The 115,343-nt window shown below is 71.6% G+C and carries 99 protein-coding genes and 1 pseudogene (1 of these 100 only partly in view); 25 read left to right on the top strand and 75 right to left on the bottom strand.

What is annotated here, in order from left to right; all coding sequences use genetic code 11:
- The 8 genes from QQM67_RS25735 to QQM67_RS25770 form a co-directional block, all read right to left on the bottom strand.
- Positions 1-1,163: the 5' portion of a proline--tRNA ligase gene (locus QQM67_RS25735; protein WP_314176946.1), read on the bottom strand. It extends 550 nt beyond the left edge of the window; 1,163 of the gene's 1,713 nt are visible here — the first part of the coding sequence; its start codon is at positions 1,161-1,163; the stop codon falls past the left edge of the window.
- 138 nt (positions 1,164-1,301) lie between these two features.
- Entirely contained in the window at positions 1,302-1,874 is a 573-nt protein-coding gene (locus QQM67_RS25740; RefSeq protein WP_314176948.1) for a GNAT family N-acetyltransferase, read from the bottom strand.
- Positions 1,875-1,964: 90 nt separating this feature from the next.
- Positions 1,965-2,810, bottom strand: a complete 846-nt coding sequence (locus tag QQM67_RS25745) for a GNAT family N-acetyltransferase (RefSeq protein WP_314176951.1) — start codon at positions 2,808-2,810, stop codon at positions 1,965-1,967.
- A gap of 172 nt (positions 2,811-2,982) precedes the next feature.
- Positions 2,983-4,146: a flavodoxin-dependent (E)-4-hydroxy-3-methylbut-2-enyl-diphosphate synthase gene (ispG, locus tag QQM67_RS25750; protein WP_314176952.1), complete on the bottom strand. Its 1,164-nt coding sequence runs from the start codon at positions 4,144-4,146 to the stop codon at positions 2,983-2,985.
- A gap of 191 nt (positions 4,147-4,337) precedes the next feature.
- Positions 4,338-5,642, bottom strand: coding sequence for a M50 family metallopeptidase (locus QQM67_RS25755; RefSeq protein WP_314176954.1), 1,305 nt, complete (start codon positions 5,640-5,642; stop codon positions 4,338-4,340).
- Positions 5,639-6,889 (bottom strand): 1-deoxy-D-xylulose-5-phosphate reductoisomerase, encoded by a 1,251-nt coding sequence (gene dxr, locus QQM67_RS25760; protein ID WP_314176956.1) that lies wholly within the window; start codon positions 6,887-6,889, stop codon positions 5,639-5,641. The genes QQM67_RS25755 and dxr overlap by 4 nt, the downstream gene beginning before the upstream one ends.
- 195 nt (positions 6,890-7,084) lie before the next feature.
- Positions 7,085-8,998 (bottom strand): acyl-CoA dehydrogenase family protein, encoded by a 1,914-nt coding sequence (locus QQM67_RS25765; protein WP_314177463.1) that lies wholly within the window; start codon positions 8,996-8,998, stop codon positions 7,085-7,087.
- Positions 8,999-9,264: 266 nt separating this feature from the next.
- Positions 9,265-10,731 (bottom strand): carotenoid oxygenase family protein, encoded by a 1,467-nt coding sequence (locus tag QQM67_RS25770; RefSeq protein ID WP_314176958.1) that lies wholly within the window; start codon positions 10,729-10,731, stop codon positions 9,265-9,267.
- Positions 10,732-10,825: 94 nt separating this feature from the next.
- Between QQM67_RS25770 and QQM67_RS25775 the strand changes: the two genes are divergently transcribed.
- Complete coding sequence (locus QQM67_RS25775) at positions 10,826-11,359, top strand: PadR family transcriptional regulator (RefSeq protein WP_314176960.1); 534 nt, start codon at positions 10,826-10,828, stop codon at positions 11,357-11,359.
- Positions 11,360-11,387: 28 nt separating this feature from the next.
- Here QQM67_RS25775 and QQM67_RS25780 read toward each other — a convergent pair whose 3' ends face one another.
- From QQM67_RS25780 to QQM67_RS25800, 5 genes are all read right to left on the bottom strand, one after another.
- Positions 11,388-12,155: a metallophosphoesterase gene (locus QQM67_RS25780; RefSeq protein ID WP_314176962.1), complete on the bottom strand. Its 768-nt coding sequence runs from the start codon at positions 12,153-12,155 to the stop codon at positions 11,388-11,390.
- 3 nt (positions 12,156-12,158) lie between these two features.
- Entirely contained in the window at positions 12,159-13,121 is a 963-nt protein-coding gene (locus tag QQM67_RS25785) for a phosphotriesterase family protein (protein ID WP_314176964.1), read from the bottom strand.
- A gap of 233 nt (positions 13,122-13,354) precedes the next feature.
- Positions 13,355-14,809 carry an aldehyde dehydrogenase family protein gene (locus QQM67_RS25790; protein ID WP_314176967.1) on the bottom strand — a complete coding sequence of 485 codons (1,455 nt, stop codon included), beginning with the start codon at positions 14,807-14,809 and terminating at the stop codon, positions 13,355-13,357.
- Between the two features lie 274 nt (positions 14,810-15,083).
- The gene (locus QQM67_RS25795; RefSeq protein ID WP_314176969.1) at positions 15,084-16,937 is read right to left on the bottom strand and encodes a PucR family transcriptional regulator; all 1,854 of its coding nucleotides are present in this window, start codon (positions 16,935-16,937) and stop codon (positions 15,084-15,086) included.
- Between the two features lie 49 nt (positions 16,938-16,986).
- Positions 16,987-19,245, bottom strand: coding sequence for an ATP-binding protein (locus QQM67_RS25800; RefSeq protein WP_314176971.1), 2,259 nt, complete (start codon positions 19,243-19,245; stop codon positions 16,987-16,989).
- A gap of 321 nt (positions 19,246-19,566) precedes the next feature.
- On the opposite strand from QQM67_RS25800, the gene gabT reads away from it, so the two are divergent.
- A complete protein-coding gene (gabT, locus tag QQM67_RS25805; RefSeq protein ID WP_314177464.1) occupies positions 19,567-20,916 on the top strand; it encodes a 4-aminobutyrate--2-oxoglutarate transaminase in 1,350 nt (449 codons plus the stop codon).
- Between the two features lie 327 nt (positions 20,917-21,243).
- A complete protein-coding gene (locus tag QQM67_RS25810; protein ID WP_314176974.1) occupies positions 21,244-21,852 on the top strand; it encodes a phosphatase PAP2 family protein in 609 nt (202 codons plus the stop codon).
- A 140-nt stretch (positions 21,853-21,992) separates the two neighbouring features.
- Here QQM67_RS25810 and QQM67_RS25815 read toward each other — a convergent pair whose 3' ends face one another.
- From QQM67_RS25815 to QQM67_RS25850, 8 genes are all read right to left on the bottom strand, one after another.
- Positions 21,993-22,718 carry a C39 family peptidase gene (locus tag QQM67_RS25815; RefSeq protein ID WP_314176975.1) on the bottom strand — a complete coding sequence of 242 codons (726 nt, stop codon included), beginning with the start codon at positions 22,716-22,718 and terminating at the stop codon, positions 21,993-21,995.
- A 454-nt stretch (positions 22,719-23,172) separates the two neighbouring features.
- A complete protein-coding gene (locus tag QQM67_RS25820) occupies positions 23,173-24,528 on the bottom strand; it encodes an NAD(P)/FAD-dependent oxidoreductase (protein WP_314177466.1) in 1,356 nt (451 codons plus the stop codon).
- A 104-nt stretch (positions 24,529-24,632) separates the two neighbouring features.
- On the bottom strand, positions 24,633-25,529 hold the full coding sequence (locus tag QQM67_RS25825; protein ID WP_399067619.1) for an ABC transporter permease subunit: 897 nt from the start codon (positions 25,527-25,529) through the stop codon (positions 24,633-24,635).
- Positions 25,529-26,503 (bottom strand): ABC transporter permease, encoded by a 975-nt coding sequence (locus QQM67_RS25830; RefSeq protein WP_314176977.1) that lies wholly within the window; start codon positions 26,501-26,503, stop codon positions 25,529-25,531. Before QQM67_RS25830 ends, QQM67_RS25825 begins: the two co-directional genes overlap by 1 nt.
- Entirely contained in the window at positions 26,500-27,669 is a 1,170-nt protein-coding gene (locus QQM67_RS25835) for an ABC transporter ATP-binding protein (RefSeq protein ID WP_314176979.1), read from the bottom strand. The genes QQM67_RS25830 and QQM67_RS25835 overlap by 4 nt, the downstream gene beginning before the upstream one ends.
- Before the next feature lie 18 nt (positions 27,670-27,687).
- Entirely contained in the window at positions 27,688-28,941 is a 1,254-nt protein-coding gene (locus QQM67_RS25840; protein ID WP_314176981.1) for a polyamine ABC transporter substrate-binding protein, read from the bottom strand.
- A gap of 89 nt (positions 28,942-29,030) precedes the next feature.
- Positions 29,031-30,545, bottom strand: a complete 1,515-nt coding sequence (locus tag QQM67_RS25845; RefSeq protein WP_314176983.1) for a gamma-aminobutyraldehyde dehydrogenase — start codon at positions 30,543-30,545, stop codon at positions 29,031-29,033.
- A gap of 129 nt (positions 30,546-30,674) precedes the next feature.
- Positions 30,675-31,511 (bottom strand): DUF4190 domain-containing protein, encoded by an 837-nt coding sequence (locus QQM67_RS25850; RefSeq protein ID WP_314176985.1) that lies wholly within the window; start codon positions 31,509-31,511, stop codon positions 30,675-30,677.
- Between the two features lie 98 nt (positions 31,512-31,609).
- Between QQM67_RS25850 and QQM67_RS25855 the strand changes: the two genes are divergently transcribed.
- Positions 31,610-32,638 carry an adenosine deaminase gene (locus QQM67_RS25855; RefSeq protein ID WP_314176986.1) on the top strand — a complete coding sequence of 343 codons (1,029 nt, stop codon included), beginning with the start codon at positions 31,610-31,612 and terminating at the stop codon, positions 32,636-32,638.
- A 64-nt stretch (positions 32,639-32,702) separates the two neighbouring features.
- Here QQM67_RS25855 and QQM67_RS25860 read toward each other — a convergent pair whose 3' ends face one another.
- Together QQM67_RS25860 and QQM67_RS25865 are read right to left on the bottom strand one after the other, a co-directional pair.
- Entirely contained in the window at positions 32,703-33,062 is a 360-nt protein-coding gene (locus QQM67_RS25860) for a zinc-ribbon domain-containing protein (protein WP_314176987.1), read from the bottom strand.
- A gap of 251 nt (positions 33,063-33,313) precedes the next feature.
- Complete coding sequence (locus tag QQM67_RS25865; protein ID WP_314176988.1) at positions 33,314-34,747, bottom strand: gamma-aminobutyraldehyde dehydrogenase; 1,434 nt, start codon at positions 34,745-34,747, stop codon at positions 33,314-33,316.
- Positions 34,748-34,918: 171 nt separating this feature from the next.
- Here QQM67_RS25865 and QQM67_RS25870 point away from each other — a divergent pair, with 171 nt between their 5' ends.
- Together QQM67_RS25870 and QQM67_RS25875 are read left to right on the top strand one after the other, a co-directional pair.
- On the top strand, positions 34,919-35,407 hold the full coding sequence (locus QQM67_RS25870; RefSeq protein ID WP_314176990.1) for an Lrp/AsnC family transcriptional regulator: 489 nt from the start codon (positions 34,919-34,921) through the stop codon (positions 35,405-35,407).
- Complete coding sequence (locus tag QQM67_RS25875) at positions 35,392-36,771, top strand: aspartate aminotransferase family protein (RefSeq protein ID WP_314176992.1); 1,380 nt, start codon at positions 35,392-35,394, stop codon at positions 36,769-36,771. The genes QQM67_RS25870 and QQM67_RS25875 overlap by 16 nt, the downstream gene beginning before the upstream one ends.
- 30 nt (positions 36,772-36,801) lie before the next feature.
- On the opposite strand, the gene QQM67_RS25880 is transcribed toward QQM67_RS25875, so the two are convergent.
- Positions 36,802-38,355, bottom strand: a complete 1,554-nt coding sequence (locus QQM67_RS25880) for a helix-turn-helix domain-containing protein (RefSeq protein ID WP_314176994.1) — start codon at positions 38,353-38,355, stop codon at positions 36,802-36,804.
- A 229-nt stretch (positions 38,356-38,584) separates the two neighbouring features.
- Between QQM67_RS25880 and QQM67_RS25885 the strand changes: the two genes are divergently transcribed.
- The 5 genes from QQM67_RS25885 (at position 38,585) to QQM67_RS25905 (ending at position 45,484) form a co-directional block, all read left to right on the top strand.
- Complete coding sequence (locus QQM67_RS25885; RefSeq protein ID WP_314176997.1) at positions 38,585-40,138, top strand: sodium:solute symporter; 1,554 nt, start codon at positions 38,585-38,587, stop codon at positions 40,136-40,138.
- Between the two features lie 148 nt (positions 40,139-40,286).
- Positions 40,287-41,945, top strand: a complete 1,659-nt coding sequence (locus QQM67_RS25890) for a thiamine pyrophosphate-binding protein (RefSeq protein ID WP_314176999.1) — start codon at positions 40,287-40,289, stop codon at positions 41,943-41,945.
- A 218-nt stretch (positions 41,946-42,163) separates the two neighbouring features.
- Positions 42,164-43,033: an ABC transporter ATP-binding protein gene (locus QQM67_RS25895; protein WP_314177001.1), complete on the top strand. Its 870-nt coding sequence runs from the start codon at positions 42,164-42,166 to the stop codon at positions 43,031-43,033.
- Positions 43,015-44,283, top strand: coding sequence for a hypothetical protein (locus tag QQM67_RS25900; RefSeq protein WP_314177003.1), 1,269 nt, complete (start codon positions 43,015-43,017; stop codon positions 44,281-44,283). The genes QQM67_RS25895 and QQM67_RS25900 overlap by 19 nt, the downstream gene beginning before the upstream one ends.
- A 94-nt stretch (positions 44,284-44,377) precedes the next feature.
- Entirely contained in the window at positions 44,378-45,484 is a 1,107-nt protein-coding gene (locus QQM67_RS25905) for an LOG family protein (RefSeq protein ID WP_314177005.1), read from the top strand.
- A gap of 104 nt (positions 45,485-45,588) precedes the next feature.
- On the opposite strand, the gene QQM67_RS25910 is transcribed toward QQM67_RS25905, so the two are convergent.
- From QQM67_RS25910 to rpsB, 10 genes are all read right to left on the bottom strand, one after another.
- On the bottom strand, positions 45,589-46,626 hold the full coding sequence (locus QQM67_RS25910; protein WP_314177007.1) for an ABC transporter ATP-binding protein: 1,038 nt from the start codon (positions 46,624-46,626) through the stop codon (positions 45,589-45,591).
- Positions 46,627-48,255, bottom strand: coding sequence for an ABC transporter permease (locus tag QQM67_RS25915; protein ID WP_314177470.1), 1,629 nt, complete (start codon positions 48,253-48,255; stop codon positions 46,627-46,629).
- A 128-nt stretch (positions 48,256-48,383) separates the two neighbouring features.
- Complete coding sequence (locus QQM67_RS25920; RefSeq protein WP_314177471.1) at positions 48,384-49,466, bottom strand: thiamine ABC transporter substrate-binding protein; 1,083 nt, start codon at positions 49,464-49,466, stop codon at positions 48,384-48,386.
- Between the two features lie 258 nt (positions 49,467-49,724).
- Complete coding sequence (gene rlmN, locus QQM67_RS25925) at positions 49,725-50,861, bottom strand: 23S rRNA (adenine(2503)-C(2))-methyltransferase RlmN (protein ID WP_314177008.1); 1,137 nt, start codon at positions 50,859-50,861, stop codon at positions 49,725-49,727.
- Between the two features lie 160 nt (positions 50,862-51,021).
- A complete protein-coding gene (locus tag QQM67_RS25930; protein ID WP_314177010.1) occupies positions 51,022-51,582 on the bottom strand; it encodes a DinB family protein in 561 nt (186 codons plus the stop codon).
- A gap of 115 nt (positions 51,583-51,697) precedes the next feature.
- Positions 51,698-52,870, bottom strand: a complete 1,173-nt coding sequence (locus QQM67_RS25935; protein ID WP_314177012.1) for a phosphatidate cytidylyltransferase — start codon at positions 52,868-52,870, stop codon at positions 51,698-51,700.
- Positions 52,871-52,928: 58 nt separating this feature from the next.
- A complete protein-coding gene (gene frr, locus QQM67_RS25940; RefSeq protein WP_314177013.1) occupies positions 52,929-53,486 on the bottom strand; it encodes a ribosome recycling factor in 558 nt (185 codons plus the stop codon).
- A 160-nt stretch (positions 53,487-53,646) separates the two neighbouring features.
- Positions 53,647-54,414 (bottom strand): UMP kinase, encoded by a 768-nt coding sequence (gene pyrH / locus QQM67_RS25945; protein ID WP_314177015.1) that lies wholly within the window; start codon positions 54,412-54,414, stop codon positions 53,647-53,649.
- A 159-nt stretch (positions 54,415-54,573) separates the two neighbouring features.
- Positions 54,574-55,410, bottom strand: a complete 837-nt coding sequence (gene tsf, locus QQM67_RS25950; RefSeq protein WP_314177017.1) for a translation elongation factor Ts — start codon at positions 55,408-55,410, stop codon at positions 54,574-54,576.
- 263 nt (positions 55,411-55,673) lie between these two features.
- On the bottom strand, positions 55,674-56,591 hold the full coding sequence (gene rpsB, locus QQM67_RS25955) for a 30S ribosomal protein S2 (protein WP_314177019.1): 918 nt from the start codon (positions 56,589-56,591) through the stop codon (positions 55,674-55,676).
- Positions 56,592-57,060: 469 nt separating this feature from the next.
- On the opposite strand from rpsB, the gene QQM67_RS25960 reads away from it, so the two are divergent.
- Complete coding sequence (locus QQM67_RS25960) at positions 57,061-58,104, top strand: M23 family metallopeptidase (RefSeq protein ID WP_314177473.1); 1,044 nt, start codon at positions 57,061-57,063, stop codon at positions 58,102-58,104.
- Here the strand turns inward: QQM67_RS25960 and QQM67_RS25965 are convergent.
- The 17 genes from QQM67_RS25965 to QQM67_RS26045 form a co-directional block, all read right to left on the bottom strand.
- A complete protein-coding gene (locus tag QQM67_RS25965) occupies positions 58,058-58,597 on the bottom strand; it encodes a TetR/AcrR family transcriptional regulator (protein WP_314177475.1) in 540 nt (179 codons plus the stop codon). The two genes, QQM67_RS25960 and QQM67_RS25965, sit on opposite strands and share 47 nt — an antisense overlap.
- Positions 58,598-58,668: 71 nt before the next feature.
- Entirely contained in the window at positions 58,669-59,514 is an 846-nt protein-coding gene (gene whiG / locus QQM67_RS25970; RefSeq protein WP_314177021.1) for an RNA polymerase sigma factor WhiG, read from the bottom strand.
- Between the two features lie 276 nt (positions 59,515-59,790).
- Positions 59,791-60,909 carry a DNA-processing protein DprA gene (gene dprA / locus QQM67_RS25975; protein WP_314177023.1) on the bottom strand — a complete coding sequence of 373 codons (1,119 nt, stop codon included), beginning with the start codon at positions 60,907-60,909 and terminating at the stop codon, positions 59,791-59,793.
- A complete protein-coding gene (locus QQM67_RS25980; protein WP_314177025.1) occupies positions 60,900-61,034 on the bottom strand; it encodes a hypothetical protein in 135 nt (44 codons plus the stop codon). The genes dprA and QQM67_RS25980 overlap by 10 nt, the downstream gene beginning before the upstream one ends.
- A 6-nt stretch (positions 61,035-61,040) precedes the next feature.
- On the bottom strand, positions 61,041-62,690 hold the full coding sequence (locus QQM67_RS25985) for a YifB family Mg chelatase-like AAA ATPase (RefSeq protein ID WP_314177027.1): 1,650 nt from the start codon (positions 62,688-62,690) through the stop codon (positions 61,041-61,043).
- Positions 62,690-63,073 (bottom strand): YraN family protein, encoded by a 384-nt coding sequence (locus tag QQM67_RS25990; RefSeq protein WP_314177028.1) that lies wholly within the window; start codon positions 63,071-63,073, stop codon positions 62,690-62,692. Before QQM67_RS25990 ends, QQM67_RS25985 begins: the two co-directional genes overlap by 1 nt.
- A gap of 192 nt (positions 63,074-63,265) precedes the next feature.
- Positions 63,266-63,589, bottom strand: coding sequence for a DUF2469 domain-containing protein (locus QQM67_RS25995; RefSeq protein WP_314177030.1), 324 nt, complete (start codon positions 63,587-63,589; stop codon positions 63,266-63,268).
- Between the two features lie 39 nt (positions 63,590-63,628).
- Entirely contained in the window at positions 63,629-64,357 is a 729-nt protein-coding gene (gene lepB / locus QQM67_RS26000; RefSeq protein ID WP_314177031.1) for a signal peptidase I, read from the bottom strand.
- A gap of 79 nt (positions 64,358-64,436) precedes the next feature.
- Positions 64,437-65,471, bottom strand: coding sequence for a signal peptidase I (gene lepB, locus QQM67_RS26005; protein ID WP_399067722.1), 1,035 nt, complete (start codon positions 65,469-65,471; stop codon positions 64,437-64,439).
- Complete coding sequence (gene lepB / locus QQM67_RS26010) at positions 65,392-66,909, bottom strand: signal peptidase I (RefSeq protein ID WP_314177033.1); 1,518 nt, start codon at positions 66,907-66,909, stop codon at positions 65,392-65,394. Before lepB (QQM67_RS26010) ends, lepB (QQM67_RS26005) begins: the two co-directional genes overlap by 80 nt.
- Complete coding sequence (gene lepB / locus QQM67_RS26015; RefSeq protein WP_314177035.1) at positions 66,902-67,624, bottom strand: signal peptidase I; 723 nt, start codon at positions 67,622-67,624, stop codon at positions 66,902-66,904. Before lepB (QQM67_RS26015) ends, lepB (QQM67_RS26010) begins: the two co-directional genes overlap by 8 nt.
- 43 nt (positions 67,625-67,667) lie before the next feature.
- Entirely contained in the window at positions 67,668-68,018 is a 351-nt protein-coding gene (gene rplS, locus QQM67_RS26020) for a 50S ribosomal protein L19 (RefSeq protein ID WP_055486343.1), read from the bottom strand.
- A 131-nt stretch (positions 68,019-68,149) separates the two neighbouring features.
- Positions 68,150-68,959 (bottom strand): tRNA (guanosine(37)-N1)-methyltransferase TrmD, encoded by an 810-nt coding sequence (trmD, locus tag QQM67_RS26025; RefSeq protein WP_314177039.1) that lies wholly within the window; start codon positions 68,957-68,959, stop codon positions 68,150-68,152.
- Positions 68,956-69,513: a ribosome maturation factor RimM gene (gene rimM, locus QQM67_RS26030; protein ID WP_314177041.1), complete on the bottom strand. Its 558-nt coding sequence runs from the start codon at positions 69,511-69,513 to the stop codon at positions 68,956-68,958. The genes trmD and rimM overlap by 4 nt, the downstream gene beginning before the upstream one ends.
- 124 nt (positions 69,514-69,637) lie before the next feature.
- Positions 69,638-69,877, bottom strand: coding sequence for an RNA-binding protein (locus tag QQM67_RS26035; protein ID WP_028435408.1), 240 nt, complete (start codon positions 69,875-69,877; stop codon positions 69,638-69,640).
- A 2-nt stretch (positions 69,878-69,879) separates the two neighbouring features.
- The gene (rpsP, locus tag QQM67_RS26040) at positions 69,880-70,323 is read right to left on the bottom strand and encodes a 30S ribosomal protein S16 (protein ID WP_314177043.1); all 444 of its coding nucleotides are present in this window, start codon (positions 70,321-70,323) and stop codon (positions 69,880-69,882) included.
- A gap of 249 nt (positions 70,324-70,572) precedes the next feature.
- The gene (locus tag QQM67_RS26045) at positions 70,573-71,271 is read right to left on the bottom strand and encodes a hypothetical protein (protein ID WP_314177045.1); all 699 of its coding nucleotides are present in this window, start codon (positions 71,269-71,271) and stop codon (positions 70,573-70,575) included.
- 268 nt (positions 71,272-71,539) lie between these two features.
- Between QQM67_RS26045 and yhfZ the strand changes: the two genes are divergently transcribed.
- The 8 genes from yhfZ (at position 71,540) to QQM67_RS26085 (ending at position 79,641) form a co-directional block, all read left to right on the top strand.
- The gene (gene yhfZ, locus QQM67_RS26050) at positions 71,540-72,487 is read left to right on the top strand and encodes a GntR family transcriptional regulator YhfZ (RefSeq protein ID WP_314177047.1); all 948 of its coding nucleotides are present in this window, start codon (positions 71,540-71,542) and stop codon (positions 72,485-72,487) included.
- A 111-nt stretch (positions 72,488-72,598) separates the two neighbouring features.
- The gene (locus QQM67_RS26055; protein ID WP_314177048.1) at positions 72,599-73,054 is read left to right on the top strand and encodes a PRD domain-containing protein; all 456 of its coding nucleotides are present in this window, start codon (positions 72,599-72,601) and stop codon (positions 73,052-73,054) included.
- Complete coding sequence (locus tag QQM67_RS26060; RefSeq protein WP_314177050.1) at positions 73,051-73,413, top strand: DUF2620 domain-containing protein; 363 nt, start codon at positions 73,051-73,053, stop codon at positions 73,411-73,413. The genes QQM67_RS26055 and QQM67_RS26060 overlap by 4 nt, the downstream gene beginning before the upstream one ends.
- Before the next feature lie 24 nt (positions 73,414-73,437).
- A complete protein-coding gene (locus QQM67_RS26065; protein WP_314177052.1) occupies positions 73,438-74,898 on the top strand; it encodes a YhfT family protein in 1,461 nt (486 codons plus the stop codon).
- A 16-nt stretch (positions 74,899-74,914) separates the two neighbouring features.
- The gene (locus tag QQM67_RS26070) at positions 74,915-76,000 is read left to right on the top strand and encodes a phosphotriesterase family protein (RefSeq protein WP_314177055.1); all 1,086 of its coding nucleotides are present in this window, start codon (positions 74,915-74,917) and stop codon (positions 75,998-76,000) included.
- Positions 75,997-77,124: an aminotransferase class V-fold PLP-dependent enzyme gene (locus QQM67_RS26075; RefSeq protein WP_314177056.1), complete on the top strand. Its 1,128-nt coding sequence runs from the start codon at positions 75,997-75,999 to the stop codon at positions 77,122-77,124. The genes QQM67_RS26070 and QQM67_RS26075 overlap by 4 nt, the downstream gene beginning before the upstream one ends.
- Before the next feature lie 73 nt (positions 77,125-77,197).
- The gene (locus QQM67_RS26080) at positions 77,198-78,364 is read left to right on the top strand and encodes an alanine racemase (protein WP_314177059.1); all 1,167 of its coding nucleotides are present in this window, start codon (positions 77,198-77,200) and stop codon (positions 78,362-78,364) included.
- 83 nt (positions 78,365-78,447) lie between these two features.
- The gene (locus tag QQM67_RS26085; protein WP_314177477.1) at positions 78,448-79,641 is read left to right on the top strand and encodes a phosphopentomutase; all 1,194 of its coding nucleotides are present in this window, start codon (positions 78,448-78,450) and stop codon (positions 79,639-79,641) included.
- Positions 79,642-79,675: 34 nt separating this feature from the next.
- Here the strand turns inward: QQM67_RS26085 and QQM67_RS26090 are convergent, their stop codons facing one another.
- From QQM67_RS26090 to QQM67_RS26120, 7 genes and pseudogenes are all read right to left on the bottom strand, one after another.
- Positions 79,676-80,968, bottom strand: a complete 1,293-nt coding sequence (locus QQM67_RS26090) for an HAD family hydrolase (RefSeq protein WP_314177061.1) — start codon at positions 80,966-80,968, stop codon at positions 79,676-79,678.
- A 300-nt stretch (positions 80,969-81,268) separates the two neighbouring features.
- A pseudogene (locus QQM67_RS26095) lies at positions 81,269-81,787 on the bottom strand (GNAT family N-acetyltransferase); the annotation flags it as partial.
- Between the two features lie 20 nt (positions 81,788-81,807).
- Positions 81,808-83,364 (bottom strand): signal recognition particle protein, encoded by a 1,557-nt coding sequence (gene ffh, locus QQM67_RS26100; RefSeq protein ID WP_314177062.1) that lies wholly within the window; start codon positions 83,362-83,364, stop codon positions 81,808-81,810.
- Positions 83,365-83,724: 360 nt separating this feature from the next.
- Complete coding sequence (locus tag QQM67_RS26105; RefSeq protein WP_314177064.1) at positions 83,725-86,469, bottom strand: [protein-PII] uridylyltransferase; 2,745 nt, start codon at positions 86,467-86,469, stop codon at positions 83,725-83,727.
- A gap of 12 nt (positions 86,470-86,481) precedes the next feature.
- Positions 86,482-86,820: a P-II family nitrogen regulator gene (locus tag QQM67_RS26110; RefSeq protein WP_314177065.1), complete on the bottom strand. Its 339-nt coding sequence runs from the start codon at positions 86,818-86,820 to the stop codon at positions 86,482-86,484.
- The gene (locus QQM67_RS26115; protein WP_314177066.1) at positions 86,817-88,136 is read right to left on the bottom strand and encodes an ammonium transporter; all 1,320 of its coding nucleotides are present in this window, start codon (positions 88,134-88,136) and stop codon (positions 86,817-86,819) included. Before QQM67_RS26115 ends, QQM67_RS26110 begins: the two co-directional genes overlap by 4 nt.
- 375 nt (positions 88,137-88,511) lie before the next feature.
- Entirely contained in the window at positions 88,512-90,152 is a 1,641-nt protein-coding gene (locus tag QQM67_RS26120) for a hypothetical protein (RefSeq protein WP_314177069.1), read from the bottom strand.
- Between the two features lie 283 nt (positions 90,153-90,435).
- Here QQM67_RS26120 and QQM67_RS26125 point away from each other — a divergent pair, with 283 nt between their 5' ends.
- The gene (locus tag QQM67_RS26125; protein ID WP_314177071.1) at positions 90,436-91,131 is read left to right on the top strand and encodes a bifunctional DNA primase/polymerase; all 696 of its coding nucleotides are present in this window, start codon (positions 90,436-90,438) and stop codon (positions 91,129-91,131) included.
- A gap of 63 nt (positions 91,132-91,194) precedes the next feature.
- Here QQM67_RS26125 and ftsY read toward each other — a convergent pair whose 3' ends face one another.
- The 5 genes from ftsY to QQM67_RS26150 form a co-directional block, all read right to left on the bottom strand.
- Complete coding sequence (gene ftsY, locus QQM67_RS26130; RefSeq protein ID WP_314177072.1) at positions 91,195-92,406, bottom strand: signal recognition particle-docking protein FtsY; 1,212 nt, start codon at positions 92,404-92,406, stop codon at positions 91,195-91,197.
- 127 nt (positions 92,407-92,533) lie between these two features.
- On the bottom strand, positions 92,534-93,958 hold the full coding sequence (locus tag QQM67_RS26135; RefSeq protein WP_314177074.1) for a sugar porter family MFS transporter: 1,425 nt from the start codon (positions 93,956-93,958) through the stop codon (positions 92,534-92,536).
- A 246-nt stretch (positions 93,959-94,204) separates the two neighbouring features.
- Positions 94,205-97,816: a chromosome segregation protein SMC gene (gene smc, locus QQM67_RS26140; protein WP_314177076.1), complete on the bottom strand. Its 3,612-nt coding sequence runs from the start codon at positions 97,814-97,816 to the stop codon at positions 94,205-94,207.
- Positions 97,817-98,075: 259 nt separating this feature from the next.
- A complete protein-coding gene (locus QQM67_RS26145; RefSeq protein ID WP_028435389.1) occupies positions 98,076-98,288 on the bottom strand; it encodes a hypothetical protein in 213 nt (70 codons plus the stop codon).
- Between the two features lie 304 nt (positions 98,289-98,592).
- On the bottom strand, positions 98,593-98,856 hold the full coding sequence (locus tag QQM67_RS26150) for an acylphosphatase (protein ID WP_314177080.1): 264 nt from the start codon (positions 98,854-98,856) through the stop codon (positions 98,593-98,595).
- 346 nt (positions 98,857-99,202) lie between these two features.
- On the opposite strand from QQM67_RS26150, the gene QQM67_RS26155 reads away from it, so the two are divergent.
- Positions 99,203-99,994 (top strand): CAP domain-containing protein, encoded by a 792-nt coding sequence (locus QQM67_RS26155; RefSeq protein ID WP_314177082.1) that lies wholly within the window; start codon positions 99,203-99,205, stop codon positions 99,992-99,994.
- On the opposite strand, the gene mutM is transcribed toward QQM67_RS26155, so the two are convergent.
- The 9 genes from mutM to QQM67_RS26200 form a co-directional block, all read right to left on the bottom strand.
- On the bottom strand, positions 99,988-100,905 hold the full coding sequence (mutM, locus tag QQM67_RS26160; RefSeq protein ID WP_314177084.1) for a bifunctional DNA-formamidopyrimidine glycosylase/DNA-(apurinic or apyrimidinic site) lyase: 918 nt from the start codon (positions 100,903-100,905) through the stop codon (positions 99,988-99,990). The two genes, QQM67_RS26155 and mutM, sit on opposite strands and share 7 nt — an antisense overlap.
- Before the next feature lie 88 nt (positions 100,906-100,993).
- The gene (rnc, locus tag QQM67_RS26165; RefSeq protein WP_314177086.1) at positions 100,994-101,821 is read right to left on the bottom strand and encodes a ribonuclease III; all 828 of its coding nucleotides are present in this window, start codon (positions 101,819-101,821) and stop codon (positions 100,994-100,996) included.
- A gap of 19 nt (positions 101,822-101,840) precedes the next feature.
- A complete protein-coding gene (gene rpmF, locus QQM67_RS26170; RefSeq protein WP_028433405.1) occupies positions 101,841-102,014 on the bottom strand; it encodes a 50S ribosomal protein L32 in 174 nt (57 codons plus the stop codon).
- Positions 102,015-102,016: 2 nt separating this feature from the next.
- Complete coding sequence (locus QQM67_RS26175; RefSeq protein ID WP_314177090.1) at positions 102,017-102,610, bottom strand: YceD family protein; 594 nt, start codon at positions 102,608-102,610, stop codon at positions 102,017-102,019.
- 164 nt (positions 102,611-102,774) lie between these two features.
- Positions 102,775-103,917 (bottom strand): ATP synthase F0 subunit B, encoded by a 1,143-nt coding sequence (locus tag QQM67_RS26180; RefSeq protein ID WP_314177092.1) that lies wholly within the window; start codon positions 103,915-103,917, stop codon positions 102,775-102,777.
- Between the two features lie 70 nt (positions 103,918-103,987).
- Positions 103,988-104,467: a pantetheine-phosphate adenylyltransferase gene (gene coaD, locus QQM67_RS26185; protein ID WP_314177094.1), complete on the bottom strand. Its 480-nt coding sequence runs from the start codon at positions 104,465-104,467 to the stop codon at positions 103,988-103,990.
- Between the two features lie 53 nt (positions 104,468-104,520).
- Positions 104,521-105,126 (bottom strand): 16S rRNA (guanine(966)-N(2))-methyltransferase RsmD, encoded by a 606-nt coding sequence (gene rsmD, locus QQM67_RS26190; RefSeq protein WP_314177096.1) that lies wholly within the window; start codon positions 105,124-105,126, stop codon positions 104,521-104,523.
- Between the two features lie 287 nt (positions 105,127-105,413).
- The gene (locus tag QQM67_RS26195) at positions 105,414-108,575 is read right to left on the bottom strand and encodes a helicase-related protein (RefSeq protein WP_314177098.1); all 3,162 of its coding nucleotides are present in this window, start codon (positions 108,573-108,575) and stop codon (positions 105,414-105,416) included.
- A gap of 78 nt (positions 108,576-108,653) precedes the next feature.
- Positions 108,654-110,552, bottom strand: coding sequence for a DAK2 domain-containing protein (locus QQM67_RS26200; protein WP_314177101.1), 1,899 nt, complete (start codon positions 110,550-110,552; stop codon positions 108,654-108,656).
- 295 nt (positions 110,553-110,847) lie between these two features.
- On the opposite strand from QQM67_RS26200, the gene rpmB reads away from it, so the two are divergent.
- A complete protein-coding gene (gene rpmB, locus QQM67_RS26205; RefSeq protein ID WP_028435377.1) occupies positions 110,848-111,033 on the top strand; it encodes a 50S ribosomal protein L28 in 186 nt (61 codons plus the stop codon).
- Positions 111,034-111,231: 198 nt separating this feature from the next.
- Here the strand turns inward: rpmB and thiD are convergent, their stop codons facing one another.
- Positions 111,232-112,089, bottom strand: coding sequence for a bifunctional hydroxymethylpyrimidine kinase/phosphomethylpyrimidine kinase (thiD, locus tag QQM67_RS26210; RefSeq protein WP_314177103.1), 858 nt, complete (start codon positions 112,087-112,089; stop codon positions 111,232-111,234).
- A 93-nt stretch (positions 112,090-112,182) separates the two neighbouring features.
- Complete coding sequence (locus QQM67_RS26215; protein ID WP_314177105.1) at positions 112,183-113,208, bottom strand: thiamine-phosphate kinase; 1,026 nt, start codon at positions 113,206-113,208, stop codon at positions 112,183-112,185.
- Positions 113,209-113,372: 164 nt separating this feature from the next.
- Here QQM67_RS26215 and QQM67_RS26220 point away from each other — a divergent pair, with 164 nt between their 5' ends.
- On the top strand, positions 113,373-113,606 hold the full coding sequence (locus tag QQM67_RS26220; protein WP_070015274.1) for an Lrp/AsnC family transcriptional regulator: 234 nt from the start codon (positions 113,373-113,375) through the stop codon (positions 113,604-113,606).
- Positions 113,607-113,626: 20 nt separating this feature from the next.
- Positions 113,627-114,115 (top strand): DUF3515 domain-containing protein, encoded by a 489-nt coding sequence (locus QQM67_RS26225; protein ID WP_314177109.1) that lies wholly within the window; start codon positions 113,627-113,629, stop codon positions 114,113-114,115.
- 78 nt (positions 114,116-114,193) lie between these two features.
- Here the strand turns inward: QQM67_RS26225 and QQM67_RS26230 are convergent, their stop codons facing one another.
- The gene (locus QQM67_RS26230) at positions 114,194-115,330 is read right to left on the bottom strand and encodes a D-alanine--D-alanine ligase family protein (RefSeq protein ID WP_314177111.1); all 1,137 of its coding nucleotides are present in this window, start codon (positions 115,328-115,330) and stop codon (positions 114,194-114,196) included.
- Positions 115,331-115,343: the final 13 nt, after the last annotated feature.

Raw genomic sequence — 115,343 nt, forward strand, 5'->3', positions numbered from 1 at the left:
AGATAGTCGTCCACCTCGAAGTCGCGGCCGCACACCACGTGCCGCGCGTGCTTGTCCGGCTTGTTCGCGCCGGTGATCCACTCGGTGCCGGGGGCGACGCGCGGGTCCGCGATGTAGCGGAAGGCCTTGCCCGCCATGCCGCCCTGGGGGCCGACGTAGCCGCGTACGAGGTCGGGCCGGTCGGCGAAGTCCTCGGCGGTGACCACCTCGACCTCGGCGGGGGCGAGGTGCTCGGCGAGCTTGTCCAGGTCCACCTCGCGGTTCCCGGGGACGCCCACCGCGGCGATCTCGCCGTCGATCTTCACCAGCAGGTTCTTGAGCGTGGCCGAGGCGGGGACGCCCAGATACTCGGCGAGGGTCTCGATGGTCGGGGTGTCCGGGGTGTCGAGCTCCTCGACACCGGGGTGCTCGGCGGGCTCGGCGGCCACGACGGGGACCGACAGCGCCTCGGTGTTCGCCGCGAAGCCGCACGACGGGCACTGCGCGAAGGTGTCCTCGCCCGCGGCGGCCGGTGCGAGGAACTCCTCGGAGGCCGAGCCGCCCATCGCGCCCGAGACGGCGGAGACGATGCGGTAGTCGAGGCCGAGGCGGTCGAAGATGCGCTGGTACGCCTCGCGCTCCCGCGCGTAGGACTCGGCGAGGCCCTCGTCGGAGAGGTCGAAGGAGTAGGCGTCCTTCATCGTGAACTCGCGGCCGCGCAGGATTCCGGAGCGCGGACGCGCCTCGTCCCGGTACTTCGTCTGGATCTGGTAGAGCGTCACCGGCATGTCCTTGTAGGACGTGCACTGGTCCTTGACGACCTGGGTGAAGATCTCCTCGTGCGTGGGCCCGAGCAGATACGGGGCGCCCTTGCGGTCCTCCAGGCGGAAGAGCAGATCCCCGTACTGCTCGTAGCGCCCCGAGATCTCGTACGGCTCCTTGGGCAGCAGCGCGGGAAGGAGCACCTCCTGGGCGCCGATGGCGTCCATCTCCTCGCGCACGACCCGGGTGACGTTCTCCAGCACCTGGAGACCGAGCGGCAGCCACGTCCAGATGCCCGCCGCCGCACGTCGCACATATCCGGCCCGCACCAGCAGCTTGTGGCTGAGGGTCTCGGCATCGGCCGGGGCCTCGCGCAGTGTCTTCAGCATCGACCGGGACAAACGCTGGACTCGGGCTGCCATGGAATTCTCCGTGCGGTGGTTGAAATAGCCGGAACAACTGGGGAGGAGACTATCCGGCACGGGACACGGCACGGAAATGCGATTCCCTCAGCCCGTCCCTTCCGCCCGTGCCCTCGTCCGCCTCGTCCCGTCGCCGCGTCAGGGACGGCGCAGCGGCAGCCACGCCCCCATCACCGCGTACGGGCTCGGCGCGCTCGGGAAGTGCACGCCACGGGCCAGATCGCGGTAGCCGAGCCGGTGGTAGAGGGAGCGCGCGGGGCTGTCGGTGTCGATCGCGGAGAGCAGCGAACGCGGCTCGTCGGCCGTGTCCGTGAGCATCGTGATGAGGCGGCGGCCGATGCCGCGCCGCTGGTGGAGCGGGAGCACGTGGAGCTCGGTGATGACGAAGGAGTCGTTCAGCCAGTCCTCGAAGCCCGCGTCGCGCAGATAGCCCGCGACGACCGTGGACCACCACTGCGTACGGTCGTTGGGCATCCCGTAGACGAAGCCGATCAGCCGCCCCTCCGGCGTGCGCGCTCCCAGCGCCCGCGCGCCCGGGGACTTCAGGTGCCGCAGCACGATGTGGCGCCGCACCCCGATCTCGTCGTCGCTCAGCCCGAAGGCGACGGCCTGCACGGCGAGCGCGTCGTCGACGTTCGCTTCCAGGTCGAGCGGTCCGATCACGGGTTCGCGGGGGTCCTGGGGTGCCGGTCCCCCGGCAGAATGCAGCATGCCCGGGAGGCTACTAGGAGTTACGCCGCCCAGGCCCCGCGCGCTGCGACGCCACATGCCGGGACGGCCGGGCTCGGCGGCCCGCGGGCCTCAGAACAGCACGCTCATGAACGAGCCGACCTCGCGGAAGCCCACGCGCCGGTACGCGGCGCGCGCGGCCCGGTTGAAGTCGTTGACGTACAGGCTGACGAGGGGCGCGACCTCGTTCAGCGCGTAGCGCAGCACCGCAGCCATGCCGAAGACCGACAGCCTCTCGCCGCGCCGCTCGGGCGTGACCCAGACGCCCTGGATCTGGCAGGCGTGGGGCGTGGCCGCGCCGATCTCCGCCTTGAAGACGATCCGGCCGTTCTCGACCCTGGCGAACGAGCGCCCGGAGCCGACGAGTTCGGCCACTCGCGACTGGTACACCAGGCCGCCGTCCCCCGCGAGCGGCGAGACGCCGACCTCCTCGGTGAACATCTGCACGCACGCGGGCAGGACGAGCTCCATCTCGTCCTTGCGGATGCGGCGCACGAGCGGGTCGGGCCTGACGTCCCCCGGGACCTCCGTGGCGATCATGAGCGGCTGCCGGTGGCGGACCTCGCGGGCGGGACCCCAGTGCGGTTCGAGGTACGACCACAGGGCTGCCGTGGATTCCGCGGGGCCGACGATGGAGGAGCAGCGGCGCCCCTGCCGCCGCGCCCGTTCGGCGAAGGCGCGGACGGCCTCCGGCCCGGCGCACAGCGGTACGAGGTTGGCTCCGGCGTAGCAGAGAGACTTCAGCCGCCCCCGCTGGTACCAGCCCCACATCTCGCCGCCGAGGCGCAGCGCGTCGAGCCCGGCGGTCTGCACGCGGGAGGCGATGAAGGCGTTGTTCACCGGCTCGCGATGCAGCAGCGCGAGTACGTCGTCGAGTTCGGCCGGGTCGACAACCCTGGTGGAGGTGGTGGTCAACAACGTGTCGGCTGCCTCACCGTGACGTGCCCCTGGGGACGGAAGCGATGGGGAGTGGGCGCTCTCCGACCTTACCGCGCACCGGTACGGCGCACCTCGGCGCGGGGCGGTGGGGGCACGGGGCCCGGGCGCCGCGGCCCGGGCTGGACACGTGTGCGTGCGGCTGCGCTGCGGCTCAGCCGCTGACGGCGACCTGCGGTTCGCCGGAGGCGACGCCGTCCTTCTCCATCTGCTCCGCGATCTTCATCGCCTCGTCGATGAGCGTCTCGACGATCTTCGACTCGGGGACGGTCTTGATGACCTCGCCCTTGACGAAGATCTGGCCCTTGCCGTTGCCGGAGGCGACGCCGAGGTCCGCCTCGCGGGCCTCGCCCGGCCCGTTGACGACGCATCCCATGACGGCGACCCGCAGCGGGACCTCCATGCCCTCCAGACCGGCGGTGACCTCGTCGGCCAGCTTGTAGACGTCCACCTGGGCACGGCCGCAGGAGGGGCAGGAGACGATCTCCAGTCGGCGCTGGCGCAGGCCGAGCGACTCCAGGATCGAGATGCCGACCTTGCACTCCTCGGCCGGGGGCGCGGAGAGCGAGACGCGGATGGTGTCGCCGATCCCCTCGGCCAGCAGGGCGCCGAAGGCGACGGACGACTTGATCGTGCCCTGGAAGGCGGGGCCGGCCTCGGTGACGCCGAGGTGGAGGGGGTAGTCGCACTGCGCCGCGAGCTGCCGGTAGGCATTGATCATGACGACCGGGTCGTTGTGCTTGACCGAGATCTTGATGTCGCGGAAGCCGTGCTCCTCGAAGAGGGAGCACTCCCACAGCGCGGACTCGACGAGCGCCTCCGGGGTGGCCTTGCCGTACTTCTGAAGCAGCCGCTTGTCGAGCGAGCCCGCGTTGACGCCGATGCGGATGGGGATTCCGGCGGCGGAGGCGGCCTGCGCGATCTCCCTGACCTTGTCGTCGAACTGCTTGATGTTGCCCGGGTTGACGCGGACCGCGGCGCAGCCCGCGTCGATCGCGGCGAAGACGTACTTCGGCTGGAAGTGGATGTCGGCGATCACGGGGATCTGCGACTTGCTCGCGATCGTGGACAGCGCGTCGGCGTCCTCCTGCGTGGGGCAGGCCACGCGCACGATCTGGCAGCCGGACGCCGTCAGTTCGGCGATCTGCTGGAGCGTGGAGCCGATGTCGGCCGTGCGGGTCGTGGTCATCGACTGGACGGACACGGGGGCGTCACCGCCGACCGCCACCGGGCCCACATGGATCTTCCGGCTCTTGCGGCGGTCCGTGAGCTTGGTCGGTACGTCCGGCATTCCGAGCGAAATCGCTGTCGCTGTCATCAGGCGTGCAACCCCAAGGTGTGAATCGAGAAGTCCCGAGAGATCGACGGGCTCCAGCCCCTGAGATTACGGCACCGCCACCCGTACGAGCACATCCCTCTCCCGATATCGGACCAAGGCGTACATACAGGGACAAAACCCGCCCGGATGGCACGTCACGGCACCTTCCGGCCCCCGCGGGCCGAGCCGCGCTATCCGGCGAGTCTGACGGGGTTGACCACGTCCGCGACCAGCACCAGCAGCGTGAAGCAGATGAATATCCCGGCGACGACGTACGCGACGGGCATCAGCTTCGCCACGTCGAACGGGCCGGGGTCGGGTCGCCGGAAGACCCTCGCGAAGGCCCGCCGCACCGACTCCCACAGGGCGCCCGCGATGTGGCCTCCGTCCAGGGGCAGCAGCGGCAGCATGTTGAACAGGAACAGCGACAGGTTGAAGCCCGCGACCAGGAAGAGCATCGTCGCCACCCGCTGCGTCGGCGGGATGTCGAGCGAGAAGACCTCGCCGCCGACCCGGGCCGCGCCCACGACGCCCATCGGGGAGTCCTGCTTGCGCTCGCCGCCGTCGAACGCGGCGTTCCACAGATCGGGGACCTTCGACGGGAGCGCGACGAGCGCCTGGACGCCCGAGGCCATCATGTCGCCCATCCGGTCCACGGACTGCGGGAAGGTCTGCTGCACCACGCCGCTGGCCGGAGTGAAGCCGAGGAAGCCGGCCGTGACGTACTCGCCCTCGACATAGCCGCCGCGGCCGTCGGACTTGGCGACCTTGTTCGGGATCAGGTCGGCCTGGAGCGTCTTGCGCTCCCCGTCGCGCTGGACGGTGATGGTGGCGGGCCCGGTGGTGTCCCGGATCGCCTGCTGGAGGTTGCCCCATTCGGCGACGCGTGCGCCGTCGAAGGCCACGATCTTGTCGCCCGGCAGCAGGCCGGCGGCCTTGGCCGGTGAGTCCTTCGCCCCGGACGGGCACTTGTCGGTCTTCGCCGACGCCGGGATGACGCACTTGGACACGGAGGAGACCGTCGTGGTCTGGGTGTTGATGCCGAAGGACATCAGCACGACGAGGAAGATCACGACGGCCAGGATCAGGTTCATGAACGGGCCGGCGAACATCACGATGACGCGCTTCCAGGGCGCCCGCGTGTAGAACAGCCGCTTCTCGTCGCCCGGCTTCAGCTCCTCGAAGGCCGCGGCCCGCGCGTCCTCGATCATGCCGCGGAACGGAGAGGTCGACCGCTTGCGCAGCGTCCCGTCCTCGCCCGGCGGGAACATGCCGATCATGCGGATGTAGCCGCCGAGGGGCACCGCCTTGACGCCGTACTCCGTCTCGCCCCTGTGGCGGGAGAAGATCGTCGGCCCGAAGCCCACCATGTACTGCGGCACGCGGATGCCGAACATCTTCGCCGTCGACAGGTGCCCCAACTCGTGCCAGGCGATGGAGAAGAGCAGACCGACGATGAAGACGACTATGCCGAGAATCGTCATGAGGGTCGTCATGCGCGGGCCTCCGCTGCTGCCGTCGCCAGTTCACGGGCGCGCTCTCGCGCCCAGGTCTCCGCGTCGAGGACATCGTCGAGCGTCAGCGCCGCCGCGCGGGGCGTCCCGTGCTCCTCGACCACAGCCGCAACCGTATCCACGATGCCGGGGAACGGCAGCCTTCCGCTCAAGAACGCCTCCACGCACTCCTCGTTCGCCGCGTTGTAGACGGCGGGCGCCGTGCCTCCCGAGCGCCCCACCTCGAAGGCGAGCGGCACCGCCGGGAACGCGTCGGCGTCCAGCGGGAAGAAGTCCCAGGACATCGCCCGCGACCAGTCGAAGACCGGACCGGCGTCCGGCACCCGCTCGGGCCATCCGATCCCCAGCGCGATCGGGAGCCGCATGTCCGGGGGGCCGCACTGGGCGAGGGTCGAGCCGTCGGCGAACTCCACCATCGAGTGCACCGCCGACTGCGGGTGCACGACGACCTCGATCCGGTCGAAGGGCAGGCCGTAGAGCAGATGGGCCTCGATGACCTCCAGCCCCTTGTTGACGAGCGTCGCCGAGTTGACGGTGATCACCGGGCCCATGTCCCACGTGGGGTGGGCGAGGGCCTCCTTGGGCGTGACGTCGGCGAGTGCCGCCTTCGTACGTCCGCGGAACGGGCCGCCCGAGGCGGTGACCAGCAGCTTGCGCACTTCGGCGTGCGTGCCGGACATCAGGGCCTGGAAGAGCGCCGAGTGCTCGGAGTCGACGGGCACGATCTGGCCGGGTGCCGCCAGCGCCCGCACCAGGGGGCCGCCGACGATCAGCGACTCCTTGTTCGCGAGGGCCAGCATCCGTCCCGCCTCCAGGGCGGCGAGGGTCGGCGCCAGTCCGATGGAGCCCGTGATGCCGTTGAGCACCGTGTGGCACTCGCTCGCCGCCAGCTCGGTGGCCGCGTCCGGCCCGGCGAGGACCTCGGGGACCGGCTCCCCCGGCCCGTACTCGGCGCGCAGCGCCTGCCGCATCTGCCCGACCTTGTCCTCACGGGAGATCGCGACGGTCCGCACCTGGAGCCGGTGTGCCTGCCCGGCCAGCAGCTCCAGCCTGCTGCCCGCGGCCGAGAGGCCGGTGACGCGGAAGCGGCCGGGATTCGCCAGTACGACGTCGACCGCCTGGGTGCCGATGGAGCCGGTCGATCCGAGGATGACGATGTCGCGCGGTCCGTCCGGCACGCTCGGCGGTCCGGAGGGCCGCAGGTGCGGGTCAGCGAGGGGTTCGGTCATGGACCCATTCTGACGGCTGATCGGGCCGCCGGGTTCACCGCCTTCCGTGAGGATGCGGTGCCGACCGGGCGAACGGCGCGGGTCGATGCGTGCGGAGCGTCCGCGGACGCCGCGGGCGCCGCGAGCGCCCGGCGCGCGATGCCGCGCCGGGCGCCCACCCCCTCCCGCGGCGGTCGGACGTGCCGTCCACCGCCGTCAGTTGATGCGCCTGTGCACGTTCTTCTTCTTCGACGGGCCGGGAACCGCCTCCGAGATCCACGGGCCGTCGGACGAGGAGTCGATGACGCCGTCCTCCAGCCACGTGTAGGCGCCGTCGAGGATGCCGTTGACGACCTTGCGGTCCAGGTCGTCCGTGTTGTGCCACAGCCGCCCGAAGAGCTCCTCGACGCGCACCCTCGCCTGGCGGCAGAAGACGTCGGCCAGCTGGTACGGCGCCCTGCCGTCGGGCCCGCTGCTGAGGGCGTCGCGCCGCAGCTTCTCCGCCCGTACGCACGCGGCGCTCATCGCGAACAGCTCGGCGCCGATGTCCACGATGCGCCCGAGGAAGCCCTGCTTGGTCTCCATGCGGCCCTGCCAGCGCGACATGGCGTAGAACGTGGAGCGGGCCAGCTTGCGCGAGGTGCGCTCCACGTAGCGCAGATGCACCGCGAGTTCGCCGAAGTCGGGGTAGGTGCCCGGCAACTGGCCCGGGCCCGCGACGAGTTTGGGCAGCCAGCGTGCGTAGAAGCCGCCGGCCGCCATCGCGGCGCGGCCCTTGTCGGAGAGCGTCTTGTCCGGGTCGATCAGGTCGCCGGCCACGGCCAGGTGGGCGTCGACGGCCTCGCGCGCGATGAGGAGATGCATGATCTCCGTCGAGCCCTCGAAGATCCGGTTGATGCGCAGATCGCGCAGCAGCTGCTCCGCCGGTACGCCGCGCTCGCCGCGCGCCGCGAGCGACTCGGCCGTCTCGAAGCCCCGCCCGCCGCGGATCTGGACGAGTTCGTCGGCCATCAGCCACGCCATCTCGCTGCCGTACAGCTTGGCCAGCGCGGCCTCGATGCGGATGTCGTTGCGCTCCTCGTCGGCCATCTGGCTGGAGAGGTCGAGCACCGCCTCCAGCGCGAACGTCGTCGCGGCGATGAACGACATCTTGCTGCCGACGGCCTCGTGCCTGGCGACCGGACGGCCCCACTGGACGCGCGCCTCGCCCCACTCGCGCGCCACCTTCAGGCACCACTTGCCCGCGCCGACGCAGGTGGCCGGAAGGGAGAGCCGCCCGGTGTTGAGGGTGGTGAGGGCGATCTTGAGGCCTTCGCCCTCCTTGCCGATGCGGTTGGCCGCCGGGACGCGCACCTGGTGGAGGCGCGTGACGCCGTTCTCCAGGCCGCGCAGGCCCATGAAGCTGTTGCGGTTCTCGACCGTGATGCCCTCGGAGCCGCCCTCGACGACGAAGGCCGTGATGCCGCCCCGGTGGCCCTCCGACTTCGGCACCCGGGCCATGACGACGAGGAGGTCGGCGACGACGCCGTTCGTCGTCCAGAGCTTGACGCCGTCGAGGACGTAGTCGTCGCCGTCGGGTACGGCGGTCGTCGCCAGCCGCGCCGGGTCCGAGCCGACGTCCGGCTCCGTGAGCAGGAACGCGGAGATGTCCGTACGGGCGCAGCGCGGCAGGAAGGCGTCCTTCTGCTCCTGCGTCCCGAACATCTTCAGCGGCTGCGGCACCCCGATCGACTGGTGCGCGGAGAGCAGCGCGCCGACGGCCGGGTTGGCGGTGCTGACCATGGCCAGCGCCTTGTTGTAGTAGACCTGCGTGAGGCCGAGGCCGCCGTATTCGGGGCCGACCTTCATGCCGAACGCGCCGATGTCCTTGAGCCCGGCGACGACCTCGTCGGGGATGCGGTCCTCGCGTTCGATGCGGGCGCCGTCGATCGTCGTCTCGCAGAAGTCGCGCAGCTTCGTGAGGAACTCCTCGCCGCGCCGCACGTCCTCGGCGGGCGGTTCCGGATGGGGGTGGATCAGGTCCAGCCGGAAGCGGCCCAGGAACATCTCCTTGGCGAAGCTCGGCTTGCGCCAGTCCTGTTCGCGTGCGGCCTCGGCTACTTCTCGGGCTTCGCGCTCGGAGACAGTCATCTCACTCATCTCGCCGCGTGGTAGGGACAGGGAACGCCGTGCGGCGCCGTCTGACGCCGCGCACTACCGGCCGGTGCTACTCGCTCGTATGTACCCGATTCATCCGGTGCGTACCAGACTCCCCGCACGCGGTGTCCGGCATGCGCCGACTCTCGGCCTGCACACGGCCGTTCGCGGCCGCGGAGCCGCGCGCCGGCGGCGCCGGTGCGCGCGGCCGGATGCCCACCCCCGTGGGGCACCCGGAGCGCGGCCCCGGGTCCGCGGCGTCAGCGGCGCCCGCCGCCCCCGGTGAAGAGTCCGTGGAAGCCGAACGGGATGGCGTGCGGCACGTGCGAGCGCGCCAGCACGCCGAACGTACGGGCGTCCAGGGCCAGCAGGAAGGACGAGCCGGCCGCCGAGTCGAGGACGACGGACAGCACCACGCCCTCGTCCTCCTCCGCGGCGTCCGGCGCCGCGACGAAGACCGGCTCCCCCGGATAGCAGCCGTCCTCCGCCCACGTGCGCACCGCTCGCGTGCGGGTGTCGAGCTTGACGAGCTGATCGGGGAACCCCGCGTCGCGCCCGTCGCGCAGGCCGACTCCGTAGGCGAAGCGGTACGGGCGGCCGTTGCATCGCTCGTAGTCGATGCGCGGCAGCTCCATGGCCGCGTCGGAGAGCACTTCCCGCTCCACGCCGCCGCCGGAGAGATCGATCCGGTAGCGGACGGGCCGTGCGTACGGCGGCCCGGACCCGGCACGCAGCCTGTCCAGGTAGAGGGCGTCGATGATCGAGGCGTCGTCGTACGCGCAGAGGTCGACGACGAGTTCCTGACCGTCCTCGCCGTCTGTCCCGTCTCCCCCGTCGTCCCACGCGTTGATGTGGTGGAAGGCGAAGAACGCCTCCGTCTCGTACACCCCGCGGACGCCGCCCTCCCGGCGGTCGAAGACGATGAAGCGGGCGCCGCGCTCTGGCTGCCAGCGGTAGTTCTCGATGAACGGGCGCCCGCTCAGCAGCAGGCTCAGCGGGTTCACCACGATCGGGAACTCGGCCAGCACCACGTACCGTTCGCTGACGCCGAAGCTGTGCATGTACCCGGGACGCTCGACCGGGTGGCGGCCGAGCAGTTCGCGTGCCGTGCCCGGCTGCCTCTGGCGGTAGACGCGGTACTCGCTGTGCCGGGCGAAGCGCGTCATCTGGTTGAGCAGGTCGCCGCTGACCGGGTCCTGGTGGGGGTGGGCGGTGGCGGTCTGTCCCGCCAGCGAGTCGTCGTAGGTCACCGCGCCGACGGTCGCGAGGGTCTCCGGATCGAACTCGACCGGCAGCGGCGTCTCGGTCAGTGCCACGTATCGCTCGCCCATGCGCGCGACGCTGACGTTCGGGTTCTGCACGCTCGGGCCGCCGCCGGCGAAGCGCGTGAAGACGCGGGCGAAGAGCGAACGGCACGGGTCGGTGGCGAACTCGGGGAAGCCGATGCGCCCCGACTCCCGCACGGCGCGGCTGCTCGGGGTGTCGACGAAGCGGTTCGCGTACGAGACGCGGCCGTCGGCGACCGCGAAGCGGTGCAGCATCGCCTGGCCGTCGAACCAGTGCCGGAACGCCGCGTCCCCCGCCTCGAACTTCGCAGGGCCGTTGCGCAGCAGCGTGCCGTTCAGCCAGCCGGGCAGTTCCCCCTTCACCGGGAGGTCCTCGACCGACACCTCGTCGTCGAGACTGCGGAACCCCGCCGCGAAGCCCTCGGACGTCCCCGTGTTCATTCCGCACCTCCGACATGACACTGTGGACTGTCGTATTCGATGAGACCACCGTCCACAGTGGAACGTCAAGGGGAAACGAGTAAGGGGAACGGGTATGGCCGCCGATCTCAATCCGACCGCCGCGGCGCTGCTCGGCTTTCTGCACGACGGGGAGGCGAGCGGGTACGAACTGGTGCGCACGGCAACCGAGTTGATCGGCGACTTCTGGACCCTGACCCGCAGCCAGGTCTACCGGGAGCTGAGCGCGCTGGCCGACCGCGGTCTCGTACGGGCGGAGCCCGTCGGGCCCAGGTCCCGGCAGCCGTACCGGCTGACCGACGCCGGCCGCGCGGCCTTCGCCGAGTGGCTGGCCCGGCCGCCCGGAGGAGAGCAGATCCGCTACCCGCTGCTGCTCACCATGGCGTTCGGCTCGATGCTCGAACGGGAGCGCCTGCTGGAGTTCGTCGCGGAGCACCGCGCGGTCCACGAGTCCAGGCTCCGGCGCTACCGGGAGACCTGCGAGGCGGACGGCCTCGACCCGTACGAGAAGGCCACGCTCGCCTTTGGGCTGCGCTACGAACAGGCCGTGCTGGACTGGATGGACGAGCTGCCGTCGATCCTCTCCGGCGGGCGCGGCCCGGACGGATGACCGCCCGCGGCGGGGTTCGCGGAGCGGCTCAGGGCACCACGCGGAAGTGCGTCGTCAGGCGCCCCTCGTCGTCGTGGACGTGGAACGCGAGCATCGGCGGCAGGGCGTAGTCGAGCGGCCCGTCCTGCTCGCCCTCCCACGGCATCCGCAGTGTCGACACGACGCCGGGCGCGGCGACCAGCGGCCGCCCGGCGAACGTCGTGACGGCCGGGGTGTGGCTGTGCCCGCACAGCAGTCCGGCCACATGCGGGTGGCGTTCGACGACGACGGCGAGGCGGTCGCCGCCGAACTGCCGGATCGGGTCGACGTACTGGCCGTGCAGCGGCAGCGGCGGGTGGTGGAAGCAGACGAACGCCGGCCTGTCGTGCGGCGCCTCGGCGAGGGCGCCGTCGAGCCAGGCGAGCGTGGCGTCGTCGAGATAGCCGTCGCCGCGGCCCGGGATGCTGCTGTCGCACATCGCGAAGACGGCACCAGGCAGTACGTGCAGCTGATTGACCGGTGAGGAGTCGGCGGGGTCGCCGCCGAGCAGGGCGGCGCGGTAGGGGCCGCGTGCGTCGTGGTTGCCGGGGCAGTGCAGCGGCGTGTGCCGGGAGCCGTCGAGCGCCTTCGTGACCTGCTCGTACTCCTCGGGTGCGCCGTGGTCGGCGACGTCGCCGGTGAGGACCACGGCGTCCAGCTCGCCGGGCAGGCCGTCGAGGTAGCGCAGGACTCGTTCGGTGCGTTCGAGTGCGCGCAGGCCGCCGTCCTGCCGGTCCTGGCCGATGTGTATGTCGCTGATGTGCGCGAAGACGAACATTCCTCACCCTTTCCAGTCGGCCGCGAAGGCGCGTGCGGGGTTGTGGACGAAAAGCCGCTGCGCGAACTCCGTGCCCAACTCGCGGGCGAGGCGCGGCAGCAGCGTGCGGGGCAGATACGCCATGCCCGGTGCGCCGCGCGCCGCCGCGGTCGTGGTGTCGCCGCCGAGCATGACGCGGTCCCCGTGACCGTGTTCGGCGAGCGCCGCGAGGCAGTCGGACAGCCGCCAGTCCGTCGCGTGGTGCGCGCGCGAGGGGCCGTCGAAGACGAGCCACGCGCCGCGGCTCGCGAGCTCCCTGTGCAGCCGGACGTCGGGGCAGCGGCCCACGTGTCCGAGCAGCACCCGGTGAGGGGGCACCGCTCGCTCCTCGCAGAGCAGATCGAGGACTTCGGGGCCCGCGGTCCCGCCCTCCAGATGCACGGCGACGGGGGCGTCCGTGGCGTGGTGGGCCTCCGCCGCGGCGTGGAGCGTACGGCGTGCGTGCTCGTCGAGGCCGTGGAAGCCCCCGGCGACCTTGATCACTCCGGCGCGGGGCGCCTGGCCGCAGATGCTTCCCCGTACTCCGCGGGTCAGCTCCTCGGTGAAGAGCTCGGCGAGGCCCTCCGCGGTGTTCTGCCGTCCGGGGATCACCGGGCCGGCGCGGTGGTGCGCCGCCTGGTGCACCCCGGTCGCGGCGATCAGATGCGTACCGGTGCGGCGGGCCAGCTCCGCGAGCGCGCCCGTGCGCCGTCCCATGCCGTGGGGAGTCCACTGCACGACGGCCCGGCCCCCGGCCCCGGCGAAGGCCCGCAGTTCCGCCTCGGCGGCGTCCAGGTCGTCGAGCTCCTGGCCGGGCGACTGCGGGCTCTGGAGGAAGAGATGGTCGTGCGCGTCGCACAGACCGAGGTCGCCGCCGTCGATGTCGCCGAGCACGGTACGGACGGCGGTGCCCCGCCCCGGACCGGCCGTCCCAGCGGGTCCGCTCATGGGCCCCTCCCTCGGTCGCATCGGGAACGTCGTACCGGTAGGGACATGGTGCACCGCGGGACGTGCGGCGGGGGACGTGCGCCGCGGGACGTGCGCCGCGCGCGAGGGCGGACAGACGCGCGGGCGGATGCATGGGCATGGGCAGGCGCCGGGGCGCGCGAGTGCGCCCCGGCGCCTGCCCGTTGAGGCGTGAGCCGCGCGTGGCGGCAGCGTGAGTGCCGGCCTGCTCCCGGTCAGAGCTCCAGGCCCGTGAGCACCATCACGCGCTCGTACGTGTAGTCCTCCATCGCGAAGCGGACGCCCTCACGGCCCACGCCCGACTGCTTCGCGCCGCCGTACGGCATCTGGTCCGCGCGGTAGGACGGGACGTCGCCGACGATGACGCCGCCCATCTCCAGCGCGCGGTGCGCGCGGAACGCGGCCTGGATGTCGTGCGTGAACAGGCCTGCCTGGAGGCCGTACTTGGAGGAGTTGGCCGCGGCGAACGCCTCCTCCTCGCTGTCCACCTTCGTCAGCGACATGACCGGCCCGAAGACCTCCTCGCAGCCGATCTGGGTGTCCTCGGCGACGTTCTCCAGCACGGTCGGCGCGTACGTCGCGCCCTCGCGCTCGCCGCCCGTGAGCAGCTTCGCGCCGCGCGACACGGCCTCCTCGACCCAGGACTCGACGCGCTTGGCCGCGTCCTCGCTCACCAGCGGCCCGACATCGGTGGCCGGGTCGGACGGGTCGCCCGTGTTCAGGGCCTCGATCGCGGTGACGATCCGGGGCACGAGCCTGTCGTACACCGAGGCGTCGGCGATCACGCGCTGCACCGAGATGCAGGACTGGCCCGCCTGGTAATTGGAGAAGGTCGCGATGCGCTGCGCGGCCCAGTCGAGGTCCTCCTCGGAGGAGAAGTCGCCCAACACGATCGCCGCGCCGTTCCCGCCGAGTTCGAGCGTGACGCGCTTGCGCGGCGCGGAGTCGAGGATCGACCAGCCGACGGGCGCGGAGCCCGTGAAGGAGATGATCGGCAGCCGCTCGTCCTGGACCAGATCGGGCATCCGGTCGTTGGGGACGGGCAGCACGGACCACGAGCCGGCCGGCAGGTCCGTCTCCGCGAGCAGCTCGCCGATCAGCAGGCCCGACAGGGGTGTCGCCGGAGCCGGCTTGAGGATGATCGGGGTGCCCACGGCGAGCGCGGGCGCGACCTTGTGGGCGCACAGGTTGAGCGGGAAGTTGAAGGGCGCGATGCCGAGCACCGGACCGTACGGGAAGCGCCGGGTGTAGGCGAGGCGCCCCGTGCCGCCCGCGTCGGAGTCGAGGCGCTGCGCCTCGCCGCCGTTGAAGCGCCGGGCCTCGTCGGCGGCCCAGCGGAAGACGGAGACGCACCGGCCGACCTCGCCGCGCGCCCACTTCATGGGCTTGCCGTTCTCCGCCGAGATCAGGGTCGCGATCTCCTCGGCGCGCTCGCGGACGCGGGCCGTCACGTGGTCGAGCGCGGCGGCCCGTACGTGCGCGGGAGTCGCGGCGAACTCGTCCGCGACGGCGGCAGCGGCGGCCACGGCCTCCTCGACCTGGGCCGCCGAGGGAAGGCTGACGCTTCCGACGTGCCTGCCGTCCCAGGGCGAGGTGACATCGAGCGTGTCGTCGCCGGTGTCCTCACGGCCGGCGAGCCAGAACGCGTGCGGGGAAGTCGCTGTCGTCACTGCGGGGCCGCCCTTCCGGTGTGGTGGGTTTCGGGGAGTGTCGATGAGTCTGTGGAGCGCCGGGTCCGTGGAACGTCACGGACGGGATGCGGTGCGGCCGGTACGGGCAGCACCGGCCGGTTGTCCTCATCCGGCTGTCCTCTGCCAACGGTAGGGCCTGCGGAGACCGGTCTTTCTTGTCCGGCGCGTAGCACTCGCGGCTCGGCACAGTACGGATTGGCACGGACACCTGGCGTCGTTCACGGGCCCGCGCCCGGCGGGGCGCTCTCCGGCCTCAGCCCGTCGCCTTCAGCGCGAGCCACAGCTCCATGCGTACGTCCGGATCGTCGAGCGAGCGGCCCAGGATCTCCTCGACGCGGCGCATCCGGTAGCGCAGCGTGTGCCGGTGCACGCCCAGGTCCGCGGCGGCCGCGTCCCACTGGCCGTGCCGGGAGAGCCACGCGCGCAGCGACGCGACGAGGTCGCCCCTGCCGTTGGCGTCGTGCTCGCGGAGCGAGCGGAGCAGGCCGTCCGCGAAGGCACGTACGGCGTCGTCGGCGAGGAGGGGCAGCACGGAGCCGGCGGCCACGTCCTCGTGCTCGACCAGCGGTGTGCCGCGGCGCCGGGCCACCGACAGCGCCTGACCGGCCTGCTTGAACGCCACGGCGGCGGACGCCAGACCGGCCGGCGCGGAGACCCCGATGACGAGGGCGTCGTCCGGAAGCGACGCGGACTGGCGGACGCCGCCTGAGCCGGACGCCTCGACTGCCTCCGCGATGGCCGCGGCGTGCTGCGCACACGCTGCGGCGGCGGCACCGCCGTCGGAGGCGAGCACCACGAGACGGTCGCCGTCCGGCACGACGAGGACGGCCTCGCCGTTGCGTGCCGCGGCCGTCTCGACGAGGTCGGCGAGCTGTTCGAGGGGCCCGGGAAGATCCTCGACGAGCCCCTCGGGAGCGGGCAGGGACATGGTCGAGCCGTCGGTGACGGTCACGACCGGGAGGTTGGCGCCCGCGGTGACCACGGGAGGTCCTGCGAGGGGTCCTGCGCCCCCTGCCGTGTCAGGCCCGGTGCCCGGTCCGGTGCCTCCCCCAGATCTTCCGGCCTGGGGGTGCCCCCAGCCTCCGGGCGCCGGGCCCTTCCCGTTCACCGCCGGCTGGCCGTTCGGCGCGCTGCCGCGCACGCGTGACGCCGGGCCCCCGGCCGGCTCCGCCACGAGCACACGCATCGGAGCGTCCAGCAGCCCGCCGTACAGACCGCCGGCGACGGCGCGGGCGTGGTCGGGCTCGCCGGAGAGCAGCATCCTCATCACCGCGGCGCCCAGGCGCTGTTCGGCCTCCTGCAACGCGCGCGACCGCTCCATCGTCAGGGTCAGCAGGGCGATCGCGGAGTGCACCGCGTAGCGCTCCGCGGTGCCGAGAGGGGCCGCCGTGCCGACGGCGAGCACCGCCTTCGCGCGGCGGCCGCTGCCGACCGACTGCAACTCGACGCGGTCGTCGCCGGCCTCCGAACCGCTGACGACCGCGCTCGCCGGAGCCGGCCTGTCGCGGAGCCGTTCGGCGTCGGCGCGGAAGCGGGCGGCCCGGCGCACGGCCCATGCCGGCGCGGTGGCGACCATGGCACCGGAGGCGTCGTACAGCGCGGCCCAACCGGCCACCTCCGAGGCGAGTTTGGTGAGCAGCGCCGAGGGGCCCTCCTGCGACAGGGCCGCGCGCGTCATCTCGCGCTGCGCCTCGAACCCGGCCGTGACGGCCCGGTACTGCTCGGCCGCTATCGCGGCGGAGACCGCCTTGCTGATCGCGATGAACGGTGTACGGCGCGGGACTTCGAGGAGCGGCAAGTCGACCTCGCGGCACGCCTCGACGAGCGCCTCCGGCACCTTCTCGTAGTTGACCCCCGCCGCGAAGCCGAGGCCGACCACGCCCTTTTCGGTCAGGCGCCGTACGTAGGCGCGCATGGCCTCCGGGTCCTCGGCGTCCAGCTTCAGGGCCGTGACGAGGAGGAGTTCACCGCCGTCCAGATACGGAGTCGGGTCCGCCAGCTCGCTCGCGTGCGCCCAGCGCACGTCCGTGTCCAGCCTGTCCTGCCCGGTGAGTACGGCCAGCCGGAGCGCGGAGTGCTGTACGAGCGAGGCGAGAGTCGGAGCCATAACAAGCCTCACCGTACAGGCGCCCGTCTCATTTCGGTCATTCCCGAACTCACTCCCCCAGCTCCGCCAGGATCGGCGGCGTGCGCTCTCCACGGACAGTCGTCAGCGACAACACCGCGTGCCCGGGCGGGAGATCGTTCGCCAGATCGGAGGCGGACCAGCGCTCGCGCTGGACGCGGCGTACGGTCACGGAGCGGGTGGTGGCCCGTACTCCGGTGAACAGGGTGCGGATGCCGCGCACCCAGCGGGTGAGAAGGCCGCCGTGGAAGTCCGGTGCGTGCGTGACGTCCTCGGTCTGCACCCACTCCCGGCCCCAGGCCTGTGCGAAGACCTCGCCGTCCCAGGTGTTGACCCCGGAGAGAACCACGCGGCAGCCGACCGCCCCGAGAGCGGCGGACCGCAGATGCTCGGGCACGTCGGCGAGGGAACGCAGCCCCAGTACGACACCGGCGTTCGCCGTGCGGAGCCGCTGTATCTCGCGTACGGAGGCAGGGGTGAGGGTGTGCGTGGCGTCGTCCAGGACCAGGCAGGCGAAGCGGGAACTGTCGGCGCGCGCGACCGCGCAGGCCGAGAACTGCGCGAGCAGCAGGCGGCTCAGCAGCCTGGACGCCTCCGCGTGCCCCCTCTCGGGGAGATCGATGCGGACGCGGACCGCGTGTTCGAGCGCCCGCATCGAGAACGGACGGGCGTCGGCGGCCGTGTCGAAGAAGCCGGCGAAGGCGGGACGGTCCAGGACGGCGACGCGATCGGCGAGAAGGCGTCCGGGATCGTCCTCGCGGCTCGACTGCCGTTCCCGCGCGTCCAGTTCGCGCAGTGCGGTGCCCGCCGTGTGCGGGCCCGCCTCCTTGCACGCCTCGCGCAGCGCGGCGAGCGCCACGGGCACACCGTCGAGCAGTTCGCGGAGCGCGGGGACGGACGGGAAGCGTCCGTGGGCTGCGCGGTAGGGACCGATGAGCTGGGCCAGCACCGTGGCCGCGCGGCGGGGATCGGCCTGGGGGTCGTCGCCGACCAGGGCCTCGGCCAGGACGGCGGCGGCCTCGTCGGGGTCGGTGGTGCCGCTGTAGAGATCCAGGTCGTGAGCGGAGTCCGGGCTCCCCAGCTTGATCACCACGTCGAAGGCCGACTCCGGTCCGAGCCCCGCTCCGGGCGGCCCGACCGCGACCACGGCGGTGCGTCCGACGAGCGCTTGGAGTGCGAGGGTCTCCACCACGGGGCGCGCGACCTTGCTGGTCTTCCCCGCGGCAGAGGGGCCCACGACGAGCAGCGACGTACTGAGAAGCTCCGGCGCGAGGGCGAGGGCGGTCCCGCGGTAGCGGTACGGGTTCCGCTCGACGTCCGGTGCGGAGCCCAACCGCACCTGGCCGGTGAGGAGATCGTGCCGCGCCGTCCGGGCCGGGAGGTCACGGGCGCCCGAGGGGTGGGCGAAAGCGGCTGCCGCGCGGTCGAGGACCTCTGCCGTGAACGAAGGACGCCGGGCGGGCTGGGCGCGCACGGCCTGCCATTCCTTCGAGATCCGCGCGTAGTCGACGTCGTTCATGCGGCCGGAGCTCACCTCGGCAGCGAGCGCGTCCGCGGCGGCGTGCTCGCCGGCGTCCCGGACCTCGGGCCAGGAGACGGGGTCGCCGGAACCGGCCGCATCGGCCTTCTCCGCAACAACCCGCCTGTTCGCGAGGTCTGCCGCCCGTGCCCCGGGCCGCGTGCCGGAGCGCCCGCCGACGTAGCGTCGCCAGACCTCCGGCCACCTGCCGGCACGACCGGCGATGTAGAGGAGCGGGGTGAGGACGATCCCGTACACGATCACGTAGTTGAAGAAGAACGCCCCGAGCGCGGACTCGGACTCTCCGCCCCACGCCCACGACTCCGGGAAGACTCCGTAGATCCAGTCGAAGACCGGGGGGTACTTGTTGGCGAACATCGACCACACGAAGACCGCCACCAGCAGGGCGAGAAGCGCTCCGCCCAGCAGCTGCCGGTCGCCGACGCGGTCCGGGTCCTCAGGCGGCCGCACCTTGTGGCCGTACCGCCAGATCCCCGGCTCGGCCTCGGGCCGGGGCATGCGCAGCCAGTCGGCGAGCCGGGAGTCCGGACCCGGTGCGTGCGAGGGCTCCGGTGGTACGGCGCTGCGCGGTGCCTGCGCGGGCTTGCGGGATCCGCCCTGCGAACGCGGCGGCGCCTGCTCCACGGGAGGCGGGCCGGAGATCCGCCGGTCCTGCGCGCTCCCCTGCACGGGCAGCCCCCCGCCCTGCTCCCCCGGCGACCCCTGTGCGCTGTCCGCGCTCTGCCCCCGGCGCGGAGACTCCATGTCCATTCGCTGCCTCTACCCTTGCCCGGCCCGTACGCCCCCGGCCATCGGCCGCGGGCGCGCTCGCTCTGCGTTCCAGCTCCCGGTCCCAATCTAGCCGCCGGGGGAGGGAGTTGGCCCATGGAGCGCGATCGGGAGGGCACCTTGAGGGCGCCGCGGTGCCGTGCACGCGGCACCCTCGCGAGGCCCTCTCGTGCCTATAGCCTTGGCGGCCAACACGACACGGGGACTTCTCCGCACCGGTGCATGTCCCGCCCTCCCCCAGGCCTCTAGCCTGCGAGGGACGTGCAGACCCCCTTCGTCCTGAGAGAGAGCGCTATGAGCACGATGACGGAACTGTCCGGTGGCCCTGCCCTCCCCCAGGAGCGCCGCGTCGTCACGTCCGTCCCGGGGCCGAAGTCCCAGGAGCTGATGGCCCGCAAGAAGGCCGCGGTCGCCGACGGCATCGGCACCGTGATGCCCGTGTTCGCCAAGCGCGCGGGCGGCGGCGTCCTCGAGGACGTCGACGGCAACTCCTTCATCGACTTCGGCTCCGGCATCGCCGTGACGGGCGTGGGCAACAGCGCCGACGCGGTGGTGCGCCGGGCGTCCGCGCAGCTCGCCCAGTACACGCACACCTGCGTGATGGTGACGCCGTACGAGCCCTACGTCGAGGTCTGCGAGGAGCTCGCGCGGCTCACGCCCGGCGACCACGACAAGAAGAGCGCGCTCTTCAACTCCGGGGCCGAGGCCGTGGAGAACGCCGTGAAGATCGCGCGTGCGTACACCCGCCGCCAGGCCGTCGTCGTCTTCGACCACGGCTACCACGGCCGTACGAACCTCACGATGGCGCTGACGTCGAAGAACATGCCGTACAAGCACAGCTTCGGCCCGTTCGCCCCCGAGGTGTACCGGGTGCCCGTCGCCTATCCCTTCCGCTGGCTGACCGGCCCCGACAACTGCGCCGAGGAGGCCGCGGCCCAGGCCATCGACCAGATCAGCAAGCAGGTCGGCGCGGAGAACGTGGCGGCGATCCTGATCGAGCCGGTGCTCGGCGAGGGCGGATTCATCGAGCCCGCCAAGGGCTTCCTGCCGCGCCTCGCGCAGTTCGCGAAGGAGAACGGCATCGTCTTCGTCGCGGACGAGATCCAGTCCGGCTTCTGCCGTACGGGCCAGTGGTTCGCGTGCGAGGACGAGGGCATCGTCCCGGACCTGATCACGACCGCGAAGGGCATCGCCGGCGGCATGCCGCTGGCCGCCGTCACCGGCCGCGCCGACATCATGGACGCCCCGCACGTGGGCGGCCTCGGCGGCACCTACGGCGGCAACCCCGTGGCCTGCGCCGCCGCGCTCGGCTCCATCGAGACGATGCGCGAGCTGGACCTGCCCGCCAGGGCGAAGCGCATCGAGGAGATCATGAAGCCGCGGCTGCGGAAGCTGGCGGAGCAGTACGACGTCATCGGCGACGTTCGCGGGCGCGGCGCCATGCTGGCGATCGAGCTCGTCAAGCCCGGCGGCAAGGAGCCGGACCCGCAGACCACCGCGGCCCTCGCCAAGGCGTGCCACGAGAACGGTCTGCTGGTGCTGACCACCGGCACGTACGGCAACGTGATGCGCTTCCTGCCCCCCATGGTGATCGGCGAGGACCTGCTGGACGAGGGCCTGGACGTGCTGGAAGGCGCCCTCGCCGGACTGTGAAGCGCCGTGCGGAAACCGTTGAGCGTGAAGAATGTGTGGGAGGCCGATGGCCGGTACGTAATCCGGCTGTCCGGCCCTCCTGACCTGCCGTACGGTTTCAGTAATCGGGTACTTCGGAACTCCACTCCGGACTCCCGGCCCGAGCCCGTCTCTCCCCAAGACAGGCCCGGTCGTGCCCTGGCGCACGCTCCTCACCGATCGGGGGACCGCCCGCTCCACACCCCCCGGGGCTCGCGGAATGCCGGTCGATACGGCCGCTCCGGAACTCTCCCCCCTGTTCCGGGGCGGTCGGCCTTTCATCTGACTCTCTGCGCGCTGTGCTGCGCGGTGTTCGCGCTCGTCACCTGGCAGGTCGCCGTCGACGGGCCGCTCGTACGGATCGACATGTGGCTCGGCGGCTGGATGCAGCGCGCCTCCCCGCCGGACGCGGTCGCCGAGGCCTGCGCGGATCTGGGCAACCCGGCCGTCGGCGTGCCCGTGCTGGCCGCGGCCATGACGTACGCCGTCGTCACCGGAGGCCGGCGCCGCTGGCTGCCACCGCTGTGCGCGGCGCTGGCGCTGGCGGGAGCGGCCCTCGCCGTCACGCTCGTGAAGGTGTGGCTGGGCAGGCCCGGTCCGCCGGGCGGCACCAACTACTACCCGTCGGGCCACACCGCCACGGCCGCCGTCGCGTTCGGCGGTGCGGCGCTGCTGTTCTCCATGACGGTCGGACGGCGCCCGTACTGGCCGCTGCCGGCCACGGCCGCGCTGCTGACCGTGGCATGCAGCGCGGGCCTGCTGTGGCGGGGTTACCACTGGCCGCTGGACGTGCTGGCCAGCTGGTGCCTGAGCTGGGTGCTGCTCACGTCGGCGACCGCCGTCACACTGCGCGGGCTCCGCCAGCCGTCGCCTTCATCCTCGCCGTCGCCGCCGTCCTCTTCCTCGTCCTCGCCATAACGGACGTACGGGGCGGGGGCGTTGGAGCCGCCGCGGCGCAGACCGTACGCCGGGCCGGACTACCGCGGCCGCAAGGGGGCTGAGCGGCCGGCGGCGGGAGGGGCCGGCCCGGCGTACGGAGGGGGCGGGGCGTCACGGCGTCAGGCCGCGTAGCCCTTCGGCGGGATGAGGGAGGCGAGCTGCTCGAAGGGGAGCCAGTAGATCTGGTTGCCGGAGAAGGAGGCCGGGTCGGCTATCAGCACGGTCTTGTTGGCGTCGTCGTAGCCGATGACCGTGAAGTAGTGGTAGATCGTCTGGTCCGGGGGATAGCCGGGGGGCTGGTTTCCGGGCGGCGCGACGATGTTGGTGACGAGCGGGAAGTCGGCGTCGATGCCTCCGACGACGTCCTTCCACAGCTGGTCCTTCTGCTCCTGCGAGGGCGGGTCCTCGGGCATGTACTTCGACTCGTAGTCGCTGCCGCCGAGGTTGGCGTTGAGTACGCCGGTGACCTGGCTGATGTCGTCGGTGCCGTTCTCCGTCGTGCCCAGCTGCGCGGCCAGATCGGCCTGGCTGGGCGGCGCGACGCGCGCGGAGAGCGCGATACGGGTCGCGGCTGGGCCGCACCAGTAGCCGGTCTCCTGGACCTGGTAGTCCACTTCGAGGGTCTTGGAGGCCTTGGCGTCGCTCGCCTTCGTGTGCACGTGGGAGCCGTCCCGGCTCACCTCGACGGGGGCCGCCGACGCTCCCGGCTCGGCGGCGACCCGCGAGACCGCGGCCGTGTGGCCGTCGTCTGCGACAGCCATTCCGGGGGCGGCCAGCAGCCCGGTGGCCGTCAGCGCCACGGTCACCGCCACGGATCTGGCTCTGGATCCGGACCTGATACGCATTCAGTTGCTCCTCGGTGGGGGGTAGTTGAGGGGAGCATGCCACCGAGGGCCCACGGCAGGGCAGAGGTCTACACATGTTTCAGCGGCCCCACCAGTGACGACGGGCGCGGGGCGGCCCGCGCGGCGCGCCGGGCGTCGTCCGGGCCCCTTGTGGAACGTGCCGGGACCGGGTCGCGACCGTCTGCAGCGGCCGGAGCCTCACGGCCGTCTGCTCACCGACGGACCCACGCGGTCGTGGCCACCCGCCGTGGCGGCGGAAAAGGGTGCCGCGCCGACCGGGCCGCCACGCCGGGAGGCCGGCCAGCACCACCGCCGCCGGGCAGCGTTCGGCCTCACTCGGGGAAGGGTCGGGCGGCGCAGCGCGGCGGCTCGGGGCGGCCAAACCGCCCGAGGGAGCCCTGAGCCGGGTGCGCAGACGTGGCGCGGATCGCGCTCGCCGGTCGCGTACCGCCCGTCAGCTGTCGATGCCCATGCCCGTCGCGTCCATCGCCTTCAGCCACAGGTTGCGGCGGCCGCTCCGCGCGTCCGCGCGGGCCAGCGACCACTGCGTCAGCGCGATCCCGGCCCAGCGCACCGGCTCCGGCGGGAACGGCAGCGGCTTCTTGCGCACCAGTTCCAGCTCCGTACGCTCCGTGGGGACTCCGCCGAGCAGATCGAGCATCACCTCGGCGCCGAAGCGGGTCGCGCCGACGCCGAGCCCGGTGTAGCCGGCGGCGTAGGCGACGCGTCCGCCGTGCGCCGTACCGAAGAAGGGCGAGAAGCGGGAGCACGTGTCGATGACGCCGCCCCACGCGTGGCTGAAGCCCAGGCCCCTCAACTGCGGGAACGTGTCGAAGAAATGGCCCGCCAGCTTGCGGAACGTCTCGGGCCGCTGGTCGTACTCGGCGGCGATCCTGCTGCCGTAGTGGTAGAGGACGTCGTAGCCGCCCCACAGGATGCGGTCGTCGGCGGTGAGCCGGAAGTAGTGGAAGTGGTTGGCGCTGTCCGAGAGGCCCTGCCGTCCGGCCCAGCCCACGGCCGCGCGCTGCCGCTCGTCCAGCGGCTCGGTCATCAGCGCGTAGTCGTACACGGGGACGATGTACGCCCGCAGCCGCCGCAGCAGCGAGGGGAAGGCATTGGTCGCGAGGGCGGCCTGCCGGGCGCGGACGCGGCCGTAGGGGGTGCCGACGGTGACCACGCGCGCGTCGGCCGTCAGGCCGCGGGCCGGCGTGTACTCGTAGATGCGCACGCCCGCGTCCAGGCACGCGCGCTTGAGTCCCCAGGCGAGCTTCGCGGGGTTGAGCATGGCCACGCTGTCGCGGAACCACAGGCCCGCGAGGAAGGCCGGGGAGTCGATCTGCTCCCGTACTGCCGCGCGGTCCAGGAAGGTCACGCGGCCGCCGGCCCCGTGCCGCCGCGCCTGGTCGGCGTATTCGCGCAGCTCGGCGACCTGGTGCGGCTCGGTCGCCAGGTCGATCTCACCGGTGCGTTCGAAGTCGCAGTCGATGCCGTGGCGGCGGACGGCTCCCTCGATGGCGTCCAGATTGGCCAGGCCGAGGCGCTCCAGCTTCTCGACCTCCTCGGGCCAGCGGGCGAGCCCGTTCGCGAAGCCGTGGGTGAGGGAGGCGTCGCAGAATCCGCCGTTGCGGCCGGAGGCGGCCCAGCCGGTCTCCTTGCCCTCCAGCAGCACCACGTCCTGGGACGGGTCGCGTTCCTTGGCGATGAGCGCCGTCCACAGTCCGCTGTAGCCGCCGCCCACGACGAGCAGATCGCACTTCGTCTCGCCGGCGAGGGCGGGCACCGCTTCGGGCCGGTGCTCCGGATCGTCCAGCCAGAAGGGGACGGGACGCGCACCCGCGAGGGACCGTACGGCCTCGACCTCGGCATCCGGCTCCGCGGACCCGGCTCTGGCCCCGGCTCCCTCGTCCCCCGCGGTCACCCCTGCCTCCGGCGCCGGCCCGCCGCGATCTGGCCGCCGAGCACGATCGCGACCGCGATCAGGAACATGGCCGTGCCGATGACGTTCACCTGCACCGGGACGCCGCGCTGTGCCGCTCCCCAGACGAACATCGGGAAAGTCACCGTCGAGGGGCCCGCGTTGAACTGCGTGATGATGAAGTCGTCGAAGGAGAGCGCGAAGCTGAGCATCGCTCCGGCCGCGATGCCGGGGGCGGCGAGCGGCAGCGTGACCCGTACGAACGTCTGGAACGGCCCCGCGTACAGATCGCGTGCCGCCTCCTCCAGCCGCGGGTCCATGCTCATCACCCGTGCCTTCACGGCGACGACCACGAAGCTCAGGCAGAACATGATGTGCGCGATCAGGATCGTGACGAAGCCGAAGGCGACCCGGGTGTTGAGGAAGAGCGTGCCGAGCGAGGCGCCCATGACGACCTCCGGCATGGCCATCGGCAGGAAGATCAGCGCATTGCCCGTGCCCTTGCCACGGAAGCGGTAGCGGGCGAGAGCGAACGCCGCGAACGTGCCGAAGGCCGTCGCGAACACCGTGGCCAGCACGGCGATCTGAAGGCTCAGCCCGAGCGACCCGCACATGTCCGCGACGCCGCACGGATCCGTCCAGGCGTCGGTCGAGAAGCTGCGCCACTCGTAATTGAAGCGCCCGGCGGGCTTGTTGAAGGAGAAGAGCATCACCACGACGTTGGGCAGCAGCAGATACACCAGGGAGGCCGCGCCCACGAGGACGACGGCGTTCCGGCGCAGCCAGCGCAGCGGTGCGAGCACCGGGGACGGTGCGAGGGGCGAGGGCGCGGACGGACCCGCGGGCCGGTCCGCGGCGGTCCCGGCCGGGGTGTCGGTGCGCGTCGGGGAAGCCATCACACGAGTTCCTCCGTTCCGGCCTTGCGCATGTAGACGGTGACCACGATCAGGATGATCGCCATGAGGATGAACGACATGGCGGCCGCGGCCGGATAGTCGAGGACGTTGAGGAACTGCTTCTGGATGGCGTTCCCGACCATCTGCGTGTTCGGGGAGCCGAGCAGCTGCGCGTTGATGTAGTCGCCCGAGGCGGGGATGAAGGTCAGCAGGGTGCCGGCGACGACGCCCGGCAGCGACAGCGGGAACGTCACCTTGCGGAAGACGGTCGCGGGCTTCGCGTACAGGTCGCGTGCCGCCTCGTGCAGCGAGAGGTCGATCCGCTCCAGCGAGCTGTAGAGCGGAAGGATCATGAAAGGCAGGAAGTTGTACGTCAGTCCGCACACGACTGCCAGCGGCGTCGCCAGCAGCCTCTCGTCCCCGGTCAGGCCCAACTGGCTGGTGACGTCCAGGAGATGCACCGACTTCAGTACGCCGACGACGGGCCCCGCGTCCGAGAGGATCGTCTTCCAGGCGAGCGTGCGGATCAGGAAGCTGGTGAAGAAGGGCGCGATCACCATCACCAGCAGCAGCCCGCGCCACCGCCCCGCACGGAAGGCGATCATGTACGCGAGGGGGTAGCCGATGAGCAGGCACAGCAGCGTGGCGGTGGCCGCGTAGAGGAACGAGCGCACGAAGTGCGGACCGTAAGTCGCCAGCGCGTCCGTGTAGTTGGTGAAGTCCCAGGTGACCCGGAAGCCCTCCTCCAGGGACCCGCTCTGCACGGACGTCGACGCCTGGTAGAAGAACGGCGCGACGAAGAAGACGGCCAGCCAGAGCCCCGCCGGAAGCAGCAGCCAGTACGGCGTGAGCCGGCGCCGGGGCCGTGCCGCCGCACCGGCCGCGCCGTCCGGAGTCCCGGCGGATCCGAGCGGTCCGGCGGACCCGGGCGGCGTCGGGGCGCCCGCGGAGGCCGTAGCTGCCGGGGCGGTCACAGCGCCTCCTCCACCGTGCCGGCGTCGGCGTCCTGGGCGGCGTCCAGCGCGAACGTGTGCGCGGGGCGCCAGTGCAGTACGACCTCGGCGCCGGGCGTCAGCCGCGCGTCGCGCTCGACGTTCTGTTCGTAGACGCTGAACTCGGGGCAGACGGGGCTGTCGACCACGTACTGGAGGGAGACGCCGAGGTAGCCCGCGTCGCGTATGCGGCCGGTGAGCCGGTTGTCCGGGCCGCCGCCCGCGCCCGCGCTCCCGCGCGTGGACCCGTCGCCGTTCTCGCCCGGGTCGTCGGCGTGCCTGAGCGAGATCTTCTCGGGACGTACGCCGACGAGCACCTTGCCCCCCGCCTGCGGATCCGGCACCGCGCACCGCTCGGTGGGCAGCCGCAGCACGGTGTCGGAGCCGGCGGCCTTCAGCACCAGTTCGTCCGCCCCGGCCTCGCTGATCTCCGCCTCGATGAGGTTGGAGGTGCCGAGGAAGTTGGCGACGAAGGTCGAGCGCGGGCGCTCGTACAGCTCGTCGGGGGCGCCGAGTTGCTCGACCCGTCCCGCGTTCATGACGGCCACGGTGTCGGCCATCGTCATGGCCTCCTCCTGGTCGTGCGTGACGTGGACGAAGGTGATGCCCACCTCGGTCTGGATGCGCTTGAGCTCCAGCTGCATCTGCCGGCGCAGCTTGAGGTCGAGCGCGCCGAGCGGCTCGTCCAGCAGCAGCACCTGCGGCCGGTTGATCAACGCGCGGGCGAGCGCGACGCGTTGCTGCTGCCCGCCGGAGAGCTGACGCGGCTTGCGCTTCGACAGCTGCCCCATCTCGACGAGTTCGAGCATCTCGTCGACCTGCTTGCGCACGGATGTGACGCCGCGGCGGCGCAGCCCGAAGGCGACGTTCTCCGAGACGTCGAGGTGCGGGAAGAGGGCGTAGTTCTGGAAGACGGTGTTCACGGGCCGCCTGTGCGGCGGGAGCGCGGTGATGTCCTCGTCGCCGAGCAGGATGCGTCCGCCGGTCGGCTCCTCAAGTCCGGCGATCATGCGCAGAGTCGTGGTCTTGCCGCATCCGGAGGCGCCGAGGAGGGCGAAGAAGGAGCCCTCGGGGATCGTGAGGTCCAGCGGGCGTACGGCGGTGAAGTCGCCGAAGACCTTGCTGACACCGGAAAGCGTGATCGTCATGTCTCTGGTCTTCCTCGCCTAGGCGCCGATGAGCTTGGCGAACTTGTTCTCGTAGCGGGCGTGTTCCTTGTCGGACATCGGCCGGAAGGCCTTTCCGCGCCCTGCGGTCTTGGCATCGGGGAAGATCAGCGTGTCCTCTGCGAGGTCCTTGTCGATCTTCTCCATCTCGGCCTTGGCTCCGGAGACCGGGCAGATGTAATTGACCCAGGCGGTCAGTTCTGCGGCCACCTTGGGGTCGTAGTAGTAGTTGATCAACTCCTCGGCGTTCGCCCGGTGCCGTGCCTTGGCGGGTACGAGCAGGTCGTCCGTAGCGAAGCGGTAGCCGCTCTCCGGGATGGCGAACTCGATGTCCGGGTTGTCGAGCTTCAGCTGCACGATGTCGCCCGCCCAGGCCAGACATGCGGCGATGTCGCCCGAACTCAGCTCGTCGATGTAGTCGTTGCCGCTGAAGCGTCGCAACTGCTTACGGTCCACGGCCTTCTGTATCCGGGCGATGGCCCTGTCGAAGTCGTCGCCGTCGAACTTCTCCGGATCGATGCCGAGGTCCAGCATCGTCATCCCGACGGTGTCGGTCATCTCGGTGAGCATGGACACCTTGCCCTTGAGCGACTCGTCCTCCAGCAGCTGGCTGACGCTGGTGACCTTCTTCCCACCCGTGGCCTTCTTGTTGTACGCGACGACGCAGGCGATGCCCGCCCACGGGTAGCTGTACTGCCGTCCCGGGTCCTGCGCGGCCGTACGGAAGCGGTCCTCCAGGTTGGCCACCGCGTTGGGCATACGAGCAGGGTCCAGACGCTGCGCCCAGCCCTGGCGGATCAGTCGCCCGGCCATCCAGTCAGTGAGGACGACCAGGTCGCGTCCGGTGTCCTGGCCCGCGGCGAGCTGCGGCTTGATCTTGCCGTAGAACTCGTTGTTGTCGTTGATGTCCTCGACGTACTTGACCTTGATGCCCTGTTGCTTCGCGAAGCGGTCGAGCGTGGGGCGCTTCTTCTTGTTCTTGTCGTCGACGTCGATGTAGAGGGGCCAGTTGGCGAAGTTGAGGACCCGCTCCTTCTTGGAGTAGTCGGGGGTGTCCTCGGGGTCGTTGCCGCCGCGCCCGCCCTCCGCGGGAGGGATGCCGCACGCGGTCAGCGCCGCGCCGCCCAGGGCCAGGGAGCCGAGGCTCAGCAGCCGGCGGCGGCTCATGGCCGCGCGGCCGCTGGTCAGGCTCCGTTCCCAGGCCTTGCGCACGGGATCGGGCAGGCCTTCGTACAGCTGCGGGTCCAGGTCCATCGGGGGCTGCCTTCCGGTTGAGGGACGGGGAAGGACGTGCGGGTGGAGGCGTCGGGTGGAGAGGTGGGACTCGTCGGACGCGGACGGGCTCAGCGGTCGCCGAAGACCGTGCGGTGCCAGTCCTTCCGGGGTTGTGCGGTGACGTCCTGCATGACGTGCTTGAGCTGTGTGTACTCCTCGAAGGAGTAGGCGGACATGTCCTTGCCGTAGCCGGAGGCCTTGTAGCCCCCGTGCGGCATCTCGCTGATGATCGGGATGTGGTCGTTGATCCAGACGCAGCCCGCCCGGATCTGGCGCGCGGCGCTGCCCGTACGGAAGACGTCGCGGCTCCACGCGGAGGCGGCCAGCCCGTACGGGGTGTCGTTGGCCAGTGCGATGCCCTGGTCGTCGGCGTCGAAGGGCAGGACGGTCAGCACCGGTCCGAAGACCTCCTGCTGGACGATCTCGCTGTCCTGCGGCGCGTCCGTGACCAGGGTGGGCAGATAGTAGGCGCCCTTGGCGAGTTCACCGCCGGGCGCCTCGCCGCCGGTGACGACGGTCGCGTACGAGCGCGCCCGCTCCACGAATCCGGCGACGCGGTCGCGGTGCGCGTGCGAGACGAGGGGACCCAGATCGGTGCCCGGCGCGAAGGGGTCGCCGACCCGCACCTCCCGCATCAGGTCCGCGACGCCGCTGACGAACTCGTCGTACAGCGGGCGCTGTACGTACGCCCGGGTCGCGGCGGTGCAGTCCTGGCCGGAGTTGATCAGCGCGCCCGCCACGGCACCGTGCACGGCGGCCGTCAGGTCGGCGTCGTCGAAGACGACGAACGGCGCCTTGCCGCCGAGCTCCAGATGCAGCCGCTTGACGGTGCTCGTCGCGATCTCGGCGACTCGCTTCCCGACGGCGGTCGATCCGGTGAAGGAGGTCATGGCGACGGACGGATGCCGCACCAGCGTCTCGCCGGCGTCCGGGCCCGCACCGGAGACGATGTTGACGACGCCGTCCGGGATGCCTGCCTCGCACGCCGCCTCGGCGAACATCAGCGAGGTCAGCGGGGTGAGTTCGGAGGGCTTGAGGACGATCGTGTTGCCCGCGGCGACGGCCGGGAGGATCTTCCAGGCGGCCATCTGGAGCGGGTAGTTCCAGGGCGCGATGGAGCCGACGACGCCGAGCGGTTCACGGCGCACGTACGAGGTGTGGTCCCCGCTGTACTCGGCCGCCGCGACGCCCGGCAACTGCCGTGCCGCTCCGGCGAAGAACGCGACGTTGTCGAAGGAGCCCGGGACGTCGAACTCCTCGGAGAGCTTCAGGGGCTTGCCGCACTGGAGCGACTCCGCGTACACGAACTCGCCGGTGCGCTCCCGCAGTACGGCCGCCCAGCGGTGCATCGCGTCGGAGCGCTCGGCCGGGGTGGCGCCCGCCCACTCCGGCAGCGCGCGGCCGGCGGCCTCTACGGCCGCGCCGACGTCGGCGGGAGATGCGAGTTCGTAGCCGAGGACGCTCTCGCCCGTGGCCGGGTCCAGGACGGTATGGGTCCGTCCCGAGGCACCGGATCCGAGCCGTCCCCCGGTGAACTGCGCGCCCGCTGCGAACCGTGAGGACACATCGAAGCGCTGGACCATCGGGCTCTCCTGCCTACGGCGGGGCGTCAGCTGGTGTTGGACGCCGATCCTGACAGGACGGTCCCGATTCAACAAGGGATTCCGTCGTTACCTTTTGATTGCGCTACGGAATCTGCAATCCGGAGGGGTTCAGGCCCCACGATCCGCAGCGCCGGAGACGACGAGCACCGCCGTGGCGCGGCGCGCGTCGAGCGACGAGCCGTCTCCCCCGCCGCCGGGACCGGAGTCCGGGTCGGTCAGCTCCTCGTTGTAGAAGGCCAGCATGATGACGAGGAACGCGACGAGCAGCGCCGAGAGCACCGTCCCGACGATCCCCATGACGAACCCCGCCACCGCCTGCCCGCGTCCCCCCAGTTCGCCCCGGTCGCAGGCACGCCGCGCGGAGAGGCCGAGGCCCAGCGCGACGGGCGCGAGGATGATGCCGAGGAAGCTTCCCCAGCAGGTCGACGTCGCGAGGAGCCCGATGATGCCGACCACCATCGCGGCGACCGACCTCCCGTTGGAGAGCGGAGGACCGTGCCACCCGTAGCCGCCGGGACCGGGAACCGGGCCCGGGTAGCCGTACGGCTGCGGCCCCGGGGTGGGATAGCCGTACGCGGCGCTCCCCTTGGCGTACTGCTGGTGGGCCTGCCCCTGCGGGGGCTGCCCGTACGGGGACGCGCCGTACGGGGACGTGCCGTACGGGGAGGACGAGCCGTAGCCGGAGCCCGGCGCAGCGCCGGAGCCCGCGGCGGCACCGGCACCGCCGGGCGCCCCGGGCGGGCCGCCGGGAGCGGGCGGAACGGGAGGCGGAACCGCACCGCCGCCGGAGGTGATCGTCGGCTGCTCGGCCACCGAACGGCGCTTACGGTCTTCGTCGTTCTGGTCCATGCTCCCCCTGCCCGGTGCGACCCCGTCCCGAGGAGGCGCCCACGGATTGTGCCGCTCGTCGCCGGACCGCCCTGACTGTCCGGTGTCGTCTGCCATGTCCCCTCCCGGGGTTCCTCGTCCGGCGCCCATGCTATTCGTCCCCCGGAACGCCCCGCATACGATGATCCGGTTCCCTTCCCCCCTGGAGGCCTTCGTTGTCGGACCTCAACGCGTTCATCGCCGGGCTGCCCAAGGCCGAGCTGCATGTGCACCATGTCGGGTCGGCCTCACCCCGCATCGTCGCCGAACTCGCGGCCAGGCACCCCGACTCCAGCGTTCCGCACGACCCGGAGGCGTTGCGGGAGTTCTTCACCTTCACCGACTTCGCGCACTTCATCGAGGTCTATCTCTCGGTCGTCGATCTGCTGCGGGACGCCGAGGACGTACGGCTGCTCACCTACGAGATCGCCCGCGACCTGGCCCGACAGCAGGTGCGCTACGCGGAGTTGACCGTCACGCCCTTCAGCTCCACGAGCCGCGGCATACCGGCCGAGGCCTTCCTGGAGGCGATCGAGGACGCGAGGGAGGGTGCGGAGAAGGAGCTGGGCGTCGTACTGCGCTGGTCGTTCGACATCCCCGGTGAGGCGGGCCTGCCGGCGGCCGAGGAGACCACGCGCATCGCCACCGAGATGGGCCCGGACGGGCTGATCTCCTTCGGTCTCGGCGGCCCCGAAATCGGCGTTCCCCGCCCGCAGTTCAAGCCGTACTTCGACCGTGCCATCGCCACCGGGCTGCGCAGCGTGCCGCACGCGGGCGAGACGACCGGACCCGAGACGGTCTGGGACGCGCTCACCTCGCTGCGCGCCGAGCGCATCGGGCACGGCACGAGCGCCGTGCGGGACCCGCGGCTGCTGGAGCACCTCGCGGAGCACCGGATTCCGCTGGAGGTCTGCCCCACCTCCAACATCGCGACCCGGGCCGTCGCGGACCTCGACGAGCACCCCGTGCGGGAGATGGCCGCGGCGGGCGTCCTCGTCACGATCAACAGCGACGATCCGCCGATGTTCAGCACGGACCTCAACACGGAGTACGCCATCGCGGCGCGGCTGCTCAGCCTCGACGCCCCGGGCATCGCGGCGCTCGCGAAAAACGCCGTACGGGCCTCGTTCATGGACGAGGCCGGCAAGTCCCGGCTCGACGGCGAGATCGACGCCTACCTCACCTCGTGGGCGCAGCGGCCCTGAGGCCGGACCGCCGGGCAGAGGCGGGGGCCGGAAGGCCCGCGCCCTCCGGCCCCCGCCTCGACTCTCAGGACTGGTACGGGTTCTGCGGCGGCTGACCGCCGCCCTGCGGCTGCCCGGCGAACGGGTTGCCCTGCGGCGGGATCTGCCCGTGGCCGGGCTGGGGCTGCGGGCCGCCGGGCTGCGGAGCGCCGCCCTGGGCGAGGAGCTGCTCCGCGTTCTCCTTCGTCACCTCGCTCGCCGCGCCGCAGAAGGTGCACTGGAGATGGTGCTTCGCGGGCGCGATCGGAAAGAGCGGGATGAAGAAGAGCGAGAACTTCGTCACCCGCTTACGCAGGGCGTGAGCCGACGGATTGCCGCAGAAGCTGCACAGCAGGTTCAGCATGGCGAGCTGGTACATCTTGCTCGATGTGCCGAAGATGATCACGGGTTCCCCGTTCTGAGTGTGTAGAGGTGTCCGAGGCAGCCAACCACCCTGCATACACCGCCCGTCAAGCCGTTCTCGTAACGAGACGGCCCCAACCGGGCAGATCCGGGCCGGACGTCCGCGACCGGGCCCCGCGCGCGGGGCACCGGCGACCCGCGACCGGCGACGCGCCCCGCGATCTCCCGTCCCCCAACGCACGTGGGCCCGGCGGCGGTTCGCCCGCCCCGGGCCCGCGGAGACAGCTCAGCCGCTCACAGCGCCGTCATCACGTGCTTGACGCGCGTGTAGTCCTCCAGGCCGTACGCCGAAAGGTCCTTGCCGTAGCCGGACTTCTTGAATCCGCCGTGCGGCATCTCCGCGACGAGCGGGATGTGAGTGTTGATCCAGACGCACCCGAAGTCCAGCGCGCGCGACATCCGCATCGCGGTGCCGTGGTTCGTCGTCCACACCGACGACGCCAGCGCGTACTCGACGTCGTTGGCCCAGCCCACGGCCTGGTCCTCGTCCGTGAACTTCTGGACGGTGATGACCGGCCCGAAGACCTCGTTCTGGATGATCTCGTCGTCCTGGCGCAGGCCCGAGACGACCGTCGGCGCGTAGAACCAGCCCTTGTCGCCTACCCGTTCGCCGCCCGACTCGACCTTGGCGTGCGCGGGGAGCCGGTCGATGAAGCCGCTCACCTTCTCCAGGTGCGTGGGGTTGTTGAGCGGGCCGTAGAAGCAGTCCGGGTCGCTGAGGTCGCCGGTCTTCACATCGGCCGCGGCCTTCGCCAGGGCGGTCACGAACTGCTCGTACACGCCTTCCTGTACGAGCACGCGCGTCGCGGCCGTACAGTCCTGGCCCGCGTTGAAGAAGCCGCCGTCGCGGATGCCCTCGACCGCCGCCTGCACGTCGGCGTCGTCGAAGACGACACACGGCGCCTTGCCGCCCAGCTCCAGGTGCACGCGCTTGACGTCCCTCGCCGCGCTGCCCGCGACCTCGATGCCCGCGCGCACGGACCCGGTGATCGAGGCCATCGCGGGCGTCTTGTGCTCGACCATGAGGCGCCCTGTGTCCCGGTCGCCACAGATGACGTTGAAGACGCCCTTGGGCAGGATCTCGCCCATGACCTCGGCCATGAAGACGGCGGACGCGGGAGTCGTGTCGGACGGCTTGAGCACGACCGTGTTGCCGGCGGCCAGAGCGGGGGCGAACTTCCAGACGGCCATCATCGCGGGGTAGTTCCACGGCGCGACCTGTGCGCACACGCCGACCGGCTCGCGGCGTACGTAGGACGTGAGCCCCTCCATGTACTCACCGGCGGACTTGCCCTCCAGCATCCGCGCCGCACCGGCGAAGAAGCGGATCTGGTCGAGCATCATGGGGAGTTCTTCCTGCCGCGTCAGCTCCAGCGGCTTGCCGCAGTTCTCGCACTCGACGGCCAGGAACTCGTCCGCGCGGGCCTCCAGGGCGTCCGCGATCTTCAGGATCGCCTTCTGCCGCGTGGCCGGAGTGGCATCGCGCCACCCCGGAAAGGCCTTCTCGGCCGCTGCCATCGCGGCGTCCACATCGGCGGCGGCGGAAAGCGGCGCGGTGGCATAGACCTCGCCCCTGGCCGGGTCGACCACGTCCGTGGTCCGGCCGTCGGCGGCGTCCCGGAACTCCCCGTCGATGTAGTTGCGCAGCCGACGCAGCTCGGTGGTCACTTCGCACCCCTCCTGCTCCGTTGTCCATTGGGTGAGACCGCCACCTTAACCAGCACCGCAACGCTTTCGATACACCACCACACCAGCTACGACGGATTCTGTTCTTGTGGGCATCTATTGCTTCGAATTACATCGCTTATGGGTTGCTATCCGGAGGAGGTCTCATGCACAGTGTCGTGCGTGGCCCGAGACGCGAAGAAGAACAACGGCATCCGTTCGCTTGACGATGTGTCGCTGGCGATCATCGAACAGCTTCAAGAGGACGGCCGGCGCCCGTACGCCGCCATCGGCAAGGCCGTGGGCCTGTCGGAAGCCGCCGTGCGTCAGCGGGTCCAGAAGCTCCAGGACCAGGGTGTCATGCAGATCGTCGCCGTCACCGACCCCCTCACGGTCGGCTTTCTGCGGCAGGCGATGGTCGGCATCAACATCGAGGGCGACCTCGAATCCGTCGCTGACGCCCTCGCCGAGATCGACGAGGTCGACTACGTGGTCATCACGGCGGGTTCGTTCGACCTGCTCGTCGAAATCGTCTGCCAGGACGACGAGCACCTTCTCGAAATGATCACCAAGCGGATCCGCTCGCTCCCCGGCGTGCGCTCCACCGAGAGCTTCGTCTACCTCAAGCTGCGAAAGCAGACCTACACGTGGGGAACGCGATAACCGTGAGCAAGGACCTCTCCAAGACCGCGCACGACCACCTGTGGATGCACTTCACCCGCATGTCGTCGTACGAGAAGGCACCCGTCCCGACCATCGTCCGCGGCGAGGGCACCCACATCTACGACACCCACGGCAAGCGCTACCTCGACGGCCTCGCCGGACTGTTCGTCGTGCAGGCCGGGCACGGCCGCACCGAACTGGCCGACGCCGCCAACAAGCAGGCGCAGGACCTCGGTTTCTTCCCCATCTGGTCCTACGCCCACCCCAAGGCGGTCGAGCTCGCGGAGCGCCTCGCGCACCACGCCCCCGGCGATCTGAACAAGGTCTTCTTCACCACCGGCGGCGGAGAGGCCGTCGAGACCGCGTGGAAGCTCGCCAAGCAGTTCCACAAGCTGACCGGAAACCCCGGCAAGTACAAGGTCGTCTCGCGCAACGTCGCCTACCACGGCACACCGCACGGAGCGCTCTCCATCACCGGACTCCCCGGTCTCAAGGCGCCGTTCGAGCCGCTGGTGCCCGGTGCGCACAAGGTGCCCAACACGAACATCTACCGGGCACCGGTGCACGGCGACGATCCGGAGGCGTTCGGGCGCTGGGCCGCAGACCAGATCGAGCAGCAGATCCTCTTCGAGGGCCCGGAGACCGTCGCGGCCGTCTTCCTCGAACCCGTGCAGAACGCCGGCGGCTGCTTCCCGCCGCCGCCCGGCTACTTCCAGCGTGTGCGTGAGATCTGCGACCAGTACGACGTACTGCTCGTCTCCGACGAGGTCATCTGCGCCTTCGGCCGGCTCGGAACGCTCTTCGGCTGCGACAAGTTCGGCTACGTGCCCGACATCATCACCTGTGCGAAGGGCATGACCTCCGGCTACTCGCCCATCGGCGCCGCGATCATCTCCGACCGCATCGCGGAGCCCTTCTGGAAGGGCGACAACACCTTCCTGCACGGCTACACCTTCGGCGGCCACCCGGTCTCGGCGGCCGTGGCCCTGGCCAACCTCGACATCTTCGAGCGCGAGGGCCTCAACCAGCATGTGCTCGACAACGAGGGCGCGTTCCTCAGCACGCTGCGCAGGCTGCTCGATCTGCCGATCGTCGGCGACGTACGCGGAAACGGCTTCTTCTACGGCATCGAACTCGTCAAGGACAAGGCGACCAAGGAGACGTTCACCGAGGAGGAGTCCGAGCGGGTCCTCTACGGCTTCCTCTCCAAGGCCCTCTTCGACGCGGGCCTCTACTGCCGCGCCGACGACCGCGGCGACCCGGTGGTCCAGCTCGCGCCGCCGCTCATCTCCGACCAGAGCGTCTTCGACGAGGCCGAGGCGATCCTGCGCACCGTGCTGACGGAGGCGTGGACGAAGCTCTGAGGAACGGGCCAGCCTCCAAGGCCCCGTGCTCTAGAGCCACTTGAGGGCGAACCACAGCTCCATCCGTACGTCCTGCTCGGCCAGATCCTGGCCGAGCAGGGTGCCGATGCGGGCGATGCGCTGGCGGACCGTGTTGCGGTGGACCCCCAGCGCGACCGCCGTACGGTCCCAACTGCCGTTCAGCGACAGCCACATGCGCAGGGTCTCCACGAGGTACGGGCGTCCGTCGAGCGGCGCGAGCCGTGCCTCGGCCAGGCCGCGGGCCTCCTCCGGCGCGACCAGCGAGGCCACGTCCGCGACCTGACCGGTGTCCTCGGCGCGCTGCCGTACGAGGGGGCGCCGCTCGGCGAGGGCCCGGCGCAGCGCACGGCCTGCCTCGGCGTCTCCGCGGGCCAGTTCGGCGACGGGGAGCGGGCGGCTGACGCCGAGCGCCCAGCCCGGCTGGGGCTCGACGCCGTCCTCCTCCGTGACGGGCACGAGCGCCCGCAACTCCCCGTCCGACAGGTCGATCAGCGTGGTGCCGAGCCCCGCCGCGAGCGCGGCCGTCGCGAACGGGTCCTCCGCGGACCGCGACCTGCGCGAGCCCTTGCCGGCGCCGTGTCCCGTTCCCGTCCCGTGGCCGCGCCGCCGCTGCCCGTGCACCACGGCCCAGCGGCGGGCGCCGCCGCCCAGCAGCGGCGCCGCGTCCTCGGCGGACGCGCCCAGCATCAGCCGTACGAGCGCGGCCGAGCGCTGCTCCTCGACCCCGGCGGCGCGCCGCTCGGTGAGCAGCGCGAGCAGGACGACCGCCACCGCCGCGATGGCGCCGTCGATGCCGTCCCTGTGCGGTGCGCACAGACCGAGCGCGAGGGGCTTGCGTCCGCCGCCTCCGCCGCCTCCGCCGCCCAGCCCGTAGACACTCAGGCGGAGTTCGCCGCAGCTGCCCGCCGCGGAGGACGGCCCGGAGCGCAACAGCCCGGTGAGGGAAGCGAGTTCGGCGCGCGCCTGCCGCGGCGGCGCGGTGCCCGCGGACGCCAGCTCGCCGCCGTCCCGGTCCAGCAGTACGGCCCAGGCGTCGAGCCGCTGGGCGAGCTGCGCGAGCACCGTCGGCACGGGATGCGGCCCCGCGGCAGCGGCGGCGAGCGTCTGCTGCGCCTCGCTCAGTCTGCGCAGCGCCTGGTGCCGCCGCTGCGTCACGGACTGCCAGAGCGCCCGCGCGACCGCGGTGAACGGCGTGTCCCGAGGCACCTCGACCAGCGGCAGGCCGTGCCGGTCGCACGCCGTCACCAGCTCCGCGGGCACCTCGTCGTGCACGGGGGCGATGCCGAAACCGAGCGCCGCCGCGCCCGCTTCGGCCGCGCGCCGCACGTAGTGCGTCCAGTGCTCGTCCTGGTCCGGGCCCGGCGGGCAGTGCACCCCCGCGCTCAGCAGCAGTTCGCCTCCGAGCAGATACGGCAGCGGGTCGGCCATCTCGCTGGTGTGCACCGAGTACACGGGCGTCTCGCTGGAGCCGTCCGGTCCGGCCAGGCGCCGCAGCCCGAGCTCCGCGTCGTCCGTGAGCACGGACAGCGGCACCGGAACGGTGGGCGGAACGAGATCCTGCACGGCCACCCCTCCTGGACTCTCGTGAACCCCCGGACGGTCATGGACGATTCATACAGCCGAGCTCAACACAGTGGAGGAAACGTACACTTCCTGACCGCCTTGACGACACCTAAGCTCCCGGCCCAACAGCACGCACGACCCCCGTCCCCACTCCCTCTCTCCCCGACTCCCCACCTCCCTCTGCTCCCCCTCCGCCTCATCCCCTCCCCGCCCGGCCAGAGGAGCGCTCATGGCTGTCGACTACGCAGTGATCATCATCTATCTCGTGGGCATGCTCGCGGTCGGCTGGTGGGGCATGCGCCGCGCCAAGTCCAAGAGCGACTTCCTCGTCGCGGGCCGCCGCCTCGGCCCGACGCTCTACTCCGGCACGATGGCCGCCATCGTCCTCGGCGGCGCGTCGACTATCGGCGGAGTCGGTCTCGGCTACCAGTACGGACTCTCCGGCGCCTGGCTGGTGTTCACCATCGGGTTCGGCCTGCTGGCGCTGAGCCTGTTCTTCGCGGCCCGCATCTCGCGCCTGAAGGTCTACACGGTCAGCCAGATGCTCGACCTGCGCTACGGCGGCTCGTCCTCGGTGATCTCGGGGGCCGTGATGTGGGCGTACACGCTGATGCTCGCCGTCACCTCGACGATCGCCTACGCGACCATCTTCGACGTCATCTTCGGCCTCGACCGGACGCTGGCGATCATGCTCGGCGGCGGCATCGTCATCGCGTACTCGACGCTCGGCGGGATGTGGTCGATCACGCTCACGGACATGGCGCAGTTCGTCGTCAAGTCCGTCGGCGTGCTGCTTCTGCTGCTGCCGATCGCCGTCTGGAAGGCGGGCGGCATCGACGGCATGCAGAAGCAACTGCCCGACGACTACTTCTCCCCCATGAACATCGGCGTGGAGACGGTGTTCACGTACGTCCTCATCTACTCGTTCGGCATGCTGATCGGGCAGGACATCTGGCAGCGGGTCTTCACCGCGCGCAGCGACACCGTCGCCCGCAACGGCGGCTCGGTCGCCGGTGTCTACTGCCTCGTGTACGCGATCGCGGGCGCCCTCATCGGCACCGCGACCAAGGCGCTCTACCCCAAGTTGGACAGCCCCGACGCGGCCTTCGCGACCATCGTCGGCGAGGCCCTCCCGATCGGCGTGAAGGGCCTGGTGCTCGCGGCGGCGCTCTCCGCCGTGATGTCGACGTCCTCGGGCGCGCTGATCGCGTGCGCGACCGTCGCCAACAACGACATCTGGAAGCGGCTGCGCCACCGCACCGCGGACCGCCCGTCCGGGGACGGCGGCGCCGAAGCGGCGGATGCGGCCCCGGCGGCGGCCCACGACGAGGTGCGCGGCAACCGCGTCTTCATCCTCATCATGGGTGCCGCGGTCGTGGTGATATCCATCGCCCTGAACGACGTCGTCGAAGCCCTGACCGTGGCGTACAACCTGCTGGTCGGCGGGCTGCTCGTGCCGATCCTGGGCGGCCTGGTCTGGAAGCGCGGCACCGCGAACGGCGCCCTGGCCTCGGTGGCCGTCGGCGGCGCGACGGTCGTGGCGATGATGGCCTGGAAGGGCGTGCTCGCCAGCGAGGCCATCTACGTGGGGCTGCTGGCCTCGCTCGTCATATACGTCGCGGTGAGCCTGGCCGGCAAGCCGACCGACCCCGCGGTGCTGGCCGAGTGGCGCTCGCGGCTCGCGGGCGGACCGCACGCCGGCGAGAAGTCCGGCGCATCTCCCGCGTCCGGAGCGTCCGGAGCGTCCGGAGCATCGGGAGCCGACGCTCCCGCGGGCGTCTGACCCGGAGGGGCGGTCCGCGGCCCCGCACAGCACGCCGCGGACCACGCCCCGGCAACACCCCGCAACACCCCGGCCCCGCACGGCCGGAACCGTCCCGCCCCCGCGTCCTGAGACGCGCACTCCCACGACGAAAGGCGCAACCTCCCGCATGGCACCCGCACCCCGCGTCCGTACCGGCGGCGATCTCGTCGCCGAATCCCTCACCGCCCTCGGCGCCCGTACCGTCTTCGGACTGCCGGGACAGCACGCGCTGGGTGTCTTCGACGCCGTACGCCGCTCACCGCTGTCGTACGTCGGCCTGCGGATGGAGAACAACGCGGGCTTCGCCGCCGACGCCCACGCACGCCTCACCGGCGGCGTCACGCCGCTGCTGATCTCCACCGGGCCGGGGGCGCTGATGTCGCTCGCCGCGCTCCAGGAGTCCGCGGCCGCGTCGGCGGCCGTACTGGGCATCAGCAGCCAGGTGCCGACGGCCGGTCTGGGCGGCGGGCGCAAGGGATATCTGCACGAACTCCGCGACCAGCAGGCCTCGTTCCGCGACGTCGTCAAGTCCGTCCACACCGTACGGGCGCCCTCGCAGATCCCCTCGGCGCTCGCCGCCGCCTGGGCCGACGCCCTGACGGCACCCTGCGGACCGGTCTGGGCCGAGATACCGCAGGACGTCCTCCTCGCGCCCACCGACGTACCGCCCCCCGAGTCGCTCGCCGCCGACGGCGGACCGGCGAGCCCGCGCCCGCTGCCCGCCCGTCCCGAACTGACCGCCCGCGCCGCGGCGTTGCTCAACGCGGCGGAGCGCCCCGCCGTGCTCGCGGGCGGCGGGGTCGTACGGGCGGGCGCCCAGGCACAACTGCTCCGCCTCGCCGAGCAGTTGGATGCCCCCGTCGCCACGACCTTCGGCGGCAAGGGCGCCTTCCCCTGGGAGCACCGACTCTCGCTCGGCTCATGGCTGGAGGACCGGCACACCACCGACTTCCTCGCGGACGCGGACGTGCTGCTCGTCGTCGGCTCCGGACTCGGCGAACTCTCCTCGAACTACCACACGTTCGACCCGCGCGGCCGCGTCGTCCACATCGAGGCGGACCTCGGCAAGCTGGAGGCCAACTACCCCGCCCTCGGCATCCACGCCGACGCGCGCGCGGCCCTGGAGGCGCTGACCACCGCCGTCGCCCCCCGCCCCGCGGGCCGTGCCGAACGCGAGGTCGCCGCGCTGCTGGAGCGCGTACGGGCCAGGATCGACGCACAGGGCCTCGACCTCGAACGGCAGGTCCTCGACGCGGTACGCGAAGCGCTCCCCGACGCCTCGCCCAGCTTCTGGGACATGACGATCCTCGCCTACTGGGCGTGGTCCGCCTTCGACCCCCGCGAGGGCGCCATGCACTCCGCCCAGGGAGCCGGCGGCCTCGGCTACGGCTTCCCCGCCGCTCTCGGCGCCGCCGCCACCGACCCGGAGCGCCGCAGCCCGGTCCTCGCCGTCTCGGGCGACGGCGGAGCGATGTACTCCATCGCCGAACTCGCCACCGCGCGCCAGTACGACCTCCCCGTCACCTGGCTCATCGTCGACGACGGCGGCTACGGCATCCTGCGCACGTACATGACGGAGACCTACGGCGAGACGACGGGCACCGAGTTGACGCGTCCCGACTTCGTGGCGCTCGCCGAGTCGTTCGGAGTCCCGGCGGTGCGCAGCACTCCGGAGCGGCTGCGCGACGACCTCTCCGCGGCGCTCGCCGCCCCCGGACCCTCGGTCGTCCTCCTCCCCGCCGAACTGCGGATGTTCGCCCCCACACACCTGACCGACGAGCCCTGACGCCGCCCTCGGGCCGTCCTCGCACGGCCCGCGACGGCGGGGCCATCTGCGAGGCCCGTTCGGTGGAATCTGCGCCGCGCCCCGGCGGATGACGCCGGATGGACCCCCACCGGTCCTTACGGTTCCTGTGACCGATTTGCCCCAGGTCCTGATTCACCCTTCCGTGGGACAGGGCCCGGCAGGGACCAGCAGAGCAGAGGTGAGTGGAGGTGCCCTCAGTGGCAGCACCCCCGGACAACGACGTGCTCTGGGCACGCGGACTGCACTACTCGTACGGCGGTTCCCCCGCTTTGCAAGGCGTCTCGATCGGCGTCCGCGCCGGCGAGATCGTCTCCGTGACCGGACCCCGCGGCAGCGGCAAGACGACTCTGCTGAGCTGTCTGTCCGGTCAACTCACCCCGCACGACGGTGAGATCTGGTTCAACAGCGTGCCGGTGCACACGCTCTCCCGCACCTCGCGCGAGCGCCTGCGCCGCGACCGCTTCGGCTGGGTCGGCAGCGAGCCCCAGCTCGTCCCCGAACTGACGGCTTGGGAGAACGCGGCGCTGCCGCTGCTGCTGTGCGGCGCCGGTTCCCGAGCGGCCCGCAAGGCCGCCGTCGAGTGGCTGGAGCGGCTGGACGTCGGTGAGTGCGCGCGGAAGCGGCCCTCGGCGCTCCGTCAGTCGCAGCGCCAGCGCGTCGCCATCGCCCGTGCCCTGGCCCCCGCTCCGGCGATCCTCTTCGCCGACGAACCGACCGCGCCTCTGCACCAGGCGGAACGGGCGCAGGTGCTGCGCACGTTGACGACCGCCGCCCGTACGCACGACATCACCGTCGTGCTCACGACGCACGACCCGGCCGTGATGCTCCCGAAGGTGACACCGGGCGACCCCGAGGCCGCCGACGCGGCAGGACCCACGCTCGCGGACCGCAACCTCACGCTCGTCGACGGCCGGCTGAGCGGCGGCCTCGTCGCCACGGGCCCGGCCGACGCGAAGCGCAGCAAGGACGACGAGGACGGCGACGCCGGTGGCAAGGGCATGGCCACGGGCGACGACGACTCGGACGGCGAAGACTCCAAGGGTGCCGCGTGCTCAGTCTCCGTCTAGCCCGCGGTGGTCACCCCCTCACGCTGCTCCGCCGCTTGCTCGTCGCCTGCGCGACGGCGGTCGTGGGCTTCCTGTTGCTGGCCGCGCTGAGTCATGCCCTCGCTCATCCGCAGCAGCCCGGTCCCTCTCTCGTCCGGCTGGTGTGGTGCCTCGTACCTCTCGCGGCCTCCGTGCAGTTCGCCGCCACGGTGGCCCGTACGGAACCCGGATCGCGGTCGCCTTCCGCGCTGGACGCCGCCGGGGTGGGCCCCGCCCGCATCCCGATGCTCGCCGCCGCGTCCACCGCGATGTCCTCCCTGCTGGGCAGCGCCATCGGGCTCGTGATCTATCTCCATCTGCGCGGGCAGCTGGCCCCGGTGCCCTTCGGCGGCGCCGCGGTGAAACTCCTCGACGCCGGCCATCCGTTGCCGATCGCCGCGACGCTGGTCCTGCTGTGCGTGCCGCCGCTGGTGGCCGCGGGCGCCGCGGCGCTCGCGACGCGTCCCGGTGCCCTCGCGGCCGTGGCCCCCGCGGGCGCGGGGGCGGGCGGCAGCGGGACCGTGCGCACCGGCTCCGGAGGACACGTCGGCGACGGTCACCGCTACCGGACCTCGGACGACAGGGACGGGCAGCCCTTCCGTCTCCTTCCAAGCTCGCTTCCCGCGGCGGTGACGCTGCCGTGGGGCGCCGCGTTCATCGCCGCGGGCCTCGCGACGGAGACGTACACGAGCCGGTCGCCCAAGCCCCTGCCGCTGTCGGCGGTCATGTCGAACAGCGCACCGGGAGTGCTGGGCGGCTGGCTGCTCACCGCCCTCGGTCTCGTACTGGCCGGGCCGGGGCTCATCCAGCTGTGCGGCCGGCTGCTGGCGATCGGCAGGCCCGGTGCCGTACGGCTGCTGGCGGGGCGGGTGTTGCAGCAGGAGGCCGCGCGCATCGGGCGCCCGCTCGGTGTGCTGTGCGCGGTCGCGGCGGGTGGGCTGGCGGCGGCCGAACTGTACGGCGTCTCCCCGCAGGAGGGGGCGCGCATGCTCGGACCGTTGACGCTGCTCGGCGCCGGCCTGGTCGTCGTCTGCGTGACGGCGAGCGCGCTCACCGCCGCCGCCGAGTCGCGCGCCGCGCGCAAGCGCGCCAACGCGGAGCTGGTCAAACTCGGTGCTCCACGGCGGCTGTTGCGCGGGGCGGCCGTGCTGCGTGCGGCCGTCGTGTGCGCCGTGCTCGGCGCGCTCACCTGGGGAGTCGCTCAACTCGCGGCGCTGCCGCTGACGTCCTGACGCGGCGCGCGCGTACGTACGGCCATACCGCAATACCGGGCGGCCCTTCTCACAAGGGGGGCCGCCCGTCGTCGTGAGCGCATACGCTGACGGGATGCTTGACCACGAGATAGAGAGCCTCGAGGAGTTCGACGACGTCATCGAGGCGACCGGCTCGCTCAGCGGCTGGCGGGTGCAGTCCGTGGACCTGCGGGAGCGCTCCGGTGCGCTGGCCTCCGCGGAGACCGACGGCGCGGTCTTCCTGGGCTGTGCGATGGCCGCCGAGGCGGTCGTACGGGTGCAGGAGGGCGGCGGTCTGGTCTTCCCGCCGGTGCCCAAGCTGCCGTTCGACCCGTACCGCGGCCGGCTCTACGCCCCCGAGGAGCTCTTCGCCGGCCTCGCCGAGGGGTACGAGGAGACGCCCGACGCCCGCTCCTACGCCTGGTTCCAGCGGACGAAGAACGACGGCGACGTCTTCTCCTCGATGCTCCGCGCCGTGCACGACGACGCGATCTCCGACGCCCTCGACGAACAGCTCGTCGGGGCGCGGGTGGTGGGCGTCATGGGCGGTCACAAGCTGGCGCGCGGCAGCAGCGCGTACGCGGGCGCGGCCCGTCTGGGACGTGCACTCGCCAGGGGCGGGCACACCGTCGCGACCGGCGGGGGCCCCGGCGCCATGGAGGCCGCGAACCTCGGCGCGTACGCGGCGCCGTTCGACGACGGCATGCTGGAGAAGGCGCTGGAGATGCTCCGGACCGCGCCGTCCTTCGAGGACTCCGTGGGCGAATGGGCGCGGGCGGCCTTCGCGGTGCGCGAGGGCTGGCCGCGCGGCGGCGCGTCGGTGGGCATCCCGACGTGGTTCTACGGGCACGAGCCGCCGAACGCGTTCGCGCAGCACATCGCGAAGTACTTCGTCAACGCCGTGCGCGAGGACGGGCTGCTGGCGAGGTCGAACGGCGGGGTGGTCTTCCTGCCGGGTGCGGCGGGGACCGTACAGGAGATCTTCGACAACGCGACGCCCAACTACTACCAGTCGCGCGGTGCGCCCACTCCGATGGTGCTCGTGGACGAGGAGCACTGGACGCGCACGCTGCCGTGCTGGCCGCTGCTTCAGGCGCTGGCCCGCGAGCGGCCGATGGCCGCGCGGATCGCACTGGTGGGGTCGGTCGAGGAGGTCCCGGAGACGCTGGCGCGGCTGACAGCCGAGGGGGCGGGCAACTGACGCTCGGCGGCTGAGGGTTCACGGGTGACGGGTGACGGGTGACAGAGAACAGCTGACAAGTGACGGGTAACAGGTGACGGCTGACAAATGACGAAATCTGTCAGTCAGCCTCCGTCACCGAGCCGCACCACATCCCTACCGTCGAAGGCGACCCCCACCGACGCCCCCGCCTCCGGCGCCTCGCGCAGCGAGCACGACGCCTCCAGCCGCGGACCGGACTCCGGGCGCAGCAGCAGCGTCACCGCGGCGGCGTCGCCACCGCGGAAGGTACGCGCCTCGACCGTGCACGGCAGCCCGTCCTCGATCGTGGTCAGCCGAACGCCCGCCGGACGTACGAGAATCCGGCACGTGCCCGCCCCCGTGCCGTCCTCCACGGGCAGCTTGCCCCAGGGGGTGTCGGCGACGCCGCCGTGCACCGTCGCGTCCACGACGTTGTCGAACCCGAGGAAGCGGGCGACGAACTCCGAAGCGGGACGCCGCCACACCTCCAGCGGCGCGCCCGCCTGCGCGATACGCCCCTCGTTCATCACCACGACGCGGTCGGCCAGTACGAACGCCTCGCCTTGGTCGTGCGTGACGGCGAGCACTGCGGTGCCCAACCGGCGGAAGAGCGCGCGCAGTTCGACGACGAGCCGTTCGCGCAGCCCGCGGTCGAGCTGGCCGAGCGGCTCGTCCAGCATCAGCAGGCGCGGCTGCGGCGCGAGCGCGCGGGCGAGGGCGACGCGCTGCTGTTCGCCGCCGGAGAGGGAGGTGACGGAGCGCCGCTCCGCGCCCGGAAGCCCGACGAGATCGAGGAGCCCGGCGACGCGCTCGCCCGCCGCGCGCCGCCCGGTGCCGCGCATCCGCAGCCCGAAGGCGACGTTGCCGCCGACGTCGCGCTGCGGGAAGAGCTGATGGTCCTGGAACATCAGCCCGACACCGCGCCGGTGCGGCGGCACCCCGTCCTGGTCCCGGCCGCCGAGCAGCACCCGGCCCGAATCGGGAGTGTGCAGCCCGGCGACGACGCGCAGCAGTGTCGACTTGCCGCTTCCGCTGGGCCCGAGCACACACACGGTCTCCTGGTCGGCGACCTCTAGGTCCACGCCGTCCAGTACGCGCCGTGCGCCGGGGAATCCGGCGGTCACGCCGTCGAGTCGCAGCATCTAGAACTCTCCCGTGGGGTGGGTGCGTACGCGTTCCAGCACCAGGAGCGTCGCCGCGCAGACGAGCATCAGGACGGTGCTCATGGCCATCGCCTGCCCGTAGTTGAGCTCCCCGGCACGGCCGAGGAAGCGCGCGACGGCGACCGGGAGGGTCGGGGCGTCGGGTCTCGCGATGAAGACCGTCGCGCCGAACTCGCCGAGCGAGACGGCGAACGCGAAGCCTGCGGCGACGACCAGCGCGCGGTTCACCATCGGCAGGTCCACCTCGCGCCACGCGCGCAGCGGCGTCGCGCCGAGCACGGCCGCGGCCTCCCGCAGCCGGGCGTCGACGGCACGCAGCACCGGCAGCATCGTCCGTACGACGAAGGGGACGCCGACCAGTGCCTGGGCGACCGGGACGATCAGCCACGACGACCGCAGATCCAGGGGCGGTTCGTCCAGCGCGACGAGGAAGCCGAAGCCGACGGTGACCGCGGAGGTGCCGAGCGGGAGCATCAGCATGGAGTCGAAGCCGCGCACGAGCCTGCCCGCGGCCACGCCCCTGGTGCGGACGGTCAGCGCCGCGGCGGCCAGTCCGCCGACGAGCAGCGCGAGCAGGGTCGCGACGGCGGCGTACGAGAGCGAGTTCGCGATCGCCTCGACGGGCGGCACGGTGAAGGTCGCGCTTCCCGAAACGTCGCCGAGAGCACGGTAGTTGGCGAGGCCGTAGCCGTCCGGCCCCTCGAAGGAGCGAGCCGTCAGCACGGCCAGCGGCACCAGGATCAGTACGCCGATCACCGTCAGGACGCCTCCCACCAGCGCCCACTCGCCGCCGCCCGCGGGACGCCGCGCGGTGCCGGCGGCCGGGACCATGCTCAACTGGGCCTGCCGCCTGCGTACGGTCCGGGCGTGCACGGCGAGAAGCACCGTGACGGCCGCGAACTGGAGCAGCGTGAGCACGGCGGCGGTCGGCAGGTCGAGCAACGCGGCGGTCTGCCGGTAGATCTCGACTTCGAGCGTGGCGTAGCGGGGGCCTCCCAGCACCTGGATCACGCCGAAGGACGTGAAAGTGAAGAGGAAGACGATCAGCGCCGCCGCGCCCACCGACGGGGCGAGCGCGGGCAGCGTGACGCGCCGCCACGCCGCGAAGCGGCCGGCGCCGAGCACGCGCGCTGCCTCTTCCTGCCGCGGGTCGAGTTGGGACCACAGTCCGCCCACGGTCCGTACGACGACGGCGTAGTTGATGAAGACGTGCGCGAGGAGGATCGCCCACACGCTCGTGTCGAGGCGCACTCCGGCCCACTCCTCCAGCAGGCCGCCGCGTCCCAGCAGCGCGAGGAAGGCCGAGCCCACGACGACAGTCGGCAGCACGAAAGGGACGGTGACGACGGCCCGCAGCACCTGCTTGCCGGGGAAGTCGAACCGGGCGAACACGTAGCAGCCGGGCAGTGCGAGCGCGAGCGTGCACGCTGTCGAAGCGCCGGCCTGCCACACGGTGAACCACAGCACGTGCAGCGTGTCCGGGTCGGCGGCGACCTCTGCGAACCGCTGGAGATGCCAGGCGCCCGCGTCCGTACGGAGCCCGCGTCCGACGATCGCGGCGACGGGGTAGGCGAAGAACAGCCCGAAGAAGACGACCGGCAGCGCCATCAGCGCGAGGCGCACCGCGCTTCCGGCGGGCACCCGACGCTTCCGACTCGGGCGGCTGCCGCCGGGCGGCGTGAACTCCCCCTCCGGAAGGGCCCGTTCGGGCACCGTCCCTATTTCTACGTCCACCCTTACTTCACGACGAGCGACGTCCACGACTTGATCCACTCTTCGCGGTGCGCGTCGATCTTCGCCGGATCCATGGTGGCCGCCTGGTCCGCCGTCTCCCCGTACTTGGTGAACACCTCGGGCAGTTCGGCGTCCTCGCGGGCGGGGTCGACGAACATCTGGAGCGGCATGTCCTCCTGGAACGTCCTGCTGAGCATGTAGTCGAGCAGGGCCTTGCCGCCCTCGGTGTTACGCGCGCCGTCCAGCAGCCCGGCGAACTCCGTCTGCTGGAAGCAGGTCGGCTTCACGACGCCCGTGGGCGCCTTCGCCGGAAGCGGCTTGCTGCCGAGCACTTCGGCGGCCGGGCTGGAGGCGTACGAGACGACGAGGGGCCGGTCGCCCTTGCCCTTGCCGCCGTGCGAGCCGCTGAAGCGGTCGTTGTACGCCTGCTCCCAGCCGTCGACGACCTCGACGCCGTTGGCACGCAGCTTCTTCCAGTAGTCCCTCCAGCCGTCGTCGCCGTACTTGTCGGCTGTGGCGAGCAGAAAGCCCAGGCCGGGCGAGGAGGTGGCGGCGTTCGGCGTCACGAGGAGGTTCTTGTACGCGGGGTCCGCGAGGTCGTCGAGCGACTCGGGCGGCTTCTGGTCGTGCTTCTTGAACCAGCCGCGGTCGTAGTTCACGCATATCTCACCCGAGTCGATCGGCGTGACCCGGTGCCGCTCGCGGTCGAGTTGGAGCTTCGCGGGTACGTGACCGAGGCCGTCGGCCTTGTACGGGGTGAAGACGCCCTTGCTCAAGGCCCTGGAGAGAAGGGTGTTGTCGACGCCGAAGAAGACGTCGCCCTGCGGGTTGCCCTTGTTCAGGACGGCCTGGTTCACCGCGGCACCGGCGTCGCCGCCCCGCAGGACTTTCACCGTGTAGCCGGTCTGCTTCGTGAACTTCTTCAGCACCGGCTTGGAGACGGCGAAGGAGTCGTGGGTGACGAGGGTGACGGTCTTCTCGTCGCCCTCCCCGCCCTGGCCCGAACCGCCGCATGCGGCGAGTGCGCCGGTGAGGGCGAGGACGGTGGTGGCGGACGCGGCCGCGCGCAGCACGTGCTTGCTCATATGGCTCATCGACTTCCTACCCGGCATGACCCGGGCGAGGTTCGAGGGTCTGCGGGCCTGGCCGCGCACACAGGCGGTTCCTGTGCGCGGTTCGGCCGCACTCTCAGCGCTGGAGGCGCTCCCCTGTCGGCTTGTTGTCTGTGTCCAGGAGCCCTGTCACGTTGATGTGCCTGCGACAAGGCCCTGCGCATCGCAGGTTATCAGCCGTGCGTCCGCGGGCCTCCGCCGCAGTGCGCGGGCGCTCGTACGGCGCCCGCCTCAGCGTTCCGTCGCCGCCAACTGCCCGCAGGCGCCGTCGATTTCCTGACCGCGGGTGTCCCGTACGGTCACGGGCACGCCGTGCGTCTCCAGGGCCCGTACGAAGGCGGCCTCGTCCTCGGGCCGCGACGCCGTCCACTTGGAGCCCGGAGTCGGGTTGAGCGGAATGAGGTTGACGTGCACGGGCTTGCCCTTGAGCAGCCTGCCCAGCAGATCGGCCCGCCAGGCCTGGTCGTTGACGTCCCTGATCAGCGCGTACTCGATGGAGACGCGGCGCGCGGACCTGGCGGCGTACTCCCACGCCGCGTCCAGCACCTCGCGCACCTTCCACCGGGTGTTGACCGGGACGAGGGTGTCGCGCAGCTCGTCGTCCGGCGCGTGCAGCGAGACCGCGAGGCGGCACTTGAAGCCCTCGTCGGCGAAGCGCAGCATCGCGGGCACCAGCCCGACCGTCGAGACCGTGATCCCGCGCTGCGAGAGCCCCAGCCCGTCGGGCTCCGGGTCGGTCAGCCGCCGGATCGCACCGACGACGCGCTTGTAGTTGGCGAGCGGCTCGCCCATCCCCATGAAGACGATGTTCGACAGCCGCGCGGGGCTTGCCCCTGTGCCCTCGGTCTGGCCGGGGCCCCCGGGCACCTCGCCGTCGCGGAGCGCCCGTACGCCGTCGACGATCTGGTGGACGATCTCCGCGGTCGACAGATTGCGGTCGAGGCCGGCCTGACCCGTGGCGCAGAACGGGCAGTTCATGCCGCAGCCCGCCTGCGAACTGATGCACATGGTGACCCGGTCCGGATAGCGCATCAGGACGGACTCCACGAGCGTCCCGTCGTGCAGCCTCCACAGCGTCTTACGGGTCGCCCCACCGTCGCAGCTGATGTGCCGCACCACGCTCATCAGGTCGGGCAGCAGCGCCTCGGCGAGCTTCCCGCGCGCCGCTGCCGGGATGTCGGTCCACTGCTCGGGGTCGTGCGCGAGCCGCGAGAAGTAGTGCTGCGACAACTGCTTCGCCCTGAAGGGCTTCTCCCCCGCACCGGCCACCGCCTCCCGGCGCTCGGCGGGCGTGAGATCGGCAAGATGCCGCGGCGGCTTGGCGGCCCCGCGCGGCGCGACAAAGGTGAGCTCTCCGGGTGCAGGCATGGCCGTACCAGTGTCGCAGACGGGCGGGGGTGGCCTGGGCCGGAGCGGTGCGACAACGATCACTGTCCGGCGGTGTCTCTCTGGTGAAGCCCGGCTCACTGGGTGCGCGCACCGACTGCAATGCGACGGATCACGGCAAGTCGTCCGGCCCCGGCCCCCGTTACTGACCCACCCGTCCGTCGATGCGCTCGCGCAGCAGGTCGGCGTGCCCGCAGTGACGGGCGTACTCCTCGATCCTGTGCACCAGCAGCTCCCGGACCGCGATCCGGTCCTTCCCCAGGCGCTCGCCCAGATCCGGGTGTTCGGCCAGCGCGGCGTCGGTCGCCGCCTGTTCGCGCTCCAGGGCGGAGTACGCGGCATCGACCTCGGCCTGGTCGCCGACGGCTTCGTCGAAGTCCGCGTCGCGCGCGCCGTACAGCTTCGGCAGCGGATCTCCGTCGCTGATCCAGTTGAGCCAGTCACGCTCCGCCTCGGCGAGGTGCCGAAGCAGGCCGAGCAGCGACATCGTCGACGGCGGGACCGAACGGCGGGCCAGCTGCTCCGGGTCCAGGCCCTCGCACTTCATCCGCAGGGTCATGCGGTAGTTCGTGAGGAAGTCCTGCAACGTCGCGAGTTCGCCGTCCGGACTGGCCCCTTCGTTGTTGCGGGGGTCGTCGTCCGGGTCGGCCCACATATCGGTGTATATGGTTGCCTGGCTCCATCGCGCGGGTTGATCGCTCATGCCGTACATGGTCGTGCGCGAGGGCCGCAGCTCGCCACTGCATTGATTTGCGGACAGCCGCTTCCCGGCGCCGGCGGTCCGTGCCCACCGCGGCGGAGCCCTGCGCCGTACGCCGTCAACCGCCGCCCACGAAGGCCACGAAGAGCAGCCAGACGACGGGGGCCGTCGGGAGCAGGGAGTCGAGCCGGTCCATGATGCCGCCGTGGCCGGGGAGGAGCGTGCCCATGTCCTTGATGCCGAGGTCGCGCTTCATCATCGACTCGCCCAGGTCGCCCAGCGTCGCGGTGACCGCGACGGCGAGGCCGAGCAGCAGGCCCTGCCACCAGCTGCCGCCGTCGATCAGGAACTGCATGCACAGCGCACCCGCCGCCATGGAGAAGGCGATGGCGCCCCCCAGGCCCTCGGTGGTCTTGCCGGGGCTGATGTTCGGGGCGAGCTTGTGCTTGCCGAAGCGCCAGCCCACCGCGTACGCACCGGTGTCGCTGACGACCGTGAGCAGCAGGAACGTCAGCACCCGCCACGCCCCGTCGCCCGCGGCGAGCATGAGCGCGACGAACGTGGCCAGGAACGGTACGTAGAAGGTCGCGAAGACCGCGGCCGTGACGTCGCGCAGATACTCGTCCGGGGACTCCGTCATCCGCCAGGCGAGCACGGCCAGCGTGGTCAGCGCCATGACCACCCATGCGCCCTCGGGCCCGCGCAGATAGCCCGCGATGACCATCGCGGCGCCGCCCACGGCCAGCGGGACCAGCGGTGCCTGGATCTCCTTGCACTCGCCGAGCCGCGAGGTCAGCTCCCACAGGCCGACGACGACGGCGACGACGATCACGCCGAGGAAGACGGGCTTGTAGAAGAAGAGGGAGGCGAGGATGACCGCGCCCAGTCCGACGCCGACTCCTATGGCCGCACGCAGGTCGCGTCCGGCGCGCTTCTTGCCGCCCGTGGGGGCCGGTCCGGAGTCGGAGCCCTGCCGGCCGTCGCGACCGCCGCCGTCACGGCTGCCGGAACCGCCGGAGCCGGAGCCGTGAGAACCGCCTGGGCCGGAACTGCCGTGGCCGCCGCCGAGGCCGCCGGGGTCGGACGCGATGGGCATATGCCGAGTCTGCGGCACACCCCTGGACTCCTGCGCGGGAGCTTCACCCGCGCCGGGCGGGAAGGCACCTCGCGGTGCGGCGCCGGCTTGGGCAGGTGGGCCCTGGCCCGGTGCGCTCGGGCTTGGTGCGCCCTGCCCGGAGGCGCCCTGGAATCCGGCACGTGCCGGCCGGGCTCCCCACGTTGAGTCGTTCACAGATTGCAGCCTCAGACCTCGGACCTCGGACGGATCTCTGACAGTCCCGCGCGGGGACTCAGACCTCGAGCAGCTCGGCTTCCTTGTGCTTGAGCAGCTCGTCCACCTGTCCCGTGTACTTCGAGGTGGTGTCGTCGAGCTCCTTCTCCGCCCGGCGGCCCTCGTCCTCTCCGACGTCGCCGTCCTTGATGGCGGACTCGAAGGTCTCCTTGGCCTTGCGGCGGATGCTGCGGATCGAGATCTTCGCGTCCTCGGCCTTGGTCTTGGCGACCTTGATGTACTCCCTGCGGCGCTCCTCGGTCAGCTCCGGGAATGTCACCCGGATGATATTGCCGTCGTTCGACGGGTTGACGCCCAGGTCGGAGTCGCGGATCGCCTGCTCGATGTTGCGCAGCGCGCTCTTGTCGAACGGGGTCACCACCGCCATCCGCGGCTCCGGAACCGAGAACGACGCCAGCTGGTTGATCGGCGTCATCGTGCCGTAGTACTCCGCCACGATCTTGTTGAACATCGCCGGGTGCGCACGGCCGGTGCGGATCGCGGCGAAGTCCTCCTTGGCGACCACGACCGCCTTCTCCATCTTCTCCTCGGCTTCGAGGAGGGTCTCTTCGATCACCACGTGCTCCTGGTTTCCTTGAATGAGCTTTGCGGACAAGCCCTGTTTCCTGCACGGTGTCCGACCGGCGAGCGGTTGTCCACCCTGTGTCGACCCGTTCGTTCGACGGCGAGTCACCTTACGGGCACCGAGCGCGCCGGGCGAAGCCGGAAGCCGAACGTCAGCCTCGCGTCCCCTGGTTGCTCACCAGGGTGCCGATCTTCTCACCCTTCACCGCCCGCGCGATATTGCCCTCCGCGAGCAACTCGAAGACGAGGATCGGCAGTTTGTTGTCCCGGCAGAGCGTGACGGCAGTGGCGTCGGCGACCTTCAGGTCGCGCGTGATGACCTCTCCGTACTCCAGGGCGTCGTACTTGACGGCGTCCGGGTTCTTGGCGGGGTCCGAGTCGTAGACGCCGTCCACGCCGTTCTTTCCCATCAGCAGCGCCTCGGCGTGGATCTCCAGGGCTCGCTGCGCGGCGGTGGTGTCGGTGGAGAAGTACGGCATGCCCATGCCTGCGCCGAAGATGACGACGCGGCCCTTCTCCAGGTGCCGTACCGCACGCAGCGGAATGTACGGCTCCGCGACCTGCCCCATGGTGATCGCGGTCTGGACGCGGGAGTCGATGCCTTCCTTCTCCAGGAAGTCCTGGAGGGCGAGGCAGTTCATGACCGTGCCGAGCATGCCCATGTAGTCGGAGCGGGCCCGGTCCATGCCCCGCACCTGGAGTTCGGCTCCGCGGAAGAAGTTGCCGCCGCCGATGACGACGGCGAGTTCCGCCCCGTCCCGTACGACGGACGCGATCTCGTGGGCCATCTTGTGCACGACGTCGGGATCGACCCCGAGTCCCCCGCCGCCGGCGAACGCCTCACCGGAGAGCTTGAGCAGGAAGCGTTTCCGCCCGCTGCGGCTCCTGCCTGTGTCGGATTTATCGCTGTCCTTGCTCATGAACTCTCCTCGCGCACATACGAAAGAGGCCACTGCCGTCGGATCTCACAATCCCTGGTGCGGCAATGGCCTCCCTCGTCACAACTGCCCTGTGCCCGACCTTATCGGGCGCGTACCGGTCGCGTGCTCCACGCGGCGGCGTGCATGTAAGGGCCGGTCTCAGGCGCCCACGCGGAAACGCGCGAAGTGCTTCAGCGTGACGCCCGCCTCTTCGAGCACCTTCTGGACGCTCTTCTTGTTGTCCTTGGCGAAGGGCTGGTCGAGCAGGGTGTTCTCCTTGAAGAAGCCCGTGACCCGGCCCTCCACGATCTTCGGCAGCGCCTGCTCCGGCTTGCCCTCCTCGCGAGCCGTCTCCTCGGCGATGCGGCGCTCGTTCTCGACCGTCTCGGCGGGGATCTCGTCGCGGGTGAGGAACTTCGGCGCGAAGGCGGCGATGTGCTGAGCGACGTCCTTGGCGGTCTCCGCGTTCTCCTTGTCCAGCTCGACGAGGACGCCGACCTGCGGCGGCAGGTCCGGGCTCGTGCGGTGCAGGTAGGACGTGACGTACGCGCCGGAGAACTGGGCGAAGCGGTCCAGGACGATCTTCTCGCCGAGGTTGGCGTTGGCCTCGTCGACGTACGCCTGCACGGTCTTGCCCGGCTCGATCTCCGAGGCGAGCAGCGCGGCGGTGTCCGCGGGCGAGGTGGCGGCGACGTGTGCGGCGATGGAGTCCGCGACAGCGAGGAACTTCTCACCCTTGGCGACGAAGTCGGTCTCGCACTTGAGCTCCACGAGGACGCCGGAGGTGTTGTCGGCGGCGATGCGGGCGACCAGCGCGCCGTTCGAGGCGGTGCGGCTCTCGCGCTTGGCGACGCCCTTCTGCCCCTTGACGCGCAGGACCTCGACGGCCTTGTCGACTTCGCCCCCGGACTCCTCCAGGGCCTTCTTGCAGTCCATCATGCCGGCGCCGGTGAGCTCGCGGAGCTTCTTGACGTCGGCGGCGGTGTAGTTCGCCATTCTTGGGTTTCCTTCTGTGACCGGGCTCCGCCTCGCGCTCGGCGCGTGGGTGGCGCGGGGCGACGGGGCGGAACTCGTCCTTCTTGAGGTCGGATTGCGGTCGGCCGGGGCGCCGTCACGTCCACCGTGGTGCGGTGCGCGTGGGTCACCGCCGGTGTCGTTGTGCTCTGCCCGTACGGCCGACGGGAGTGGCCGGTCACCGGGGCGTGACGAACGGCGGGCAATGCGCGCCGGCCACGACCCGGTGACCGCCCGGGTGAACGTCAGGCGTTCTCGGCGTCCTTGGGCTCGGCGGACTCCTCTGCCGGCTTCTCCTCGCCCTCGGCCTTGGCCTCGGCGGGCTTCTCCTCGGCCTTGGCTTCGGCGGCGGGGGCGGCCTCGTCGGCCTTGCCCGCGGCACCTTCGCTCTTCTCGCCCTCCAGGAGCTCGCGCTCCCACTCGGCCAGCGGCTCGGCGGACTTGTCGCCGCCCTTGGCCGCCTCGGCGGCGCCGGAGCGGGCGATGAGGCCCTCGGCCGCGGCGTCGGCGATCACGCGGGTGAGGAGCGTGACGGAGCGGATCGCGTCGTCGTTGCCCGGGATCTTGTAGTCGACCTCGTCCGGGTCGCAGTTGGTGTCGAGGATGGCGACGACCGGAATGTTGAGCTTCCGGGCCTCGCCCACGGCGATGTGCTCCTTCTTGGTGTCCACGATCCACACGGCGCTGGGCACCTTCTGCATCTCGCGGATACCGCCGAGAGTCTTCTCCAGCTTGGCCTTCTCGCGGGAGAGGACGAGCAGCTCCTTCTTGGTGAGGCCGGACGCGGCCACATCCTCGAAGTCGATCTGCTCCAGCTCCTTCAGCCGCTGGAGACGCTTGTAGACGGTCGAGAAGTTCGTCAGCATGCCGCCGAGCCAGCGCTGGTTCACGTAGGGCATGCCCACGCGCGTGGCCTGCTCGGCGATGGCCTCCTGGGCCTGCTTCTTGGTACCGACGAACATGATGGAGCCGCCGTGCGCGACGGTCTCCTTGACGAACTCGTAGGCGCGGTCGATGTACGACAGCGACTGGAGCAGGTCGATGATGTAAATGCCGTTGCGCTCGGTGAAGATGAAGCGCTTCATCTTCGGGTTCCAGCGGCGGGTCTGGTGCCCGAAGTGGACGCCGCTCTCCAGCAGCTCCCGCATCGTGACGACGGCCATGGCCGTTCTCCTTGTGTTACTCGGTTGTCGTCAGCGCTGGCCGGGACGGCCATCGCTTGCCTGACGCCTCTGTCGCGCTGTGCCCGCGGGACCTGCCGAGAGGCCCTCGTGGGACCGAGATACGCGGCCACCGGGTGAGGGTGGCGAGGCGTGCGAAGTCAGCCCGGTGCCCGGGCCGCCACCTGCAGTGTACGGGACCCGAGGGGGGCACGGCCCCCTCGCACGGAGGGTCCGGGCTTGCCGGACATGCCGTGCAGTAGCGCATACGACCCGGAGGCGGCCCATATGCACTGAGTACGGGCCGTGGGTGCGCTGCGGGCGGGTGCGGGGCGCGGAGGTTCCACCTTCGCGGGTGATGCCTTTATCCACAACAGGACTGTTTTCCACGGAAGTTCAGCAAGATCCCCGCGCTCGGCCGCTGTGCGGGAGCGTCCGTGTGCGGCCATCGATCGACGAGGGGGTGCCGTCCATGGTGCGGGGTGTGGGAGTCGTGATCTGCGGGCCGCTCTTCCTGGCGGTCTGTGCGGGGGTGTGTGCCGCTCCCGCGCTGGCCGAGTCCGGGGCACGGAGCCTACGGGCGTACGAGGGCGAGGCAAGGGCGCCGGCTCCTCGGGGGGCGGTGCGCCCCGGCTCGCGTGTATGGCCCGTGGAGGGCAGGGCGGGTGCGCCGCGGCCACGGGTCGTGCACGGGTGGCGGCCGCCGCCGGACCCGTGGGCCGCCGGTCACCGCGGCGTGGATCTCGCGGCTCCACGGGGCGCTCCGGTGCGCGCGGTCGCGGACGGGCGGGTCTCGTTCGCGGGAAGGGTCGCGGGGCGCGGGGTGGTGTCGGTCGAGCTGTCGAGGACGGGCCGCCCGCCGCTGCGTGCGACGTACGAGCCTGTCCGGCCTTCGGTGCGCAGGGGCGAGCGGGTACGGGCGGGGCAACGCGTGGGCACAGTCGCTGACGGGCCGTTCCACTGCCGCGGCCCCTGTCTCCACTGGGGTGTGCGGCGGAGCGAGCGCTACCTCGACCCGCTGTCGCTGCTGCCCTCCTGGCTGCTGCGCGGTGCTCCGTCGAGGCTGCTTCCCGTGTACGGCGTCCCGCTTCCGGAAGCGAGGCCGCGAGCCGCGGCGTACGGGAGAGACGGCGCCGGAGACCCCTTCCGCGGGGGCGTGCAGACGGGCGCCGGGAGCGCCACGGAAGTCCGCGGAGCACGGGACACCGCGGCGACGGCGGCGGAAGCAGGTCCCGGCACCGGGAGTCCGGCCCTCGCCCTGGTACTGGCCTCAGGGCTGGGCTGTGCGGCGCTGGGCGCCCACCGGTGCCTGGCGCGGGCGCCCTGCCGGAGACGCGCGAGGGCGCCACGGAACCGGCGCCGGTCCGCGAGCGAGCCGCCGAGGACCACGGGGGCGCGCATATCGGCCAGGACGAGGGCGGGCCGGAGCCAGGGACCAGACCCGCGGGCGGTGGGGTACCGGGTGAGGTCTAGCCGCGGACCCCGTTCAGAGCCATGGAGACCGCCGCAGCGGTGATCTCCTCCGGATCCTCCGCGGCGCCTAGTTCGATGCGCCGTACTGCCACGTCCACGACCCCCTGAAGCAGCACGGCAGCCAGCCGCGGCTGCTCATGGCCCAGCGCTCCGAGTGCCTCGACGACCATGCCGACGAGACCGCCGTGCGCGGCGCGGATCTTCTCGCGTGCGCCGGCGTCCAGTTCGCCCGCCGAGATCGCGACGACCGCCCGGTGCCGGCCGTCGCCGACGAGCGCGAGCTGCCGCCGTACGTACGCCTCGATCTTCTCCTCCGGCGACTCCGCCTCCGCCATGGCCGCCTCGACCTCGGCGGCCCACACGGGGAAGTCGACGGCGCAGAGCTCCTCGACGACGGCGCCGCGGGAGCGGAAGTACTCGTAGACCGAGGAGCGTGCGAGGCCCGTGCGCTGCGCGAGGGCCGGGAAGGTCAGCGCTTCGGTGCCGCCTTCGGACAGCAGTGCACGGGCAGCGTCGAGAAGGGCGGAGCGCTGCATGGTCCGGTGCTCGGCCACGGAGGCCGCTCGAATCCTTGGCACGCCCCCACCATACGGACGGGGGTACGGATTCAGCGACCTACGTCGGCGAGCTTTGCCCGAAGCTGAAGGACCGACTTGGTGTGGATCTGGCTCACCCGGCTCTCGGTGACGCCGAGGACCTGGCCGATCTCCGCCAGCGTCAGGCCCTCGTAGTAGTAGAGGGTCACGACGGTCTTCTCGCGCTCGGGGAGGGTGTTGACGGCGCGGGCGAGCAGGCGGCGCAGTTCCCGGTCCTCGGCGACCTCGACCGGGTTGTCGGCCGCGGTGTCCTCCAGGGTGTCCATGAGGCTGAGCCGGTCGCCGCCGTCGCCGCCGACGTGCAGCAGCTCCTCCAGCGCCACGACGTTGGCCAAGGACAACTGGCTGAACACACCGTGCAGTTCCTCCAGCGGGATGCCCATCTCCGCTGCGACCTCCGACTCGGAGGGGCTGCGCCGCAACGTCGATTCCAGGCTGGCGTAGGCACGTTCGACCGCGCGAGCCTTCTGCCGTACCGACCGGGGGATCCAGTCCAGCGCCCGCAGCTCGTCGATCATGGCTCCGCGGATGCGCGTGATCGCGTACGTCTCGAACTTGATGGAGCGCTCCGGGTCGAACTTCTCGATGGCGTCGATGAGTCCGAAGACGCCGGACGAGACGAAGTCGGCCTGTTCCACATTGGGGGGCAGGCCGACGCTGACCCGGCCGGCGACGTACTTGACGAGTGGCGAGTAGTGGAGGATCAGCTGCTCCCGAAGCCGCTCGTCACCGGTGGCCTTGTACGACCGCCACAGCTCGTCCAGCGCACTGTGACCGGGACCGAGTCCTGCGTCCTCGGTTCCGGCCGGCGCCGCTGCGGTACCGGCACGTTCAGGCCCGGGGGTGTGCTGGGGCATTCGTCGCCTTGAGCCGTTCTGCTGAGTAGTCGTCACGCGACGGGAGCTCGTGCGTGACCGGATGCCTCTTCCTCGAAGTTCGTGAGCGTAGCGTGACTGCACGGTCGCAATATGCGACGTCCCCGCTCGTCCGCATGCGCAGATACGTTCCGCTGCCCGCACCCGGGAGTTACTCCCGCGGCAGCGCCCAGAACCGGCCTTCGGGGGCGGGACGGGCGGGGCGAGACCATACGGATCACCCTTTCATTCGATAGCCGCAGGTCAAGGACCGGCTCTTCACTCGATGGTGTGCCGAGGGCGGGTTCCGGCAGTCGCGCATCGGCTCAACTGCCAGCCGCTGCCGAGGCGTTCGACGAAGCCGAGCGCACACAACTCCTGGAGCCTCGCGACCGCAGCATCGGGAGTGATGCCGACCGCCTGTGCCAGCCGGGCGGACCCGGCGGCGCCCCGTGCGGGGAGGGCGTCGAGCACCTGCGCGGCCTCACGGGGCAGTACGTCACGGGGCACCGACGGGCCTCGTCTCCTGGGCGCCAGCTCGCCCATGCTGCCGACCAGTTCGATCACTTCGGCGGCGTCCGTGACGATGCTTCCCTCCTCACGCAGCAGTTCGTGCACCCCCGCGGAGAGCCCCGAGGTGACCGGCCCGGGGACGCCCATGACGAACCGGCCAAGGCGCCGAGCATGCCGCGCCGTCGACAACGAGCCGCTGCGCAACGCCGCTTCCACGACCACGGTGCCCCGTGTGAGCGCGGCGATCACCCTGTTGCGGAGGACGAAGCGGCTCGGCGAAGGGTGGTCGTGCGGCGGCAACTCCGCGAGAAGCAGGCCCTGTTCGGCGATGCGTGAGATCAACTCGGCGTGGCCGGGCGGATAGGCCACGTCCACGCCACACGCCAGGACGCCGACCGTCGCCCCGCCCGCGGCGAGTGCGCCCCTGTGCGCGGCGCCGTCGACGCCGTAGGCCGCGCCGGAGACCACCGTCCAGCCACGCTCGGCCAGACCCGCTCCGAGCACGGACGCCACGTGCACGCCGTACTCGGTGCAGGCGCGGGCGCCCACGACGGCGACCGAGCGCAGCGCCCACAGCCGCAGATACGGATCACCGCGCACCCACAGCCCGATCGGCCTGGTCACCCCCAAGGCGTCGAGCTGGCCGGGCCATTCGCGGTCTCCGGGACAGACGAACCGGCCGCCCATCCCAGCGACTGCCGCCAAGTCGGCCTCGGGACATGCGCGTTCCGCCCGGTAGCGCAGCCCGGCCCAGCGCTGCTCGCCGACCCCGGGCAGCGGATGGTCGTCCTCGCGCAGGGCACGCACCACCTCCTGCGCCCCGTACGTCCGCAGCCATCGCCCCGCCGTCTCGTCACCGGGCTCCGCGATCCGGGTCAACGCCACACGCGCCAGCCGCTCTTCGAGGTGAGGCGCGCCCCGCTCGCCATCGTCGAGAACAGCAGAGTCACGAACATCTCCGTCGGGAACACCTTCGTCGGGGGCGCCTCCGGCGGCCGGGCGGCGGGCATCCGTGGTCATGACCTTCCCCGGGATGCGGGGACCGCCGCTGTGGACGCGCGAAGGCCGCGCCTGATGCCCGTACGCAGTTCGAGCGCCCACTCGACGTCCTCCTCCGTGGGACGGTCATGCCCCGCCAGGTCCGCGACGGTCCAGGCGACCCGCAGGACGCGGTCCATCCCGCGAGCCGTCAGCAGTCCACGCTCCATGTCCTCCTCGGCTCTGCCGAGCGCGCCGGGCTCGGCGGGCCAGCGCGTGCGCAGCTCGTGGCCGGGAACGTCGCTGTTGGCCGACCAGGGCGTCTCCGCGTAGCGCGACGCGGCGCGTTCGCGGGCCGCGAGCACCCGTTCCGCGATCACCGCGGTGCTCTCCGAACTCCCGTGCAGCTCCGCCAGTTCGGAGCGGGAGAGAGGCTCGACCTGGACCCTGAGGTCGACCCGGTCGAGCAGCGGACCGGAGAGCCTCGCCCGGTAGCGCCTGACGGATGCGGGCCGGCACTCGCACCCGCCGAGCTTCATTCCGTGCCGCCCGCAAGGGCAGGGATTCGCCGCGAGGACGAGCAGGAACCGCGCGGGCATCCGCATCATCCCCGAGGCCCTCGCGACCACCACGTGCCCCGACTCGAGCGGCTGCCGCATCGCCTCCAGGACGCGTCCGCCGCATTCGGCCGCCTCGTCCAGGAACAGCACGCCGTGATGGGCCATGGACACCGCTCCCGGTCGTGGCAGGCCCGCGCCGCCGCCGATCAGCGAGGCCATCGTCGCCGAGTGATGCGGTGCGCAGTACGGGGAGCGAGTGATCAGCGGCTGGCCCGGCGGAAGCACTCCGGCCACCGAGTGCACCGCTGTCACTTCGAGCGACTGCTGCGACGTCAGCGGCGGCAGCAACCCCGGAAGGCGCTCGGCCAGCATCGTCTTGCCCGCACCCGGCGGCCCCTTGAAGAAGATGTGGTGCCGCCCGGCCGCGGCCACCTCCAGAGCTCTGCGGGCGGTGCCCTGACCGGCGACCTCGGCCATGTCCAGCCTGCGCTCGGACCGCCGGAGCATGCCCGGAGCCACCCAGCCGTGACCGGAGAGCGACAGCGCGGACGGGCTGCGGTCCGGCGCACCCTCGTCCGAACCGAGGTCCTCCGAAGGCTCCTCCTCGGGTGCCGTCTCGTCGTTGAGCAGCGCGATCAACTGCCGGAGGCTGCGCACCCCGAGGACGCTCACGTCCGGCACCAGCGAAGCCTCGGGAACGGCCTCCTCCGCGACCACCACCTGCCGGTAGCCCGCGTCGGCTGCGGCCAGCACGGCGGGCAGCACGCCCCGCACGGGACGCACCCGCCCGTCCAGCCCCAGCTCACCGAGCATCATGAGACCGGCGATGCTCCGAGGATCGATCCGCTCCGCAGCGCCGAGCACCGCAGAGGCGACGCCGAGGTCGAATCCGCTGCCGCTCTTGGGTACGGAGGCCGGGCTCAGCCCGACGGTGAGCTTCTTCTGCGGCCACTCCGCCGCGGAGTTGACCACCGCCGCCCGCACCCGGTCGCGGGCTTCGGACAGGCTCTTGTCGGGCAGCCCCACCAACGTGAATGTCGCGACGCCGGGCTCGAGATCGGCCTGGACCTCGACGACGACGCCCTCCACGCCGACGAGCGCCACCGAGCACGTACGGGCGAACCCCATCAGGCCACCCCCCGCGCATGCTGCACCAGGGGCGCGCCCCTGTCCGGCAGCAGCACGCCGACCAGGTCGATCCGCACGCCTCCGCACGGGGGCCGCCCGTACCGCGTGAGCCAGCGTTCCGTCAGCCAGCGCGCGGCCAGCCTCCGCAGCCGGGCCGATTTCGCGGGGGTGACGGCGGACATCGGATGCTCGAACGTCCCGCCGCGCCCCGCACGCCGGGTCTTCACCTCGCAGACGACCAGCGCGTCCCTGTCGCGCGCGACGATGTCGAGCTCTCCCTCGGCGCAGCGCCAGTTGCGCTCCAGCACCGCCATTCCCGACTGACGCAGCCTCCGGGCTGCCACGTCCTCGCCATAGCGGCCGAGGGCTTTACGGGCGCTCATCGGCACCACCTCCGGTCACTGACTGTGACAGCGGAGGAGAGCGTCAGGTGATCAAGGTGGAGATCGGTGGAGAACCGACCGACTGTGGATAAAGCCGTCACCCTCAGTCGTCGTGCCTCAGCTGCGGCCCCGGACCCGCAACCCCCGAGCCCCGTACCCCCTGCTACCGGCTCCTGGCCCCCGGGCTCCCGATCAGCTCTTGAAGCCCGAATTCTCGGGAAGATCGAGTTCGCTCTTGTTGAGCTCCTCGATGTTGACGTCCTTGAAGGTCAGGACCCGGACCTGCTTGACGAATCTGGCGGGCCGGTACATGTCCCAGACCCACGCGTCGGCCATGGAGACTTCGAAGAAGACCTCACCCTGCACCGAGTGCACCTGCATCTCGTAGTCGTTGGTGAGGTAGAACCGCCGGTCCGTCTCGATCACGTACTTGAAAAGACCGACGACATCCCTGTACTCCCGGTAGAGCTTCAGCTCCATCTCGGTCTCGTACTTCTCGAGGTCCTCGGCGCTCATGGCATGTTCCCCTTCAGCCGTGCGTGCCCCCATTGTGCGTCAGCCGCGAGTGCCCCGTCCGGCCCGCCGCGCTATCGGGCCGTACGCCGCACCGCCCAGGATCAGGGCCGCACCGGCCACGATGGCGAGGACCAGCGGCTGCAAGGGGCCAGGGTCGGACGTCCCGCCCGGCAGGGCCGAGAAACCCACGGGCCGCGCGAGCATCCCCAGACCGCTCATGGGCCATGCGACGGCGTCGACGCGCGCGTTCACCGCGGAGCGCGGGACCGCCCCGTGGTCGCCGTCCTCGAGGTGCACGCGGGAGTCCACCGAGTCCATACGGTGATCACCGAGCAGGAAGAGCTTGCCGTCGGGCACCGTCGTGGCCTTGAACGGCGGCTGTGAATCCTTCCCTGTGCTCTTCAGATACGGCTCCGACAGCGTCTTCCCGTTGACCGAGAGCCTGCCCTGGTTGTCGCAGCACGCGACCTTGTCGCCGCCGGTGCCCACCACGCGCTTGACCATCGGGACGGAGCCCCACACCGAGTCCTGGAAGACGACGACGTCGCCGCGGCGTACATCGCCCCCGTCTATGCGCTCGGCGAGCACCCGGTCCCCCGCCTTGACGGTGGGGTCCATCGAGTCGGTCGGCACCGTGTACGGCTGGTACAGGACGGCACCCAGGACGAAAGCACCGAGGAAGAGCACGCAGCCGACCGCCACGGCGATCCCCGAGAGCGTATGTCCGAGACGGCCGCGACTTGTGCCCGTACGTCCAGCCTTGCTCATTACCGCACTCCCGGTCAGCTCGCCGCTTCGGTCTGGGCGCACCTTACCCGTGGTAGAGAGACCTGAGTACGGGGGGAGGTCAGCCGTTGACCGACGGCTCACCGGACGTGCGCACCGCGCGCACCGCATTCGCCGTGCGCCTCCTGCGCCGCCAGAGGACGAGCGGCACCGCGCCGGCGACCCCGGCCACTGCGGGCGTCGCGCCCAGGGCCTTCGACGCGAGACCGGGCTGGTCGAAGGTGTCGGGCACGGGGAGGGCGGACCAGCGGGTGGGCGGCCAGGCCACGACGAGAGCGCGGCCGACGACCCTGTCGGTCGGGATCATGCCGTTGTCGACCTTCTGGTGGAAGCGGGAGTCCAGGGAATCCTGGCGGTGGTCGCCCATCACCCACATCTTCCCGTTGGGCACCTCGACGGGGCCGAAGGGCTTGTCGTCGCACGGGGTGTTCCCGGGGAAGAGGTACGGCTCGTCGAGGGCCCTGCCGTTGACCTCGACCGGGCCGCCGCGCTTGCACTCGACTCTGTCGCCGCCGACGGCGACGACGCGCTTGATCAAGTCCTGCTCGTCCGCGGACGGCATCAGGCCGATGCTGCTGAGCACGGTCTGGATGGCGCCGCCGACACCGCTCGGTTCCGGAACCGGCGCCTCGTTCAGCCAGCCTCCCGGGTCGTGGAAGACGACGATCTCGCCGCGCTCGGGCTCGGATCCGAACCAGGGCGTGAGCTTGTCGACGAGCACTCTGTCCCCGACCTGAAGCGTGTTCTGCATCGAGTTCGACGGAATGGAGAACGCCTGGACGAGGAAAGTCTTGATCAGCAGCGCGAGGATCAGCGCGATACCGATCAGGATCGGCAACTCCCTCATGAAAGACCGCTGATGCCTGCGGGGTCCGTCCGGCGTGTGATCACTTGTGGTGCTGTCCTCCGCACCCGTGCTCACGCTGATGTCACTGCCTCTCTCTGCGGTCGACGGCGCATCGCGCGCCGCGGTCTGTGCGTCGGGTCCGGAAGGCGGCACGGATGCTGCGGACGCCTCAGGGCTCCTGTTCGCCGTGCCGCTCTCGCCGCCCTCGCCCTCGTTCTCGCCGGAACCGGAACGAGCGCCGACCGCCAAGTCCCCCACAATCACTCCTCACAATCCACTGCCGCCTGTCCCACAGCCGGGACAGGCCCACCACTCCCATAACGAGCGGGAGTTCCGCAGGGATCGGATATTGCGTCAGTCGGTTGTCTCCGCCCCCGATCAGCGGAGCCGCCGAAGCACCGGGAGCGTCCGGAACCGAGGTGAACGTGCTGGACGCCTCCAGCTTGCCCCAGTGGTCGAAGGGCCACGCGATGACGATAGCCCGGCCCTGCACCCGGCTCTCGGGCACGGTGCCCCCCTGCTCGCGCAGATGGAAGCGCGAGTCCGCGGAGTTGGCGCGGTGGTCCCCCATGACGAACACACGGCCGACCGGCACCCTGACGTCGAACTTGATCTCCGAGGGCTTGTTGCCGGGATTGATGTACGGCTCCTGGATGGCCTTGCCGTTGACGGTCACTTTGCCCTGCGCCGTACAGCACTTGACCTCGTCGCCGCCGACGGCGATGACACGTTTGATCAGGTCCTGCTCGTCGTCCGACGGAAGCAGACCGATGAACGTCAGGAACCCCTTGCCCTGCTTGATGACGACCGGGTCTTCCTTGCGCTTCTTCTCGCTCGCGGGCAGCCAGCCGCCCGGGTCCTCGAAGACGACGACGTCGCCGCGCTCGGCCTTCGTGCCGAACCACGGCGTCAACTTGTCGACCAGAACGCGGTCGCCGATCTTGATCGTCTGCTCCATCGAGCCGGACGGGATGACGAACGCCTGGACCAGGAACGTCTTGAGCACCAGCGCGATGAGCAGCGCGACGCCGACGAGGATCGGTATCTCCTTGGTGACCGACAGCCGTCTGCGCCGCTTGACGCGCTTCGCGGCTCGCCGGCGCTCCGCCCGTCCGCCGCTCGGGCCGGGCGGGATGCCGAGTCTCTCGTCCCTGCTCTCGCGGCCGGGCAGATCCATCAGCCGCGCCGAGTAGGCGCTCAGCCGCATCGTCTCGCCGGAGCTGACCTGGGGCGGCGGAATCGAGCCGTTGCGGGGGAAGTTCACCGGTGGCGCCGGGGGTCCGGGCATCCTTCCGGTCGGCCTCCCGTTGGGGCCGCCTCGCGAGCGGCCGAAGTACTCGAACGGTTCGCTGTAGTCGTAGTCGCCGGAGTAGTAATCGGAGCCGTCGGCGCCGCCGTTGCGGCCGTTGAAACCGGACTGAGGTGCTCCGCCATAGCCGTTGCCAACGGCGTCGGGGGCCGGGTTGCCGTAGGCGTTCGCAGCGCCGTAGCCGTTGGAGCCGCCGTAGCCATTGGAACTGCCATAGCCATTGGAACTGCCGTAGCCGTTCTGGCCGTTGGAAGTGCCGTATCCGTTCTGGCCGTTGGCGCCGTTGCGGCCCGGGCCGTCGAACGGCTCGTCGTCGTAGTCGCTCGGAACGCCGTAGTCGTACCTGCGGCCGTCGCGGGGGCCCACGCGGTCACTCATGGGCACCTCCACCGCCGCCGCGGAGCGCTCCCCAGCGGTCCGTCGGCCATGCGATCCCGTCCGCCCGCCCGATCACGCGCTCCACGGGAACGGTGCCGCCGCCCGCGTCACCGAGGTGGTCCCGGGAGTCGCTGGAGTCGGAACGGTGATCGCCCATCACCCACAACCGCCCTTGTGGCACTTCGATATCGAACGGTACGGCTGACGGGTCGTCACCGTCATGCAGATAGCCCTCGTCCAGCGGAACACCGTTCACCTCGATCCTTCCGCGCTTGTCGCAGCACCGGACCCGATCCCCGCCGACGCCGATCACACGCTTGACGTAGTCCGTCTCGGCCGGCCTCACAAGACCGGCCGCAGCACCGGCCTCTCGCAGCAGACCGGTCACCGGATTCCCGCCCGTCGCCTCCTCGTTCATGAACGAACCTCTGCCGTCAAAGACAACAACGTCTCCGCGACCCGGAGAGTTGCCGATCCCGTAGGCGAGCTTGTTCACCAGTATCCGGTCACCGACCTCCAGCGTGGGGGTCATTGATGCAGACGGGATCAAAAAAGGCTGCACTACGAATGCGCTGACCAGCAACAGTGCGCTGAGCAGGGACGCAGCGACCGCGCACAAGCGAGCGGAGCGCGACCAGCGTCTCCAAACCGGCCCGTTCGGGCCGGAGGAGCGGTCCCGCTCCGCATCGTCCTGCTGCTGCGCCACTGTGTCCATCGGGCCGAAAGCCTAGCCGCCCGCCGGACCTCGGAGGGCTCGATCAGTTCTCGCGCTTCTCCTTGATCTTGGCCGCCTTGCCGCGCAGCTCGCGGAGGTAGTAGAGCTTGGCGCGCCGGACGTCGCCGCGCGTGACGACCTCGATCTTCTCCACGATCGGGGTGTGCACCGGGAAGGTGCGCTCGACGCCGACGCCGAAGCTGACCTTGCGGACGGTGAAGGTCTCCCGCACACCGCCGCCCTGGCGGCGGATGACGACGCCCTTGAACTGCTGGACACGTGAGCGGTTGCCCTCGATGACGCGCACGTGGACGTTGACCGTGTCGCCGGGGCGGAAGGCCGGCACGTTGTCGCGCAGCGAAGCCGCGTCGAGGTTCTCGAGAAGCTGAGACATGACCGTCTGCTTTCCTCGCCGATGCCACAGGTCATCAGCGGAATGATCGTGATGCCGAAAAAGGGGGCGCCGCTCCCGTGCGGGCGTCGGTCCCCCTGTGGCAGGGTCGCGCGCCGGGTACGGGCAGCCGCCTATTCTTCCACGGCCTGCCCGGGGGGCCAAAATCGGCCGTCCGTGCCCTCGCTCCAGCCCAGCCGCTCCAGCTCGGCGCGGTCGTGCTCGTCGAGCGAGGCCGGGTCGCAGCGGGCGATGAGATCGGGCCTGTTCGCGGCCGTACGGGCCAGGGCCTGGTCCCTGCGCCAGCGCGCGATCCGTCCGTGGTGGCCGCTGAGCAGTACGTCGGGAATGCCCCGGTCCCGCCATTCCGGAGGCTTCGTGTAGACCGGGCCCTCCAGCAGGTGCGCCATCGGGCCCGCGGCGAACGAGTCGTCCTGGTGCGACTCGGCGTTGCCGAGCACGCCGGGCAGCAGGCGGGCGATCGCCTCGACCATGACCAGTACGGGCGCCTCACCGCCCGCCAGCACGTAGTCGCCGATGGAGACTTCACGCACATCCAGGCGTGCCGCGTACTCGTCGACGACGCGGCGGTCGATGCCCTCGTAGCGGGCGGGCGTGAAGAGGAGCCACGGTACGCCGGAGAGTCCGACGGCCAGCTCCTGGTCGAAGGGGCGTCCGCCGGGGGTGGGCACGACCAGCACGGGCGGCGGGACCTCCGTGCCGATGATCTCGTCGAGCGCCTCGCCCCACGGCTCGGGCTTCATGACCATGCCGGGGCCGCCGCCGTACGGAGTGTCGTCGACGGTGTGGTGCCGGTCGTGCGTCCAGTGGCGCAGGTCGTGCACGCGGACGTCGAGGAGACCGCGGGCACGGGCCTTGCCGACGAGCGAGACGTTCAGCGGCTCCAGGTACTCCGGGAAGATGGTGACGACGTCGATCCTCACCGCCGGCCGTCCTCCGCGCCGGGCTCCCCTGCCTCGTCCGTCCCGGCCTCGTCCAGCAGTCCCGGCGGCGGCTCGACGACGATCCGCTGCGCGGCCAGGTCGACCTCGGGGACGATCTCGGCGACGAAGGGGATCAACGCCTCGCCGCCGTCCTCCCGCCTGACCACGAGAAGGTCCTGCCCGGGCGGGTGCGCGACCTCCTCGACCCGGCCGACGGCCGTTCCGTCGCCGGTGACGACGTCGAGGTCGACGAGCTGGTGGTCGTAGAACTCGTCCGGGTCCTCCGGCTGTTCGTCCGGATCGACCTCCGCGATGAGGAGGGTGTTGCGCAGTGCTTCCGCGGCGTCGCGGTCCTGGACGCCCTCGAAGCGCAGCAGCAGGCGGCCGCTGTGCACGCGTCCGCGTTCGATGGTCAGCGGCTGTGGCCGCGGCGGGTCGGTGGCCAGCACGGCGCCGGGCGCGAGCCTCGACTCCGGCTCGTCCGTGCGCACTTCGACGGTGACCTCACCCTTGATGCCGTGGGCGCGGCCGATGCGCGCGACTACCAGCTGCACTGTGCCTCTCCGTACTCGAACTGCTGGACCTGCCCGTACCGCCCTGCTCCCGCCCCATACGCGAACACGGGCCGGAGACGGCCAGTGCCGTCCCCGGCCCGTGCCGGTGTTCTCGTGCGGCGGCTCAGCGGACCTGGTCCACGTCGACGAGGTCGACGCGGACGCCGCGGCCGCCGAGGGCGCTCACGACCGTACGCAGGGCACGCGCGGTGCGGCCGCTGCGGCCGATCACCTTGCCGAGGTCGTCGGGGTGCACCCGGACCTCGAGCACGCGCCCGCGGCGCAGGGTGCGGGATTCCACCTGCACCTCGTCCGGATTGTCGACGATGCCCTTCACCAAGTGCTCGAGGGCCTCCTCGAGCATGCTCAGGCCCCGGTCGACTCGTCGGAGGACTCGGCCTTCGCTGCCTCGTCCGCCTTCTTGTCGGCCTTCTTGGCCTTCGGAGTGATCGCCTCACCCTTGGGCTCGTCCGCCGACTCCTTCGCGGCGGCTTCGAAGAGGGCCTTCTTGTCGGCCTTCGGCTCGGCGACCTTCATCGGCTCGGGGGCCGGCAGACCCTTGAACTTCTGCCAGTCACCGGTGACCTTGAGGATCGCCGCGACGGGCTCGGTCGGCTGCGCGCCGACGCCCAGCCAGTACTGGACGCGCTCCGAGTCGACCTCGATGCGCGAAGGGTTCTGCACCGGGTGGTACAGGCCGATCTCCTCGATGGCACGGCCGTCACGGCGCGTGCGGGAGTCCGCGACGATGATGCGGTAGTGCGGCGAGCGGATCTTGCCCAGTCGCTTCAGCTTGATCTTGACTGCCACTGCTGTGGTGTCTCCTGGTCTTGACGTGGGTGGACACAACGGGTGACCACGTGGGGTTGCGGTACCCGGAGGTCCGATGGACGCGTCAGCCGAAGGAGAGAGGGGTCCTGTGCGACTGTCGAGTACAGCGCACCATGATGCCACACGTGACCCGCGCGGCCGAACCCGGATCCGGCCGCTCCGGCACGGCAATTCGCCGGGGCGGTACGGCGAAACCCACCCCGGCGAACACGTGCGGCACCGCCTGACTCAGCCGGCGGCGGCGACGACCTCGACCCTGTCCCCGGAGTCGGCGGAGTCCGCGGAAGCGGCGTGCTCCACCCCGGCGTCCGGGATGCGGAACGGCTTGCGGCACGCTCCGCACACGATCGGCGCCTGGGCCAGCACCGACGGAACCACGCGTACGTTGCGCCCACAGTCGCAGACGGCCTTGACGCGCACACCGCCGCCGCTCGAACCGTGACGGGCCGCGGGACCGCGGAAGCTGCCGCCGCCGTCGGCCTCGGTCGCCGCGCTGTACGCCTTGAGCGCGCGCTCAAGGCGTTCGATCGTCGGCCGGTAGCGCCGTCTGGTGTCGGCGGACGGGATGACGAGTGAGAAGCCGCTGCTCGCATGCGGCTCTTCGGGGTGCGCCAGCCCCAACTCCTCGGCCACGGCCAGGAATCGGCGGTTGTGGTAACGGCCGGCGCGGGAGGTGTCCCGGATGCCGCGCGCGGCGGCGATTCCGTGGACGGCCTCGTGCAGGAGCCTCTCGAACGAGAGCCCGTTGCCGCATGCCGACGAGGACTCTCCGATCAGCGATTCGGGCGCGGCCAGATCCGGCAGCTCGGGGTGGTGCCTCTGAATGTCCGCCCAGGCAGCTGCCAGCTCGGCGGCGAGAACTGGTGGTGTCGTGCTCACGTCGTGCTCAACGAGTCGGACCGCCTCAGTGTTCCGATTCCGGGACAACCTGAAAGATTTTGCACGTACCGGTCAGTCGCGACGGTGTCGCAGCAGCGGGGCGAGCACGCAGAAGTGCGGAGAACCCGCCCAGCGCAGCCAACCCGGACGTACCTCCGGGTTAGGAGGCCCGTCGGGAGCGATCGGTACACCTCGGTGACCATACCGACATTCCCCGGAGCCGTGTGCACCGGGGTACCGCCTGCGACCAGGGAGAGAGCAGGATCACGTCGCCGGCGCCGTTGGCAATATCCAGGATTCTGGATACTATCCGCGCATGGTCAGCGGCTCCGACGAGCGCTTCCTCACTCGCAACGGCATGGCAGCACGTCAACTGGCCGCGCTGCTGCTGAATCACGAGGCGGACACACGTCTTCCACGACTCCGCGACTTCGCCGGCGAACTGCGGGTCGGGAACGGGACCGTACAGGCGGGGCTCCAGCTCCTGGAGGAGGCCGGGGCCGTCGAGACCCGGGCACGCGGCCATCTCGGCACATATCTGGTGCACGCGGACCGCGCGATCCTCTGGCGGCTCGCGGGGCTCGGCACGCTGCTGGCGGCGATGCCGCTGCCGTACTCGCACCGGTACGAGGGCCTCGCCACCGGGCTAAGGGCCGCATTCGAGCAGGCCGGGGCGCCGTTCGCCATCACGTTCATGCGCGGGGCGTCGACGCGGGTCGGCGCGCTCCTCGACGGCAAGGCCGATCTCGTGGTGCTCTCGCGCTTCGCGGCCGACCGGCTCACGCAGGAGCATCCGGTCGAGCTGGTCGCGGACTTGGGGCCCGGGACGTACGTCGGGTCGCACGGGCTGCTGCTGCGCCGCGGGATTCTCCCGACGGCTGAGGGGCTGCGCGTCGCGGTCGACTCCTCCTCCGACGACCACCGGACGCTGGCGGCGCGGGTGTTCGCGGGCCGCGAGGACGTGGAGTGGGTGGAGTCGTCGTACATGCAGTTGCGGGGGCTCTTCGCGCACGGACGCGTCGACGCCACGGTGTGGAACCTCGACGAGGTGACCGACCATCTCGGTCCGGACGTCGAAGTCCGGCCGCTGGACGAGGAGATCACGCGCGAGCTCGCATCGCGCAATTCCAGTGCCGCGCTGATCCGGCGGACCGGCCAAGGTGAGGGAACCGCGCTCGACGCCGTACGGGAGTCGCTGGACTTCGGCCTCGTCACGCAGGTGCAGGGCGAAGTGCTGCGCGGCGAACGCGTCCCGCTGTACTGACACGTCACCGCATCCGTCTGCACGGGAAGAAATGTGCGACGCCGGGGTGTGCAGAAACCAGAATCCTGGATACTGTCGTGGCTTGTTGGCGGTGCCGCGGAAGGATGCGCCATGGAGGAGACGCCGGACGAGAAGCTGGCCCTCCGGATCCGGTTGTTCCGGGAAAACGGTCAAGTGCGGGCGGAAGTGGCCGACTTCGTCGAGCGTGAGCTGGCGGGGCTGGCCCGTGCGGGTCTGCCGGTGTCCGAGGAGACGGCCGGCATGCTCACCAGCCATCTGATGATGGCCCTGAACCGGCTGCTGAACGGCGAGCCCCTCGACGACCCGGCGGCCGGCGACCACATGGCGGCCGAACTCGCGGACCGGCCCGATGCCGTACGGCTGGCGGGGGAGATCGCCGCACGGGCGGAGCGGGAGCTCGGCACCGTGCCGCTGCCCGCCTCCGAGACGGGATATCTGGCCCTGCACCTGGCGGTGCTGGCGCAGCGCGAGGCCGCCGGGGAGCCCGGGAGCGTCCCGGACGGCGCGGCCGGAGTGTCCGTACAGCGGAACGGAGAACAGCCGTGACGAAGATCCTCACCGGAGGCGTCGGGAAGTCCCAAGTGGCCGAGACACTGGGCGAGTTGGGCATCGACGGCCTGGAGGTGGCCCTCTCCAGCGACATGGAGGCGGCGATGAAGCTGCGCGCCGGGCAGGCCGACTACTACCTCGGCACCTGCCACACCGGCGCGGGAGCCTCCCTCGGGGTGCTGCTGGGAGTGCTGGGCAGCGGCACGTGCCACACCTTCGGGCGCGCGATCCCCACCGGGGCGGAGGTCGCCGAGCTGCTGGAGAACGGGACGAAGGTCTTCGGCTTCGCCATGGACCAGATCCCCGAAGTCGCGCCCGTCATCGCGCGCGCCATCGCCGAACACACGGCCCGCTGAACGCCGGATCCGTAGGAGGACCCCGTGAGCACCCTTCTCGCCGGCGCGCTGAGCGCGGGCACACACAGCCTCGACTTCTCGCTCGGGCAGAAGACGACCGTCATCGTCCTGTGCGCGCTGACAGCGCTCATATCCCACCTCGCGCTGGCCGTGTTCAACGACGGCGTACGTCCGTTCATGCTCGACTTCATCCAGGGCGGCAGCACCCGCAACGCGACCACCGCGGTCTCCTTCGGGCTCTCCGCCGGCTTCATCTTCGGGCTCGGGGCGCCGATGGCGCTCTCCACCGGAGTGCTCAACCCGTGGCTGCTCTTCCTCCCGACCGACGTGCTCGGGCTCCTGTCGCCGAAGAAGTGGCTCGCTCCCCTGCTGGGCGGGGCCTGGGGGGCGCTGGTCGTCTTCGGGCTCGGCGGCGCCAACGACGTCGCACACGATCTGCCCGTCGACTTCCTGACGGCCATGCAGCAGATGGCGACGCCCATCCTCTTCCTCTTCACGCTCTTCCCGGTGCTCGCGATCACCAGGCAGTTCGGCAAGCTCCGCGGCGGCATAGCCGGGGTCGTGGAGTTCGCTCTGGTGATCCTCACGATGAAGCTGTGGCCCGACGTGTTCCCGGGTGCGGCCGCGATGGCGGTCGGCGTGGTCATGCTGATCGGGTTCGCGACGGCCAAGGACGTACGGCAGCGGCGTGCGGACCGGGCCGCGGCCGACGCCGACGCCGAGGCGGGCGCGGCGGGGATATCGGCTGAGGGTTCGGCGAAGAGCGGTTCGGCGGAAGGCAGTTCGGCCGGGGGCGGGACCTCGTCCGCGAAGGGCCGGGCGGTCTCCGAGGCCGAGCTGGAGGCCCCGATGCAGTCGCTGTTCAGCGCGAGCGCGACGCGCCTGCGCCGGCATCTGCCGCTTTTCATGCTGCTGGGCGCGGGCGTCTGCCTGCTGGCCCAGATGCACGTCTTCGGCGGCGGCGAGGCCACCAGCTTCCTCATAGCCAAGGAGGACTACTCCGGCGCCGCGCAGGTCGACTTCTACCGCGCCTTCGGCTTCCTCCCGCTCATCGCCACCACGGCTCTCGCGTCCGGTGCGTACGCGATCGCGGGCTTCACCTTCGTCTATCCCGTCGGCTATCTGATGCCGAGCCCCTGGCTCGCGCTCCTCGCGGGCGCCGCCGTCTTCGCCGTCGAGGTGCTCGCGCTGTCCTGGATCGGCAGGATGCTGGGCCGGCTGCCGTCCGTACGGGACTCCTCCGAGCATCTGCGGAACGCGATCAGCGAGAGCCTCTGGCTGGCCATCCTCTTCGGGTCGCTGCTGGCGGCGAACACCATGGGCGGCGGGCTCGGCATCCTCATCGTCGGCGGCCTGTATCTGCTCAACGAGGCCACGGGACGCGTCGTGGTGCGCATGGCCGCCGCGCCGGCCGCCGTGCTGGTGGGCGGTGTGCTGCTCAATCTCCTGTACTGGCTGGACCTGTTCACTCCCGTCAAGAGCTGACGGCGGCTGTTCAGCGATGTACGAGCAGACTCCTCCGCGCGCGCTCCCCTTCGATGACGGCCTCCGTCGCGCCCTCCGTACGGTCGCGGGGCCGCTCGCGCCCGAGAGCGTGCGCGGGCCCGTCCTGGCGCACGAGCATCTGGCGCTCGACCTGTCGCGCGGCGGCGACGCCACGGCCGTGCTGCGCGGCCGTCACCGCTCGGCGGTCACGGCCGAACTGGCCGCGCTGCGCGAGGAGTCGGGGCTCTCCCTCGTCGTCGAGCTGACGTGCCGCGGCATGGGGCGCGACGCGGAGGCCCTGTCCCGTATCTCACGGGAGACGGGGGTCGCGGTGGTCGCGGGCACCGGCTGGTACTACGAGCGGTTCCACCCGCAGGAGGCCGCGCACGCCGACGCCGATGAGCTCACCGAGCTGCTGGTCCGGGAGATCGAGGACGGGATCGGCGACACGGGCGTACGCCCGGGCGTGATCGGCGAGGCGGGCAGCCACGGCGACGAGCCCACCGGGCAGGAGCGCCGCACGCTCACGGCCGCCGCACACGCGGCACGCTCGACGGGCCTGTCCGTGGCCACCCACGCCCAGCTCGGACACGGCGGCCCCGCGCAGCTGGAGCTGCTCACCGGGGCGGGCCTGCCGCCGCACCGCGTCAGCATCGGGCACCAGGACCTGCTCGACGATCCGGGCGTGCACCGCGAACTGGCCGCGGCGGGCACGTACGTCGCCTTCGACACCGTCGGCAAGGAGAACTACCGCAGCGACAGCGCCCGGCTGAGGCTGCTGTTCGCGCTCCTGGACGCGGGCCACGCCGACCGCGCGCTGCTCAGCTGCGACATCTCGCGGTACGGCTATCTCACGTCCGAGGGCGGCACCGGGTACGGCCATCTGTTCCGCTCGTTCCTGCCGCGCCTGCGCGCGGCCGGGGCCGACGACGACCTGATCGATCTGCTGACCCGGCGGAATCCGCTGCGCTTTCTGACGGGCGGCGCGAGCGACGGCGGGGAGCCGGGGGACGCGGAGCTGGGAAGCGAGCAGTCGAGAGGCCGGGAGCCGGGACCGGGAGTTGAGGGACGGGGAGATGAGAGACGGGGAGCTGTGAGATGAGCGCGCCACGACTGCCGCGGACGTTCCCGCTGCCGACCGTCCCGCTGGAGGAGGCGGTCGAGGCGCAGTTCCGGCTGCTGGAGTGCACCGCACGCCACTTCGAGGGGACGCAGCTCTTCGAGGCGGACGCCGGAGTGGTCCCCGGCCTCGGCAGGCCCCGTACGACCGCCCGCGTCGAGGCCGTGCTGGCGGACTTCTTCGGTGCCGAGGCGGCGGCGCTCGTGCAGGGCGCGGGCACCGGCGCGATCCGCAGCGCGCTCGGCGCGGTGCTCGGTCACGGCGATCCACTGCTCGTCCACCGGGCGCCGGTCTACCGTACGACCGCCGTCACCCTGCGCGGCCTGGGCGTGCGCACCCGCGAGGCCGACTTCAACGACCCGGCGGCGCTCGAATCGGCCCTGGCGGGCGGGGACTTCCGCTTCGCGTACGTGCAGCACTCGCGGCAGCGGCTGGGCGACTCCTACGACCCGCGCGAGGTGCTGGAGATGTGCCGGGCGGCGGGAGTACGCACCGTCGTGGACGACAACTACGCGGTCTTCCGGGTGCCGGCCAGCGGCGTCGAGATGGGCGCGGACGCCTCGTGCTTCTCGCTCTTCAAGCTGCACGGGCCGGAAGGCGTCGGCGCGGTCGTCGGCTCGCGCGAGGTCGTCTCGCGGGTGCACGAGGACAACTACTCGGGCGGCGGCCAGGTCCAGGGTCATCAGGCTCTGGACGCGCTGCGCGCGCTCACGCACGTACCGGTGATGTGGGCGGTGCAGTCGCGTACCGCTGCCGAGGTCGCCGAGCGGCTGGCGGCGGGCGAGGTGCCGGGCGTGGCGGAGGTGCGCCTCGCCAACGTGCAGGACCGGTGCGTGGTGCTGCGGCTCGAACGGCCCGTTGCCCGTGGGCTGCCGGAGTGCGCGGCGCGGTACGGAGCCGCCCCGTACCCGGTCGGCGCCAACTCGCGCTACGAGGTGGCGCCCCTCTTCTACCGCATGTCCGCGTCCTCCCTGGACGACGAACCCGCCCTCGCCGACTGGACCGTGCGGATCAACCCGATGCGGGCCGGAGCCGGTCTCGTCCTCGGCATCCTGCGACGCGCGCTGGAGGACGCGTACGCCGAGCACGGCGCGGGAGGGACCTGACGACCCGGTCCTGCCCCTGTTCGCGCCCCCGGCGTGCAGCCCGCCCGCGTCCAGCCGTCCCGAAGGACTGACCTTGTTCCTCGACACCGTCCTCGCCCGCAACCCCGAGCTCGCGGACGCGGCTGCCGCGCTGCACCGGGACGGAGCGATACCGCCGGACACCTACGTCGTCGACCGCGACGCGGTGGAAGCCAACGCGGCGTTGCTCGCCGAGCGGGGCGAACGCCTCGGACTGTCCCTGTGGTTCGTCGTGAAGCAGCTGGGCCGCAACCCGGAGCTGATCGCTGCTGTGGCCCGGCATCTGCCGTCGTCCGCGGCCATCGACGCACCCGAGGCCCGCACCCTGCACGCCGCCGGCGCCCGCACCGGCAACGTCGGCCACCTGGTCCAGATCCCGCGGCGGGCGCTGCCGGAGGTCCTCGCGTGGCGCCCGGAGGCGGTCACCGTCTTCGATACGGCCAACGCGCGCGCCGTCTCCGACGAAGCCCGGCGTCAGGGCTTCGTGCAGGACGTGCTGCTGCGGATGCAGGGCGCCCCGGGCACGGTCTATCCGGGGCAGGAGGGCGGTGTTCCGCCCGAGGGCGTGGACGGCTTCGCCGAGGAGGCCGAGGCCCTTCCCGGTGTGCGGATCGCGGGCGTGACCGGATTCCCGTGCCTGCTGTGCGACCCGGCGACCGGCACTCCGCGCCCCACGGAGACCTTCGCCGTGCTGCGCGAGGCCCGCGCGCGCCTGGAGCGGCGCGGCCACCACGGCCTCAAGCTCAGCGCGCCGGGCGCCACTTCGGCCGCCGCGCTGCCGCTGCTCGCGGAACTCGGTGCCACGCACGGCGAACCCGGCCACGCGCTGACGGGCACGACGCCGCTGCACGCGCTCGACCCCGGCCAGCCGGAGCGGCCCGGCTACGTCTACGTCACCGAGGTCGCCCACACGCTCGCCGACGGACGTCCGGCCCTGCACGGAGGCGGTTTCTACCCCCGTGCGGGGATCAGGGACGCGCTCCTGCACCGCACGGGGCTCCGGCTGCGCGTGCAGGACATGCCCGCCGAGAACATCGACTACTACCGGCTCCTGGACGCCCCGCCGACAGGTGCCGCCCCGGTACGGGCAGGCGATACGGCCGTACTCGCGTTCCGTACACAGATGTTCGTGACGCGCAGCAGTGTCGCCGTCGTCTCCGGCCTCTCGCTCGGTGCGCCGGAGCTGACCGGCCTGTACGACTCTTTCGGGCGGGCGCTGTGAGCGATGCGAGCGGTGCGAGTGCCGGGAGCGTTCGCGCGAGGAGGGCGGTCGTCGTCGTCCTGGACGGGTTCGGCATCGGAGCCATGCCGGACGCGGGAGCGCTGCGCCCCGGCGACCTCGCGGCCGGCACGCTCGGGCACGTGCTCGACCGGTGCCGTACGGCCCTCGGCAGGCATCTGAGGCTGCCCGCGCTCGAAGCCCTCGGCCTCGGGCTGCTGTGTCCGCATCCGGGGCTCGCGTCCCGGAACGACCTGCCCGTCGCCGCCGGGCGGGCGGGCCTCGGCTACGACGGCGCCGACACCTACGCGGGCCACCAGACCATGATGGGCGCGGACTTCAGCAAGGTCGCCGTGGCCCGCCTGGGCACGCATCTCGCGGACGTCGCCGGGGCGCTGGAGCGTGCCGGGCACCGGGCCGAGTCGCTCGACGGGGAACCCGTGCTCGTCGTCGACGGCGACGTGCTGGTCCACGACAACCTGGAGGCCGATCCCGGCATCAACTGGAACGTCTCCGCCCGCCTCGAGGACCAGCCCTTCGAGCGGATCCTCGCCGTCGCGCGCACCGTGCGCGAAGTCGCGCCGGTCGCGCGGGTCATCGCCGTGGGCGGCCACGCGGACCGTCCGCTTCCGTCGTACGTACGCCACGGCGACGCGGACACCGTCGGGCTGGACACACCGGCGACCGGCTTCTACCGCAACGGCGGCCTGCGGGTGCAGCACCTGGGCGCCCCGGTGGACCACGCGCGGCAGCTGCCGGAGCTGGCGGCGCGTGCGGGGGCCGCCGTCACCCTCGTCGGGAAGGCGGCGGACATCCTCGCCTGCGGGAGTGCGGTGCGCCGCCCGGCCGTACGGACGGACGAGGTGCTGGCGCACACGCTCTCCGCCGTGCGCGCCGCGGCCGGCACGGAGACGTCCGCCCTCGTGGCCAACGTGCAGGAGACCGATCTGGCGGGGCACCAGCAGGACGCCGTCCGCTTCGGGGCGGTCCTGGAAGAGGCGGACGCGGGGCTGGGCGCGATGCTGAAGGAGCTGCACCGGCCCGGCGACCTGCTGATCGTCACCGCGGACCACGGCAACGACCCGACGATCGGGCACGCCTTCCACACCCGCGAGTACGCGCCGGTGCTGGTGCACCGTCCGGGGAGCGGCGCCGCGTCCGGGCCGGTGCTTCTCCCGGACGCGGCGTCACTGGCGGACGTGGGCGCCACCGCGGCGCGCTTCCTCGGCGTCGGCGGCGAGGCCGGCGGAATGGCCGCCGGGTCCCCGCTCCCGCTCTGAGGCCGCGCCGACTGAGCGCGCCGGATCAGCCGGATCAGCCGAAGACGCTGTCCCGCTGGTCGGGCACGACGCTGCCGTCGTAGCGGCGCACCGCCGTCAGCGCACCGTTCTCCTCGATGTACGCGGACGTGGCGCACGGGTACGGCTCCGGCTTCTGCGGAAGGGGCTCGATGAACATCGGGTTGACGAACCAGCGGCCGTCCTCGTTGTCGTACGCCCGGCACATCGCCTCGTCCTTGTTGCGGTTGAGCATGAGGTGCGCGCCGGTCGCGTCCCGTACGAAGGTGACGTCGGTGTCGGCGTCGCCCGCGCCGAACGCGATGCGGTGCTTCGGCGGCTGCTGCCGCCAGGCGTCGCGGCCCTTGATCCCGTAGATGTCCTGGTTGATCCAGCAGCGCTTGCCGTCGATGTACGGGATCGTCTCGCCCTCGCTCGCGGGCGAGCCCCCGCACCCCTCGTTGCGGGTGGTGATCCGGCCGTCGCGCAGGACGCTGCGGATCGCGATGGTGTGCTCGGCGTCGATGCCCACGCCCTTCGACCACGCCTCGGCCGCGTACTCGACGCCCGCGGAGACGATGTACACGTCGAAGCCCGCCCGCTTCAGCGTGCTGATGAGGTCCTTCTGCTGCGGGTAGTAGCGCACGTACGCGGGGACGGTGTGCGTGCCGACCTTCATCTCGCTGCCGACGGGGGCGGCGAGGCTCTGCTTGCGGCCCGCTTCCGCGTAGGCGCCGACCTCGCCGGGGGTGTGCCCGGCGAACAGCTGCGCCACCCAGGCGTATTCGGGCACCGTACGGCGGTGGTTCCACTTGCCGCCGAAGGCCGGATCACCGTCCATGGTCTGGGCTTCCGCGCGGATCTGGAAGATCTCGTCGGTGCAGTCCGTGTCGGTGGAGGTGGGCAGCGGGCGGCCGGCGGGCACGGACGTGCCGCACGCCTTGGTCAGCGCACGGTTCGCGGCGCGCGTGAGCCACTTGCTGGTGTCGCTCCAGCTGCGGGGCTGGAGGATCTTGTCGTGCTTCAGCGCCCAGGCGAGCGTGATGTCCGTGGTGTCGTTCTTGGTGACGGTGTTGTCCCAGTCGAACGCGGCGACGGGACGGGTCGTGCCGCCGCTCTCGCCGTGGTCTCCGCACAGGCCGCGCTCGTCGATCATCCGCTGGAGCCCGGCGCGGTTCTTCCCGTACCAGTCGAGCTTCTTGGACAGCTGCGGACAGTCGCCGCGCCCGGCGTCCGGCGAACCGGTGGCAGCGGCGGCGGGGACGGGAACCGAGGCCACGAGGGCGGCCGCGGCGAGGCTCACTGCGGTCAGAACGGATCTGTTGCGCATAAGGCTCTCCGGTGTCCGAGGGGGCGGCGGAATGCGGCCGGGGCCGTGTCCGGAATGACACCGCCCCAGTGGCATGTACCGTACATCTTTCAGCTGGCACGGCGTCATATGCGCGCCCGCACAAGGGACATGGGACTGGGGTCTTGGATTCCTGACAGCCGCACACGGCCCAACGGGGGTGCGGCCGGCTCAGCGCTCGACGCTCACATCCGCACCCGGCTCCGGCCGCCGCCCGCGCGCCTCCGCGCGGGACCCGTTCCGTCCGCGGCCGTGCTCCCGGAGCCCGGCGGCGCGCGCCTCGGGCCACTCCTCGGCGGTCATCGCGAAGCGCTCGTGGTCGCGCCACGCGTCGTTGAGGAAGAGCAGCCGCGGCGAGAACCCCTCGTGCCGGAAGCCGAGCCGCCGCGCCATGGCAGTGGAGCGGTGGTTCTCCGGCTGGACGTTGATCTCCAGGCGGTGCAGCCCGAGCCCCTGCGGAGCGCTCTCGAAGCACCGGTCGACGATGAGCCGCATCCCCTCGGTCATCCGTCCCGTACCGGCGTACGGTACGTAACTGTCGTAGCCGAGCGCCCCGTTGCAGAAGCGGGCGCGGACGATGTTCGCGACGTTGACGCGGCCGACCAGCCCGTCGTCCTCGCTGTCGAAGATCATGAAGCTGCGCAGCGCGGGGCCCTGACGGCGCAGCAGGTCCGGTAGGCCGTCCGGCTCGACGGGGTTCCAGGGGCTGAGGTGGTCGGCGGAGCGGAGCACCGCCTCTCGGTAGGCGGTCTCGTCGCCGGGCTGCGGGGGCCGGATGTATACGCGCATGAACGACATCATCCGCCCCCGCGCCCGAAGGTTCACTTCGGGGGGAGCATGTCCTTGAACTCCTGCGGAAGTTCGAACTCCTCCGGGCTCTGCGCCGCGCCCGTACCGCCGAACGCGCTGCCCGCGCCCGCCGCCCTGCGCTCGGCGGCGGCCTGCTCCTCCTGCTTGCGCTTCATCGGGTTGCCCGACTGGCGCTTGCCCTTGGCCTTCTTCTGCTGCTTCGGCTTCTTCCTGCCGCTGCCGCCGCCCATGCCGGGCATCCCCGGCATACCGGGCATGCCTCCGCCCTGCGCCATGCGGGACATCATCTTGCGGGCCTCGAAGAACCGCTCCACCAGGTTCTTCACGGCGCTGACCTCGACGCCGGAGCCGCGGGCGATCCGGGCCCGGCGCGAGCCGTTGAGCAGGGTGGGCTCGGCGCGCTCGGCCGGCGTCATCGACTTGATGATCGCGGCCGTACGGTCGACCTCCCGCTCGTCGAGGTCGTTGATCTGCTCCTTCATCTGGCCCATGCCGGGCATCATCCCGAGCAGCTTCGAGAGCGAGCCCATCTTGCGGACCTGCTCCATCTGCGCGAGGAAGTCGTCGAGCGTGAACTCCTTGGGGCCCTTCTGCAGCTTCGCGGCCATCTTCTCGGCCTCTTGCTGGCTGAAGGTCTGCTCGGCCTTCTCGATGAGCGTGAGCATGTCGCCCATGCCGAGGATGCGGGACGCCATGCGGTCCGGATGGAACGCGTCGAAGTCGTCCAGCTTCTCGCCGTTGGAGGCGAACATGATCTGCTTGCCGGTGACCTTGGCGACGGAGAGGGCGGCGCCGCCGCGCGCGTCGCCGTCGAGCTTCGAGAGCACGACGCCGTCGAAGCCGACGCCGTCGCGGAAGGCCTCGGCGGTGGTGACCGCGTCCTGACCGATCATCGCGTCGACGACGAAGAGGATCTCGTCGGGGCTGACCGCGTCCCGGATGTCGGCGGCCTGCCGCATCAGCTCCTCGTCGATACCGAGGCGCCCGGCGGTGTCGACGACCACGACGTCGTGCTGCTTGTCGCGCGCGTGGACCACCGAGTCCTCGGCGACCTTCACCGGGTCGCCCACGCCGTTGCCCGGCTCCGGCGCGAAGACGGCGACGCCCGCGCGCTCCGCCACGACGGAGAGCTGGTTGACGGCGTTGGGACGCTGGAGGTCGCACGCGACGAGCAGCGGAGCGTGCCCCTGCTCCTTGAGCCAGCGGCCGAGCTTGCCCGCGAGCGTCGTCTTACCGGAACCCTGGAGACCGGCGAGCATGATGACGGTCGGCGGGTTCTTCGCGTACCGCAGCCGGCGGGTCTCGCCGCCGAGGACGCCGATGAGCTCCTCGTTGACGATCTTGATGACCTGCTGGGCTGGGTTCAGCGCCTGGGAGACCTCGCTCCCGACGGCACGGTCCTTGACCTGCTTGATGAAGGCACGCACGACGGGGAGGGCGACGTCCGCCTCCAGCAGGGCGATGCGGATCTCGCGCGCCGTGGCGTCGATGTCCGCCTCGGACAAGCGGCCCTTGCCCCGGAGGTTCTTGAAGGTCGCTGCGAGGCGATCGGAGAGAGTGTCGAACACGGCGTTCGCGGGTCCTTCGCGTCTCGGTACTGGGTCAGGTCGGCAGTCGGCCTCCAAGGGTATCCGTCCACGCGGAGTACGGTCAGCCCGCCGGGGCCCCCGTCGTCACGCCGGCTCCGTCAGGGCGCCGCCCCGGGGCGCCTCCCGCGTAGCAGGGGGAGCAAGGCGGAGGTGGGCACCACCCGGGCCGCCCAGGCCCAGGCGGAGGACTGCGCCGACGACCGACGACGCAGCGTGGGGGCACCCCCGGCCCACGGCCAGGCGGGTGCGTGCGTGGACCCGCAGCCTGGGGCCATCCCCTGCGCTGCGCTGGGACCCGCTACCCAGACCGAGTCTGGGCAGGGACTTTGCGGACACGCCCTACGCCGTCGCGTCCTCCGGCTCCCTGCCCAGTTCGAGTTCGAGGTCGCGCGCGAGCCCGGCGGCCTCGGACGGCGGCAGCGGGGCGCCGTCGGCTCCCGTGAGATAGAACGCGTCGACCGCGTTGGCACCGAGAGTGCTGACGTGTGCGCTGCGGACCAGCACGCCCGCGCCCTCCAGGGCCCGTCCGATGCGGTACAGCAGGCCGGGGGCGTCCTGCGCCCGAACCTCCAGTACGGTCGCCAGCTCCGATCCGCCGGGTGCGACCGTGACGCGCGGCGGCGGAGCCTGCCCCGCCCGGCGCCGCCTGGGCCGGCGGTAGGCGGCCTCGCGCTCGGCCAGGCGGGCCGCGATGTCGAGGGAGCCTTCGAGGGTCCGCGCCAGGTCCGCGCGCAGCCGCAGGGCGGGAGGCAGCGAGCCGTACTCGGCGGCCACGCGCCACGACAGCAGCAGCACGGCCGCGTCCTCCCCCGGCTCACCGGGGACCGGGTCGCCGCCGGTCAGCTGCGCGGGGAGCCGCATCATCCGCAGGTCCGCCGCCCGTACGGTCATCCGGTGCAGCGCCAGCACACCGGCGACGGCGGGCAGCACGCCCATCGCGTACGAACCCGTGCCGCCGGGGGCTCCCGGAGCGGAGGCCGGGTGGTCCGCCGCGGGGCGGGCGGGCGCCCGCAACGCGGGGACGGTGACGAGCAGTTCGACGCCGACCGGCTGGCCGTGCGGGGCGTCGGGCGCCGCTCCGTGGGCTTCCTGGTCGCGGCCCGAGTGCTCCGCGGCCGCGGCGTCTCCGCCGGGGGTGCTGAGCGCGAGCGCCGGCCCCTGCGTACGCCACGACTCGACCGCGAGGCGCTCCGCCTCCGCCGACGGCACGAACGGCTCCGTGTGCTCCTCGACCGCCTCGCCGGCCAGCACCCCCGCGACCCGCTTGACCAGGTCCGCGACGAGGGCGCCCCGCCAGGCCGACCAGGCCGCGGGACCGGTCGCGAGCGCGTCGGCCTCCGTCAGCGCGTGGAGGAGTTCGAGCGTGCCCAGGCCGCCGACGAGGTCGGCGACGGACGCGATCGTCGCGGGGTCGTCCAGGTCGCGCCTGGTCGCGGTCTCCACGAGCAGCAGGTGGTGGCGTACGAGCCTGGCGAGGACGTCCGCGTCCTGCGCGTCAAAGCCCATCCGCCCGGCCATGTCGTAGGCGATCGTCTCGCCCACCACGGAGTGGTCGCCCGGCCAGCCCTTGCCGATGTCGTGCAGCAGACCGCCGACCAGGAGCAGGTCCGGCCGCTGCACGCGGCGCGTCAGCGCGGAGGCCCGCACCGCGGTCTCCACCAGATGACGGTCGACGGTGAAGCGGTGCACGGGGTTGCGCTGCGGGCGGCAGCGCACCCTCTCCCAGTCCGGCAGCAGCCTGACGATCAGGCCCTCCGCGTCGAGCGCCTCCCAGACGGGCACCGTCGCCCGGCCCGCGCCGAGCAGGGTCACGAACTCCTCACGGGCCTCGGCGGGCCACGGCACCGGCAGGTCCGCCGCCGTCGTCAGCCTCCGCACCGCGGGCAGCGCGAGCGGCAGCTGCGCCTGCGCGGCGGCAGCGGCGGCCCGCAGCGGCAGTACGGGATCGCGGTCCGGCCGTGCGGTACGGGCGAGCGCCGCCTCGCCCTCGTGCTCCACGACGCCTTCGGCCAGGGGCGTGCGCTCCGGCGGCGTGCGCTGCTGCACGGCACCGAGCCGCGCACCGCCGAGCAGACCCCGCAGCCGTGTGGCGCGGCCGCCGCGCGAGCTGAGCACGCGGCCCACCTCGCGCCATGTGACGTCGGCGGCGTAGGAGATCGTGCGGGCTGCCTCGTACACCTGGCGCAGCAGGGCGTCGGCGTCGGCGAGGCCGAGCGCCGCGGCCACCTGGTCCTGGTCCTGGAGGGCGAGCCGGTCGGTGGCGCGGCCGGTGGAGAGATGGAGGGCGTCGCGGACGTCCAGCAGGGTCTCGCGCGCCTGTGCCAGCCCGCCGCGTGGTGCGTCGGCCAGCCAGGACGCGGCCACCGCTCGCAGCGCCGTGGCGTCGCGGAGCCCGCCCTGCGCCTCCTTCAGATCGGGCTCCAGCAGAAAGCGCAGCTCACCGTGCATACCGGCGCGCTCCTCGGTCAGCTTCCGCAGTTCGGGCAGGCGCACGTGCGCCTGTGCCCGCCACTGCGCGAGGAGCCCGCTGCGCATGTCCGCCGTGAGCGCCTCGTCGCCCGCGACGTGGCGTGCGTCGAGCAGCCCGAGCTGGACCTTCAGATCCTCCTGCGCGGTGGCCCGCGCCTCGGCCGTGCTCCGTACGGAGTGGTCGAGGGCGATCCCCAGGTCCCAGACCGGGTACCAGACGCGATCGGCGATCCGCGCGATCTCTCCGGCCCGCCCGCGGCGCCCGTCGTGGAGCAGCAGCAGATCCAGGTCGCTGCGGGGCGACAGCTCGCTCCGCCCGTAGCCGCCGACGGCGACCAGGGCGACCCCCGGACCGGCGTCCCCGAGCAGCCCGGTCAGCCAGTGGTCGGTCAGGCGCGCCAGTTCGGCACGGCGGGGCGCCCCCGCCGCCGTACCGTCCTCGCCGCGGAGGAGGCGCAGCCGGGCCGCCGCATAGCCGACGGGCTCTCCGGCGTCGGGCTCCCCCGCCGCGGTCTCCCCCGTTCCGGCGTCCTCCGTCTCGGCCTCCCCGGCCGCGGCCGCCGCCCGCTCGGACGGCGCGGCCGCGATGCCGGGGAGCCCCGTGTCTCCGCTCATGCGCACCGTCACCTAGAGGGCGTCCGGTCCGCGCTCGCCGGTGCGGACCCGTACGGCGGTCTCGACGGGCACCGTCCAGACCTTGCCGTCGCCGATCTTCCCGGTACGGGCCGACTTGACGACGACCTCCAGGAGCTCTTCGGCGTCCTCGTCCTCGGCCAGCACCTCGATCCGTACCTTCGGCACCAGGTCGACGGTGTACTCGGCGCCCCGGTAGACCTCGGTGTGGCCGCGCTGGCGTCCGTAGCCGCTGGACTCGGTGACCGTCAGGCCCTGCACGCCGAACGCCCGCAGTGCCTCCTTCACTTCCTCCAGCTGGTGCGGCTTGATGACCGCGGTGATGAGCTTCATGCGTCAACCTTCTTCTCGGAGAGCCGGCCGTCCGTCGTCGCCTCGTCGTTCAGCTGTCCCGACCCGGATCCCGCCGCGGCGGGACGTGCCGGGGACGCCGAGGCCCCCGAGGGAGAGCCGCCGACCGCGCTGAAGTCGTACGCGGTCTCGGCGTGGTAGGCGCGGTCGAGCCCGCTCGTCTCGTCCTCCTCGGTCGCCCGCATGCCGACCGTGACGTGGATCAGCTTGGCGATGATCCAGGAGACCACGAACGAGTAGCCCATCACGGAGAAGGCCCCGGTGGCCTGCTTGCCGAACTGGCTGAGGCCGCCCGCACCGTCGATGGCCAGGAAGCCGACCATCAGCGTGCCGATGACGCCGCCCACGAGGTGCACGCCGACGACGTCGAGCGAGTCGTCGAAGCCCAGCTTGAACTTGAGGCTGACGGCCCACGAGCAGACGACGCCCGCGACCAGCCCGATGGCCAGCGCGCCCATCGCGTTGACGTTCGCGCCGGACGGGGTGATCGCCACGAGACCGGCGACGGCGCCGGAGGCGGCACCGAGGGTCGTGAAGGCGCCGTGCCGGATGCGCTCGTAGACGAGCCATCCCAGTACGGCCGCACCCGTGGCGAGCTGCGTGTTCATCGCCATCAGCGCAGCGGTGCCGTCGGCCGCGAGCGCCGAGCCCGCGTTGAAGCCGAACCATCCGAACCACAGCATCGCGGCTCCGAGCACCACCAGCGGCAGGCTGTGCGGACGCATCGGGTCCTTCTTGAAGCCGACGCGCTTACCGACGACCAGCACGGCCGCGAGCGCTCCGATGCCCGCGTTGATGTGGACGGCGGTTCCTCCGGCGAAGTCGATGACGCCGAGGTCGAAGAGCCAGCCGCCCTCGGCCCACACCCAGTGCGCGATGGGGAAGTAGACGAGCGTCGCCCACAGCGCGATGAACGCGGCCCACGCGCCGAATTTGACGCGGTCGGCGAGCGCACCGCTGATCAGCGCGGGCGTGATGACCGCGAACATCATCTGGAAGAGCGCGAACGCGAGGACCGGAACGCCGCCCTTCTCAGTCAGCGATCCGTCGGTGATGCCCTTGAGCCCCGCGAAGTCGAGGTTGCCGATGAAGCCCCCGGTGTCGGGGCCGAAGGCCAGGGAGTAGCCGTAGAGCACCCACAGGATGGTGACGACGCCCAGCGATACGAAGGACATCATCAGCATGTTGAGGGCGCTCTTGACGCGGACCATGCCGCCGTAGAAGAAGGCGAGGCCAGGCGTCATCAACATGACCAGAAATGCGCTGATCAGTACGAATGCGGTATCGGCGCCGTTCAATGGACGTCTCCTCAAAGTACCGGCCCGCGCGGAACGGACGGGACGGGCGGGAAGGCCGGGGGGTGTACCGGCAACACTCGCCGCGTTCCGTTTCCGTTGATGCCGCGCGTTGTTTCGCCGGGGTGACGATGAGCGTCTCGGTGTTACGTGCCGATGAACTGCCGGACGGGACGGCACACGAAGTGCTCAACGCCCTGTACAGGCAGAACCGGCCGCGACCGCACCCTGTACGACATGCATCGGGGGGAGCCTGTCGGGTGTCCGGGGTGCTCGTCGCGGCCGGTTGTCGGGGGTTGGACGGATCAACTCACGTTTCAGTTCCACTCGTTGGCAGATCGGCTGCTGCCGCCGAGCCGGGCCGCGAGCGCCACGCGCTCACCCGGCCTCCGCCACGGCGTCGTTGTCGGACAGCTCCTCCGCCAGCCGCTCCCCGAGCCGTACGACCTCCGCCACCTCACCGAAGTCGCGCGCGGCCCACGCGGCGGTCCGGCGCAGCCGGTTGTTCACCCGCTCCGAGCGGAGCCTGCGGGCCACGTCGATGGCCTCGTCCGTGCGGAAGGCGCAGTGCTCGGGCTCCCTCTGGAGCAGGTGCACGCTGGCCATGCCGAGGAGGTTCAGCGCGTACGAACGGCGGTGGCCGCCGCCCTCCGTCTCCTCCGCCTCACGCCTGAAGAGCTCCACGGCCCGCTCCATCGCGGGGCGCGCCATCGACGCGTAGGCAGGGCTGCGGCCCGAGGAGTAGGCGAGGTCGCGGTAGGAGTGCGCGGTCTCCGCGTTCAGCTCGGCGTCCGAGAAGAAGCGGATCCAGTCCGGGTCGTTGTCGGCGGGCCCGGCGTCCTCGAAGGTGTCCTCGGCCATCCGCACGGCCCGCCGGCACTTCCCGGGCTGGCCCATGTTCGCGTACGCACGGGCCTCCATCGCGTGCAGCATCGCCTGCGTACGGGCCGTCGCGCCGTCGCGGCTGCCGTACTGCGCGAGGTGGATCAGCTCCAACGCGTCGTCCGGGCGCCCCAGATGGATCATCTGCCGGCCCATCTTGCTCAGTACGAACGAGCCGAGCGGCCGGTCCCCGGCCTCCTTCGCGGCGTGCAGCGCCAGCACGAAGTACTTCTGCGCGGTGGGCTGGAGGCCGACGTCGTAGCTCATCCACCCGGCCAGCGCGGCGAGTTCGGCCGTGACGCGGAAGAGGCGCCGGCCGACCGGCTCGGCGTGCCTCTCCTGCAACAGGTCCGTCACCTCGTGCAGTTGACCGACGACCGCCTTGCGGCGGAGCCCGCCGCCGCACTGGGCGTCCCACTGCCGGAACATCACGGTCGTGTGCTCCAGAAGCTCTATCTCGGGCATCGACAGCTTCTCCGTACGCCGGCGCGCTCCGCCCTTGAGAGGCAGCGGCACGACCTGTGCGCCGCCGTCGGACGAGGACGCCGGCGCGCCGCCGCCACGCGGGGAGGCAGAGGCGGCGGGCGCGGTCTCTGCGCCGGGGACGGCGCCACCGGGGCCACCGGAACCACCGGCACCGGCGGAACCACCGGCACCGGCGTCCGGCACAGCCGGGCCGGGCGCCAGCCAGCGCTGCATCGGCTCGATCAGCGACGGACCGGCCGCCACCGAAAGGGAGTTGCCGAGGAATCCACGCCGGCCCAGCATCAGATCGCTGCGCGTGAACTCGTTGATCATCACGACCGTCTGCGGCCCCGCCCACGGCAGATCGACCCCGGAGGCCGCAGGGGACTGGCGGGCAGGCCGCAGCCCGAGGTCCTCGACCGCGACGACGCAGCCGAAGCGCTCGGAGAAGAGCTCGGAGAGGATGCGGGGGATGGGCTCGCGCGGCTGCTCGCCGTCCAGCCAGCGGCGTACGCGGGAGGTGTCGGTGCTGATGTGGTGCGCGCCCAGCTGCCGGGCCCGCCGGTTGACCTGGCGCGCGAGTTCCCCCTTCGACCAGCCGCTGCGCAAGAACCACGAACTCAGCTGCTCGTTGGGGAGCTTGTCGCCCTCACCAACCGATAAAGCCCCCATCAGGCCCCTCACCGCCCCCACACCAAACTCATGCCTCCGGCATACCCACGAGGCGGATCCAAGCCGTCCGTGTGTACCGAAAGTAACTCCCCGATCACTGCCCGGGCGAGGCCGTTCGCAGAATCGCCACCATTCGCCACCCCTTCGCATGAACCCCTCTGCCGTCGCGCACGATTCACTTGACACATGACCCGTCCGGTACGTGCGGACTCCCGCGCATGTGACCCGTCACTGTGCGCAGCACGCTCGTAACCATCGGCAGGCAGGACCCGTTGGAGGGAGCATGGGCTTCACGATCGGCGCCATCGGCGGCCTGGGCGGCATCAGGGACATCCATCAACTGCGCCCCGGCGCCCGGCGGCGCCACCGCGCGACCGCAGCCACCGCCGTGGCGGAGTACACCGGTCTGTGGGGCTGGCCCGTGGTTCCCGGCGCCCGCGCCGCGCGCACGGCCGGCGGGCGTACGGAGTGCTCGTGCGGCGCCGCCGTCTGCCCGGCGCCCGGAGCCCATCCCCTCGACGCGTCGCTGGAGGTGCCCGCCGGGGCCACGCTCGACGAGGCGGGCGAGGCATGGGCGCGGTGTCCGGGCGCCGCGCTGCTCCTGCCGACGGGTCGACGCTTCGACGTGATCGAGATCGGCGAGGCCGCCGGCCGCCACGCGCTCGTCAGGCTGGAACGGATGGGGCTGCCGCTCGGCCCCGTCGCCCTCGCGCCGCACGGCCGCATGTGGTTCTTCGTCGCGCCGGGCGCAGCGGCCGAACTACCCGAACTCCTCTACCGCATGGGCTGGGACGACGCCCGGCTGGACCTGACCGGCCTCGGCGAGGGCGAGCACGTCACCGCGCCGCCGTCCGACCTCGCCGGGCTGGGCCCCGTGCGCTGGCTGCGCCCGCCGACTCTCGACGCGGCGAACCGTCCGCCGCAGGCCCGGCTGCTGCTGGGCACGCTCGCCTACGTCTGTCACCGCTCGGCGGCCTGACCGGGTCCGCCCACAGGCACATCGCCCACGCACCCAACGCGTACGCACAGCGCCGCGGCCAGTTCACTCCCCGCCGATCAGGGCGTCGACGAAGGCCTCCGGCTCGAAGGGCGCCAGGTCGTCCGCACCCTCGCCGAGCCCGATCAGCTTGACCGGCACGCCCAGCTCGCGCTGGACCGCGACGACAATGCCGCCCTTGGCTGTGCCGTCCAGCTTGGTCAGCACGATGCCGGTGATGTCCACGACCTCGGAGAAGACCCGGGCCTGCACGAGCCCGTTCTGACCCGTGGTGGCGTCGAGGACGAGCAGCACCTCGTCGACCGGGCCCTGCTTCTCCACGACGCGCTTGACCTTGCCCAGCTCGTCCATCAGCCCGGTCTTGGTGTGCAACCGGCCCGCGGTGTCGACGAGTACGACGTCGGCACCGGCCTCGGTGCCCTCCTTGACGGCGTCGAAGGCGACGGACGCCGGGTCGCCGCCCTCGGGGCCGCGCACGGTGTGCGCGCCGACGCGCTTGCCCCACGTCTGAAGCTGGTCGGCGGCGGCGGCGCGGAAGGTGTCGGCCGCGCCGAGCACCACCGATCTGCCGTCGGCGACGAGGACGCGCGCGAGCTTGCCGGTGGTGGTGGTCTTGCCTGTTCCGTTCACACCGACGACCAGGACCACGCCGGGCCTGTCGACCGCTCCCTGCGTCTCGGTGTGAACGGTACGGTCCAGGTCGGGCCCGACGAGCGTGAGGAGTTCGGCACGCAGCAGACCGCGCAGCTCCTCGGGCGTACGGGTGCCGAGGACCCGCACACGCTCGCGGAGACGCTCGACCAGCTCCTGGGTCGGGGCGACGCCGACGTCGGCGGTCAGCAGCGTGTCCTCGATCTCCTCCCAGGTCGCGTCGTCCAGATGCTCCCGTGAGAGCAGCGTGAGGAGCCCCTTGCCCAGGGTGTTCTGCGACCGGGAGAGACGGGAGCGCAGCCGTACGAGGCGGCCCGCCGCCGGCTCCGGCGTCTCGATCGCGGGTTCGGCGGGGGCGGGAGCGACAGGTGCCTCGGCCCCGGCGCCGGGGAGGCCCACCTCCTCGATCGTTCTGCGCGGGGCTTCGGCCGTCCCCGCGGCCTCCTCGCCCACGTGCGGTTCGGCGGGTGCGGTGACGGTGCTCTGGGACGCTGCGGGCTGCTGCTCGCGGGTGGCGGCCTTCTTCTTGCGGCCGCTGACGACGAGCCCGCTGATCGCGCCCAGCACGACCACGGCGATGACTACAACAAGGATGACGATTTCCATAGCCCGTCCAGTATCCGCCACCGTCAACAGTGCGCCGGGACGCCCCGGCCCGCGCACGCCGCCGCCCCGGCCCGTCGTCGGGGCCGGGGCGGCGACTCGTACAGAGGAGCTGGGCGGCGGGGTTCGGTTAGCCCATCTCCTCCAACGCCTTGCCCTTCGGTTCCGGAACCCACTTGAGCAGGAACGGAATCGAGAGCAAGGCGAAGCATGTGTAGATCACGTAGGTGCCGGAGAGATTCCACTCCGACAGGCTCGGGAAGCTCGCGGTGATGACCCAGTTGGCGATCCACTGAGCGGACGCCGCGACGCCGAGGCCGGCGGCACGGAGCTTGTTCGGGAAGATCTCCCCGAGCAGCACCCACACGACGACGCCCCAGGAGAGCGCGAAGAAGAGCGTGAAGGTGTGTGCGCCGACGAGGGCGACGGTGCCCTGGGTGTCGGGCAGCGAGACGTTCTCGCCCGATCCCCGTACGGCCGCGAAGGCCCACGCCACAGCGCCGAGCGAGACCGTCATGCCGACCGAGCCGATGAACCCGAGCGGTTTGCGGCCGATCTTGTCGACCAGGAGCATCGCGATGACGGTGCCGACGATGTTCACGATCGACGTCGTGAAGGAGTAGAAGAACGAGCTTTCGGGGTTGATCCCGACGGACTGCCACAGCGTCGACGAGTAGTAGAAGACGACGTTGATGCCGACGAGTTGCTGGAAGACCGACAGTCCGATGCCGACCCAGACGATCGGCAGGAAGCCGAAGGGGCCGCCGAGCAGGTCCTTGAACGTCGACTTGTGCTCGGTGCGCATCTGGTGCTCGATCTCCTCCAGCCGCGCGTCGAGGCGTTCGTGCTCCCCCTCGACGCTGCCGAGGACGCCGCGGGCCTTCTCGCGCTTCCCGACGGAGATGAGGTAGCGCGGCGACTCGGGGATCACGAACGAGAGCAGGAAGTACGCCACCGACGGGATCACCATGATCCCGAGCATCCACTGCCAGGCCTCGAGCCCGACGAGCTTTCCGCGCTGGTCGCCGTCCGCGAGCGTGAGGATCGCGAAGTTGACCAGCTGGGAGACGGCGATGCCCACGACGATCGCGGCCTGCTGGAAGGAGGCGAGGCGTCCGCGGTACGCGGGCGGGGAGACCTCCGCGATGTAGGCCGGCCCGATCACCGAGGCCATGCCGATGGCGACGCCGCCGAGCACGCGCCACAGCGCGAGGTCCCAGAGCGCGAAGGGCAGCGCTGAGCCGACGGCGCTCAGCGTGAAGATCACGGCGGCGATCTGCATGACGCGGATGCGGCCGATGCGGTCGGCGATACGGCCCGCGAGGGCCGCGCCTATCGCGCTGCCGATGAGCGCGGCCGCGATGACCTGGGCCAGCATGGCCGATCCGGCCTCGAACCTTCCGCGTACCGCCTCGACGGCTCCGTTGATCACGGAGCTGTCGTAGCCGAAGAGGAAACCGCCCATGGCGGCTGCTGCTGCGATGAAGACGACACGTCCGAGCGGCGGGGTCTGACCGCCTGCCGCGGGGGGCGCCGATTGTGAGGTGCTCGTCAAGGTCTCTCCTGCGTGCCCGGCGTGGGGACCGGGTTCGGGACTGTGTCGCCTCCGAAGCGGGCACGCGCACTGCACGCGCCACAGCTTGAAGGTAAAAGTGACGTTGCAGAGACTATGACTTTAAGTTTCGAAGTCAATAGGTCCAGACTGATCGATTCGACGTTACGCCCGTCACGTGGATGTTCAAGATGTGAAGAGGCAGTGCCCGTCGAGGCGTTGGGGCACCGTTCGGGAGTTGACCGCGGCTCAACTCAGCCGCTGGCTGATGACCTTCGTGACGCCGTCGCCCTGCATCGATACGCCGTAGAGCGCGTCGGCGACCTCCATCGTGCGCTTCTGGTGCGTGATCACGATGAGTTGGGAGCTGTCCTTGAGCTCCTCGATGAGACCGATCAGCCGCTGGAGGTTGGTGTCGTCCAGCGCCGCCTCGACCTCGTCCATGACGTAGAACGGGCTGGGCCGCGCCTTGAAGATCGACACCAGCAGCGCGACGGCGGTCAACGACCGCTCCCCGCCGGAGAGTAGCGAGAGCCGCTTGACCTTCTTGCCCGGAGGACGCGCCTCGACGTCGACGCCAGTGGCGAGCATGTCGTCGGGGTCGGTCAGCACGAGGCGGCCCTCACCGCCGGGGAAGAGCCTCGAGAAGACCCCCTCGAACTCCCGCGCCGTGTCGTAATAGGCCTCGGTGAAGACCTGTTCGACGCGCTCGTCGACCTCCTTCACCACCTGGAGCAGGTCGGCACGCGTCTTCTTGAGGTCTTCGAGCTGCTCGCTGAGGAACTGGTGCCGCTCCTCCAGCGCCGCGAACTCCTCCAGGGCCAGCGGATTGATCTTGCCGAGCTTCTGATACGCGCGCTCGGCCGCCTTCAGGCGCTTCTCCTGCTCCGCGCGCACGAACGGCACCGGCTTGTTGCGCGGATGCTCCGGGTCCTCGGGCAGCTCCTCGCCCTCCGCCGGCAGGGACGGCGGTACGGGCTGGTCCGGCCCGTAGTCGCCGATCAGCCCGGCGGGCTCGACGCCCAGCTCCTCCAGCGCCTTGGTCTCCAGCTGCTCGACGCGCATCCGCTTCTCGGCGCCCAGAACCTCTCCGCGGTGCATCGAGTCGGTCAGCTTGTCGAGTTCGTCCTTGAGTTCGCGGCCCTCGTTGCGCTCCGCGCTCAGCGCCCGCTCGCGCTCGCTCTTGGCCTGGCCCGCCGCCTCGCGCTCCTCCTCCGCGCGGCTCAGCGACGCCTCGACGTGTGCCAGCAGCTGCCGTGCTCCGGAGGCGACCGCACCGGCCACCTCGGCCTCGTGCCGCATCCGGGCCCGCCGCTGCTCGGCGCGGGCCCTCGCCTCGCGCTCGGCGCGGGCCGCACGGTCGAGCGAATCGGCCCGTCCCGCAAGGGACTTGACCCGCTCCTCGTGCGTACGCACCTGGAGCCGGGCCTCCATCTCCGTCTGACGCGCGTTCGCGCCGTCCGCGGAGAGCCGGTCCCGGAGTGAGGTGTCGGGCTCGACGTCCTCGTCCTGCTGCGCCTCCTCGGCGACGGACAGCCGCTCGGCGAGCTCCTCGGCCTCCTCCTCGGCCCGTACGAGCGCGGCCTCGGCCTTCGCCACCGCCGCGGCCGTACGCTCGGCCTCGCCGGCCGCGCCCCGGGCCTGCCCGCCCAGCGTCCCGAGCCGCCCGGCGATCTGCGACTTCTCCCTGTCGGCCGCGCTGCGCCGCGAGCCCAGCTCCTCGACGAGCGTCGCGCACTCCCTGCGCCGCGCGGTGGCCCGCTCCTGCTCCTCGCTCAGCTCCGTGTGCCGGTCCGCCAGCTCCTCCAGCTCCGCGGCGGCCTCGTCCACGGACGCCTGTGCCTCCAGCAGGCTGGGCGCGCCCGCGGAGCCGCCGTGGGCGAAGTGGGCGCCGAGCACGTCTCCTTCGGCGGTCACGGCGACGGTGCCGGGGTGCTCCGCCACCGTCTCCTCCGCGTCCTCCAGCGTCCCGACGACGACCATGTCGTGCAGCAGCCTGCGCACCGCGGGCATCAGCTCGGCGGGGGCCCGTACGAGCTGTGCGGCGGGCGTCGGCCCGCCCTCCACCGGTGCGGGCGGACCGGGTTCCCCGTGGGTCACCGAGGCGGAGACGGAGCCGGATGCCGGGTCGGTGTCGCCGGTGCCGGAGCCCAGCAGCAGCGCCGCCCGCCCCGCGTCGTGCTTGCGCAGCAGCCGCAGCGCGTCCGCGGCGGTCGAGGTGTCGGCGACGGCGACGGCGTCTGCCGCCGCACCGAGCGCCGCTGCGACCGGAACCTCGAACCCGGGTGTGACGCTGAGCAGTTCGGCGGCCGGACCGAGCAGCCCGCTGAGCGCGTCGGCGGCGGACAGCAGCGCTCCGGTGCCGTCCTTGCGGCGCAGCCCCAGGGCGAGGGCGTCGTGCCGCGCGGAGGTCGCCGCGCGCTCCCGTTCGACGGTGGTGACGGCCTCGCGGGCCGCGGAGAGCGCCGCCTCCGCATCGGCGAGCTCGCGCTTGGCCGCCTCGTGCTGCTCGGACAACTGCGTATCGCCGGCGTCCAGCCCGTCGACCTCCGCCTGGAGGCTCTCGTACTCCTGCTGCGCCGCGGAGGCGCGCTCCTGCGCCTCGTCCCGCGCGGTCGTCAGCCTGTCGATCTCGGACTGGGCCGAAGAAGCCCTGCTGCGGGCCGCGTTCACCTGGCCGTGCAGCCTGGCGAGGCCCTCGCGACGGTCGGCGATGGCACGGGCGGCGTCCTTGAGCCGGCGCTCCTCCTCATGCAGCTGCCGCTCCAGCTCGGCGCGGTGCGAGACCGTGTCGTCGAGTGCACGCTCGGCCGCCTCCAGCGCGGCCTCCAGCTCCGCCTCCTGCTCGCGGATACGGGACGCCTCCCGCTCCATGTCCTCCGGGTCTCGGCCGCGGCGCTCCTCGACGGGCTCGGCCTCGGCGTGCTGGAGGCGCTGGTCGGCGAGGCCGATGGTGCCGCGCACCCGCTCGGCGAGCTGTGACAGCTCGTACCACGTCTGCTGGGCGCGCTCCAGACGCGGCGTCAGCATCCGCACCTGCTGCTCCAGATCGGCCTCGCGGCGCAGCGCGTCCTTGAGCCGTGCCTCGACGGCGTCCTTGCGCTCCTTGAGGGCTGCCTCGTCCGCGATCTCCGACTTGAGGGCCTCCTTCAGCGTCACCAGATCGTCCGCGAGCAGCCGCAGCCTGGCGTCGCGCAGGTCCGCCTGGATGACCTGAGCCTTGCGCGCGACGGCGGCCTGGCGGCCGAGCGGCTTGAGCTGGCGCCGCAGCTCGTCGGTCAGATCCTGTACGCGTGCGAGGTTGGCCTGCATCGCGTCCAGCTTCCGCAGCGCCTTCTCCTTGCGCTTACGGTGCTTGAGGACGCCCGCGGCCTCCTCGATGAAGGCGCGGCGTCCGTTGGGGTCGGCGTGCAGGACGCCGTCGAGCTGCCCCTGACCGACGATGACGTGCATCTCGCGGCCGATGCCGGAGTCCGACAGCAGCTCCTGGATGTCCAGCAGCCGGCAGGTGTCCCCGTTGATCTGGTACTCGCTGCCGCCGTTGCGGAACATGATCCGCGTGATGGTGACTTCGGCGTAGTCGATGGGCAGCGCGCCGTCGGCGTTGTTGATGGTCAGGGAGACCTCGGCGCGGCCGAGCGGAGGCCGCCCGGTCGTGCCGGCGAAGATGACGTCCTCCATCTTGCCGCCGCGCAGCGACTTGGCGCCCTGCTCCCCCATCACCCACGACAGGGCGTCCACGACGTTGGACTTGCCGGAGCCGTTGGGGCCCACGACGCAGGTGATGCCGGGCTCGAATCTCAGCGTCGTCGCGGAGGCGAAGGACTTGAATCCCCGCAGTGTCAGGCTCTTCAGGTGCACGCCGTTGGACTCTAGTCCACTCGGAGCCCTCACTCGGCCGGGACGGCTACCCGGGGGCGGCGAACTCCCGCCGCTGCTTTCGGTTTCACCTAGTGAGGCCCGGGGCACATCAGTCGGTAAGCGCAGCGCCCAACAGCCCACGGCACACAACGTGGTGAAGGAAGAGCCACCCGAAAACAACGAAGGGACGCCGAAGCGTCCCTCGCGGAATTGTATGAGCGGCAGGCTGTCCGCCAGACCCGGCCCTGAGCAGGTCGAGTCAGGTCAGCGCGGGCTCTGCCTGGTGTACGTCGATATCGATGCCTTCGAGCATCGAGTCCTGGTGCCGTGCGGCGGCGGAGAGAGCGTCGTTCTCGGCCTGCATCCGTACGAGTTCGGATTCCAGGTCCTGGACACGCTGCTGCAGCCGTCGCATCTCGGCGAGGACTCGGGGGTCGGAGCCGCCGACGTAACCGAGAAGCGCCTTTGCCATGATCGATGGTCCTCCACACTGAGTGACCAACCCGAGTGGTGGCTGGTCGTGAGGGAAAAAATCGCGCCCGCTGTACCACTTCTGAACTTGTTTTTCCGGAGCAATCAGTCCGGCTGCGGGGGACTTCAAGCTTCTCACCAAAAGGTTTGACGGTCAACACGATCACGCCCCGCGGCCCTGGGCGGCCCTGGCTCTACGGCGTGCAATCACCGGAGGCGGCGGCCCGCGGGGGGCGTGAAGATCACTCTCAACCACTCGTGGCGGCAGCCTTGCATGGTCAGCCCCGAATGGCAACCGCTTTGGATCATCGAATGGCGAAGCCGGCGTAGCCTCCGCGCGGGCTGTCCCAGATCTCCGTCACACCGTCGACCAGTCCGGGCGTGTCGCCGGATCGCAGCCATTCCAGGAGCTGTTCGCACTCGGGCTGTGCCCCCTCGGCCACGACCTGGACGCGGCCGTCGCCGAGGTTGACGACGAAGCCCTCGAGACCGCCGATGCGCAGCGCGGCCGCTCGCGTGAACCAGCGGAAGCCGACCCCCTGGACCCGGCCGCGCACCCAAGCCGTCATACGCGTCTTGGTTACTGACGAGTCATTGTCACTCGGCTTCGCATTACCAGCAGTCATGGCGGCAAGCTATCCGGACATTTCCTCGGTCGGCACATGCGCCCCGTCTGTCATGCCGTAAAGTCCCGCCCAACAAGCTTCACCCGAACGGATGAGCTTCGAAAAGCCGAAGATGTGAGGACTTTCTGAGATGGGCCGTCACAGACGTGTATCCCACGCTCCCGAGCCGGTCGTCACGTACGACTACGCGGCTCGGCAGCGCGGCTCGCACCGCAGGCCGACCCCTCCCGGTGCAGTTCAGCGGGGCGGGATCTCGGCACGGGCGGGACTTCTGGGAGCGTCCGCGGCGATGGCAATGGGTGCGGTGGCCGTCGCTTCCACAGTGCTCCCCCAGCCCGGGGGTTCGTCCGGGACCCAGTACAGCGACGTACAGGCAGGCGGTCCTCCCGATCAGTCGTCGAAGCCCAACGTGCCCGCGCCGGAAGGGGGTTCGGAGGACCCCATCGGTGACGGCGGAGCCTCCGACGACGGCAGCAACGTTCCGCCGGACCCCTCCAAGCCCGGTGGCCAGGACCAGAACCCGGCTCCGTCGCAGCCGTCGGACCCCGGTGGCGGCAACGACTCGCAGCAGCCGTCGGACCCGGGCGGCAACGGCAAGGGCCAGGGCGAAGGACAGGGCAAGGGCAACGGTTCGGGTTCCGGCGGCTCGGGCTCCGGCGCCGGTGCCGGCGACTCGGGCGGCGGTCCGTCCACCGCGAGCAAGACCACGCGGGACGAGGCCGAGGTACTGAAGCTCGTCAACGAGGAGCGGAAGGACGAGGGCTGCAAGCCGCTCAAGGCCAGCAAGGAACTCGCGGACCTGGCCGGGGACTTCAGCCGGGACATGGCCATCGAGGACTTCTTCAGCCACCTCGGCCCCGACGGCAGCAGCCCGTGGGACCGTGCCGAGGGGCTGGGCATCCTCGACCTGGGCGGCGAGAACATCGCCCGCGGCCAGGACGACCCCGAGACCGTGGTGGACGACTGGATGCGCAGCCCGTCGCACCGGGCCAACATCCTCAACTGCGAATACCGGACCATGGGCGTCGGCGAGTACATCGACGACGACGGCCCGTGGTGGACTCAGGACTTCGGTTACTGAGGCACGATCCGCGTCCCCGCCCGCCCCGGCGGCACAGCCACTGTGCGCCGCGGGCGCGGCGGGGGCTGGCATTTGGGGCAGTAGTAGCTGGAGCGGTTCATCCAGGGGCGGCGGCGCATGGCCGTACCGCAGCGGCGGCAGGGCTCGTCCTCGCGTCCGTAGGCGTCGAGTGAGCGCTCGAAGTAGCCGGACTCTCCGTTGACGTTCACGTAGAGGCTGTCGAAGCTCGTGCCGCCGGCGGCGAGCGCCGCGTTCATGACGTCGCGGATGTGGCCGAGGAGCTCGGTCGTGCGGGGGCGCGTGAGGGATGCGGTCGGCCGGTCGTAGTGCAGCTTGGCCCGCCACAGCGCCTCGTCGGCGTAGATGTTGCCCACGCCGCTGATCAGCGACTGGTCGAGCAGGGCGCGCTTGACCGTCGTACGGCGGCGGCGGAGCGCCGCGTGGAAGGCCTGCTCGTCGAAGAGCGGGTCGAGCGGGTCGCGGGCGATGTGCGCGATCACGTCGGGGAGCGCGCCGGACTCGGGGACGACGGACTCGGGGTGCAGCGACAGGCCCCCGAAGGTCCGCTGGTCGACGAAGCGCAGCTCGCCCCCCGCGGTGTCCTCGAAGGTGATGCGGATGCGCAGATGCTTCTCGTCGGGTGCGTCGGCCGGCTGGACGAGGAGCTGGCCGCTCATCCCGAGGTGGGCGAGCACGCAGAAGCCCGGGTCCAGCGGCAGCCACAGATACTTGCCGCGGCGCCGCGCGGGCCCGAAGCGGTGCCCGCGCAGCCTGGCCGCGAAGTCCTCCGGGCCCGCCGTGTGCCGCCGTACGGCCCGGGGGTGGAGGACTTCGGCGCCGGTGATCGTACGGCCGCTCGCCCAGCGCTCCAGGCCCCGGCGCACCACTTCGACCTCGGGCAGCTCGGGCACGCTTCTCCTCCCATGGGCGGGGCCTCACCGGCGGGCGGTCTCACCGCGAGGCGCACGCGACCGGCGGCCGTGGCGGCCGCCGGCTGCGTCAGACCCCCTGCGAGGAGGTTCTGGCGCCGGACGAGGCGTCCGGCCCGGACTGCTCTGCCGCGTCGGCGGCCTCGCGGATCGCACGCCAGGCCGTCTCCGCCGCTTGCTGTTCCGCTTCCTTCTTGCTGCGGCCGGTGCCGGTGCCGTACGCGACACCACCGACGCGGGCGGCAGCCGTGAAGATCTTCTCGTGGTCGGGGCCAGTCTCCGTCACCAGGTATTCCGGAACCCCCAGGCCCTCGGCGGCCGTGAGCTCCTGGAGGCTGGTCTTCCAGTCCAGGCCGGCGCCGAGGTTCGAGGACTGCTCGATCAGCGGATCGAAGAGCCGGTGGATGAGTTCTCCCGCCGCCTCCAGGCCCTTGTCGAGGTAGACAGCGCCGATCACGGCCTCCAGGGTGTCGGCCAGGATCGAGGCCTTGTCCCTGCCGCCCGTGCCCTCCTCGCCCCGGCCGAGCCGGATGAAGGCCCCCAGGTCGAGCCCCCGCGCCACCTTGGCCAGGGCGCGGGAGTTGACCACCGCGGCGCGCAGCTTCGCGAGCTGGCCCTCCGGGAGGTCGGGGTGCAGGCGGTAGAGCGTGTCGGTCACGACCAGGCCGAGGACGGAGTCCCCGAGGAATTCGAGGCGCTCGTTGGTGGGCAGACCACCGTTCTCGTACGCGTACGAGCGATGCGTCAGGGCACGCACCAGAAGGGCGGGCTCGAGTTCGTATCCGAGCCGCCCTTCCAGAATCGCGTGGGACGAGGCCTCATCCACCAGATCCGCCGCTGCCGCCCGGCCGCTTCCGCCACGGCGGTCGGCGCTTCCATGGCTCGGGGCGTCTGACATGGAGCCTGTCACCAGCCGATCAGACCTCGAGGACCTGTCGCTTGTTGTAGGTGCCGCAGTTCGGGCACGCGATGTGCTGCTGCTTGGGCTCCTGGCAGCGCTCGCACTTCACCAGGGTGGGGACCGCAGCCTTCCACTGCGACCGGCGGTGGCGCGTGTTGCTGCGCGACATCTTCCGCTTCGGAACAGCCACGGCTACTTCTCCTGTGAGTCATCCCCGGCTGAGCGGGGCGCGTCCTTCTCGCCGTCCTTCATGGTTTCGGCGAGTCCCTGCAATGCCGCCCAACGGATGTCGACGGCGTCTTCGTGGTCGTGCTCCGGGTCGTCCGCCAGACGTGCGCCGCACGTGGCGCACAGCCCGGGGCAGTCTTCCCGGCACACCGGCTGCAACGGCAGCGAGAGCACCACCGCGTCCCGCAGCACGGGCTCGAGGTCGAAATGGTCTCCCTCGATGGAGAAGGTCTCCTCCTCCTCGGCGTCGTCGCCGGCTTCCGCGCTGGGGCGGCTCCGGTCGTCGGCGTCGGGGTAGGAGAACAACTCCTGGAATTCCGCCTCGCATTCCTGCTCAAGCGGCTCCAGACACCTTACGCACTCCCCCTTGAGCGGTGCGCGGGCGGTGCCCGTGACGAGCACGCCCTCCATCACCGACTCCAGGCGGAGATCCAGCTCGATCGTCGCGCCGTCAGGCACCCCGAGGACCTCGACACCGAGATCACCGGGAGACGTCACCGTGCGGGACAGCTGCTTCATCGCACCGGGCCGCCGCCCCAGCTCCCGTGTGTCGAACACGAGGGGGGCTCGGGGGTCGAGGCGGGCGTTCAGGGCTTCCTGCTTTCTACGGTGGGGCCGCCGCCCGGCGAGAACTCCGGACAGCAGTCATCGCCATGTGCGCGTGACCGAAGAGCCAGGATACTGGACGGTCCCGCCGCGGCCCAATCGAGTCCCGGCCCCTCTCAGCCACCCTGCCCGTAGCCCGGGCCGTGACCGTGGCGGGCCTCGTATTCACGGATCTGGTCCAGGTCGATCATGCTCGTGTCGAAGAAGCTGGTCTCGTCGAGCTGCTGCTGGGGCTGGTGCTGCTGCTGTCCCTGCGCACCCGGGTGGGCCTGCGGGTGGCCGGCGTACTGCTGGTTCTGCTGGAGCTGCGCCTGCTGCGCGTAGTACGGGTCGGGCTGCTGTCCGTAGTAGGCGTACTGCTGCTGGTAGGCGTAGGCGTCCTGACCGCCGTAGTACGCCTCCTGCTGGGCATGCGCGGCGTACGGGTCGGCGCCTCCCGCGACGGGCTGGTAGCCCGGCTGTGCGGGGGCGGGCTGCGTCGGAACGGGCGCGGGCGCCGGAGAGGCGGGTGCGCCGGACGGCTGGTTCTGGCCCATCGAGGCGAGGTCCGCCATGTAGTCGGCGTCGCTGGTGTGCACGCCCTGCTCCGCGGCGTCCTGGGCGGCCATGTGGGCGCCCAGGTCGTCCGACGGACGGTGCCCGAGCAGCTTGGAGCGGCCCCTGCCGACGGCCTCCAGGGTCTTGGTGAGCACCGCCGAGACCGAACCGAGCCTGGTGTCCACGTAGTTGTCCGCGCGGTCCCTCAACTCCTGCGGGTCGGTGGAGCGTTCGGGGGCGTCCTCCGCGTACTCCTCGTTCCACTCCTCCGAGCCCGGGCCGCTGCCGAGGAGCTTCTCGCGGCCTCGCTCGACGGAGCCGATGGTCTTGCTGAGCACGACCTCGAAGTTGGCCAGTTTGCTGTCGACGTAGTCGTCCGCCTCTGCGCGGATCTCCGCCGCCTCCTGGCGGGCCTGCGCCAGCAGCTGCTCCGCCTCGGCCTGCGCCTGGCGGACCACCTCCGTGCCGGAGACCAGCGAACCGCGCTCCGCGTGCCCGGATTCGATGATCCGCTGCGCCTCGGCCTGGGCCTCGGCCACCATCTGCTCGCGCCCGCCGAGCAGTTGCTCGGCCTGAGCGAGCGATCCGGGCAGCGCCTCGCGTACTTCTTCGAGCATCGCGAGCAGTTCGGCGCGGTTCACCACGCAGGAGGCCGACATGGGCATCGCGCGAGCGCTGTCCACAGCCGTCACGATCTCGTCGAGTTTCTGCTGTACGTCCACGGAAGCGACTGTACGGCCAGTGGCACTCAACTCGACAGCGGATGCCCCGACTCGCACGCCCCCGGCGCGCTCACGGCTTCGCGAGCCGCGCCGCCAGCGCGCGCTGCACCGGCTCCGGAACCAGGTTGGAGACGTCGCCGCCCCAGGTGGCGACCTCCTTGACGAGACTGGAGGAGAGGAAGCTGTAGGTGGGGTTGGTCGGTACGAAGAGCGTCTCGACGCCGGAGAGGCCGTTGTTCATCTGGGCCATCTGGAGCTCGTAGTCGAAGTCCGAGACGGCGCGGAGCCCCTTGACGATCGCGGGGATGTCGCGGTCCTTGCAGAAGTCGACGAGCAGTCCGTGGAAGGCCTCCACACGCACGTTGCCGAACGCGGCGGTGACTTCGTGGATGAGGTCGATGCGCTCGTCGACGGAGAAGAGCCCCTGCTTCGACTTGTTGATCATCACGGCCACGTAGACCGAGTCGTAGAGCTTGGAGGCGCGGGCGATGATGTCGAGGTGTCCGTTGGTGATGGGGTCGAAGGATCCCGGACAGACTGCGCGACGCACTGGTGGTTCCTCACTCTCCGGACGATGGGGGGTCTGTGGGGTGTCCGCGGAGTTCAGCATGGTGTGGGGGCGTCTCCGCTCGCGGCGGCGCGACCGTACCAGAGCGTTCCCTCGCCATAGCGCCTGGACCGGAGGCCCTCGAAGCCCCCGGGCCAGCCGAACGGGCCGCCACGCGTGCTGCGCTCCACGGTGACGAGCGCCTCGCCGGCCAGCCAGTGCCCAGAGCGGAGTGTGAGCAGAATCTCGCGCACGCGCTCGTCGGTGACGGCGTACGGCGGATCGAGGAAGACCAGGTCGTACGGAGCGTCCGGCGCCGGTGCCGCCAGGATCTGCTCCGCCTTCGCGTGCCGCACCTCGGCGCCCGGCAGCCCGAGGGCGCGCACGTTCTGCCGGATGGTGCGGGCGGCGCGGGCGTCCGACTCGACGAGGAGCACGTGTTCGGCGCCGCGCGAGAGCGCCTCCAGGCCGACGGCACCGGAGCCGCCGTACAGGTCGAGCACGCGTCTGCCATGCCAGGCGGCGGCGCCGGAGGCGCCCAACTGGGCCTCCCAGCTGGAGAACATCCCCTCACGGGCACGGTCGGACGTGGGGCGGGTGCCCTGGCCCGGCGGCACGGTCAGCCGCCGGCCGCCGGCGGCTCCTGCGATCACGCGGGTCATGGTGGGGATGCCCTTCGTCTCTCGTGCGGCCGGTCCCGGGGTCCGGCCCGCCCGGTTCGGCGCCCGGTCGGCGCCCGGCTCGGCCCTGGGCTCCGTGCCGGGCCCGGCCGTCGGAACCGAGGATCCCATGGCGGGGGCGCGCACGCCCGCCTCGGGCCGTGTGCGCCGTGGCAGGTGAGCGGGCGGGCGGGGGCGCGGTGGGGCTCTGCGGTCCCGATGCGGTGGCTCGGCGGCCGTGCCCGGACGGTGGGCCCTCAGGCCCATGGGCCCGATCGCCCGGAGGCGGCTCAGCCCTTGTCGAGGTAGTCCTCGCGCTCCTCGTCCAGCAGCGCGGCCAGTGCCGTGCGCAGCTCCGGCAGGTGCTCCAGCTCTGGATCCTCGGCCACCACCGCGGTCGCCGCCTTCCGCGCCTCCTCGATGATCTCCTCGTCCTCGATCACGGCGAGCATCCGCAGCGACGTACGGACGCCGGACTGCGCCTGGCCGAGTACGTCGCCCTCGCGGCGCTGCTCCAGGTCGATGCGGGAGAGCTCGAAGCCGTCCAGCGTGCCCGCGACGGCCTCCAGACGGGCACGGGCCGGACCCTCCTCGGGCGCCTCGGTGACCAGGAGGCACAGGCCCGCCGCGGAGCCGCGGCCCACGCGGCCGCGCAGCTGGTGGAGCTGGGAGACGCCGAAGCGGTCGGCGTCCATGATGACCATGACGGTGGCGTTGGGCACGTCGACGCCGACCTCGACGACGGTCGTCGCGACCAGGACGTCGATCTCTCCGGCGGCGAAGCGGCGCATCACCTCGTCCTTGGCGTCGGGCGCCATCCGCCCGTGCAGGGCCTCCACGCGCAGCCCGGACAGCGGCCCGCCGCGCAGCTGCTCGACGGTGTCGAGCACGGAGAGGGGCGGGCGCCTGCCGTCCTCCCCCTCCTCCTCGCCGTCCTCGGGGCCGCCGAACGCCTCCTCCTCCGCCCGGACCGTCTTCTTCCGGCTCTTCGAGTCCGGGCCCTTCGAACCCTCGCTCTCCTCGTCGCCGATGCGCGGGCAGACCACATACGTCTGGTGGCCGGCCTCCGTCTCCTCCCGTACGCGCTCCCACGTACGGGCGAGGAAGTGCGGCTTGTCCCGGGCGGGCACGACGTGGCTGGCGATGGGCGAGCGGCCCGCCGGGAGCTGGTCGAGGACGGAGGTCTCCAGGTCGCCGAAGACGGTCATGGCGACGGTGCGCGGGATGGGCGTGGCCGTCATCACGAGCAGGTGCGGCGGCTGAACTCCCTTGGAGCGCAAGGCGTCACGCTGCTCCACGCCGAAGCGGTGCTGCTCGTCGACGACGACGAGGCCCAGGTCGTGGAAGCGGACCTTGTCCTCGATCAGCGCGTGCGTGCCGATGACGACGCCCGCCTCGCCGGTGGCCAGATCCAGCAGCGCCTGGCGGCGGGCTGCGGCGCCCATGGAGCCGGTGAGCAGCACGACCTTGGTGGCGTGCTCGGCGCCGCCGAGCATCCCGCCCTCGGCGAGCTCGCCCATCATCGAGGTGACGGAGCGGTGGTGCTGCTGGGCCAGGACCTCGGTGGGGGCGAGCAGCGCGGCCTGGCCGCCGCTGTCGACGACGGTGAGCATCGCGCGGGTGGCGACCATGGTGTTGTGCGTGACGGTGAAGCCGTCGGTGACGTACGCGCGGTCGGGGTGGCGCACGCTGATGCACTGGACCGGCCTGCGCCCGGCGAACTCCGCGGCGCGCACGTAGCGGCGCAGCGCCTGTGGCGGCGCCCCGTCCCCGCGCACGCCCGCGAGCCTGCGCTCCGAGCGGAACGGGCTGTGCCCGGGCGGCAGCAGCAGCCGTACGGACGCTACGGCCGGCTCCGCGCCCGTGCACGTCTGTTGCGTCTCCGGCGTGATGCGCGCGTAGCCGCCGAGGGAGCGCACCAGCCATGCCACGTCCTCGACGAGCGCGCGGGACGCGGAGCGGAACACGACGCCCGGGAGCGGAACTTCGGGGGGTTCGGCCGCCGCCGGGCTCTCATGCGTACCGGCGCCGGGTCGATACGTACCGCTGTCGGCACCGGCGTCGAGGATGCCCTGGAGGAGCGCGAGGCGGTTCTTGAGCGAATCCTCCTTGTGCTCCCGCGGAACCGGGCCGTGGCCGCCGCCGGGACGCCCGAGCGACAGCCCCGTCTCGTACGGATCGCCCGCGCTCTGCGCCGGAGCGCCGAGATCCACCGGCACGGCCTGCGGCAGATACCACTTCGGCGAACCCGCGGGAGACATCAGGTCGTTCCTGATCTCCCGCGTGGTCAGCACCCGCGGGGGCTCCCCCCGCCGCCACGCCTCGGCGGTGCCGACCAGCCACAGATGCTCGTCGTCGCACTCGACGGTGCTTCCGTCGCAGAGGGTCAACCGCCATACGTCGCGCTCCCCTTGGGGAAAGACGCCCTCGACCGGCGCCCGCTCTCCCGAGGGCGTGACCACCTCGTCCCCGGGCGCGATCTCGCCCATCTCCCGGAAACCGCCCGGCGTGAGCACGAGCGCGTCCAGCGGCTGTGCCTTGCCGGAGCCCACCTCGCCCTGAAGCAGCCGGTGCATGGGGTGTTCGGCGGCGAGGTCGCCGAAGATCTCGCGGCTGACGTGACGCTGGCCCTCGGTGAGGGTGAAGGGCAGCTTCGCGTCGAACGCGTCCAGCAGGCCGCCCTCGACGGGAACGCGTGCCACGGCGGGCAGTTGGGCCTCCGCCACCCTGCGCCGCGCGAGGGCGACCTGGAGGATGAACGCCTCGTCCCACTTGAGCCTGTCGCGCGCCGCCGCGACGTCCGCCTTCGTACGCGGCCTGTGCACCCTCTCGAACGCGTCGGGCAGCGGGATGAGCCGCCGCTCCTCGCGGATTGCCGGCGGCAGCGGATCGGCGAGCCCGTCCCAGCCGGTGGCCTCCATCGAGGCGAGCACCGTGGCGACCGACTTGGCGATCTTCCAGGACGCCATCTGCGCGACGGCCGGGTAGATCGGGATCAGCTTGTTGGCGAAGGCGTCGACGTCCTCGCTTCCGCTTCCGGCTCCGAGCCGCTCGTACTGCGGATGGGACAGCTGGAGACGGCCGTTGAAGACGCCGACCTTGCCCGCGAACATCGCCCGCGTACCCGGCTGGAGGTCCCGCTGCGGCTGGAAGATGCCGCGGCCGAAGAAGACGAGCTGCAACTGGCCGCTGCCGTCCGTGAGGACGATCTCCAGCCGCTGGCCCCTGCCTCGTCTGAACGTGTGCACCTTGGACTTGGCCACCTGCGCGACGACCGTCACATGCTCGTCGAAGGGCAGGTCGGCGAGGCGCGTGAGCTGGCCGCGCTCCTCGTACCTCCGGGGGTAGTGGTGGAGCAGGTCACCGACCGTGTGCAGGCCGAGGTGTTCGGCCAGCACCTTCGCCGTGCTGCCGCCGAGGTGCTTCGTCAGGGGATCGTCGAGCGCGGACACGCCCCCATTGCACACCATGGCGGTGACAGGACCGGGGCATTCGAAGCGGTCAGCGGGAGCCGGGACGGCCGGCGCAGGTCATTCGACGCCGATCAGCAGCAGCGAGGAGCGCTGCCTGCCCTCGTAGACGACCGTGTCGACGGCGAGATGGCCGGCGCGCACCTGCTCCTCGAGCCGCGCCGCCAAGCCCTGCGGGGCGTGTTCGCCGACGATCAGGGTGACCATCTCCCCGCCCGCCGCGAGCATCCGCTCCAGCACGTCGGAGGCCGTCGCGGCGGCGTCGCCGCCGATCACGACGACGTCGTCCTCCACGAGCCCGAGCACGTCGCCGGACTCGCAGACACCGGCCATGGTCCAGAACCGGCGGTCCGCGACGGCCACTTCGCCGTAGCGCGTGGCCCCGGCGGCGTTGGTCATCGTGACGACGTCGTCGTCGAACCGCCGCTCCGGATCGTGCACGGCGAGGGCGGCGATGCCCTGCACGGCGGCGCGCGTCGGCACGACCGCGACGCGCAGCTCCGGGACGGTGGCGCGCGCGGCGTCGGCGGCGCGGGACGCGGCGCCGTGCAGATCGACGTCGTTGGGCAGCAGCACGACCTCGGCGGCGCCGGTCGCGCGCACGGCTGCGGTGAGGGGTTCGCCGTCCCGGCTGCCGAGCGCCTCCTTGGCACGTACGACCAGGGCGCCGGCGTCCTCGCAGAGCCCGGCCAGCCCGTCCCCGTGTACGACGGCGACGACGGCGCGGCCGGAAGCATGAGCGTGCGCGGAACTGGAGGCCAGGTCGTCCGCGGAGGTGGACGCCTCCGCCGGTTCCGGGGCGCAGGGTTCGCCCGCACGGCCCGGCCCGGTGAGGTGCGTGATGCGGATGCGGTGCGGGCGCCCCGCGCCGACGCCCGCCTCCACCGCGGCACCGGCGTCGTCGACGTGCACGTGCACGCTCCACAGCCCGTCTCCGCCCCCGACGACGAGCGAGTCGCCCAGACCGTCGAGGCGTTCGCGCAGGGCCGCGACGGAGGCGTCGTCGGCGTCGAGGAGGTACATCACCTCGTACGCGCCGCCCTCGCCACCGTCTTCGCCGTCGCTCCCGTCTCCCCCCGAGGGGTCTGTCGGACCTGCCGAGCCGGAGCCACTTGCCGAACTGGTCCCACCGCCCGCGACGTTCGGCGCCGAGTTCGCCACGGAGTACGGACGGCGCGTACGCGAGGGCGCGTCCGGTGCCGGGTCCGCGAGGGCGTCGGCCAGCGCGCCGAACACCGCGACCAGACCGCTGCCGCCCGCGTCGACGACCCCGGCGCGGCGCAGCACGTCGAGCTGCCCCGTCGTCTCGGACAGCGCCTCGCGGGAGCGCTCGTGTGCCGCCCGGGCCACGGCCGCCAACTCGTCGCGCGGCCCTGCGAGGCGCCCACCGGCCCGCGGCGCGCCGTCGGGCCGGTGGCTCTCGTACGATCCGCCGTCGTGCGGCCCGTCCTCGTGCGGCCCGTCCCCGGCCGTACGCGCGGCTGCGTCGGCGGCGTCCGCCGCGGCACGGGCGACGCTGAGCATCGTCCCCTCGACGGGATGCGCGACGGCCTCGTACGCGGAGTCCGCGGCGCGGCGCAGCGCGTCGGCCAACTCCCGCCCGGCGCCCCGGACTCGGGGCTCGCCCGCGGCCCCGGTCACGCCCGCTCCCGCCTCCCCGTACGCCTCCGCCATCCCGCGCAGCAACTGCGCCAGGATCGTGCCGGAGTTTCCGCACGCGCCGAGCAGGGCTCCCCGTGCCAGTGCGCGGAGCGCGGGCCCGGCCGGTGCGTGACCGTCCCACTCCGCGTCGAGGGCCTGCGCCGCGGCGTCCAGGGTCCGCTGGAGGTTGGTGCCGGTGTCGCCGTCCGCGACGGGGAAGACGTTGATCGCGTCGATCTGCTCGCGGCCCTCCCCGACCGCCTCCAGGGCGAACGCGATCCATGCCCGTACCACCGTGGAGTCGAACGGCTGCGGCACGTGAGGACCTCCTCCGGGTCTGGCTCCGGTCTGCGACGGCGATGCGGCTTCCGAAGGCTAGATGAGAGCACTGCGGTGTGCCGGAGCGGAACCCGCCTGCCGCTGCCGGACGCCACAGCCCTGTGCCCTGGGGGGCTCCGGGGCTGGTTTCGCCGTTGATGAGCAGGCGTTGTATGCTGCTCCGGTTGCCTGATGAGTATCGGGCGTCATGACCTCCCTGGCAGTGCCGGTCGATCACTGTGCCTGCGTCGCCGGGATTTTCCGTACTTGCATCTGAAGTCTTTTGGAGTGACCCGTGGCTGCCAACTGCGACGTCTGCGGCAAGGGGCCGGGCTTCGGCAACAGCATCTCCCACTCGCACCGCCGCACCCCGCGCCGCTGGAACCCGAACATCCAGCGCGTGCGTGCAGTGGTCAACGGGACGCCGAAGCGCCTCAACGCCTGCACCTCGTGCATCAAGGCCGGCAAGGTCTCGCGCTGACTCCCCCCTGGGCCTGACGGCCCGGGTGGGGCTCAGGGGAACTGCCCCCTTGCGGGGGCGCCCCGGCAGTGCGGCCACCTGGCTGGTTGCTTACGAAGCCGGTCCGTCGTCACGACGGACCGGCTTCCCGCATGCCGGGGTACTCACGGAACATGCCGGCCTGCTCACAGGACGGGCGCGCCACGGGCCCGTTCCGCGTCAGCCCTCGCGCAGCCGCCAGCCGTGATCCACGGGACCCAGCCCCGCCCCCAGCGGAAATCCCGCCGCGATCGCGCCCGTTACGTACTCCTTCGCCTTCCTGGCCGCCTCCGGCACAGGAAAGCCCCGCGCCAGCCCCGCCGCGAGCGCGCTCGCGAGAGTGCAGCCGGTGCCGTGGGTGTGGCGGTTGTCGTGGCGCGCGGCTCGCAGCCAGTGCTCCTCCTCGCCGTCGGTGAGCAGATCGACGGCCTCCCCGCTTCCGGAGCCCTCTCCGCTCGCGGCGCCGTCCGCGCCGCCGGCAGCCAGATGCCCGCCCTTGATCAGCGCCCACTTCGGCCCGTACGAGAGGACGGCCGCCGCGGCCTCCCGCAGCCCCGCCTCGTCCCTGACGCGTACGCCCGTCAGCTGGGCGACCTCGTCGAGGTTGGGGGTCGCGACGGTCGCGGTCGGCAGGAGCTTGGTGCGTACGGAGTCCAGCGCGTCCTGTGCGAGCAGCGAGTCGCCGTGCTTGGAGACGCACACCGGGTCGACGACGACGGGTTCCCGCAGCCCCGCGAGCAGCCCCGAGACGGTCTCGACGAGCTCCGCCGAGGCGAGCATCCCTGTCTTGGCGGCCTGGACGCCGATGTCGTCGACGACGCTGCGGAACTGTGCGCGCACCGATTCGGCCGGCAGCTCCCAATAGCCCTGCACACCAAGGGAGTTCTGCGCGGTGACGGCGGCGACGACGCTCATGCCGTGCGTGCCGAGCGCCAGCATCGTCTTCAGGTCGGCCTGGATGCCCGCTCCGCCTCCCGAATCCGAACCGGCGACGGTCAGCACACGGGGCGGCGCGGAGCGCGCGGAAGTCGTCTCCATGCGCACAAACGTAACGGGGCGCCCCGGAACGGGACGAGAGCGGGGACGAGGCCGCGCCCGGCCCCGCATCGCTCACGGACCGCGGGACGCCCGTCAGCGACCGTTTCCGGCGCCGCCGCTCCCGCCGCCTCCGAAGTGGTCCCAGCCGCCCGCGGGCTCCCACGGTGCGCCGTCCACGGTCACCTGGGGCTGCGCCGTCGGCCCGAGCACCCCGCCGATCTTGCGCCAGCGCGCGGGCAGTTTCGCGGAGGGCGGGAACGTCGCGACGAGCGCGTGGTCCTCGCCGCCGGTGAGAACCCAGTGCAGCGGATCGACGCCGACGGCCTGACCGATGTCCGACATCTGCGCGGGCACGTCGAGATCGGCGGAGCGCAGATCGATGCGCACCTTGCTGGCTTCCGCGACGTGCCCGAGGTCCGCGACGAGGCCGTCGCTGACGTCCGTCATCGAGGTGGCCCCGAGCTCCGCGGCCGCCGGCCCGGCGTGGTACGGCGGTTCGGGCCGCCGGTGTGCCTCGACGAAGGCACGCGGCGAGCGGAAGCCCCGCGAGAGCACCGCGTGGCCTGCCGCCGACCACCCGAGCCAGCCGGTGACGGCGACGGTGTCGCCGGGACGGGCCCCGGACCGGGTGACCGGTTCCCTGTTGCGCAGATCGCCGAGCGCCGTGATCGAGACGGTGATCGTCTCGCCCCGTACGACGTCGCCGCCGACGACGGCCGCCGCGGCGACGTGTGCCTCGTCGCGGATGCCGTCCATCAGCTCCGTGGGCCAGTTCGCGGGGAGTTCGGCGGGGACGACGAGCCCGAGCAGCAGCGCTGTCGGCACGGCGCCCATCGCCGCGATGTCGGCGAGGTTCTGCGCCGCGGCCTTGCGCCCGACGTCGTACGCCGTCGACCAGTCGCGCCGGAAGTGCCGCCCCTCCAGCAGGATGTCGGTCGTCGCGACGACTCTGCGGTCGGGCGCCGAGACCACCGCCGCGTCGTCGCCCGGGCCGATGCGTACGGCGGGCGTGGTGGTCAACCGGGACGTCAACTCCCTGATGAGACCGAACTCTCCGAGCTCCCCGACGGTGCCGGGCGTCCGCGGCCGGCCCCCGCGGTACTCCCCGCTCAGATGCATCGCTGCGCCCTTTCGCCTGTCTCCCTCTGCCCGGCCCCCGCACCGGCACCGCCGTACGCCCGGTCGTCACCGGCCGTGCTGCGGGTCTCCCGCGCGGTAGCGGCTACGCGGTACCGTGGCGATCCCTCTCCCCCCATGATCCTCGTAGCCGCCCTGGAGGTTCCGTGGTACAGGCGTACATCCTGATCCAGACCGAGGTGGGCAAGGCGTCGACAGTCGCCGATGTCATCGCGAAACTTCCGGGAATTCTTCAAGCGGAGGATGTGACCGGCCCGTACGACGTCATCGTGCGCGCCCAGTCCGACACCGTCGACGAACTCGGGCGCATGGTCGTCGCGAAGATCCAGCAAGTCGACGGCATCACCCGCACCCTGACCTGTCCGATCGTTCATCTCTAGCTCCCCCGTATGCTCGCCCGGTGAGCACTTCCCTCCGCCGGGCGTCCTGCGCCGTCACCGTGGCCGCGGCAGTTGTGGCCGCTGCCGGCTGTACTTCGGCGGACGGCAGCGGCCCGGCGGCGCCCAGCCCCTCCGGCAAGGCCGCCGAGACGTGCCGGGCACTGCACGACCGGCTGCCGGAACGTGTGGACGGGCAGCAGCGGATCACGCTGGACCCCGCCTCGAAGTACACCGCGGCGTGGGGCGATCCGGCCATCGAGCTGCGCTGTGGTGTGCGGCGCCCCGAGAAGCTCTCGCCCGGTAGTGAACATTACAACCCGACGGCGGAGGCCGCGGAAGTCAACGGCGTCTCCTGGCTGCTCGAACAGCGCGACGACGGCTACCGCTTCACCACCACGGACCGTGCCGCGAACGTCGAGTTGACCGTCCCCGACCGGTACGCACCGGAGATCAACTCACTGACGGATCTGGCGAAAGCGATACGGGAGTCGGTGCCGAAGCGCTCCTGACCGACGCGCGCATCCGGCGCACGCCGGGCGGGCGCTGCCGCATCGGACGCGACATCGGACGGCGCTTCGGAAAGCGTCCTACCGCAGGCCCGTCTCGCGCCGCAGGGCCGCCTGGATGAGCCGGTCGACCAGCTCCGCGTAGCTGACGCCGCTCTTCTGCCACATGCGCGGATACATGGAGATCGGCGTGAAGCCCGGCATCGTGTTGATCTCGTTGATGACGAACTCGCCGTCCCCGGTGAGGAAGAAGTCCGCCCGCACCAGCCCCTCGCACGAGGCCGCCTCGAAGGCCAGCACCGCCAGTTCCTGCACGCGCTCGGTCTGCTCGGGGCTGAGCGGCGCGGGCACGATGCCGGACGCGGAGTCGATGTACTTGGCCTCGAAGTCGTAGAAGTCGTGGGCGCTCACGGGCGGGATCTCGGCGGGGACGCTCGCGCGCGGCCCGTCCTCGAACTCCAGGACACCGCACTCGATCTCGCGTCCGCTCAGCAGCGATTCGACGATCACCTTCGGGTCGTGGCGCTGCGCCTCGGCCACCGCCTCGTCCAGTCCGCCGATGTCGTCGACCTTCGTGATGCCCATCGACGAGCCGCCGCGGGCGGGCTTCACGAACAGCGGCCAGCCGTGCTCGCCCGCCAGGTCCACGATCCGCTTGCGGGCCGCGCTCGGGTCCGTACGCCACTCGCGGGGCCGGATCGTCACATACGGGCCGACGGGCAGCCCGAAGGAGGCGAAGACCCGCTTCATGTACTCCTTGTCCATGCCGACCGCGGAGGCGAGCACGCCGGCTCCGACGTAGGGCACTCCGGACAGCTCCAGCAGCCCTTGCAGCGTCCCGTCCTCGCCGTACGGACCGTGCAGTACGGGGAAGACGACGTCGACCTCTCCCAGCGCCTTGGGCACGGAACCCTGCTCCTGGTACGTCACCTCGCGGTTGCCCGGTTCGAGGGGCAGCAGGACGCCGCCGGGCTGCGAGTCGGCCAGTTCCGAGACGCTCGGCAGCTTGCGGTTCTCGATCGCCATCCGCTCGGGTTCGTCGGCGGTCAGCGCCCAGCGGCCGTCGGCGGTGATGCCGATGGGCAGCACCTCGTACTTGTCGCGGTCGATCGCGCCGAGCACGGCACCCGCCGTGACGACGGAGATCGCGTGCTCGGAGCTTCGCCCGCCGAAGACGACGGCGACTCGGGGCTTGCGTGAGGGGCTCTCGCTGCTCATATCGCGTCGACTG

The organism is Streptomyces winkii (assembly GCF_032248595.1).
Classification (GTDB): domain Bacteria; phylum Actinomycetota; class Actinomycetes; order Streptomycetales; family Streptomycetaceae; genus Streptomyces; species Streptomyces winkii.

Coding starts and splice junctions, on each gene's coding strand:
- QQM67_RS25740 (WP_314176948.1), bottom strand. CDS start 1,874: ATGCTGCATTCTGCCGGGGGACCGGCACCCCAGGACCCCCGCGAACCC.
- QQM67_RS26035 (WP_028435408.1), bottom strand. CDS start 69,877: ATGCTCGAGGAGGCCCTCGAGCACTTGGTGAAGGGCATCGTCGACAAT.
- QQM67_RS26145 (WP_028435389.1), bottom strand. CDS start 98,288: ATGGCAAAGGCGCTTCTCGGTTACGTCGGCGGCTCCGACCCCCGAGTC.
- QQM67_RS25915 (WP_314177470.1), bottom strand. CDS start 48,255: ATGGCGCTGCCGGTCGTCTTCTTCGGGCTGTTCTTCGCCTACCCCGTC.
- QQM67_RS26055 (WP_314177048.1), top strand. CDS start 72,599: ATGGAGGAGACGCCGGACGAGAAGCTGGCCCTCCGGATCCGGTTGTTC.
- QQM67_RS26230 (WP_314177111.1), bottom strand. CDS start 115,330: ATGAGCAGCGAGAGCCCCTCACGCAAGCCCCGAGTCGCCGTCGTCTTC.
- whiG (WP_314177021.1), bottom strand. CDS start 59,514: ATGCCCCAGCACACCCCCGGGCCTGAACGTGCCGGTACCGCAGCGGCG.
- QQM67_RS26075 (WP_314177056.1), top strand. CDS start 75,997: ATGAGCGCGCCACGACTGCCGCGGACGTTCCCGCTGCCGACCGTCCCG.
- QQM67_RS26150 (WP_314177080.1), bottom strand. CDS start 98,856: ATGACGGCTTGGGTGCGCGGCCGGGTCCAGGGGGTCGGCTTCCGCTGG.
- QQM67_RS26070 (WP_314177055.1), top strand. CDS start 74,915: ATGTACGAGCAGACTCCTCCGCGCGCGCTCCCCTTCGATGACGGCCTC.
- QQM67_RS26120 (WP_314177069.1), bottom strand. CDS start 90,152: ATGGGGGCTTTATCGGTTGGTGAGGGCGACAAGCTCCCCAACGAGCAG.
- QQM67_RS25960 (WP_314177473.1), top strand. CDS start 57,061: ATGGTGCGGGGTGTGGGAGTCGTGATCTGCGGGCCGCTCTTCCTGGCG.
- QQM67_RS25765 (WP_314177463.1), bottom strand. CDS start 8,998: ATGACTGTCTCCGAGCGCGAAGCCCGAGAAGTAGCCGAGGCCGCACGC.
- lepB (WP_314177031.1), bottom strand. CDS start 64,357: ATGAGCAAGGCTGGACGTACGGGCACAAGTCGCGGCCGTCTCGGACAT.
- QQM67_RS25845 (WP_314176983.1), bottom strand. CDS start 30,545: ATGGTCCAGCGCTTCGATGTGTCCTCACGGTTCGCAGCGGGCGCGCAG.
- QQM67_RS25990 (WP_314177028.1), bottom strand. CDS start 63,073: ATGAGCGCCCGTAAAGCCCTCGGCCGCTATGGCGAGGACGTGGCAGCC.
- gabT (WP_314177464.1), top strand. CDS start 19,567: ATGACGGAACTGTCCGGTGGCCCTGCCCTCCCCCAGGAGCGCCGCGTC.
- rpsB (WP_314177019.1), bottom strand. CDS start 56,591: ATGGCCGTCGTCACGATGCGGGAGCTGCTGGAGAGCGGCGTCCACTTC.
- rnc (WP_314177086.1), bottom strand. CDS start 101,821: ATGTCAGACGCCCCGAGCCATGGAAGCGCCGACCGCCGTGGCGGAAGC.
- ispG (WP_314176952.1), bottom strand. CDS start 4,146: ATGACAGCGACAGCGATTTCGCTCGGAATGCCGGACGTACCGACCAAG.
- QQM67_RS26215 (WP_314177105.1), bottom strand. CDS start 113,208: ATGCATCTGAGCGGGGAGTACCGCGGGGGCCGGCCGCGGACGCCCGGC.
- QQM67_RS25785 (WP_314176964.1), bottom strand. CDS start 13,121: ATGAGCGGACCCGCTGGGACGGCCGGTCCGGGGCGGGGCACCGCCGTC.
- tsf (WP_314177017.1), bottom strand. CDS start 55,410: ATGGCGAACTACACCGCCGCCGACGTCAAGAAGCTCCGCGAGCTCACC.
- QQM67_RS25780 (WP_314176962.1), bottom strand. CDS start 12,155: ATGTTCGTCTTCGCGCACATCAGCGACATACACATCGGCCAGGACCGG.
- QQM67_RS25995 (WP_314177030.1), bottom strand. CDS start 63,589: ATGAGCGCCGAGGACCTCGAGAAGTACGAGACCGAGATGGAGCTGAAG.
- QQM67_RS26105 (WP_314177064.1), bottom strand. CDS start 86,469: ATGAGCGGAGACACGGGGCTCCCCGGCATCGCGGCCGCGCCGTCCGAG.
- QQM67_RS25850 (WP_314176985.1), bottom strand. CDS start 31,511: ATGGCAGACGACACCGGACAGTCAGGGCGGTCCGGCGACGAGCGGCAC.
- QQM67_RS26090 (WP_314177061.1), bottom strand. CDS start 80,968: ATGCGCAACAGATCCGTTCTGACCGCAGTGAGCCTCGCCGCGGCCGCC.
- rplS (WP_055486343.1), bottom strand. CDS start 68,018: ATGTCTCAGCTTCTCGAGAACCTCGACGCGGCTTCGCTGCGCGACAAC.
- QQM67_RS25930 (WP_314177010.1), bottom strand. CDS start 51,582: ATGAGCGATCAACCCGCGCGATGGAGCCAGGCAACCATATACACCGAT.
- QQM67_RS25980 (WP_314177025.1), bottom strand. CDS start 61,034: ATGCCCGCCGCCCGGCCGCCGGAGGCGCCCCCGACGAAGGTGTTCCCG.
- QQM67_RS25755 (WP_314176954.1), bottom strand. CDS start 5,642: ATGACGACCCTCATGACGATTCTCGGCATAGTCGTCTTCATCGTCGGT.
- QQM67_RS25840 (WP_314176981.1), bottom strand. CDS start 28,941: ATGGACCTGGACCCGCAGCTGTACGAAGGCCTGCCCGATCCCGTGCGC.
- rlmN (WP_314177008.1), bottom strand. CDS start 50,861: ATGCCTGCACCCGGAGAGCTCACCTTTGTCGCGCCGCGCGGGGCCGCC.
- rsmD (WP_314177096.1), bottom strand. CDS start 105,126: ATGACCCGCGTGATCGCAGGAGCCGCCGGCGGCCGGCGGCTGACCGTG.
- pyrH (WP_314177015.1), bottom strand. CDS start 54,414: ATGAGCAAGGACAGCGATAAATCCGACACAGGCAGGAGCCGCAGCGGG.
- lepB (WP_314177033.1), bottom strand. CDS start 66,909: ATGAGTGACCGCGTGGGCCCCCGCGACGGCCGCAGGTACGACTACGGC.
- thiD (WP_314177103.1), bottom strand. CDS start 112,089: ATGGAGACGACTTCCGCGCGCTCCGCGCCGCCCCGTGTGCTGACCGTC.
- yhfZ (WP_314177047.1), top strand. CDS start 71,540: ATGGTCAGCGGCTCCGACGAGCGCTTCCTCACTCGCAACGGCATGGCA.
- QQM67_RS26155 (WP_314177082.1), top strand. CDS start 99,203: ATGGCAATGGGTGCGGTGGCCGTCGCTTCCACAGTGCTCCCCCAGCCC.
- QQM67_RS25905 (WP_314177005.1), top strand. CDS start 44,378: ATGCTTGACCACGAGATAGAGAGCCTCGAGGAGTTCGACGACGTCATC.
- QQM67_RS25985 (WP_314177027.1), bottom strand. CDS start 62,690: ATGGGGTTCGCCCGTACGTGCTCGGTGGCGCTCGTCGGCGTGGAGGGC.
- QQM67_RS25890 (WP_314176999.1), top strand. CDS start 40,287: ATGGCACCCGCACCCCGCGTCCGTACCGGCGGCGATCTCGTCGCCGAA.
- dxr (WP_314176956.1), bottom strand. CDS start 6,889: ATGACCGAACCCCTCGCTGACCCGCACCTGCGGCCCTCCGGACCGCCG.
- QQM67_RS25885 (WP_314176997.1), top strand. CDS start 38,585: ATGGCTGTCGACTACGCAGTGATCATCATCTATCTCGTGGGCATGCTC.
- QQM67_RS26110 (WP_314177065.1), bottom strand. CDS start 86,820: ATGAAGCTCATCACCGCGGTCATCAAGCCGCACCAGCTGGAGGAAGTG.
- QQM67_RS25825 (WP_399067619.1), bottom strand. CDS start 25,529: ATGGCTTCCCCGACGCGCACCGACACCCCGGCCGGGACCGCCGCGGAC.
- QQM67_RS25910 (WP_314177007.1), bottom strand. CDS start 46,626: ATGCTGCGACTCGACGGCGTGACCGCCGGATTCCCCGGCGCACGGCGC.
- QQM67_RS25815 (WP_314176975.1), bottom strand. CDS start 22,718: ATGCGTATCAGGTCCGGATCCAGAGCCAGATCCGTGGCGGTGACCGTG.
- QQM67_RS25770 (WP_314176958.1), bottom strand. CDS start 10,731: ATGAACACGGGGACGTCCGAGGGCTTCGCGGCGGGGTTCCGCAGTCTC.
- QQM67_RS25965 (WP_314177475.1), bottom strand. CDS start 58,597: ATGCAGCGCTCCGCCCTTCTCGACGCTGCCCGTGCACTGCTGTCCGAA.
- lepB (WP_314177035.1), bottom strand. CDS start 67,624: ATGGACACAGTGGCGCAGCAGCAGGACGATGCGGAGCGGGACCGCTCC.
- QQM67_RS26085 (WP_314177477.1), top strand. CDS start 78,448: ATGCCGGACGCGGGAGCGCTGCGCCCCGGCGACCTCGCGGCCGGCACG.
- QQM67_RS25775 (WP_314176960.1), top strand. CDS start 10,826: ATGGCCGCCGATCTCAATCCGACCGCCGCGGCGCTGCTCGGCTTTCTG.
- QQM67_RS25795 (WP_314176969.1), bottom strand. CDS start 16,937: ATGGCTCCGACTCTCGCCTCGCTCGTACAGCACTCCGCGCTCCGGCTG.
- ftsY (WP_314177072.1), bottom strand. CDS start 92,406: ATGGAAATCGTCATCCTTGTTGTAGTCATCGCCGTGGTCGTGCTGGGC.
- QQM67_RS26125 (WP_314177071.1), top strand. CDS start 90,436: ATGGGCTTCACGATCGGCGCCATCGGCGGCCTGGGCGGCATCAGGGAC.
- QQM67_RS25920 (WP_314177471.1), bottom strand. CDS start 49,466: ATGAGCAAGCACGTGCTGCGCGCGGCCGCGTCCGCCACCACCGTCCTC.
- QQM67_RS25835 (WP_314176979.1), bottom strand. CDS start 27,669: ATGACGATCACGCTTTCCGGTGTCAGCAAGGTCTTCGGCGACTTCACC.
- QQM67_RS25800 (WP_314176971.1), bottom strand. CDS start 19,245: ATGGACATGGAGTCTCCGCGCCGGGGGCAGAGCGCGGACAGCGCACAG.